The organism is Mesorhizobium sp. WSM4829, assembly GCF_055811475.1.
In genome coordinates this window covers 1-84,300 of the sequence record NZ_JBVVQJ010000030.1, presented here as the reverse complement: position 1 = coordinate 84,300, position 84,300 = coordinate 1, and the positions used below count along the sequence as shown (strand labels likewise).

The following is an 84,300-nucleotide window of genomic DNA, read 5'->3' as shown; positions in this document are numbered from 1 at the left end:
TCAAATCCTGTCCCCGCAACCAAATCCTCAAAACGGCCCGCTTCACGCGGGCCGTTTTGCGTTTGCAGCCTGGCGCGGCCAGTTTGATCCTCATCGAGTTACCCGACGGTGTGGGTCTCGGCAGGCGCCGTCTTCCCGTGTTAATCTGCTTGGCATGGAGACGGACACCGACAAGATCGACAATGCCGTTCTCGGGCTGCTTTGGCTAACGCTGCATGAAGAGAGGCGCGCCTGGAAGGGATTGGATTGGGATGCTCTGGATCGCTTGCACCAGAAGGGACTGATCGCCAATCCGGCAAACAAGGCGAAGTCGGTGGTTCTGACAGATGAGGGCCTGCGACGGGCTGAGGAACTGTTCCGCACCCTGTTCACGCGGCCGGCGCCATGAGCGCTGCCTGGCGTTCCAATTCGACAGCAAGAAGTCGCGCAGGCAAAACCGACAGCTTGCTGTGCAGGCTTATCCCGCAACAATCAGGGTTGGGCGTTCCGCCCGATTACCGTCTGGCGGCGGTGTCCGGTGCGTCGGACCTTCAGTCGAAACCTGCCGTGGTGCTGCCATAAGGGCGTCGCTCAATTCACACGGTTTTCCAACCCCACCGTCAGCGGAATCTCAAGCCCCCGCCGCAATCCCGTCGCAACCACCGACACCCTGAATTTTCCTGCGAGCGCCTTGTCGAAAATGGCGCCGACGATGATGTCGGCATCGGCGTCGACCTCCTCGCGGATGCGGGTGGCGGCTTCGTCGACCTCGAACAGCGTCATGTCAGTGCCGCCCGATATCGAGACAAGGACGCCCTTGGCGCCCATCATCGACGCTTCGTCGAGAAGCGGGTTTGCGATCGCCGCTTCGGCTGCCTTCCTGGCGCGGTCCTCGCCGGTGGCTTCGCCGGTCCCCATCATCGCGCGACCCATATCGCGCATCACCGACTTCACATCGGCAAAGTCGAGATTGATCAGGCCTTCCTTGACGATGAGATCGGTTATGCAGCCGACGCCGGCGTAGAGTACGCGGTCCGCCATGGCGAAAGCGTCCGCGAACGTCGTCTTGGCATCGGCGATCCTGAAGAGGTTCTGGTTCGGTATGACGATGACGGTATCGGCGCTTTCGCGCAGCCGCTCGATGCCCTCATTGGCCGCATGCATTCGGCGGTTTCCTTCGAAGACGAACGGCTTGGTGACGACGGCCACGGTCAGTATTCCTGCGTTGCGCGCGGCCTGCGCTATGACCGGTGCTGCACCGGTTCCAGTTCCGCCTCCCATGCCTGCGGTCACGAAACACATATGCGTTCCCGCAAGATGGTCCATGATTTCGTCGATCGATTCCACGGCCGCGGCATGGCCGACCTCGGGCAGGGATCCGGCACCAAGGCCTTCCGTGACGTGCGCTCCCAATTGGATCAGCCGCGTTGCCTTCGACATGGTGAGCGCCTGGGCATCGGTGTTGGCAACGATGAACTCGGTGCCCTGCAAGCCTTCGGCGATCATGTTGTTGATGGCGTTGCCGCCACCGCCGCCAACCCCGATGACGGATATCTTGGGCCTCATCTCCGAGATTGTCGGCCTCGTTGCAGTGTTCATTTGCCGTCTCTCCCCTTGAATGCGCAAGCGCAGCGGTCGGTGGAAGGCTTGTTCCCGGCGCGCTGCAAAGATTTTTGACAGTGCGCGAATCAGGACAGCCCAGCGTAACCAAGGGAATCAGACGGTTGAACCGGCTGCAAGTGCAGTATTCGCGCTCGCGCATGTTATGCGCTATTGGTTCGCCCCGTCGGTGCTTCGTGTGGCGGCTGACCGAAAATCGTCCGATGACAACGTCTCCCGTAAAGCCGAGACCGATCTTCCCGTTCTACTTCACGCCGATGCCGGCAGTCAGGCCGCCATCGATCCTGTAGTCCGCCCCGGTGCAGAACCCGGCTTTCGACGAACACAGAAAGGCGATGAGTTCCGCCACTTCCTCCGGCTCGCCGATGCGCCCGATGGGGTGCGCTTCGCCGAAGCGCTTGTAGGCGGCCTCGACATCGGCGTCGGTGCCGTTTTCGCCGCGCGCCGCCTTTTCCAGGATCGGGGTGCGGATCGAGCCCGGGCTGACGGAATTGACGCGAATGCCGGAGCGCGCGTGGTCGAGCGCCAGAGCGCGCGTCAATGTGTGGATGGCGCCCTTGGTCGTGGCATAGGCGGCGACGTTCTGCTGGCAGGCGAAACCTTGCACCGAAGCCACGTTGACGATGGCGCCGCCGCCTCGCCTGATCATTTCCGGAATACCGAAATGCGCGGTCAGGTAGATCGAGCCGACATTGACGGACATCGCCCGGTTCCAGATGTCGAAATCGGTGCTAACAGCGGTGCCATACGGATGGACCGCCGCGGAATTGACGATGATATCGAGGCCGCCGAACCGTTCAACACCGGCTGCGACCGCGTCGCGGACCTGATCCGGCACGGAGACGTCGACGGCCACGACCAGCGCCTCGGCGCCGGAGCTGCCCAGTTCCGCTCTCATCGCCGTGTTGGCCGCGCGGTCGATGCCGCAGGCGATGATCGCCGCCCCGCCCGCCGCAAGACGTCTGGCGGTTGCCAGGCCGATCCCGGTCGTCCCCGTCACCAGAGCAATCTTGCCGTCGAAATCCTTCATGGCGCAAACTCCTTTAATTTGACTTCCATTGTGGCCCAACAATACGGTTCCGTTTTATCGCAAAGGAAAAGCCTCGATGGAACAATGCTGGCGCTGGTATGGCCCTGACGACCCGGTGACGCTCGATCATGTCAAGCAGGCCGGAGCCACGGGCGTCGTATCCGCCCTGCATAATATCTATGACGGCCGCGCCTGGCCTTTGACGGACATTTTGGAGCGCAAGCGGGTCATCGAGGCCGAAGGGCTGACCTGGTCGGTTGTGGAGAGCATTCCCGTCCACAATTCGATCAAGATCGGCTCGGCGGAACGGCTTCGCTATGTCGGCTGGTACAAGGACACGATCCGTGCGCTCGCCAAGGCCGGCATTGCGACGATCTGCTATAACTTCATGCCGGTGGTCGACTGGACCCGCACCGACCTTGCCTATCGGCTTCCAACGACGGGCTACGCACTGCGGTTCGATGCGATCGATTTTGCCGCCTACGACCTGTTCGTCCTGAAGCGCAGGAATGCCGAATTCGGCTACAGCGCGGCACGTATCGCGGAAGCGGAATCGCGACTGAAGGAATTGAGCGAAGAGCAGATCGACAGGATCGAGCGCAATCTCATTGCCGGCCTGCCGGCAACCGAGCGCAGCTACAACCGGGATAGTTTTCGTGAGGCATTGGCGGAATATGACTCGATCGGGCCGAAGGAGCTGCGCGACAATCTGGCCTGGTTTTTGCGCGAGATCATTCCGGTGGCCGAGCATGAGGGGGTGCGCATGTGCATCCATCCCGACGACCCGCCATTCTCGCTCTATGGCCTGCCACGGATCGTTTCGACCGCCGAGGACGCGCGTTTCATCCTCAACGCCGTCGACAGCCCGGCCAACGGCCTGACATTCTGCACCGGTTCCTACGGTACGCGCGCAGACAACGACATTGTCGGCATGATCAAGGAGTTCGCCGACCGGATCCATTTCGTCCATCTGCGCAATGTAACCATCGAGGATGACGGCTCCTTCCATGAAGCCGAGCATCTGGAGGGCGGCACCGACATGGCGCATGTCATCCTCGCTTTGATGCAGGAAGAGACGCGCCGCCGAAGGGAAGGTCGCGCTGATTGGCGGATTCCCATGCGACCCGATCATGGCCATCTGCTCGCCGACGATATCGGCAAGACCAGGATCAACCCCGGCTATTTTTTGATCGGCCGCCTGAAAGGCCTGGCCGAGCTGCGTGGCATCATGCGCGCCGTGGAACGTTTTGAGCTGGCCTGAGGATCGCAACCGGAAGCCTAAACAGTTTTCTTATGTGAAAATATCTTGCCCAGGTAAAAATACCTGCTAGTAATCCCGGATATGGCTCTCGCCCGGTTCAGGGAGGTTTTTGCAGGAATGACAAGGCTGCGCGGTCTGGCGTGGGATCATCGACGCTGCTGGGGACCGCTCGACGCCAGCATCGAGACGTATTGCGCCAACAATCCCGCTCTGGAAATCGAATGGGACCGCCGCAGCCTCTACGAATTCGGCGAGGGCGTGCTTGGTCCGGTGCTCGGCGCCTATGATCTGATCGTATTCGACCATCCCTTCATCGGCGACATTGCCGACGGCGAACTGATGGTGCCGTTCGACGGCTATCTCTCGGCGGAACAGCGCAGCTTGTTCGAGCGCGACTCGGTCGGCGCGTCCTGGCGATCCTACGCAAGAAACGGCCGTCAGTGGGCACTGCCGATCGATGCCGCCTGCCAGATCGCTTCATATCGCCCGGATCTCCTGGAGCGCTACGCAACAGTGCCCACTACCCAGGAAGAGGTGCTGGAACTTGGCCGGCGCGCGCGCAAGGATGGCAAGTGGCTTGGCCTGCCGTTCGTGTCGACCGACGCCATGTGCCTGCTCTTGACGCTCGGCCATCCGCAGGAAAACGGCGAGGAGTTCATTGCAAGGGAGAAGGTCGAGCAGGCTGTCGCGCAGTTGCGCCAGCTTGCCGAGCTGTCGCATCCGAATTCGTCGAAATGGAATCCGATCCGCTGCTATGACCACATGATCGCGCATGACGATGTGGTCTATGTGCCGTTCGCCTTCGGCTATGTGAACTATGCCTCGAAAGCCGACCGGCCGTATCTGCGTTGCGCCGACGTGCCGACCCCGCGATCCGCCGGCGCCTTGCTCGGTGGTGCCGGCATCGGGGTCAGCGCCCAGTCGAAACACAAACAGGCCGCCATCGACTACGCGCTTTTTCTGTGCTCGCCCGGCTACCAGCGTGGCGACTACGTGAAAGCAGGCGGACAGCCGGGATCGCTGGCGGCTTGGAAGGACGCCGACGTCAACGATTTTTCCGGCAATTTCTTCAGTTCGACGCTGGCGACGATCGAAGCGTCCTACCTGCGCCCGACACATCCAGGCTTCATCGCCTTTTTCCGCGAATGCGCGCCGCATGCGGCCGCTGCCATCGCCGGCGACATGCCCGCGACGGAGCTCGCGGACCGGCTGAACCGCCTTTACCGCGAGACCAGGCAAACCCAGCCGGAACGGAGCGTCGCATAATGGCCGCCGACATAGCCCAGATCGTCGATGAAGGCGAAAGCAGCCGCAACGGATATCGGGTGCCGGCAGTGGAAAAGGCGCTCGATGTCTTGGAGTTCATGGCGTCCAGCGCCGAGCCGCTGACCCAGACCGAAATCGCTGCCGGCCTGGGACGCTCCATCCACGAGATATACCGCATCCTGCTTCTGCTGGAGAAGCGCGGCTACATCTTCCGGACGCAATCCGATCGCTTCCGGCTATCGCTAAAGCTGTTCGAGCTGGCGCATATGCATCCGCCGGTAAACCGGCTGGTCGAATGCGCGCTGCCGGTGATGCGCGAGCTCTCGGCCAATACCGATCAAAGCTGTCATCTGGTCGTTCGCGAAGGCGAGAGCGCGCTGGTGGTGCTGCAGATCGATTCGCCTTTGCCGATGCGCTACTCGGTCGCGCTCGGCTCACATTTCCCGATCCTTGAAACGAGCTCCGGCGCGGTGCTGCTCGCGCATTCGAACCGCGCCGAGCGTGACCGCATCGTCGAGCGGATCGTCGCTGCCGGCGAAGGGCAGGGCACGCGGGCCGAAATCGAAGCGCGGCTGAACGAAGTCGCAGGGCTCGGCTACGAGATGCGCGCCTCGCTGGCCGTCGAGGCCTGCACCAATGTCTCGATGCCGGTGCGCGATCACACCGGTGCGGTCATTGCCGCGCTGACCGTACCATTCCTGCCGCAGAAAGCCGCGCGCTTCGATCGCGAGACCGTCTTCGAACGGGCGAAGGCGGCCGCCGAGACGATATCGGCGGCGTTAGGCGCGGGTGAAGCCATCGCCTCCTCACGTGCGGACCCGGAACGGCGGGACTATCCGTTCAGCAACTAACAAGACGATAAATAGGGAGAAGAAGATGAACTGGTCCAAGTCAATCCTGTTTACTTCGGCGGCCGTGCTGGCTCTTAGCGCCGCTGCCGCGCAGGCCGAAAACATGCCGAAGCGCATCGGCTACGTCACCAACTACGCCACCCATGAGTGGTATCAGAACGTCATCAAGGGCATGCAGGCCCGTGCCAAGGAACTCGGCATCGAGCTTGAGGTGCAGGACGCCAATCTCGATATCGCCAAGCAGGTTTCTGCCGCGGAAGACTTCATGGCCAAGGGCGTCGACGTGCTGATTGTCACGCCCGTCAATGAGGAGGGCGTCGTGCCGCTGCTGCGCCAGGCGAAGTCCAATGACGTCCCGGTCGTTCTGGAAGGCAATCCGGTCAAGGGCATGACGACGATGGTCGCGATCTGCGACTATGATACCGGATACACGGCCGGCGTCGAAGCAGGCAAATACGCCAAGGAAAAGCTCGGCGGCAAAGCCCAGGTGATGAATGTCGGCCTGCCGCTCCTGTCGGCGACCGTCCTGCGCTCGCAAGGCTTCATGGATGGCCTCAAGACCATCATCCCCGACGCGGTCATGGTCCACGACCTCGACGGCGGCGGCAATCCCGACCGCGCGCTCGAAGTGTCCGCGGCGGCACTGGCCAAGAATGCCGACATCAACATCATCTATGGCATCAACGATTCCTCTTCGCTGGGCGGCCTGCAGGCCTGGAAAGCGGCCGGCAAGTCGCAGGACAATTTGTTGACAGTCGGCACGGGTGGCGAAGGCCTTGCCTTCATCAATGCCATACAGAACGAGCCATCCTACCGCATCGAAGCCGCGATGTTCCCGGAAAAGGAAGGCTACACCGCTATCGATGCCGCAGTGAAGCTGTTCAACGGCGAAGAGGTGCCCGAGCACATCGTCAGCCCGACCGCGCCTATGAAAGGCGACGACTGGAAGAAGTACTACGATTATGACGGCACTGTCCGGACGATCAAATGGGACGCCGTCAATGCGCTCCAGCCGCCGGAAAAGTGCATGAAAACCTCCGCCGATCTGAAGAAGTAAGGATTTCGGGTGCCCTTCCCGCACGGCGGGAAGGGCAGGGATCGGATGCCGACGGCAAACAGGTTAACCGCCCGGTTTCGGGCCTGCAGGTTTCCATATGGCGGCAGCGCCGACGCCGCCCGGAATGAATGGAAAATGAGCGAGCTTACGCAATCTTCCGCGCCAAGGCGTTTCATCGTCGGCCAGCTATTGGGCAGCAGCCAGCTCGTGTTAGGCGTGATTCTGGCCATGCTCTGCATCGCCATCTCGATGGTGGCGCCACAGTTCTATTCCGAGGCCAATATCATCGCCATCCTGCGCCAATGCGCGCTGGTGCTGATCGTTGCCTCGGGCATGACCATGCTGATCATCACCGCCGAAGTCGATCTCTCGGTCGGGGCGTCGCTCGCCTTTGTCGGCTGTATCGGCATGGCAGTGCTGAATTCGACGCACAATCTCGCACTCGGCATGCTGGCAGCACTCGCCTTTGCAGGCGGGGTCGGCCTATTCAATGGACTGGTCGTCACCAGGCTCAAGGTGAACTCGCTGATCGCCACCATCGGCACGATGATGATGCTGCAGGGCGGCGTCTATCTGTTCACCCGCGAGGCCGTGCAGAACCACCATCGGCTTATCTCCTTCACTGATCTGGGTGCCGGCTATATCGGCGCGATCCCGTTGCCCGTCGTCATCGCGGTGGTCATCTTCGCAATCGCAGCCGTGACACTGCGCTTCACCATGCTTGGCCGTTACCTCTATGCGGTCGGCGCCAATGAGCGAGCGGTTCGACTTTCCGGAGTGCGCTCGGAACGCCTGAAACTGTTCGCCTTCGTCGTCACCGGCCTGTGCGTCGGGGTTGCCGGCATGATCCTGTCGTCGCTGATGAATGCGGGCCAGCCAACCGCCGGACGTGGCTTCGAGCTGACCGTTATCGCCGCCGTCATCCTCGGCGGCACCAGCCTGCTCGGCGGGCGCGGCACGCTGTTCGGCACGCTGCTTGGCGTTCTGGTGCTGAAGGTCATCGACAACGGCATCATCATTCTCGGCTGGAACCAGGATCTGCAGATGGTGGTGCCCGGCGTGGTGATCATTCTGGCGACCTATCTCGACATCATCCGGAACAGAGCCAATGTCGGTTGATTTCCTTCACTCCAGCGAAGGCCCGGCCGTCGACACAGGCGTGCCGGCGCTCGAGATGCGCGGCATCGGCAAGCGCTTTCCGGGCGTGGTGGCGCTGGACAATGTCGACCTCACGCTGGAGCCCGGCAAGATCCACGCCTTGATGGGCGAGAACGGTGCCGGCAAGTCGACGCTCATCAAGATCATGGCCGGGGTCTACGGCAAGGATGCCGGCATCATTCGCATGCGCGGCCGCGAGCTCGACATCAAGTCGCCGCGCGACAGCCTGAAAGAGGGCATCAAGGTCGTCTTCCAGGAGATCGCGCTGATCTCCGAGTTCACCGTCGCCGAGAATATCTTCCTCGAAGGCTATCCGACCGGAAAGGGCGGCTCGATCGACTGGAGAAAGATCCGCGCGGATTCCGCCGCGCTGTTCAACCGCATCGGTTTTAACGTCGATCCGGCGGCGCGGACGGGATCGCTGCCGGTCAGCCAGCAGCAGATGGTCGAGATCGCCCGCGCGCTCGCCCATGAAGCCCGCGTCGTGGTGATGGACGAGCCGACGTCATCGCTGACACCGAATGAGATTTCGCTGCTGTTCACCGTCATCCGTCGGCTGGCCACACTCGGCATTGCGGTGCTCTATGTCAGCCACAAGCTCGACGAGGTTTTCGAGATCGCCGACACGGTCACTGTTCTGCGCGACGGCCGGCACGTCTCGACCAGGGCAATCGGTGATCACACCAACGACACGCTGATCCAGGACATGATCGGCCGGCGCATTGAAAGCCTGTTTCCCCGCAAGCGCGGCGCGCCGGGCAGCAAGGTCGCCCTTTCCGTGCAAGGGCTCAGCACGGCGAAGAAGCTGAAGGACGTGTCCTTCGAAGCGCATGCCGGCGAAGTCCTCGGCTTCTTCGGCTTGATGGGGGCTGGGCGAACCGAACTCGCCAAGGCGATCGTCGGCTTTGATCCGGTCACCTCCGGCACGATTTCCGTCGACGGTCATCGCTTGACGCCGCATGACACGCACGCCGGCGTTCGGCTCGGCATCGGCCTGCTCACCGAGGACCGCAAGAGCGAAGGGCTGATGGGCGATTTGCCGGTTTACCAGAATGCCAGCCTCGCCTCGCTCGGCGCCTTCGCCAGTATGGGCTTCATCGACAAGGCCAGGGAACGCAAGGCGGTGCAGGACTATGTCGACCGTTTCCGCATCAGGACGCCCAGCTTGTTCCAGCAGGTGAAGAACCTGTCGGGCGGCAATCAGCAGAAGGTGCTGATCTCGCGCTGGCTGATGCGGGGCCTCAAGGTGATCGTCGTCGACGAGCCGACCCGTGGTATAGATGTCGGCGCCAAGTCGGAGATCTTCGCGCTCATCGACCGGCTCGCCGGCGAAGGCTTGGCGGTCGTCATGATGACGTCGGAAATGCCCGAGTTGCTGGGACTTGCCGATCGCGTCGCGGTGATGTGCGAAGGCCGGCTCACCGCGATCATGTCCCGCGACGACGCCACGCAGGAGAAAATCCTCAATGCAGCGATCGGATAAGACGATGTCGCCTCGCGGCAGCATTCCCTGTCATTGTCATTCGGCCGACGCCTTCGAAGGGAGCAAGCGATGAGCCTGGCAAGCACCGATACGATGAAAGCCGGGCCGTCCATGCTGGCGCGGCTTTTGGCGCGGCAGGAGTTGGCGCTGCTCCTCTGCCTCGTCCTGGTGATCGCGTTCTTTTCCTTTACCGCCGAGAATTTCTTCTCCGTGCGCAACATCACCAATGTGCTCGGCCAGGCTTCGCTGGCGCTCACCGCCGGCATCGGCTGCGCCATCGTCTTCATCTCCGGCGAGGTCGACATTTCGTTCGGGTCGCTGCTGGCGACCATCGCCCTGCCGCTGATCATCATCATGAACGACACCAACTCGCTTGCGCTCGGCATCAGCGGCGCGCTGCTGTTCGGGCTGATCATCGGTGTGGTGAATGGCTATCTCACCGCCTATGCCGGCATCAACTCGCTGATCGTGACGCTCGGCACAATGTTCATCATGCGCGGTGGCGTGTATCTTTATACCGGCCAGCGCGCGATCCCCGACGATGCCGCTCTCGACAGCTTCATCGCGCTGTCGGATGGCCGCCTGTTCAATGTCGTTCCCTATTCGGCGGTGATTGCGATCGTCCTGCTCGTCGCCTTCGCCTACATGATACAGCACCGGCCGTTTGGACGGCAGATCTATGCCGTCGGCGGCAATCCGGAAGTGGCACGCCTCGCCGGCTATGATGTGCGCCGCGTCAAGTTCATCTGCTTCGTCATCAGCGCGCTACTGGCGACGGTTGCCGGCATCATCCTGGCGGCCCGCGTCGGCTCGGCGCAGCATACGGCGGGACTGAATTTCGAGTTCCAGGTCGTTGCCGCCACCGTGCTCGGCGGGGTGAGTCTTGCCGGCGGCATCGGCAGCCTGACCGGCATGGCGCTCGGCGTGCTGATCCTGCAGTTCCTGTCCAACGGACTGCGCGGCCTCGGCCTGCCGACCGAATGGCAGCTGGTCATCACCGGCATGATCATCATCGCCGCGGTCGCTTTCGACGAAGCGAAGCGCCGGCGCATCATTGGAGGCTGACATGGATCGTCTCAAGGGGAAAACCGCCGTCATTACGGGCGCCGCCGACGGCATCGGCCATGCGATTGCAGAGGCGATGGCAAGGGAGGGTGCGCATGTCTTCCTGAGCGACATTGCCGACGAGAGGGGTGAACATTTCGCGGCGGAACTGCGCGCGGCCGGCCACGATGCCGACTATTTTCATTGCGACGTGTCGAAGGAGGCCGACATCGCCAATGTCATCGCCACGGCCGTCGGCAAGACCGGCCATCTCGACGTCATGGTCAACAACGCCGCCATCGCCATCGGCGGCATGCCGGTCCACGAGATGACCGAAGAGCAGTGGCACCGCCTGATCGCGGTCAACCTGACCAGCGTCTTCCGCGGCTGCAAATGCGCGTTGCCGCACATGATCGCGCAGAAATCGGGCTCGATCATCAACATGGCCTCCGCACAAGGGCATGTCGGGCTCGACGGCTGGACCGCCTATGCCGGCGCCAAGGGCGCGGTGATGGCGATGACACGCCAGATGGCGGTCGAGTTCGGCCCGCTCAACATCCGCGTCAACTCGATCTCGCCAGGCACCATCAACACGCCGATGAACGACAGGCTGGTCAGGGAGACCGGCGGCAATCTCGCCAAGGCCTGGGTGAAGATGCATCCGCTCGGCCGCATCGGCGAGCCTTCCGAAGTGGCCGAAGCCGCCGTCTATCTCGCCTCGGACGCTGCCGGCTTCACCACCGGTACCGACCTGCGCGTCGACGGCGGGCTCACCGCCGCGCCACGCTATGTTCCCGATCTGCTTTGAAGACACGAAACGAGAAATGATATGAACAAAGCCCTCGAAGGCGTCCGCATTCTTGATTTCAGCCATCTGCTGCAGGGGCCGTTCGCCACCCAGCTGCTCGGCGACATGGGCGCCGACGTCATCAAGATCGAGCGCGCCGGCGCCGGCGACATGTTCCGCAGCATGACCTTCTTCGCCAAATGGGTCGGCGGTTCCGAGAGCCCGAACTTCCTCGCCTGGAACCGCAACAAGCGCTCCATCGCGCTCAATTTGAAGAGCCGCAAGGTGAATGCGATCATCATGGAGATGGCGAAGACGGCCGACGTCGTGGTGCAGAATTTTCGCCCCGGCGTACTGGCCAAGCTTGGCTACGGTTACGAGGACTTCAAGGCAGTCAATCCCGGCATCATCTATTGCTCGGGCTCCGGCTATGGCGAGGAGGGTCCCTATGTCGAGCGTCCCGGCCAGGACATGCTGATCCAGGGGCTGTCGGGGCTGATTTCCAACACCGGCCGCGGCGACCAGGCTCCCGTTCCGGCGGGTGCTGGTCTCGCCGACCAGATCGGCGCGATGAACATGGTCTACGGCATATTGTCGGCGCTCTACTATCGCGAGAAAACCGGCAAGGGCCAGAAGATCGAGGTCAATCTGCTGGCCGGCCTGCTCGCGCATCTCAACCAGGAATATGTCGCCGTGCTCAATCTCGGCGAAGATTTCGTGCGCCCGAATTCCGGTATCGGCCATCCCGGCATGCAGGCGCCGTTCGGCATCTACGAAACAAAGGACGGCGGCTATTTGTCGATCGCCATGAGCCCGTTCAGGACGCTGTATGAGACATTGGAAGCGCCGCAGCTTGCCGTCTACGACGATCTGAAGACCCTGTTCGACAAGCGCGACGAGGTGTTCGAAAGGGTCAACGCCGAGACCAAGAAGTTTGCGACGCAGGATCTGCTGGGGCGGCTGCTCGCAGTCGACATCTGGTGCGCCGAGGTGAAGGACATAAGACGCGCGGCCGACGATCCGCAGGTCAAGCACATGGGCATGATCACCAGCTACGATCATCCGCGCGGCGGCAAGGTCAGGGTGGTGGCACCTGCAGTCACGATGAGCGAGACGCCGGCAACCATCGAACGGCCGGCGCCATTGGTCGGCCAGCATGGTCGCGAAATCCTGGGCGAGTTCGGCGTCTCCAAGGATGAGATCGCCGCGCTGGAGGCGTCCGGCGACATGACCGTGGACGCTGCCTGACAATGCCCGCCTACCAGACACTCACGGTCGATACCTCGGGCCGCGTCGCCGTCGTCACTTTCAGGCGCGCCGACCAGCTCAATGCCATGAACCGGCTGATGCAAGGCGAGATCACCGGCGCCTTCGAGGCGCTATCGCAGGATGACGGCGTCAGTGCGATCGTGGTGACTGGCGAGGGGCGCGGCTTCATGGCCGGCGCCGACATCAAGGAATATGCCGGCCAGACGGCTGCCGAGTTTGACGCCTTCCAGGCCGCCGGCGCGCGCCTGTATGCGGCGATCGAGAACAACCGCAAGCCGGTGATCGCCGCGGTCAACGGCTTCGCGCTGGGCGGCGGCATGGAGCTGGTGCTGTGTTGCGACATCGTGGTCGCCAGCCAGTTCGCGAAATTCGGCCTGCCGGAGATCAAGCTCGGGCTGATCCCCGGCGGCGGCGGCACACAGCGCAGCGTCCAGAAACTCGGCCGCAACCGCGCCAATCTCCTGCTGATGACCGGAGCCATCGTGCCGGCTTCCGAATTGATCGAGGCCGGACTGGTCAACGAGGTCGTCGACGCCGAAAGGCTGATGCCGCGGGCGCTGGAACTGGCCGAAATGATCGCCGCCGAACCGGCTGCCGCAATCGAAGGACTGAAAGTGCTGACGGCGCATGCGGTGTCTGGCGTCCTGGCTGACGGTCTTGCCATGGAGCGCGACATTCTGGGCAGGCTTTATCGCAGCGAGACCGGCCGGCAGCGGGTTAAGGCCTTTGCCGAGAAAAGCGCTGCGCGGGCGAAGGCTGCGCGATGATATCCCTGGTCAAATCAAACCGGCCCCGCTTCACCGATGTCGAGGGACTGGCCGCGATGGTCGGAGGCGGCGACGTCTTTGGCGTCGGTGGCCACCATTTCGCCCGGCTGCCGATCGCCTTGCTGCGCGCCATCGCCGGCTCGGGCGTCAAGGATTTGCGCTACGTCTGCTGGGCCGGCGGGCTGCCGCTCGAACTGCTTCTCGAAGCGGATGCGGTAGCGGAAATCGACCTCTGCTTTTCCAGCCTGGATATTTTCGGCCTTCCGCCGCGGTTCCGCGCGGCTGCCGAGACGGATGCCGTGCCGGTTCGCGATTGGACGGCGCTGGCGATGATCCAGGCGTTGCGGGCGGCGCAGCAAAACCTGCCGTCGATGCCGTTCCAGCTTCCGTTGGGCTCGGACATGCTGGCGTGCGTGCCTTGCGCGATCTCTGCGCCCGATCCCATTGCCAGCACCGAGACCGGGTTCATCCCGCCGCTGCGGCTCGATACGTTCGTCGTCCACGCCCAGCGCGCCGACGAGAGCGGCAATGTCCAGATCATCGGGCCAAGGGCGCTCGACTTCGCCATGGCCGGCGCGGCGCGGCAGGTGCTGGTCACGGTCGATGAAATCGTCCCGGTCGGCGCGCTGCGGCATGATGGGCGCCAGAGCATTCTCACCCGCAATCAGGTCTCGGCCATAGCGCTGGCGCCGGGCGGCGCCTATCCGGCCTCGTGCCTGCCGTTCTATGTGACCGATTATCAAGCGTTGTTGGGGGCGTTCGCGGCCAGGGAAACACCTTTGGCGGGCACTCTGCGCCTGCCTTCCGAAGGCGTGCCGGGGCTGGTTCAGGACGCTGCGAAAGTCCGCGCTGAAACGGCCCTCGCAATGCCCGCGCTTGTGCACGGCGAAAAGAAGGCGTCCATCGACGAGATCATCGCCGCCCGCATCGCCGCCGAACTCGACAATGAGAGCTTTGCCAGCGCCGGCGCGGTGTCGCCGCTGGCCAACGTCGCCTACCGGCTGGCAAAGGCGACGCACGCGCCGGACATGATCATCGCGACGATGAGTTGCGGCCATCTCGATATCGCGCCTAGCCCAATGATCCTGTCGCTGATCGAAAGCCTCGATTGCGAGACGGCGGTGGCGCATGCCGGTGGCGACGACACCTATTCGACCTACTATCAGGCCGGTGCGGTGACGCATGAGATCGTCGGCGCCGCGCAGGTCGATCGACGCGGCCGTGTCAACACCATTGCGCTGCGCAAGCCCGACGGCGGCCTCATCCGGCTGCCAGGGCAGGGCGGCATGGCCGACGTCGCCAACATGCATCGCGACTATTTGCTCTACATTCCCCGCCATTCGGTGCAGTCGCTGGTAGACGACGTCGAGATCGCCAGTTCGGCGCGCGGCTTACTCACCCAGAATGAACGCGAGCCGATGGGCTATCGGACCGGTGAGGCGCGGGTGTTCACCGATCTTTGTGTGTTTCGGCTCGACCGATCGACCCGGGAATTGATCGTCATCGAAACCATGCCTGATATCGGGCAGCAGCAGATCCGTGATGCCACCGGCTTTCCCGTGATATTCGATTCCGACTGCCGGAAGGTCCCGCTCCCTTCGGATGCTACGCTCGCCATCCTGCGAAACAGGATCGATCCCCTCGGTCTGCGCCGCCTGGAATTCGTCAGTGCCAAGGAACGTGGTGGGCTGATCGCCGAGATTCTCGCGGCCGACCGCATCATGCTCGAGCGCTGCATCGCGGCGCAGACCGCAGGAGGCTGAGTAGCGCCACGCCCCGATCGTTCCCGATCGATCAATGTCGGGTAGCCCTAAGGCTGATGGCTTGACGAAACAAGCTCGGCCTTGCGCCGCGCCGTCTCCAGCCCGATGGCGATGAAGCGGCGCGCATGCCGGGCCAGCTCCATATTGTCGGTCCACAGATTGCGCCAGATGGCGGTTTTCTTCGACAGGTTCTCGTCGACGATCTCCGACGAGAAGGATTCGAAGCTGAGGTCGTCGCCATAGCCGATTGCGGTCAGCGCATCGAAGATCGCGGCAAAGTCGATGTTGCCGGTGCCGAGGAAGCCGCGATGGCTCTCGCCGATATGGACATAGCCGATCTTTTTGGCGGCGTGGCGGATGGCCAACCCGACATCGGCCTCCTCGATGTTCATATGGAACGTGTCGAGATGCAGAAAAATGTTGTCGGAACCGGTGTCCTCGATGAAGGCCAACCCTTGCGCGGCGGTGTTGAGCAGATTGCTCTCGAAGCGGTTGACGATTTCGAGGTTGAGCGTGACGCCGGCGGCCTTGGCGGTCTCCGCGACCTTGGCAAGCGTGGCGGCACTGCGGTTCCATTGATCGCGCGTCGGCGCCTCAGTCTGCAGTCCATGGCTGGTGCTGAGGATGCCGGCGACCTTCCGGCCGCCGAGATCGCGGGTGAGCGCGATCGTGTCATTGAGGACTTCGACGCCGTGCGCGGCAATCGCCTTGTCGGCGCTTGAAATGTCGCCGTCGGGCGGCAGCCCGATGCTGATCGCCACGCCGAGATCAAGGTCGGCGATGCGCTTGGCCAGCCCGCCAACATCGACATTGGCAGGGTCAAGATAGGAGAATTCGATCAGGTCGAAGCCCGCCTCCCTGGTGTTGGCCAGCGTCCGTTCGAGGTCGTCTTGCGCCGAGCTCGCCGACCAGACGAAAGAGTGGATTCCAATGCGCGACATGATCGTCTCCTGCTGCTCGAGAGCATCGGACCCAAGAAGTGGGAACCGGTTTTGCGAATAATCCGATGCTCAAACAAAAATTGGTGCGGCCGGTCACCCGGCCGCACCAGCCTTGGGAGGCTTTAGCTAGCGGGCCGCGGTCCAGCCCTTATAGTCCTTCAGGTTCTCTGCCGTGATCAGCTGCGGGTCGAGCAGCACCGTCGCCTCGGCCGGCTTTTTGCCGGCGAGCACTTCAGCTGCCATCTGCAGCGATTGGCCGGCCATGACGTAAGGATCCTGCGAGGCCGAGGCCTTGATCATCGAGGTGCCGGAAGAGAGTTCCTTCTCGATGTCGGGCGCGCCGTCGACCGCGGTGAAGATGAACTCCGAGCGGTTGAGCTGCTTGGCCGCAAGCTGGGCGCCGATCGCCGTCGGGTCGTTGATGGCGAACACCGCGTCGATCTTGTCGAAGCGGGTCAGCAGCGACTGGAACACCTTCAGGCCGCCGTCGCGCGAGCCTTCGGCATTCTGGTCGTCGGAGAGGATCTTGATGTCCGGGTGTTTTGCCAGCACGTCCTTGCAGCCCTTCACCCGCTCGAGGATCGACGACGATGCCGGCCCGTTCAGGATGACATAGTCACCCTTGCCGCCGGTGTGGTCGACCAGATACTGGCAGGCCGCTTCGCCGGCCTTGACGTTGTTGGTCATCACGGTGACGTCGGCGCCCGGCGCCGAAACGTCGAATGCGGCAACCACGATGCCGGCCGCCTGCGCCTTCTTCACCGCCGGCGCGATCGCCTTGGCGTCGACGGCGTTGAGCATGATCACGTCGACGCCGGCGGCGATGAACGAGTCGACCTGCGAGACCTGCTTGTTGAGGTCGTAGTCGGCCGACACCGACGTCACCTCGACATTCGGGTTGATCTTCCTGGCGGCGTCCTCGATGCCCTTGATGGTGGCGACGAAGAACGGGTTGCCGAGCAGGCCGACCGAGATGCCGACCTTGTTCAGATCCTTGGCCGAGGCCGGTGCGACGGCGACGGCCGCGAGGGCTACGCCGCAGAGCAGTTTAGCGATGGTCTTCATTGTTTTCCTCCTGATGCCCCGCGCCTCTCACGGTGCGTTAAATGAAACCGGGTCGTTGACGCCGGCGACGAAGGTCAATCACGTTCTTGCTCCCGCTTGGAGCCTGTAGCGGTCGAGGGCGACCGCCACGATGATGACCAATCCCTTGATGATGTACTGCCAGATGTCCGAAACACCGGCCAGGATGAGCCCGTTGGAGAGCACCGCAATGATCAGGCCGCCGATCAGCGTGCCCCAGATCGAGCCGACGCCGCCGACGAAGCTGGTGCCGCCGAGAATGACTGCGGCAATGGCGTCGAGTTCGTAGGACTGCCCAAGCTGCAGCCCGTTGGCCGCATAGAGCCGAGCCGCCGACATGGCGCCGCCAAGGCCGGCGAGAAGGCCTGAAACGCCATAGACGAAGAGGAGCACCAGGGGCACCTTGATGCCGGTGAGGCGGGCAGCCTCGGCATTGCCGCCGACGGCATAGATCCAGGTGCCGAGCACGGTGCGCTTGAGCACCAGCCAGGACAGCACCACGACCGACAGAGCGATGATGACCAGCCAGGGAATGCCGAACAGCGACCCGTTGCCGATGAAGTCGAACGGCAGGTCCGAGTTGAACACCGTGGTGTCCTGGCCGAGCAGGCGGGCGACGCCGCGCACGGCGGTCAGCGAACCCAGCGTGACGATGAAGGGCGGCAGCTTGATATAGGCGACGAGCAGCCCGTTGATGACGCCGAAGCCGAGGCCGACCAGAATGGCCGCCGGCACGCCGAGCATGCCCCACTCCGGCACCAGCGACACCATCACCGCCACCATCGCCGAGGCGGCAAGAATGGAGCCGACGGACAGGTCGATGCCGCCGGTCAGGATGACGAAGGTCATGCCGGCCGCGAGCACGATGTTGATCGATGACTGCTGGGTGACGATCAACAGGTTGGTCTCGGTGAGGAAGCGCGGGTTCATGATCTGGAAGCCGGCCGCCAAAAGGATCAGGACCGGCAGCATGCCAAGCGCGGCGAAGGCGGTGCGCAGCCGCCGGCTCCTGCCGACCGCGTGGTCACCCGCGTTCATCTCGGCTGCCTTGTCGGTCATCCCCAGGCCGCTCTTGTCGGTCATCCCTTGGCCGCTCCCGTTGCGAGTTCCATGATTGCCTCCTGACTGAGCGGCTGGCCTTCGGATGCCGTCACCTCGCCAGCGATAGTGCCGTCGCGCATCACCAGCACGCGGTCGGCGACGCCGATCACCTCCGGCAGTTCGCTGGAGATCATCAGGATGGCGATGCCCTTTTTGGCAAGATCGTCGATCAGCCGGTAGATTTCCGACTTCGCCCCGACATCGACGCCGCGGGTCGGTTCGTCGAGGATGAGGACCCGCGGCTCGGTTTCGAGCAGGCGGGCGAGCAGCACCTTCTGCTGGTTGCCGCCCGACAGCGAGCCGGCATTGGCCTGCACCGACCTGCTGCGGATGGAGAGGTCGGAAACGGCCTTGGCGGCGCGCCTTTCGGCCGTGGCGAAGTCACGCAGGCCGCCGGGCTGCGCGTCCCTTGCGAGCACGCCCATGCTGATATTGTCGGAAATCGACATGTCGAGGAACAGGCCGAGTTCCTTGCGGTCTTCGGTAAGATAGGCGATGCCGGCATCCAGCGCCTCGCGCGGCGAGCCGATGGCTATCGGATTGCCGTCGAGTTCCAGCGTGCCTGATGTGTGCCTGTCGGCGCCGAAGATCAGCCGCGCGAGTTCGGTGCGGCCGGAGCCGACCAGGCCCGCCAGCGCCAAGACTTCGCCCTTGTGCAGGTCGAAGGAGCAGCCTTTCAGGAGATTGCCGTCCGACATGTCGCGCACCGACAGTGCGATCGCGCGCTTGCTGTCCGGCGGGCGGTGATCCTTCTTGTAGAAGGCGGACAGGTCACGGCCAACCATCATCGAGACGAGGCGCGAGGCGTTCAGATCGGCGCGTTCGAGCGTGCCGACATAGCCGCTGTCGCGCAGCACGCTGACGCGGTCGGCAAGCTGGTAGACCTCTTCCATGCGGTGGCTGATGTAGACGATGGCGATGCCCTGCGACTTCAGCGTCGCAATCACCTCGAACAGCCTGTCGGTCTCGCGCGAAGTCAGCGACGTCGTCGGCTCGTCCATGACGATGATGCGCGCGCTGGTCGACAGCGCCCGGGCAATCTCGACCATCTGGCGCTCGCCGAGCGACAGGCTGGAGACAAGGGCGCGCGCCGAGAAGGAGACGCCGAGCCGTGCGATGATCTCCTTGGCGCGCCGATTGCACTGGTCGCGGTCGACGATGCCGAACCGTCTCGGCTCGTTGCCGAGGAAGATGTTCTGCGCGACCGTCAGGTTGGGCGCCAGCGACAGCTCCTGGTAAATGACGGCAATGCCGTTGGCGCGTGCCTTGATCGGATCGCCGGTGGCGACCGGTGTGCCGTCGATCAGAATCTCGCCGCCGGGATCAGGCCGATAGGCGCCGGACAGCACCTTCATCAGCGTCGACTTGCCGGCGCCGTTTTCGCCCATCAGCGCGTGCAGTTCACCGGCGTGAACGGTCAACGATACGTCCTGCAAGGCGCGAATTGGGCCGAACGTCTTGGAGATGTGCCGCATCTCCAGCACCGGCTGGCGCACGGTTTCGATCCGGGCAGCGGCGGTCATCGCGCGCCTCCCGCTGCGGCATCAGCGACGCCTCGGTCGGCGGCGAGGCCGCGCCAGCTATCGCGATAGAAGCCAAGCCCGGTGAAGCTCGAGGCGCGTACCGGCTCCGGCGCCTCGGCGGCAAATTCGCGTCCAACACTCTCGAAGGCCAGAGCCGCCGCTCCGGTGGCGCTGCCCTCCAGCGTGGCGCCCTGCATGAAGGCCTGGCCGGGACGCAGCTGCGCCAGCAGGCTGGCGAGCAGGCCGCCACTGTTCAGCCCGCCATCGACGATCACCGTGTCGTTCGAATGGATCAGGTCGAGACACAGATCGACCATCAGCGCGACATAGAGCAGCGCCACGGCCGCGCGCTTCTCCGCGGTGGGTGCGCGCCCGACCAGTTCGCCGCGATGGCCAGGCATCGGCCCGCCTGGCGCGAAGCTCGGTAGCGCCATGATGCCGGCGTCGATCACCTGCTGTACGGCTGAGGGGGCGATCACGCCCTGCCAGCCGGCGCTGATCGTTGCGAATTCACGGCCGCCCATGAAGCGGATGGTCGGCACCGGGCCGCCGTCGACATCGACATTGACCAGCATGTCGCGGTCGCGATCGAGCGCGTCGAGCGGGCAGTCCGGATTGAGCACCACGACCCAGGTGCCGGTCGAGACGACGGTGACCGGACCAAGCGCCTGCCGGCGATAGGCATGGAGCGCCGCATTGCTGTCATGGACATCGTTGTGGATGGCGATCGGCCGCGTCGCCTCGCCGAAGCGCTGCTCGCCGATGACCGCGCCGGCACGCTCGAAGGCGGGCATCTGGCCGCGCCATCCCTCGGCGTCGACCAGCGAGGAGAAATCGCGCTTGCGCGGCGCCCACAGATGCGAGTGGCAGCCGAGATAGGAAACCTCCGAGACCGCCCGGCCGCCAAAGCGCCAGCTCCAGTACTGGGGATAACCGAGGATCGATTTGGCGGCGGCGAACACGCTTGGTTGCACCGTCTTCAGCCACAGCATGTGGCGACCATAGTTGAAGCCGAGCGGCAGGCGCGGCGAGAAGGTCTCGGCAAAATCCGGAATGCGCCGATCGATCTGCGCGGCAATCTCGGCCGGTGGCTCCTGCTCGTAGTCGAGTATCGGATGCGTCAGCGCCGCATCGTCGACCAAGGCAAAGGTGCAGCCATGGCCCGAAACCATCAAGCCCTCTATGCCATGGACGTCGACCGCTTCGCCGACGGCGCGCGCGGCCCAATCGTGAAGCGCTGCTTCGTCGAGCACGCTGAAGCCGCCTTCGCGCGCCCAGTTCGGCTGGGTCCGGCGCTCGTCGAGAATCTGCCCGTCCTGACCGAAGACGAACAGCTTCGAGTTGGTCTTGCCGAAGTCGAGGACAGCCACCTTCACTGGACGGCTCCCGAGGCAGAGGCGATCCGCACCATGACGCCGGCGTTTTCGAGCATGCGTGCGTCGGCATCGGAAAGGCCGTCATCGGTCACCAGCGTGCCGATGCGCGACAAGGGCAGCGCGACGTTGCGCGCATGGATCGACAGTTTGCGGCTGTCGGCCAGCACCACGATCTGGTCGGCGCACAGACTGAGTTCGGCGATGGAGCGGACCAGCAGCGGATGCGATTCCAGCACGCCCTCCGGGCCGATGCCCTGCGCACCAAGAAAGAACTTCGATGCGTAGAACGGCACCGTCTGGGTGAGCGAATGGATGATGCCAGGCTCGCGATGCAGTTCGCCGCCGGCAACGGTCAGGCTGGAATGGCCGTGGTCGCTCAAATAGGCGATGAGCGGCATCGAGTTGGTATAGAGCCGGATGTTGCGGTCAGCGAGCTTGACGCCGAGATGGAAGCAGGTCGAACCGCCATGCACGATGACGGCGTCGCCATCGCGCACCATTGTAGCCGCCAGAGCGGCGATCTGCCGCTTGGCCTCGACCGCGAGATCGCGGTTCTCGTCGTAGGGCCGGGCATAGGCGACGCCCGCCTGCGCAGCGCCATCGAGCGCCGAGATGCCGCCATAGACCTTGCGTGCTTCGCCGGCCTCGTCGATCTTGTCGATATCGCGCCGCACAGTCGCCGCCGAGACACCGAGGCGCTCCTGCAACTCGCGCACCGAGGCGAAGGGGCGATCCCGCAACAGCTCGACGATCTGACGCTGGCGGCCGGAGTCGCTCAACGGATACCCTCCCGAAATGCCATCTTGCCACGGCAATTGGTGTAAGTTACTCAGCACGGGTCAGATTGCAAGCTCGATTTGGTGGGACAAGATCACTCTTGACGTAACTTACTCGCATCTGCAATACCAGCGTCACTCGTCTGTCCCGGCTACCGGGATCCAAAGCCGTGGCCTAGGCGGCCGGTTTGTGAAGGAGTTTCGATGGCAATCAATGCGGATGCGCAGGAACTGGCTGCTTTGCGGTCGCTTTCGGCCAGCATCGGGCGCGACCCGCACTTGACCCAGGCCGCGGGCGGCAACACGTCGCTGAAAGCCGGCGACACGCTCTGGATCAAGGCGTCCGGCACCTGGTTGAAGGACGCGCTCGCCGAGGACATCATGGTCCCGGTGGCGATCCCGCCGCTGCTCAGGGCTGTCGAACAGCGCGACCCGGCCGCCGATCAGCCACAGGGTTTCGCCATCGAGGCGCTCAACGCCCGCAAGCTGCGTCCGTCGATCGAGACCACGGTTCACGCGCTGATGCCGCAGCGCGTCGTTCTGCATGTCCACTGCGTCGATACCATTTCGCTTGCCGTGCAGGCCGACTGCGAGGCTCAAGTCGCCAAGCGCCTGGATGGCCTCGAATGGGCGTATGTCCCCTATCGCCGGCCCGGCCTGCCGCTTGCCCAGGGCATTGCCGAGCGCCTTCGGCCTGGGGTCGATGTGCTGATCCTTGCCAACCATGGCCTGGTCGTCGCAGCCGAGACCGTCGCCGGCGCCGAGGCGCTGCTGCGTCGCGTCACACGACTTCTGGCGCGGCCGCCCCGTAAGGTGGCGGAGCCCAACGTTGTCGCATTGACGACGCTCATCGGACGCAGCGGTTACAGGCTGCCGGCGGATGGCGAAGCGCATGCCGTCGCGATCGATCCTGAAAGCTGCCGCATGGCGTCGGGAGGCAGCCTCTATCCCGATCACGTCATCTTTCTCGGCCAGGGTTCGGTCGTGGCGAGGCCCGGTGAGGACGTGATGCGTGTCACCGAACGGTGCGGCACGGCACCGGTGGCGATCCTGTTTCCCGGGCTTGGCGTGCTGATGCGCGGCGACGCCAGTGCCGGCGCCAATGCCATGCAACGCTGCCTCGCCGACGTGACGGCGCGGGTCGACGTCGCGGCCAAGCTGAACTATCTGACATCAGCCGAGAACGACGAACTGATCAACTGGGACGCCGAGCAGTATCGCCAGAAACTCAATGCAGCCGGCAGCTGAGATGGCGTTGTCAACCGGCCCGCTTTCGATCGGAATCGACATCGGCACATCAGGCGCCCGCGCCGTCGCCATGCGGCCGGACTTTTCGATTGCCGCGCGTTCCGCCGTTCCACTCGACAGATTTGGCCAGAATGCCCGCGACCCGTCCGTATGGTGGTCAGCGGTCGGCGCGGCGCTGACGGAACTGCTTTCCGGGATCGATCGCGCGGCGGTGCGCTCGATCGCCGTCGAAGGCACTTCCGGCACGCTGCTGCCGGTCGACGGCGCCGGGCGGCCGCTGGCCGAGCCGTTGATGTACAACGACAAGGTCGAGGACGACGCCATTCTGGCGATGATCGCGCGCGAGGCGCCGGCCGCGAGCGCAGCCCGTGGGCCGACGTCCGGTCTCACCAAGGCGCTGTTGTTCCAGCGCCTGCCCGGCGTCGCGGCGGTGCTGCATCAGGCCGACTGGATCGCCGGACAGTTCTCCGGCCGCTTCGACATTAGCGACGAGAACAATGCCCTGAAGACCGGCTACGATGTCGAGGCCCGCCGCTGGCCGGACTGGATCGCGGCGACCGGCATGCGCATGGAATTTCTTCCTCGTGTCGTCAAGCCGGGCGGCGTCACGGGAACGCTTACCGCGAGCGCAGCGGACCGGTTCGGCCTGGCGCGCGACGTCGCCGTGGTCGCCGGCACGACGGATGGCTGCGCGTCGTTCCTGGCGACGGGGGCTGCGGCAGTTGGCGACGGCGTCACCGCGCTGGGGTCCTCGCTGACCATCAAGATACTCTCCGACCGGCCGATCTCGGCGCCGCAGTTCGGCATCTACAGCCACCGGCTGGGAGATGCCTATCTGGCGGGTGGTGCGTCGAATTCGGGCGGCAAGGTGCTGGCGGAGCATTTTTCTCTCGCGCGCATCATCGAATTGAGTGCGGCAATGGACCCCATGACCGAGACCGGTCTCGACTATTATCCGCTTCCCGCGGTTGGCGAACGCTTTCCGATCGCCGATCCTGATTTGCCGCCACGCCTGACGCCGCGGCCGGCGGACGACGCCGACTATCTGAAAGCGATGTTCGAGGGCATCGCGGCGATCGAGGCGCTCGGCTATCGCCGGCTTGCCGAACTCGGCGCCCCCCGATTGACGTCGATCAGAAGTGTCGGCGGCGGTGCGGCAAACGCCGCCTGGACCGCGATCCGGCAGCGCAAGCTGGGTGTCGATTTTCTGCCGGCGCTTTCGGACGAGGCGGCCGCCGGCACGGCGCGGCTGGCGCTGATGGGCGCAATCGCAGCGGGGCTGTTGTGAGCACGAAACCAGTCGACCATCTCGACGGCATCGGAGCGCTGGTCGAGCGCTATCAGGTGTTCCTGCTCGATCAGTTCGGCGTGCTGCACGACGGCACGAACCCCTATCCGGGCGCCGTGGAGGCGTTGTCGGCGCTGAAGCGAGCAGGCAGGACGATCGTGCTGGTCTCGAATTCCGGCAGGCGGGCGCGGCCCAATGAGGCCCGCCTGCTGAAGCTCGGCTTCGAACCAGGAAGCTGGGATCAATTTGTCTCTTCCGGCGAGATCGCGTGGCGGTCCTTCCACGAAATGGCGATATCCGGAAAGCTGCGCCAAAACACAAAGTGCCTGCTGATCAGCCGCGAGCGCGACCGCTCGGCGATTGAAGGCCTGCCTTTCGTGTTGACCGGGGGCGGCGACGATGCCGAGCTGGTGCTGATCGCCGCCAGTGAGGGCGACCATTACGATATCGACCACTATCGCCGGCTTTTTGCGCCGGCAGCGATGCGGCAGGTGCCGTGCTTCTGCACCAATCCCGACAAGATCATGCTGACGGCAGTCGGGCCTCGCTTTGGCGCCGGCCAGCTTGCGGATCTCTACGAGAGCCTCGGCGGTAGCGTCACCCGCATCGGAAAGCCCTACACGCCGATCTTCGACGCCGCGCTGGCGCTGGCGGGCAACCCGGACCGCAGCAGCGTGGTCTGTGTCGGCGACAGCGTCGAACACGATGTCGCCGGTGGAATTGGTGCCGGCGTGGCGACCGCGCTGGTCTTGTCCGGAATATTGGCAGACACCCCTGACCTGGCCGAGCTTTTCGACAGTCTGGACGCCTACCCCGATTACACCACGGACAATTTCAGATTCGCTGATTGAGATCGGCAGCTTCCGAGGGGTTGAGCGCTGCCATGGTGATCGTTCCGTCGTTGGTGCTGCTTTCGGTGGCGCAGCCCTTTGGCTGCTGTTGCCAGTTCACATCTGGTTGGTTGGAGGCTATTGAACTGCATGCGTGATTTTCAACTCCCCGGACGGTCGCCGGTTCGTGCGACGGAAGCGATGGCCGCGACATCGCACCCGCTGGCAACGCTGGCGGCGATCGAGATGCTGCGGTCCGGCGGCAACGCGATGGACGCAGCCGTGTGCGCGGCGGCGGTGCAGGCGGTGGTCGAGCCGCAATCGACCGGCATCGGCGGCGACTGTTTCGTCCTCTATTGCCCTAACGGCCAAGACGAGGTTCTGGCCTTCAACGGCTCCGGCCGCGCACCGGCAGCAGCAGAGGCTGAGTGGTACCTGGACAAGGGGCATGTCGAACTGCCTGAGTCCGGTCCGCATGCGGTCACCGTGCCGGGCGCCGTCGACGCCTGGTGCCGGCTGCTCGAGGATCACGGCAGAAAGGGCATCGACGCCGCGCTCGCTCCGGCCATACATTACGCCGAACAGGGTTATGTCGTCCAAGACCGCGTGGCCTTCGACTGGGCCGAAAGTGCTGCCTTGCTGGCCGCCGACGAACATGCCGCGCGGATATTTCTGCCGGATGGAAAGGCGCCGCTGGCCGGCGAGTTGCACCGGCAGCCGCAACTGGCCGAGACCCTGCGCATCGTCTCGCGCCGTGGCCGTGCCGGCTTCTATGAAGGCGAGGTCGCCGACGACATGGTTTCGCGTCTGCGCGTGCTTGGCGGGCTGCATGCGCTCGAGGATTTTTCGGCGACGAAGGGCGACTATGTCAGGCCCGTCGGCACATCCTACCGAGGTTACGACATTCATCAGATGCCGCCGAACAACCAGGGGCTGACGGCACTGATCATGCTGAATGTGCTGTCGGGCTTCTCGCTCGGTTCGCTAGAACCGAACGGCGCCGAGCGCTTTCATCTCGAGATCGAGGCGGGGCGGCTTGCCTATCAGGACCGCGACAATTTCATCGGCGACCAGAACCAGGTCCATGTCCCCGTAGAGCAGTTGTTGTCCAGATCCCATGCCGACCAGCTTCGCGCCGAGATCGATCCGGCGCGCGCAATGACGCATCTGCCACGCCTGGAGCTTCAGCCGAGCGACACCGTCTACATCTCGGTGGTCGACCGCGACCGTAATGCGGTCAGCTTCATCAACTCGACCTTTGGTTCGTTCGGCAGCGGCCTGGTCGGTCCCAGGACCGGGGTCGTCCTGCAGAATCGCGGCAGCAGCTTCCGCCTGGCGGCAGACCACCCAAACCGCATTGCACCGGGAAAACGTCCGATGCACACCATCATGCCGGGCATGGTGACAGCCAAGGGCAGGGCAGTCATGCCGTTTGGCGTGATGGGCGGCGGCTACCAGCCGTTCGGCCATGTCCATTTGCTCACCAACATGATCGATTTCGGCATGGACCCGCAGGAGGCGCTCGATGCGCCACGCGTGTTTTACCGACAAAACACTGTGGAGGCGGAGCGTGGCGTTCCGGCCGAGGCGATCGCCGGCCTGCGCGAGCGCGGCCACGACGTGTCCATCGCAACCGAGCCGCATGGCGGCGGCCAACTGGTGCTGATCGACTGGGACAAGGGTACGCTTACCGGCGCGTCCGATCCACGCAAGGATGGTTGCGCGCTGGGTTACTGACGGTCCGCTGCGCCCTGCGTGCCGGTCCTGTTCAGTCTTGGCGCTGCCGCCACCAGCGCCTTGCCGATCGCCGACTGTGGGGCACCGATGACCGCACGGGCGTTGCCGCTTTCGGCGACGCGGCCGGCATCGAGAATGACGACACGATGGGCGATGGCGCTGATGACGCCGAGATCATGCGAAATGAACAGGTAGGCGATCCGTTGCTCGCGTTGCAGATCGAGCAGCAATTGCAGGATCTGCCGGCGCACCGATACGTCGAGCGCGGACACCGCCTCGTCGAGGACGATCAGCGACGGGTTTGTGGCGATGGCGCGCGCGATCGCGATGCGCTGGCGCTGGCCGCCCGAGATCTCGTGGATGGCACGAGCGGCGAGATCAGCGCTCAGGCCGACGCGCTCCAGCAGAGCGGCGATGCGACGCGGGCGTTCTGATCGGGCAGCGATGCCATGGATGCGCAAAGGATCGTCAAGCACGCGCGCGACGCTGGCGCGCGGATTGAAGGCGGCGAGCGGGTCCTGGAAGACCATTTGCACGCGCGCGCGCCGGGCGCGCAACGCAGTATCGTTCAGGGACAGGAAATCGCCACCTTCAAACTCGATACGGCCGGCGTCCGGTTCGATCAGCCGCAGCAGCAGCCGCGCGACCGTCGACTTGCCGCTGCCGGAAGGGCCGGCCAGCGCCAGCGTCTCGCCGGCCTCGATGTCGAAGGAAACGTCATCGACGGCGGCTATTGTCTTGCCGCCGCGGCGATATCGTTTGGTCAGGCCGGAAACAGCCAGCAATGGACGGCTCACCGCAACGCTCCTGACTGCTGCAGCAGCGGTTCGGCGTCGAGGCCGAGATGGGCGTCGAGCAGCGCTCTGGTGTAGGCGTGGCGCGGGCTGGCGACGATCTGCGCCGTCGCGCCGAGCTCGACCAGCTCGCCGTGCCGGAACACGGCGATGCGCTCGGCCAGATCGGTGGCCAGCGCGATGTCGTGGCTGACGAACAGCAGCGTCATGCCGTCCTCGGCCACCAATTGCCGGATCAGCGCGACGATCTCGGCCTGCACGATGGTGTCGAGCGCGCTGGTCGCCTCATCGGCGATCAGCAGTTTCGGACCGGCCGCGATCGCCGCGGCGATCGCCACGCGCTGTTTTTGGCCACCGGAAAGCTGGTGCGGATAGGCGTGCAAGGCGGCGTCCGGGTCGGGCAGGCGGACGCGTTCGAGCAGGGTTTTTGCCCTGGCATAGGATTGCGACCAAGTAAGGCCGAGATGTGTGTGCGCGACTTCCGCGATCTGCTCGCCAACCGCCATTACCGGATCGAGGCTGGCCGACGGGTCCTGGAAGACGAAGCCGATATCGCGGCCACCGAGGGGGGTGCGGGTGGACTCGCTAGGCTGGCGTTCCGTCGCACCCCCCTCTGTCCTGCCGGACATCTCTCCCGCAAGGGGGGAGATTGCGCTGTCATTTCTGCTTTCGCTAATCGCAGAAGGTGTTGAGGCCGAAGTCGGTGAAAGAGAGCCAACAGCGGAACTGCCGATCTCCCCCCTTGCGGGGGAGATGTCCGGCAGGACAGAGGGGGGTGCCTTGGCACCAAAGGGCGACAATGGCAAAAACCACTCGATCGAGCCTCCAACCTTGGAAGAACCCGGCAGCAGCCCGGCAATGGCCAGCGCCAGAGTGCTCTTGCCCGAGCCGCTCTCGCCAATGATGGCGAAGCGCTCGCCGGCGTCGACATCGAGGCTGACATGGTTCAGCGCCGCCACCTCGCTGCCGTCGCGGCGATAGGTCACCGTCAAATCGCGGATCGAAAGCAGCGCTGTCACGACAGGCTCCTTCTCACCGCCGTCGTCTCGACGACGCCTTCACCGGCGAGATAGATGCCGAGCACGGTCAGCACGAGTGCCACGCCCGGAATGATCGACAGAAAGGGCGCGGTGCGCAGCACGGCGCGACCCTCGGCGATCATGCCGCCCCAGGTCACGCGGTTTGGGTCGCCGAGGCCGAGAAACGAGAGGGCCGCTTCGGTGAGGATCGCTGCGGCGACGATCACCGACGACAGCGCCAGCACCGGCGGCAAAGCGTTGGGCAGCACTTCGCGAAAGGCGATCTCCAGCGGATGCATGCCGGAGACACGGGCGCCGGCGACAAAATCGCGCTCGCGGATCGACAGCACTTCGGCGCGCGCAACGCGCGCCGGCCCCGTCCAGGCGCCGAGCGCGATCGCCGCGACGACGACGCCGAGCGACGGCCCGACGACGCTGACGAAAGCCAGCGCCAGCAGGAAGCTCGGCACGGTCTGGAAGGCGTCGGTAATGCGCATCAGCACCTCGTCGACGAGGCCGCCGGCAAAGCCGGCCAGCGTGCCGACTATTGCGCCGACGGCAAGGGCTGCGGCTGCCGCCGCCAGCCCGACCGCCAGCGAGGTGCAGGCGCCGTGGAAAAGCTCTGCCAGCACGTCGCGGCCGAGCCGGTCGGTGCCGAGCGGCAGCGACCAGTCCTGAAAGGGCGGCAGCAATGCCGGCCCGGCAATGGCTTGCGGGTCGCCGGGAAAGAACAAAGGCGCTGTCAGCGCCACGGCGAACAGCGCCGCCAGGATGATCGCGCCGGCGACCGCTTCCGGCGTGCGAAGAAAGCGGCGAAGCCGGCTCACGCACCGGCCTCGCTGGCGCCGACGCGCGGATCGAGGAAGGCGTAGGCAATGTCGACGAGAAGGTTGATGGCGATAACCAGAACGGCGCTGACCAGGATGATGCCGAGCAGCAGCGGCGTGTCGCGCGCTGCCACCGCTTCCTGCGCCAGCCGGCCGAGCCCGGGAACGGAAAAGACGCTTTCGATGACGACGCTGCCGCCGAGCATCTGCGCCGATTGCAGGCCGAGCATGGTGACCAGCGGCAACAGCGCGTTGCGGGCAACGTGGGCGAGCACGATGCGGCGGCGGGACAACCCTTTGGCACGGGCGGCGAGGACAAAATCCTGCCGCCAGACCTCGGCCATGCCGGCACGCATCATGCGCAGATAGAGTGCCAGATAGATGAAGCCGAGTGCCGACACCGGCAGGACGAGATGGCGGGCGATATCGGCCGCGCGGTCAAGGCCGGTCATGCCCGACGCGATGCTCTCGATGCCGCCGATCGGGAACCAGCGCAGGTCGACGGCAAAGACCATGATCAGCACCAGCCCGAGCCAGAAGCCGGGAACGGCATAGAGCGCCAGCGAGCCGATCGACAGCAAGCGGTCGCGAAAGCCGCCGGGCTTGGCGCCGGCATAGATGCCGAGCGCAGAGCCGAGGCCGAAGGAGAGCGCGGTGGCGCTGCCCATCAACAGCAGCGTGTTGGGCAGGCGTTCGAGGATGACGTCGCGGATTGGCCGCGAGAACGTCACCGACTGGCCGAGGTCGAGATGCAGCAGCGCCCAGAGGTAGTTGGCCAGCCGCGTCAGCGCCGTCTGGTCGAGGCCCCAGCGATGACGCAGCAATTCGATCATGCCGGCGTCACCGCCGGTCGAGGCGATATAGGCGTCGACCGCGTCGCCGGGGGCGGCTTCCAGCAAAAGGAAAGTGCCGATCACGACAATCAGCAGCACGAAGACGCTGCCGACAAGGCGACGGCGAAGGAGGAGAAGCGCGCGGGTCATGGCGGCGCCGGCTGCTTGGCGATGTGCCGATCGTAAGAAATGCCCCGCCCAGGCACCCCCCTCTGTCCTGCCGGACATCTCCCCCGCAAGGGGGGAGATCGGATGTCATCGGCGATTTCGCCAATCTTCAACGCAGCAGGCAAACGAGCCGACGTTGCGGCCAGCCAATCTCCCCCCTTGCGGGGGAGATGTCCGGCAGGACAGAGGGGGGTGTGAAGGAACTCGGCATTTGACCAAGTTTCCACACAGACTTCGCTGCGAATTTTCATCCGCGCGAGTGTGTCACGATTCCAAATAGGTGTCCGCCCAGTTCGACACCGCCCAGCGCGGGTTGTTGGCGACATTCCCCACCGTGTCCCTGACGACGCTGATGAAGCTCCATTCGGCGACATTGATCAGCGGCAGGTCGGCTGCGACCTTTTTCTGAAACTCCCTGTAAAGTTCCGTGCGCGCGGCGGGGTCGAGCGTCTCGGACGCCTTGGCGATGAGGGCGTCGAGTTCGTCGTTCTTGTAGCCGCCCTGGTTGGAGAACGGCACCCCATCCGGGATGCCACTCTGCACCAGGATGGTGGTCGAGATCGCCGGATCGCCGCGGAACACCGGCGGCCCGACCGCAAGGTCGAAGGCATGGTCGGTGTAGACCGCCTTGATATGCGCGGCCGAGTCGCTGTTGACCAGCTGGGCTTCGATGCCGATGGCGGCGAGCGCCTGGCGCAGATAGTCGCCGAACTGCTTGGTCTCGTTGAAATAGGGCGCCGGCAGCAGCTTCAGCGAAAAGCGCTTGCCGTCGTCGCCTTTGCTGTAGCCGGCTTCGTCGAGCAGGGCATTGGCCTTGGCCACGTCGAAGGCATAGGTCGGCACATCGGCCGTATAGAACTGCGGATCGTTTTTCGGCACCGGGCCGGTGGCGGTGGCGGCGTAGCCGAGAAACACCGTCTTGACGACGAAATCCTTGTCGATGGCGTGGGCGATCGCCTGGCGCACCTTCAGGTCGGCCAGTTCCTTGCGGCGATGGTTGATCTCGACGACGAGCTGATAAGTCAGCGCCTCATAGCCCTTGGTGATCACCTTGAGGCCAGGCACTTTTGAGATGCGGTCGAGATCGGCCAGCGGCACCGCGGAAAAGGCGGCGAGCTGGATCTCTTCGGCCTCGAGCGCGCTTGCCGCCGAGGTGCGGTCGGGCAGCACCTGATAGATGATCTCGTCGAGGTAAGGCTGGTCCTTGCCCCAATAGTCCCCATTCTTCTCCAGCCGGTAATACTCGCCTGGCTTGTGTTCGGCGAATTTGAACGGGCCGGTGCCGACAGGCGCATTGTTGGCCGGGTTCTCCTCGATCTTGCCTGTCTCGTAGATGTGCTTCGGCACCACGCTGGTCAGCGCCGGCAAGGCGTTGCGGATCAGCTGGAATGGTGTCGGCCTGGCGAATTTGAACACCGCCGTCAGTTCGTCCGGCGTGTCGACCGTCTCCAGATCCTTGAACACGGTGCGGCCGAGATTCTGCAGCGGCTTCCAGATCTGCAGCGCCGAGAACGCGACGTCGGCGGAGGTAAAGGGTTTGCCGTCATGCCATTTGACGCCCTCGCGCAATTTGAACGTTACCGACAAGCCGTCCGCGGCGCCCTCCCAGCTTGTCGCCAGGCGCGGGTTGAGCCCGTCCTTGCCCTCAAAGGACGCCTCGGCCAGCGGTTCCACGATCTTGCTCGCAATGAAGAAGACGCCGTTGGACGCGACGATCGCCGGATTGAGGTTGCGCGGCTCGGAATCGGCGGCGACGACCAGTCGCCCGCCTTTCTTCGGCGTCTGTGCCCAGCCGATCGTCGGCAGCGCCGTCGAAGCCAGCAGGAGTGCCGAACCGGCAAGCACGCTGCGTCTGGAAATTGTGACCTCTGACATGATCGAACTCCGTCCCTCTCAGCCACTCGGCCGGGTGGCCACTACCCTCGGACGCCGGACGGCATCCTTGCAAGGGTGATTATGAGCCTTGCCGAGGGTTTCGCCAGCGACGGATTTGGCGCATCCTCATGTGGCTTTGAAAATTTCGTCCGCTGGACCAGTTACAGGGAAGCGGTTCAATCCGACCTTATCTGGTAGGACCAGACTTGTCTCGGTAAGACCAGACTGGAGACTGCCGCGATCCGATCGGCCGGTCAGGGAATTCAGGGAGAGAAAGATGAACGTCGTTCCGGGCAAGAATGCCGTCAGCACCATCCCGTTCGATCATGCCAGGATCGACCGGCTGATGGAGGAAGCCGGCATCGATGTGCTGCTCGCCACCTCCAAGCACAACACGCAGTATCTGCTTGGCGGCTACAAGTTCATCTTCTTCGCCGCCATGGATGCAATCGGCCACAGCCGCTATTTGCCTGTTGTCGTCTACGAGAAGGGCGGACCGGACCACGCCGCCTATATCGGCAACCGCATGGAGGGCGCCGAGCACCAGAACAACCCGTTCTGGACGCCGACTTTCCACGCCGCCTGCTGGGGCACGCTCGACGCCGCCAATCTCGCGGTCGAGCACCTGGCGAAAATCGGCAAGGGCGACGCCCGCATCGGCATCGAGCCGGCTTTCCTGCCGTCGGATGCCTACACGCTGATCCGCAAGGCGCTGCCGGATGCAAGGCTTGTCGATGCGACCGATATGCTGGAGCGGATGCGGGCGATCAAGACGGATGCGGAGCTGGAGAAGCTGCGCACCGCCTCTGAACTGATCACCGATTCCATGCTGGCGACCATTGCCTGGGCGCGCGAAGGCACGACCAAGACCGAGATCATCGAGCAGCTGCGGCGCGAGGAGACCAATCGCGGCGCGCATTTCGAATATTGCCTGCTGACGCTGGGCGCCAGCCACAACCGCGCCGGCTCGCCGCAGGCCTGGAAGAAGGGCGAGGTGATGTCGATCGATTCCGGCGGCAATTATCACGGCTATATCGGCGACCTCTGCCGCATGGGGATTCTCGGCGAACCGGATGCCGAACTCGAGGATCTGTTGGCCGAAGTCGAGGCGGTGCAGCAGGCGGCCTTTTCCAAGGTACGCTCCGGCACGCTGGGTGGTGACATGATTTCTCACGCAGAAGGCGTGCTGAAAGCGTCGAAGGTCGCGCCCTATACCGATTTCTTCGCCCACGGCATGGGGCTGATCACCCATGAGGCGCCGTTTCTGATGACCAACCATCCGGTGACCTATGAGGGCACCTATGCCGAAAAACCGCTGGAGAAAAACATGGTGCTCTCGGTCGAGACGACGATGCTGCACCCGACGCGCGGCTTCATCAAGCTCGAGGACACGGTGGCGGTCACCGATAGCGGCTATGTGATGTTTGGTGATAGGGGACGGGGTTGGAACAGGGGCGGAGTTTGACAGCCTTGCAATGAAGGCGCTGCCCCCTCACCCGGATTGCCAACCGAATTGCAAGGGCAATTCGGGACAATCCGACCTCTCCCCCGAAGGGAGAGGAGATCGCCAGCGACGGCGCCTACTCTTCTCCCCTCGGGGAGAAGGTGGCCGCGAAGCGGCCGGATGAGGGGGCAACTACAAATGCGATTAGCCCTGCCGCAAACAAGGGGCGGGTGTGCAGAGCTTACTTCCCGCCCGGCGGCAGCAGCCTGAAATCCGGCAGGTCGCGCAACGCCAGTTCCGGCCCGGCCGGCGAATAGACGACGAAAAGCTGCATCGGCGCATCGCCGGTGTTCAGTGTCGAGTGGAAGCGGCTTTCCGGCACATAGATGGTGCAGCCGGGGCCGACCTTCTCGACGACCGGATTGCCGTCCTCGTCCTCGACCATCTGCTCGCCATTGCCTGATATGACGAAGATGATCTCTTCCGCACCCGGATGATTGTGGCGCGTGTGGCCCTTGCCGGACGGAAGGTCGACGACGCCACCGGAAAAGCGCGTGGCGCCGTTCACTTCGGGAGCCACCGTCAACGACAGCCTGCCCCAGTCGAAGCCGAAGGCGCTGACATCCTTCGGGTAGACAAACACCTTGCTCTTGTCGGTCATCGTCTCATCCCTTCTTCTTCTTCGCGGTCGTCTTGGCACCGCTTTTTTTTGTTTGCGCATCGGATTTTCCCAAAACCGGTTCCGACTTTTGGGTCCGATGCTCCAGCGTGACCGCCTTGAAATCGGCAGTCTGCCTGGCGATCGCCGCCTCCGCCGGCAGCCGCTCCATCGAGCTTGCCCCGTAAAAGCCGTGCAGGCCCTTGCAGCGTTCGAGGATGTAGCGGGCATCGTCCGGCATCGAGATCGGCCCGCCATGGCAAAGCAGGATGACATCCTTGCGCACCGCACGCGCCGCTTCAGCGATGGCGTCGATCTCTGTCACGCAGTCGTCGAGCGATTTGGCCGACGTCGCACCGATCGAGCCGCCGGTGGTCACCCCCATATGAGCGACGACGATGTCGGCGCCGGCCTTGGTCATGGCGCGTGCCTCATCGGGGTTGAACACATAGGGTGTGGTAAGGAGATCGAGATCGTGTGCCGCGGCGATCATGTCGACCTCGAGCCCGAAGCCCATGCCGGTTTCCTCGAAACTCTGCCGCATCTGGCCGTCGAACAGGCCGATGGTCGGAAAGTTCTGCACGCCGGAAAAACCCATCGTCTTCAGCTCGGCCAGCAGCAGCGGCATGATGACGAAGGGATCGGTGCCGTTGACGCCGGCCAGCACCGGCGTCTTCTTCACCACCGGCAGCACCTCGTAGGCCATTTCCTTGACGATCTCGTTGGCGTTGCCATAGGCGAGCAGGCCGGCAGCCGAGCCGCGGCCGGCCATGCGGTAGCGGCCGGAATTGTAGATGATGATCAGGTCGATGCCGCCGGCCTCCTCGGCCTTGGCCGACAGCCCGGTGCCGGCGCCGCCGCCGACGATCGGCACGCCGCCGGCAATCATCTTGCGGAACTTTTCCAGGATCTTCTTGCGCGGTATGGCGGGCATGGCTTCGTCTCTCACTGTCTGGCGATGTCGAGAAAAGCCGCAACCGCAGCCTTGGCGAATTCGGGATCGTTGATGTGCAGCGGCAAGCGGATGACGCGACGTGTGTTATCCGGCATGATCGTGCGCTCGATAGCCTCGAAGAGTGCTGCATCGGCTTCAGGGTCGAAGAAGGCGCCGCCTTCGACGTCGAGCGCCGAAACGCCTTTTTCGGGAATGAGGAACCGGACGGGTCCCTCGCAGAGGCTCAGTCTCTCGCCGATCCATTCGCCGATCCTGCGGCTTTCGTCAGGCGTCGTGCGCATCAGCGTCACGTTCGGGTTGTGCTCGTAGAACAGCCGCCCGCTATAGCGTTCCGGAATCGTCGACGGCGCCCAGAAATTCACCATGTCGAGCGCGCCGACCGAGCCGACGTAGGGCAGCCTGGTGCGGGCGATCGCCCCGAAGCGGTCTTCGGTTGCCGGCAGCACGCCGCCGAACAGGAGGTCGCAGACTTCTGTCGTCGTGATGTCGATGACGCCGGACAACAAGCCGCTGTCAGCCAGCTTCTCCATGGTGCGGCCGCCGGTGCCGGTGGCATGGAAGACCATGCAGTCATAGGTCGAACGAAGCTGCTCGGCGATGGACGTCACGCATGGCGTGGTCACGCCGAACATGGTGAGCCCGATCGATGGTTTGCCGTCGGGGGGCGGCGCCGGTTTCGCAGCCATGCCTGCTATTGCCTGGGCAGCGTTGTGCAGCACGACGCGAGACAGCCGGTTCAGGCCGGCCATGTCGGTCACCGACGGCATCATGACGATGTCGGAGACATCGACATAAGGCGCGGTGTCGCCCGAGGCGAGCGTCGAGACCATGATCTTGGGCAGGCCGAGCGGCAGCGCGCGCATGCCTGACGTGATGATCGAAGTGCCGCCACCGCCGCCGATACCGATCATGCCTGATATATCGGTGCGCGACTGGACAAACCGGGTGAAGGCGATGGCCATTGCCGCCACCGCGGTGCCGCGGTCGTCGACGCCCAGCACGGCGGTGCTGCCGTCGGGATGGTGGCCGGCGACCTCTTCGGCCGGGACATCGACCGGCACGGTCGCGTTGCGCGTTCCGACGTCGACGCGGGCGACAGCAGCTCCGGTGGCGGCGACCGCATCGGCCAGAAAGGCGAGTTCCTCACCCTTGGTGTCGGCGGTGCCCACCACATAGACGCGCTTCATTGCGTTTCCCCGGTTCAAGGCGCACTCGGCGTAGTTGCCGGCCGCTCTTTTGCCCCGGCCGTTCGGCAGCGCGAAAGGCCATTGCAATTTTTTGAGACGTGCGTATCATATTGATATGAATGTCTCACGTCAACCAGTGACAGTGCCCGACGATGCCGGTTCTGCAGCGGCGCGCGGGCCGCGCGCCCGCACAAGGCGGTTGATGCTGGAGACGGCGACAAGGCTGATGCAGGCGGGCGCCACGCCCTCGGTCAGCGAGGTCGCCGAAGCGGCGGAAGTCTCCCGCGCCACCGCCTATCGATACTTTCCAAGCCAGGCGGCGCTGGTGCAGGCGGTGGTCGACGAAGGGCTCGGGCCGATCCTCACCTGGAAGTCGGCCTCGGCCGATCCCGAGCGCCGCGTCGTCGAGCTGTTCGACACGGCCATGCCACGCATCGAAGCCTTCGAGGCGACGTTCAAGGCGGCGCTGAAGCTGTCGCTCGACCAGTGGGCGCGGCGGCAGGCCGGCACGCTGGACGGCGAGCCAGCCTTCACGCGCGGCCATCGCATCGATTTGCTCAAGGACGCGATCGCACCGCTCAAGCACCGGCTGCCGCCACGCGAATTCAACCGCTTGGCACAGGCCCTGTCGCTGATCTTCGGCGTCGAAGTGCTGATCGTGCTGAAGGATATATGGGGACTGGACAGCCGCAAGATGATGTCGGTAGCGCAATGGGCAGCCGGCGCGCTGGTGCGGGCTGCAGTGATGGAATCGATGGCTGGAGGAAACAGACCTGCGCCGGCGACAGCTGCGGAATAGTATCGATCTGGTTCGACCAGATGGGGATGCCTACTACTGACAATAGTCGGCGTTTCGTAGCGCGAACAAGGGTCTTGCGTATCAACGAGTAGGAAAATTTAAGAAAAACAGACAGATGTTGGTGGAATCTGCTTGTCTGAGGCCCTGCCATCGTCCAAGAAAGAGCTTGACGTGCGTCCGAAATTGGTAATACCAGATCAGGACAATATAGCGGGTCGAAAGTGAGGGCTGCGATCCATTTCCGGTTGGGCGAGGAGGCTCGAAAACCGGAACGGCGCCATCACGGAAGGAACTACCAGGGCCGGCGTCGCCGCCGGCTCGGATGATACGGTAGAATGCGCACAAGGGAGGAAATCATCATGCGCAAGACAATGACCAGCATGCTTGCTGGTATCGGCTTAGTGCTCGCCTGCGGAACGTCTGTCTACGCGCAGGATAAGGAACTCACCATCTTCTGGGCTGAGTGGGATCCGGCGAACTATTTGCAGGAACTCGTCAACCTTTACGAGGCCGAGAGCGGCGTGAAGGTCACGGTCGAAACGACGCCGTGGCCGGATTTCCAGACCAAGGCGTTCACCGAGTTCAACGCCAAGGGCAGCGCCTACGACATGGTCGTCGGCGATTCGCAGTGGATTGGCGCGGCCTCCGAGGCTGGCCACTATGTCGACCTCACCGACTTCTTCAACAAGCACAATCTGAAGGAAGTGATGGCGCCGGCAACGGTGAAATACTACGCCGAATATCCGTCCAACTCCGGCAAATACTGGTCGATACCGGCCGAGGGCGACGCGGTCGGCTGGTCCTATCGCAAGGACTGGTTCGAAGACCCGAAGGAGATGGAAGCCTTCAAAGCCAAGTACGGCTACGATCTCGGCGTGCCGAAGGACTGGAAGCAGCTGCGCGACATCGCCGAATTCTTCCACCGTCCCGACGAGAAGCGCTACGGCGTCGCCATCTACACCGATAACTCGTACGATGCTCTGGTGATGGGCGTCGAGAACGCCATTTTCTCCTTCGGCGGCGAACTTGGCGACTATTCCACTTACAAGGTCGACGGGATCATCAACTCCGAGCAGAACGTCAAGGCGCTCGAGGCCTACAAGGAGCTCTATTCCTTCACCCCTCCTGGTTGGGCCAAGAGCTTCTTCATCGAGGACAACCAGGCGATCACCGAGAACCTGGCGGCGATGAGCATGAACTACTTCGCTTTCTTCCCGGCGCTCATCAACGAAGCCTCCAACCCGAATGCCAAGGTCACCGGCTTCTTCGCCAACCCTCCAGGACCGAACGGCGACCAGTTCGCCGCGCTCGGCGGCCAGGGCATCTCCGTCATCTCCTATTCGCAGAATCAGGAAGAGGCGATGAAGTTCCTGGAATGGTTCATCAAGGACGAGACGCAGAAGAAATGGGCGGAACTCGGCGGTTACACGGCAAGCGCCAAGGTGCTCGAGTCGCCTGAATTCCAGAACGCCACGCCTTACAACAAGGCCTTCTACGAAACCATGTTCAAGGTGAAGGACTTCTGGGCGACGCCGGAATATGCCGAGCTGCTCATCCAGATGAACCAACGCGTCTATCCGTACATCACCGGCAATCAGGGCACGGCCAAGGAAGTGCTCGATGCGCTCGCCGCGGACTGGAACGCGACGTTCAAGAAATACAACCGCGTGAAGTAAACGGCACTAACGCTCGGAGGGGGCGGGAGCCCGCCCCTTCCGTTTTCTTTTCCGGAGGAACGGCCCTTGGCCACTGCAGTCATGACCACGCTGGATCCCAAGTCGCGCTCCGCCGCCCGCGGTATGAGCGACCTTACGATCCGCAATCTCTTCATCATTCCGACGATCGTTTTCCTGATCGTCTTCAACATCTTTCCATTGCTCTATTCGCTCGGCTATTCGTTCACCGACTTTCGCGCATCGGGCGCGGCACCGGCAACTTTCGTCGGACTGCAGAATTACCGCGAGCTGCTCAACGACCCGTTCATCTGGTCGAATTTCGCCATCACCGCCAAATATGTCATCGTCTCCGTGGTCGGCCAGGTCGTCGTCGGCTTCGGCGTGGCGTTGCTGCTCAACCGGGATATCCCGTTGAAGGGCCTGCTGACGACACTGCTGCTGTTGCCGATGATGCTGTCGATGGCTGTTGTCGGCCTGTTCTGGAAACTGCTCTACGATCCGTCCTTCGGCATCATCAACTATACGCTCGGCCTCGGCTCCTTCGAGTGGCTGTCCAACCCCGACATGGCGCTCTACGCGGTTGCCATCACCGACATCTGGATGTGGTCGCCCTTCGTCATGCTGCTGTCGCTCGCCGGCCTGTCGGCGGTGCCGAAGCACCTCTACGAGGCGGCCGCGATCGACCGCGCCGGCTCGTTCTATACGTTCTTTCGCATTACGCTGCCCCTGGTCGCGCCGATCCTGATGATCGCGATCATCTTTCGCACCATGGAGGCGTTCAAGACATTCGATCTTGCCTACATCCTGACCAGCCAGCCAACCACCGAGGTGATCTCGATCCGGCTCTACAAGATGGCGTTCCAGGAATGGCAGACTGGGCGCTCCTGCGCGCTCGCCTACATCGTGCTGATCATGATCCTGGCGATCACCAACATCTACGTCAAATACCTGAACAAGGTGAAGGAGCGCTAGCATGGCCGCTGTCACCACCTCTGCCGAGCGTTCGCTCAACAAGCTCGCCATCGTCGGTGTGCTGATCGTCACGATTATATTCCTGGCGCCGATCTACTGGATAGCCTCGACGGCGTTCAAGCCGCGCAACCTTGCCACCACCATTCCACCGACGGTGGTCTTCCAGCCTGAGATATCGCCCTTCGTAAAGCTGTTCACCAAGCGGTCGCAGTTGCGCACTGCGCCGACGCCGGAACAATACGCCGCCGCCCCGTGGTGGGAGCGACTGGTGTTTGACGGCGGCGAGAAGGTGGTGCGCTCGGGCAAGGGCGAGGTGCAGTGGTCCGGTTATCCGAGCCGCTTCATGAATTCGCTGATCGTGGCCATCACCTCGACGATCCTTGCCGTCGGCATGGGCACCTTCACCGCTTACGGTTTCTCGCGCTTCAAGATAAAGGGGGAACAGGACCTGCTCTTCTTCATCCTGTCGACGCGCATGCTGCCGCCGGTGGTGGTGGCGATCCCGATGTTCCTGATGTACCGGGCGGTCGGCCTCAACGACACGCATTGGGGCCTGATCATCCTCTACACCGCCTTCAACCTCAGCTTCTCTGTATGGCTGATGAAGGGGTTCATGGACGAAATTCCGAAGGAGTACGAGGAGGCGGCGCTCGTCGACGGCTATACGCGCATGGAGGCCTTCTTCAAGATCGTGCTGCCGGAGGCGGCCACCGGCATCGCCGCCACCGCCGTGTTCTGCTTCATCACCGCGTGGAACGAATATGCCTTCGCGCTGATCATGACCAACCGGCGGGCCCAGACGGCGCCGCCGTTCATTCCAAGCCAGGTCGGTTCCGGCCTGTCGGACTGGACGGTGATTGCCGCCGGAACCTTCCTGTTCCTGCTGCCGGTCGCGATCTTCACCTTCCTGTTGCGCAACCACCTCTTGCGCGGCATGTCCTTCGGAGCGATTCGCAAATGATCCGCCATGCTACAATCCAGCGCACGGCCGAGATCGTGATGGTGTGCGGCATCATCGCGCTCTGCCAGCCGTGGAACCTCTTCCTGCACCGCTATGGGCTGACGATCATCATCGTCGGGCTGCTGACGTTCATGATCACCGGCTGGGTCGGTCCAAGGCAGAAGCCGCAGGCGACCGGCGCGCCGGAAAAAGAAGGTCACGCATGACCCAGATCGAGCTTCGTGGCGTCCAGAAATTCTTCGGCGCCGTCCAGGTCATCAAGGACCTCAACCTCAAGATCGACGACAACGAGTTCATCGTGCTGCTCGGCCAGTCGGGCTGCGGCAAGACGACGACGCTTCGCGCCATCGCCGGGCTTGAGACGATCGACGGCGGCGATGTCCTCATCGACGGCAAGCCGGTCCAGCATCTCAAAGCTGCCGACCGCGACATCGCCATGGTTTTCCAGTCGTTCTCGCTCTATCCGCATATGAGCGTCTACGAGAACATCGCTTTTCCGTTACGCGCCATGCGCAAGAGCAAGTCGGAGATCGACGGCGAGGTGCGCTCGGTCGCCAAAGTGCTGCAGATCAACGATCTGCTCGGCAAGAAGCCGTCGGCGCTGTCGGGTGGCGACATGCAGCGCGTGGCAATCGGCCGGGCGCTGGTGCGGCGGCCGAAGGCGATGCTGATGGACGAGCCGATCGGCGCGCTCGACGCCAAGCTGCGCGAGGAGATGCGCGCGGAGATCAAGCGGCTGCACATCAAGCAGGGCTCAACCACCATCTACGTCACCCACGACCAGATCGAGGCGATGAGCCTTGCAGACCGCATCGTCATCATGCATGAGGGCGTTCTGCAACAGGTGGGCAGCCCATCGGAAGTGTATACGCGCCCGGCCAATTTGTTCGTCGCGCAATTCGTTGGCTCGCCGGTGATGAACATCGCCAACGCAGCGGTGACGATGAACGGTTCCGGCGCCAGGGTCACCGTCGACGGTGCCGCGGAAGGGTTCGTTTTCCCGGCCGAACTGGTCGGCCAGCTCGACGCCGCGAACGTCGGGCAGGACCGCCTCTCACTCGGCATTCGCCCCGAAGGTGTGATAGTCTCGCGCGAGCCGGCGGACGGTTATCTGCCGGTCGAGGCGCACATCATCGAACCGCTTGGCTCCTACGACATCGTCGACCTCAAGGTCGGGACACAGATGCTGCGCGCCCGAACCCGTTCCGGTTTCGTCGGCAAGGCGGGGGTCCAGGTCTTCGCCAAGCTGGACCCGGCGCAGGCGCATTTCTTCGACACGGCAAGCGGCAATTCGCTGGGGGTGAGACTCTGATGGCCCATATCCAGCTCAAGAACATCTCAAAGACATTCGGCAATCACACCGCATTGACCGGGCTCAATCTCGACATTGCCGACGGCGAGTTCTTCGTGCTGCTCGGCGAGACCGGCGCCGGCAAGACGACGACGCTGCGCATGATCGCCGGCCTGGAAAAACCGGACGAAGGGCAGATATTCATCGATTGCGCTGATGTCGCTGACTGGGGTGCGGCCGAGCGCGACGTGGCGCTGGTGCTGCAGCAATACTCGCTCTATCCGCGCTACACGGTGCGCGAAAATCTCGAATTCCCGCTGAAGCCGAAAATCCGCCGCATCGAGCCCGACGAGATCAAGAGGCGTGTCGACCGCGTTGCCAAGACCTTGCGTATCGAGCATCTGCTCGACCGCAAGACGGATCGCCTCTCTGGCGGCGAGATGCAGCGCGTCTCGATTGGTCGCGCCATCGTCAGGAAGCCGCGCGTGTTCCTGATGGATGAGCCGCTGTCGGCGCTCGACGCCAAGTTGCGCGAGGCGCTGCGCACCGAGCTGAAGAACATCCAGATGAACCTTGGCCAGACCTTCCTGTTCGTCACGCACGATCAAATCGAGGCGATGTCGATGGGCGACAAGGTTGGCGTGCTCAACCATGGCCGCATCGTCCAGACCGGCACGCCCTATGAGATCTACAACAATCCGCGCGACACCTATGTGGCGAGCTTCGTCGGCTCGCCGCCGATGAACCTCATCGACGGCAAGCTCGTCAATGGCCGCGCGGTGATGGCACCGCTGAATTTCGAACTGCCTTTTGCGGGGGGGGCCAGGACGAGCGGCGAGACCGACGGTCGCCCGCTCGTCTTCGGTATTCGTCCCGAGGATCTCTATCTCGAGAGCGGGGCGCCGGTGGAAGCGCGCGTCCACGATGTCGAGAACCATGGCGTCGAAAAGATCCTGACGCTGCGGGTCGGCGACGCCATGCTGCGGGCCACCGTGCCGGCCAGAACCGATGTCGACATCGAGCAGCCGGTGCGCTTTGCCTGGGATCCGGACAAGGTGGTGCTGTTCGACAAGGGGACCGGGATAAGCCTTCGTCACGCAGGCTAAGCCGTGTCGCGCAAAAATGCGCGTCTGTTGGGCGGGAGGATGCCAGGCGGCTTGAAGCCTGTGGCCAGGTTTAGCCGGCTTGGCGGGTCTCGGCCTGTTCCTCGGCACGGAAATGGCTGGGAGCCGATCCGATGACGCGCTTGAACGCCCGGCTGAACGACGCGTCGGATTCATAGCCCAGGCGTGCGGCGACGACGGAAATCTTCAGCCGGTCGCGGACTAGCCATTGCCGTGCCTGGTGCATTCTCACCTGGGTGACATATTTGGCCGGCGTTTCGCCGACGATCGTCGCGAAGCGTTCGGCGAAGCCTGATCGCGAGGCGCCCATCATCTTGGCCAGCGTTTCCACCGTCCAGTCGCGGTCCGGTTCGAGGTGGATCGCGGCCAGCACGCGGCCGATCTCGCGATCCCTCACCGCCGCAATCCATCCGGACGAGTCGCCGCAGCCGCGCTCGACCCATGAGCGGATGACGGTGGCGGCCAGCACATCGGCCAGCCGTGCCAGAATGCCGCCGGAGCCGACACGCTCCATCGTCACCTCGCGTGCCATAGCCTCCAATAAATGCGGGATGGCCGGTTCATAGGCTTCCAACTCGTGCGCGCGCATCACGTCCGGCATCATGCCAAGCAATGGGTGCAAACCGTCGAGATTGAAATACATGCTGCCGAAAAACAGCAGCGTCCCCGGCCGACAGCCTTCGTTGGACAGGCAATAAACGCCCTTGCAGACCTCTCCGACCTCATAACCCTGGATCGGCGAAGCCTCAGTGCCCGGCTCGCTCGCCAGGACGTGTGCGGTGCCGCGCGGCAGCAGCACCGCGTCGCCCGCCTTGAGCTCGACCCATTCGCCGGACGGCTGCAGCAACCAGCATCCTGTGCGGCCGATGAAGTGAAACCGCGCCGCCGTCTGGGCCGGAAACTGGAGGCCCCAGGGCTCCTGCATTTCACAGCGGCCATATTCGACGCCGTCGAGCCGTAACCCGCGCAATATGTCTGTCAGCGGATCGCCGGTGACCGGAACTTTGGACGAATGGACAAGCATGATGGTGTTTCTAGCATGGAAACTCCAGGCGGTCACTCCCTATGTTGCACTGCAGCCAAATGTTGCGCTGCAACTAGATCGGAGATCCCATCATGACCGAACCCGCGACAGGCGTCATGTCAGCCGTTCTCGATCCGGCGGAAACCGATGAACGAGCCGAGCCGGCGTGGGGAGCGGTCATATCCCTCGCGCTCGGTGTGTTTGGGCTGGTGACTGCGGAATTCCTGCCTGCCAGCCTGTTGACGCCGCTGGCGCAGGATCTCGGTGTGACCGAAGGCACCGCCGGCCAAGCGGTGACGGCAACCGCCGTTGTCGGCGCGATAGCCGCCCCGACCATGGCCGTCATCACCAAACGGCTGGACCGCAGGCTCGTGATGTGGGGACTGAGCGTGCTGCTGATCCTGTCGAACCTGTTGGCGGCGTTTGCGTCCTCGCTTCCCGTTCTTCTGATCGCCCGCATCATGCTCGGGATCAGCCTCGGCGGCTTCTGGTCGATGTCGGCGGCCATGGCGATGCGGCTTGTCCCGATGCGGCTGATGCCGCGCGCCATGTCGATCATCCTCACCGGCGTTTCGGTGGCGACCGTCTGTGCGGCCCCGGTCGGTGCCTATGTCGGTGACATCTGGGGATGGCGAACGGCCTTCATGATCGCAGCTGTTGTCGGCGCCCTGGCGCTGCTGGTGCAGATCGCCACCCTTCCGAAGCTGCCGCCGGCGGGCGTGGCAAGCTTTCGGACCTTGCTGGAGGTAATAAATCGGCCGATGATTAGGGTTGCGCTCCTGGTGGTCCTGCTGGTCGCCTCGGGACATTTTGCCGGCTTCACCTATGTCCGCCCGTTTCTCGAGAAGGTGCCCGCGCTGGACATCGAGACGATCTCGCTTGTGCTGCTCGCCTACGGCATCGGTGGCTTCTTCGGCAACTTTGCCGGCGGCTTCATGGCTGAACGAAGCCTCAAGACCGCGGTGGGCCTGGCGCCACTGCTGATTGCGGTCGCGGCACTTCTGCTGCTGACCATCGGCGCTTCGCCCGCGGTGGCGGCGATAGCGGTGGCCGCCTGGGGTTTTGCCTTTGGCGCGGTACCGGTCGGGCTGCAAACCTGGCTTGTGCGAGCCGCTCCCGACCAGGCAGAAAGCGCTGGCGGGCTGATGGTCGCCACATTCCAGGTGGCCATCGCACTGGGCGCCGTTTTCGGCGGCCTGCTGGTCGACAATGCCGGCGTTGCCAGCGCTTTCGCCTATTGCGGGATCGCGACGTTGCTGGCGGCCTTGGCGGCGTTCCTGCTCGGCCCGAGGAGCGCAACCTAAGCCGTCCGTAGGTGCGTCCCACGTAGGACGCCTCTTGCCTCCAAGAAATGGCCCGAAAACCAGTTATGGTTTTCGGGCCGTGGCGATTGCGGTGACAAAACGGCCCAGACTGTCTTCGACGTAGGATGCAACTTCGGCCTTCGGGTCGAAGCTCCACCAAAGCAGCGAGCCTTGCCAGTGCGATGCCATCAGCAGGCCGATGTCCAACGGCGTGTCGACGACAGAGGCAAAGCAAGAGTCGAGGATGTTGCACAGGGATGCCTTCCACGACGCCCCCCGCGCGCGAAGCACCGGATCGCGCAGATCTTCGCGCAGGACGAGCAGGCCCTCGGCATAGGATTCGATGCCGCCATAGTCGCGTGACAGCGCCACCAGCAATTCGATCGCGCCAAAAGGGGTCCTCGGCGTCGCGTCTGCGAGCTTTGTCGTCTTCGCGTCCAGCCTGTCCCATGCCTGCAGCAAGGTTCTTTGCCTGAGCGTGGCCTTGTTCTTGAAACGCTGCACCAGGGTCGAGCCGGAGAGCCCGCAAGTTTTGGACAGCCGTTCAAATGTGAGTGCCTCCGGGCCATGCCTGTGGATCAGCCGGTGTGCCGCTTCCAGCACGTCCTCGTCGGATTGCGTTTTTTGCCGAGGCATCTTGACATCCATTTATAACCGAATGATCATTTATATATCTTAACATTGAAGAAGGCCAGCATTGGTCAGAGCATTGGTTGGTCAGAGCATTGGTTGGTCAGAGTCTGGGGAGTTCAATGACGCTTGAGGGAAAAGTCGCTTTGGTCGCTGGCGCCACGCGCGGTGCGGGGAGAGGCATTGCTGTCGAACTGGGTGCCGCGGGCGCGACGGTCTACGTCACCGGGCGGACGACACGCGCGCATCAGTCCGAATACGCCCGCCCGGAAACCATCGAGGAAACGGCGGAGCTTGTTTCAGCGCAAGGCGGCCATGGCATCGCTGTGCAAGTCGACCATCTGGTTGCCGAAGACGTGCGCAAGCTGGTCGACCGGATACGTGCCGAGCAGGGCCGCCTCGATGTGCTGGTCAACGACATTTGGGGCGGCGAGAAACTGTTCGAATGGAACAAGCCGGTCTGGGAACATGATCTCACGAATGGTTTGCGCATGTTGCGGCTGGGCATCGACACGCATCTGATCACCGCACACTACGCGCTGCCGCTTCTGATCGAGCGCCCGGGCGGCCTGCTGGTCGAAGTCACCGACGGCACCGCGGAGTATAATGCCGAGCATTATCGGCTCTCGCCGTTCTATGACCTCGCCAAAGTGTCGGTGACCCGTATGGCCTGGGCCCATGCCAAGGACCTCGCCCCGCACGGCGCCACCTCGATTTCGCTGACACCCGGCTGGCTGCGTTCGGAAATGATGTTGGAAGCTTTCGGGGTGACCGAGGACAACTGGCGTGATGCGACAGCAAAAGTGCCGCATTTCGTCATTTCCGAGACCCCGCGCTTTATCGGGCGCGCAGTGGCGGCGCTTGCGGCGGACCCGGACCGTTCGCGCTGGAACGGACGGTCGCTGTCGAGTGGCGGGCTGGCGCAGGTCTACGGCTTTACGGATCTCGACGGCTCGCGGCCTGACGCGTGGCGCTACGTTCCCGAGGTTCAGGACGCCGGCAAACCAGCGGATGTGACTGGCTATCGCTAGAGCCATCGACGTCAGTGTGCTGGGCTGTTCGGGCGACAATAAAAAAGTAGACTGTGCCATGCAATCAGCCCGCCACCGCCTCGAAGCCGTCCTTTCGCGTCTCGCCGTCCGCGCCGACAATGAAAGCGTATTCGTAAAACTCTATCCGGAAGCCGCACGCGCAGCAGCCGACGCCGCCGATACCAGGCGCAGAGCCGGCGTGACGCTCGGGCCGCTCGACGGAACAATTCTGTCGATCAAGGACCTGTTCGACGTCGCCGGGAGCCGACCACGGCCGGTTCGTTGTTGCTCAGCACCGCAGCGCCGGCGCTGCGGGATGCCGTCATCGTGCGGCGGCTGCGGCAAGCGGGCGCGGTGATCTTCGGCAAGACCAACATGACCGAATTCGCCTTCACCGCGATCGGCGTCAACCCGCATTACGGCACGCCCGGCAATGCGACCGACACCGGCCGGATCGCGGGCGGCTCTTCCTCCGGCGCCGGTGTTTCCGTTGCCGAAGGCACGAGCGAGATATCGATCGGCTCCGACACCGGCGGCTCGGTGCGTATTCCGGCGGCGCTGAACGGTGTCGTCGGCTTCAAACCGACGGCGCGGCGCGTGTCTCGCGTTGGCGTCTTCCCGCTGTCCGACACGCTCGACTCCATCGGCCCGCTTGCGCGCACCGTCGCCGAATGTGCGGCAGCCGACGCGGTGATGGCGGGCGAAGAGTTCGCGGCTCTTGTTCCGCTTCCGCTTGCCGGACTGCGCATCGGCATTCCGCGCGGCGTGCTCTTCGAGGATACCGAAGAAGAGGTCGCGGCGGCGTTCGAGCGATGTGCTCGCAAGCTGGAACTCGCCGGTGCACGCCTCGCCGATCTGTCCATTGATGACGTCCTCGCCGATTTGCGCGCGGTAACCAGGCGGGCCTCGATTGCGGCTATGGAGGGCGCCGCGGTCCATGCAGATTGGCTGGCGACAGGTGCGGCGACGCCGGTCGATCCGCGGGTGAGCGAGCCGTTGTCGCGCGCCGCCGCCGTGCCGGCCCCGGCCTATATAAGGGCGATCCGCCGCCGCACGGCGCTTGTCGCCGCCATGGACGAGCGGCTGGCGTCTGTCGATGTGCTGGCCCTGCCGACCACGCCGGTCACCGCGCCGACCATCGTGTCGATGACCGGCGACGAAGCTCTGTGTGAGCGTACGGAAGGTCTTCTGCTGCGCAACACGCAGATCGCCAACCAGTTCGACCTCTGCGCGACCTCGCTGCCGATGCCGGGAATGGCGCGCCCGGCCGGGCTGATGCTGGTGGCGCGCCACGGCGACGACCACCGTCTGCTGCGCATCGCGGCGGAAGTTGAGGCACTGCTTGGCCGTTGAAGATGTGAACGTTAATGCGACGAACAGTGGCCCCGTTCGCTGTCCCTGGACGCGCGTTCGATACCGGTCGCGACCAGCCATGGCAGAGTGTATTGCTTGCCGTTGAGGGTCTGGGTTCGGTTCTCGATGGAGCCAACAACGACGACCTTGCCGGCGTAGAGCTTGTCCGAAAGATCGGGTGCCTTGTCCTGCGGCGGCAGTTCCTCGATGTCGATCGACACGCCCTTGATGATCTTGCCCGTGGCAAGGTCGAGCGCGCTATTCGACGGACAGGGCGCCATCACGCACCGCAGGCCGTTGTCGCAATAGACGTAATTGCTCTCGGCCGCAGCGACCGAGGGCAGGACGCAGATCGAACCGATCGCAACAAGCAGCGGCGTGCGGCGAAAAACGAGCATGGGGAGCAGCGTCGTGCAGAAACTGGGCGAAACGGCGGTAGCGCTACGCGTCGGCCGGGAACCGCCGCCGGTAGTGCTCAACCACTTCGGGATTGCGCAGATTGATCGGCAATTTGTTGGCCAGCACCAGCAAGGTTTCATCAGCCGAACCGACGCCCATGCGCATCATCGACTGCTCGGTGATGCCGGCCATATGGGGCGTGACAATGACATTGTCGAAGCCGAAATAGGGGTGATTGGGCGGCAGCGGCTGCGTCGCAAAGACATCGAGCGCGGCACCGCCGATACGGTCCTTCTGCAGCGCTTCGATCAGCGCGTCGTCGTCGATCACCGGCCCGCGCGAAATGTTGATCAGCAGCGCGTGCGGCTTCATTCGACCGATGCGCTCGCGGTTGATCAGGCCGCGCGTCTCCGCTGTCAGCGGGCAGCACAGAACGATGATGTCGCTCTGCTCGACCAGCGCGTCGATCGACAGGAACCCGACCCTGTCCGGCGCCGGCCTCCTGCTGCGCGTCGTCGCCACCACGTTCAGCTCGAAACCATGTGCCGCGATGTGGCCGACTGCCTGTCCGATGGCGCCGAAGCCGACAATGCCGATCGTCTTGCCGGCGAGTTCGCTGGCGAGAATGGTGTGGTCGCGGCCGGCCAGCCAACCCTTCGACCGCAGGTCGCGGTCCACCATGCGGAAGCGCCGCAGCAGCGCCAGCGCCGCGAACATCACGTATTCGGCGACCGAGCGCGCATTGACTGCCGGCACGTTTGCCACCAGCACGCCGGCTGCCGTGGCCGCTTCCATGGGAACCATGTCGAGCCCGGCGCCATGGCGGATTGCGGCCCGAAGCTTCGTCGCCCGTTCGAAAAGCGCAGATGGCAGCGGCGCGCGAACGATGATGATGTCGGCATTCCCAGCCTCAGTCGCCAGTGTGTCCGCATCGAGGGCGGAGGCGACGACGAGTTCGCCGGCGCCGGTCAACATGGCGGAGGCGCGCGGGTGCAGCGTGTGTGTTGTCAAGATCTTAGGCATGTCAGACCGGTTCGAGCGCTGGGCTGTGAGGTTCTGCCCCGCCGCCCTCGATCAGGCCTTTCCAATAGCTTTCCGCGCCTTGCAGATGGGCGCTCATCAGCGCCTGGGCGAGGTTGCCGTCGCGGCGCAGCAGCGCCTCGTAGATATGGATGTGCTCGGCATGCGAGCGCATGCTGCGTTCGGGATCGTTGAAGTAGATCGGCAGGCGTTGCTCGCCCATCAAGTAATAGAGGCTGCATATGTTGTGAAAAACGCTGTTCTTGGTTGCCCGCACGATTTCAAGGTGAAATTCGCGGTCCTCCTTGGCGAGGCCCTCGCCCGCCGCAATGCGGTCTTCCGAAGCTTTCAGGATTTCGCGCAGCCGCTCGAAATTTTCCTCGGTGGCGCGCGAGCAGGCAAGCTCGGCAGCCTTGATCTCGTGGATCTTGCGCAACTCGACGGTCTCGTAGATCTGGATCGGATCGAGCGGCAGGCCGGCCTTGGCAAAAAGCGCCATCGCTTCGACGCTGGCCTGCTTGGTGTCGATGTAGATGCCGGACTTGGCTCGGCGCTCGACGATGCGCATGGCTTCGAGGATGGCCAGCGCCTCGCGGATCTGGCCGCGGCTGACGGCGAAATGCTCCGCCAGTTCACGCTCCGACGGCGTTCGGCCGGTTGCCTTGTCGGAGTGGGAGAACAAATAGGCGGCGAGTTCCGCGAGAAGGTTCTTTTCTTTCATGATCAGCCGCGTAGCGCGTGCGCCTCCAGGAAACGTTCCGAAAGGGTGAATCCCAGTCCAGGCTTCTCGGGGATCGCTATCATACCGTCCTTTGCTTCGACAGTCTCCTCGATCAGATCGTGGATCATCGGATTGGCGCCGAGCGAATATTCGACGGTAAAGCTAGCCGGCGAAGCAGCGCAGACATGCAGCCCGGCAAAGAAGCAAGGCGCGCCGGCCCACAGATGCGGCGCGAAGCGCAGATTGAAGGCGCTGGCGATGGTGCCGATCTTCATTGCCTCGCTGATGCCGCCGCAGAAGGCCGGGTCAGGCTGGAAGATGTCGGCAGCCTTGAGCGTGGCGAGGTCGCGGAACGCATAACGCGTTGCTTCGCTTTCGCCGGTGGCGATCGGGATGGAGCCGGACGCCCGCACTTCGGCCATCCCAGGCTTGTCGTCGGCGATGACCGGCTCCTCGAACCAGGCCAGATCGAGATCGCCGGCGAGATGGATGAAGCGTTTGGCTTCCGCCACCGTATAGGTGCCGTGCGCATCGACCATCAGGTCGACTTCGGGGCCGAGCGCCTGCCTTGCGGCGCGCACGCGGGCGGCGGAATTGTGTGGAGCGCCGTCCATCGCGCCGATCCGCATCTTCAGCGCCTTGAAGCCACCCTTGGCGATATAGGATTTCAACTGCTCGCCGATCGCCTCGGTGGAGGCCCAGCCGCCGGAGGCGTAGGCAGGCATGCGGTCAAGCTTGCGGCCGCCGAGCAGCCGCCAGACCGGAACCCCAAGCGACTTGCCCAGAATATCCCACAATGCGATGTCGACGGCGCTGATTGCGGCGACGCTGATGCCGCGCCGTGCCAATTGCGGCATGGCGTGGCCGTTTTGCGCGGCGCTGTCGTGGCGCACCCCGTTATAGAGCATCTCCCAGATCACCCCGATGTCGGCCGGATCGCAGCCGATCAGCTGCGGGCCGACCTCATGGTTCAGCATGTGGACGAGGGCACCGTAGCTGCCGGTGCTGCCGGCGGCATTCTTGCCTTCGCCCCAGCCGACCAGCCCGTCGTTGGTCTCGATGCGCAGGATTGCGGCGTCGAACGTCGTCACCTGACCGAAGTCGCTGCGGTGCTGCCGCGCGGCTTCGATCGGTATGCGGACCCACCAGGCTTGGACCGTCTTGATGCGCATGTTCATCCTCTGCCTTGCCGCCGTTAGGGGCCGCCGTCGGGCGGAAAGGCTCGTTTCCAGAGATCGGCTACTTGATCAGCGGCAGCAGCGTTTCGGCGGTGATGCGCATCTGGTCGGTGTAGAACTTTTCCGTGAGCACGCTGGAACCGTGGTCCTGGATGAATTTGAGCTGCTCCGGCGAGATGTCGACCGGGTTGCGGTCGACCATGTCGGGATAGGGCGCAGCCGGCGTGCGGTCGACTGGGGCGACGAACTCGTTGGTCAGCGCGCCGTCGTAACCGACTTCCTTCAGGGTGCCGACGATTTTCGGCCAGTCGATCTGCCCGAGACCGGCGGCGAAGCGGTTGTTGTCAGCGACGTGGAAATCGAACAGCCGGTTTCCGACCTGCCGGATGGCATCGTAGACGTTGAACTCCTCCATATGGAGGTGATAGGCGTCGAGGCAGACGCCGCATTCGGGGCTGACCGCATCGGCCAGCGCCAGCGCCTGGCCGCCGCGGTTGAACAGATAGGTCTCGAAGCGGTTGAGCGGCTCGATCGCGACCTTGACGCCGACCTTCTTGGCATGGGTGAAGCATTCCCTGGTGGCGTCGACCACCCATTCCCATTCTTCTTCCTCGGTGCCGTCCGGCACCACCTTGCCGACCGTGGCGGGAACGAGCGTGATGATCTCGCCGTCGAGTTCGCTGACCATCGTCAGCACGTCCTTGACGTACTGCACCGAGCGCTCGCGCTGGCCCTGGTCCCTGGCGGCGAGATTGCGCTCGCCCAGCATCAGCGTCACCGCCCCCCAGCAGCGAATGCCGTGCTCCTTCAGGAGCGCACGTGTCTCATTGATCTTGTATTGCGCGGGCTCGCCGGAAATCTCGATCGACTCATAGCCGAATTTCTTGATGCGCTTGAGCGTCGTTTCCAGCGGTTCCGCCCGCATCCAGTTGTGCGTCGAAAGATGCATGGTCTGTCCTTCCCAGAATTCGCCTGTAACAATTCGCCTGCGACGCACCCCAGATTGCGTTGCATGGTTCCTCCCCAAGGCGCTCCAGCATTCGTCGTAACTGGTTCGACCAATTGGGCGTGAAAAGAGGTCTACAGCAATTTCATCTGGACGGCAAGAAATCCTGCAAGGCAGCCCCGGCCCATGATTATTTCTTTGATTAAACTGGCATATTTGCCCGCTGACCGGCAATTTGCGGAGCGCCGGTTGCGCGTGGCGGCGCTTGACCAAATCAGCATATTTGGTAATACCAGAATGGCGGCGCGCACTAGCGCCTGTCGAGAAAAGACCAAAAGGCTGGCCCTGCTTTCAATCGGCGCTATGCTTGGTCGTGGATAATGAGGGAGGATGCCGATGCCGTCGACAATGAAAGGTCCTGGGCTGTTTCTGGCGCAGTTCGCGGGCGATGCTGCACCGTTCAATTCGCTGCCGTCGATCACCAGATGGGCGGCCGGGCTGGGCTACAAGGGCGTGCAGATCCCGACTTGGGACAGCCGGCTGTTCGACCTCGAGAAAGCGGCGTCTTCCCAGGCCTATTGCGACGAGGTGAAGGGCATCTGCAGCGATGCCGGCGTCGAGATCACCGAGCTGTCGACGCATTTGCAGGGGCAGTTGGTGGCGGTGCATCCGGCCTATGACGCGCAGTTCGACGGCTTCGCACCGCCTGCGGTGCACAACAATCCGAAGGCCAGGCAGCAATGGGCGGTCGAACAGATGAAGTTCGGCGCCAAGGCTTCGAAGAACCTCGGGCTCAAGGCGTCGGTGTCGTTTTGTGGAGCGTTGGCTTTTCCCTACCTTTATCCGTGGCCGCAACGGCCGGCGGGATTGATCGAGGAAGCGTTTTCCGAACTGGGAAAGCGCTGGAAGCCGATCCTCGACGTCTATGAGGACAATGGCGTCGATGTTGGCTACGAAATCCATCCGGGCGAGGACGTCTTCGACGGTGCGACATTCGAGATGTTCCTTGACGCGGTCGGCGGCCACAAGCGCTGCAATATCAATTACGACCCGTCGCACTTCCTGCTGCAGCAGCTCGACTATCTCGAATTCATCGACATCTATCACGAGCGGATCAAGGCCTTCCACGCCAAGGATGCCGAGTTCAATCCGACCGGCCGGCAAGGCGTCTATTCCGGTTATCAGAGCTGGACGAACCGGGCCGGGCGTTTCCGCTCGCTCGGCGATGGCCAGGTGGATTTCGGCGGCATCTTCTCCAAGCTCGCCCAGTATGACTACGATTCATGGGCGGTGCTGGAATGGGAGTGCTGCCTGAAGCACCCCGAGGATGGCGCGGCCGAAGGCGCGCCCTTCATCCAGCATCACATCATCAGGGTGACGGAAAAGGCATTCGACGACTTCGCCGGCAGCGCGACCGATAAAAAGGTGCTGCGCGCCATGATGGGGATTTAGTTTTTTCCCCCTCCCCCTTGAGGGGAGGGTGGCCCGAAGGGCCGGGTAGGGTCGGTTCATGCCGAGCTCCACGCCCGGCGACCCCACCCCGACGCTACGCGTCGACCCTCCCCGCAAGGGGGAGGGTAAGAAACAACGAGGGAGAAAAATCATGGTCGGCGCATCGAAGTCGGAAACGGGAGGCGGCCCGATCCGCTACGGCATGGTCGGCGGCGGGCAAGGCGCCTTCATCGGCGCCGTGCATCGGATCGCGGCGCGCATGGACAATGAGTTCGTGCTGGTCGCCGGTGCCCTGTCATCCGACCCGGCGCGTGCCAAGGCGTCGGCCGAGGAACTCGGGCTCGATCCGGCGCGCAGCTACGGCTCGTTCGCCGAGATGGCCAAGGCCGAGGCCAAGCGGCCGGACGGCATCGAGGCGGTGGCCATCGTCACGCCAAACAATGTGCATGTGCCGGCGGCGAAGGCGTTTCTCGAAGCCGGCATCCACGTCATTTGCGACAAGCCGCTGGCGACGACGTTGGCGGAAGCGAAGAAGCTGGCGGCACTGGTTGAAAAGACCGGCAAGGTCTTTGTCCTCACCCACAACTACACCGCCTATCCGATGGTGCGGCAGGCGCGCGAGATGGTGGCCAAGGGGCAGCTCGGCGACATTCGCATCGTGCAGTCGGAATATCCGCAGGACTGGCTGACCGAGGACCTTGCCGCCACCGGCCAGAAGCAGGCAGCGTGGCGCTCGGATCCCAAACAGGCCGGCGCCGGCGGCGCGCTGGGCGACATCGGCACGCATGCCTACAATCTGGCACGCTTCGTCTGCGGGCTTGAGCTCGATGCGCTTTCCGCCGATCTCGACGCCTTCGTGCCGGGGCGGCAACTCGACGACAATGTCAATGTGATGCTGCGCTTCAAGCCGGTCGGCAAGTCGCACCCAGCCAAGGGCATGTTGTGGGCGAGCCAGGTGGCGCCCGGCCACGAGAACGGGCTGAAGCTGCGCATCTACGGCTCGAAGGGGGGGCTTGAATGGGTGCAGGCCGACCCGAACTACCTCTGGTACACGCCGTTCGGCCAGCCGAAGCAGTTGATCACCCGAAATGGCGCCGGCGCGCTGCCCGTCGCCGGGCGCGTCAGCCGCGTTCCGTCAGGCCATCCGGAAGGCTATCTCGAAGGCTTCGCCAACATCTACCAGGAGGCGGCCCGCGCCATGCGCGCGGCGCGCCGGAAGGGTGGCAAGCCGGCTAAGGATGTCATCTTCCCGACCATCCAGGACGGTGTCGAAGGCATGGCCTTCATCGAGGCCTGCGTGAAATCGTCGAAGAAGAACGCAGCCTGGACGAAGCTCTAGGAAACAACCGGAAATCATGTTGGAGGGGGCGTCGATGAAAATCGGCATGTGCATGTTTTTGTGGACGACGGCCGTGTCGAAGAAACACGAGCCGCTGCTCAGGGATATCAAGGCGACAGGCTTCGACGGCGTCGAAATTCCGATCTTTGCCGGCACGCCGGACGACTACAAGAAGCTCGGTGCGCTGCTCGACCGCATCGGGCTGGAGCGCACCGCCGTTTCGGCGATGGGCGATCCGGCGATGAATTTGATCTCGGCCGATGCCTCAACGCGCAAGGCCGGCATCGACTATATGAAATGGGCGATCGACTGCACACATGCGCTTGGCGCCAGAACGCTGAGCGGCCCGCTGCATTCGACGCTCGGCGCCTTTTCCGGCAGCGGACCGACAGCGGCGGAGAAAAAGCGCTCCGTCGCCTCGCAACGCGCCATCGGCGATCATGCCGGCAACAACAACGTCACCATCGGGCTGGAGGCGCTCAACCGCTTCGAATGCTATCTGCTCAACACGATGGACGATCTGTCGGAGCATGTCGACACGATCGACCGGCCGCACATCAAGGCGATGTACGACACTTTCCACGCCAATATCGAAGAGACCGACGCGATCGGCGCCTATACGCGCAACCGCAAAAATGTCGTCCATATCCATATTTCGGAGAATGATCGCGGCGTGCCGGGGCGCGGCCATATTCCGTGGCAAGAGACGTTTTCGGCCATCCGCAAGAGCGGCTATGACGACTGGCTGACGATCGAGGCCTTCGGCCGCTCGCTGAAAGATTTGGCGGCGGCTACCAAGGTGTGGCGCGATTTTTCGGAAAGCCCGGAAGCCGTCTACCGCGACGGCTACAAGCACATCAAGAGCGGCTGGAAAAAGGCTGGTGCCTGGACGCAGCCTTCCTCTCAGGCGATCTGAACTGCCGGCAGCCGGGCGGAAACGCGCCGCTCATCATTGCTGTTTGCGACAGTCCCCATCAGCTTGCGGCGGAGATAGCTGGAGATGCTGTCGAAGATAAAAACGACAAGCAGGATCAGCAAAACCATGTAGAAAACATTGGCCCAGTTGGTGTTGGTGCGCATAGCCTCCCACAATTTGAGGCCGATGCCGCCGGCGCCGACAGCGCCTATGATCGTCGCTGACCGGGTGTTGGATTCCCAGAAATAAAGGGATTGGCTGAGGAATACCGGCAGAACCTGGGGCAGCACGCCGTAGCGCTGCACCATTGCCGGGGTGGCGCCAACCGAGCGGATGCCCTCGCGCTGCTTGTCGTCGATGTTTTCCAGCGCCTCGGAATAAAGTTTGCCCAGGGTTCCGGTGTCGGTGAAAAAGATAGCCGACATGCCGGCCAGCGGCCCAGGACCAAAGCCGCGCGTAAAAAACAGCGCCCAGATCAGCATGTCGACCGAGCGCAGGAAATCGAAGAAGCGCTTTGTCACCTGGTTGGCTATGCGGCTCGGCGTGACGTTGCGCGCAGCCAGGAAGGCGAGCGGAAAGGCGACGATCGAGGCCAGCACGGTGCCGACAAAAGCCATGACGATGGTCTGCAAGAGTTTCAGCCAGACGTCGCCGTGCTGCCACTCGGCGTTGTTCAAAATGTTGTCCCAGGCGAGCGCCGCGTTTGACCGCGACGGGTCGATGCGAGCCCCGGCGACGATCAGTGAAGCGACCTCGCTGAACGGCTTTCCCCAGAATGGCGAGTTCGTGTCGAACACGAAATTGGCCCAGCCGAAGAAACGTCGCCAGGCGACCACCTCGTCGTTCTGCACCTCAGCGCGGCCGAGAAATCCGAACGAGACATAGGCTGTCGAGCCTGGCCTGCGTTGCTCGATCCAGTCGGGCAGCGGTGTGCGCGGTGTCACAGAACTGCCCTTGGCGATGTCGAAGACGACGGTTTCGGCGCCGCGCGTCACGGTGACCAGGTTTGGCGTGACGGCGATCTGGCCATTGCCAAGGGTGACGGTCGCCGCCACGACGGCGTTTTCGCGCACCGTTTCAGGCACCGCAGGAGCGGATTGGCCCGACGGGGCGGCCGGCTTCTCGGCAGTTGGCGCACCAGGCGCCATGAACGAATCCTGCGACGACTTGTTGGTCGCGACCGCCGGTGCCGGCACTGCCTCGACCTGCCGCTCGATGACGGCCATCTGCTTGGCGACCCAGTCGGGATCTGGATTGGATCCCAGCTTGGAGAAGCGGGAGTAGTCGATTGTCAGATGATTGTCCTTGAATTCGATGTCGGGCCGGATTTCGTAAGACACCCAGTCGGCGAGATACGCGCCGGCAAGGTTCCAGTTCGCCTTTTCGAGAACGGCGGTGACCGAGAAGAACCACGAACAATAGAAGGTGTAGAGAATGCAAAGAAGCATGCCGATCGGAGTGGCGTAGCGCTTCCACAGCGAGCGCCGGAACGCGTCCGGGTGGCGAGCGGCGATGTCGTTGATGGCATCCGGATTCATTGCACTACTCTCCGCGCCGGTATGCGAACGCCTGCCGACCGACAAGACGATGTCTCAGCCATGCCGAAAGCTGGTCGACGGCGACAATCGTGCAGAACAGCAGGAAGACGATGGCGATGGTCTTGGCCTCATGGCCCCGGCCGATCGAAAGACGCAGGGATTCGCCGATGCCGCCGGCGCCGACGGCGCCAAGTATGGTCGAAGCGCGCACATTGATCTCGAAGCGGAGCAGGAAATAGCTGATGAAGTTGGGCAGGACCTGGGGCACGATGCCGAACCACACCCGCTCGACCCAGTTGGCGCCAACGGCGCGCAAGCCTTCCTCAGGTTTCATGTCGGCATTTTCGACGACTTCGAAGAACATTTTTCCGAGCGCGCCGACGGTATGGATGCTGACCGCAATGATCGCAGGAATCGGCCCTAGCGAGAAAATCGCCAGGAAAAAGCCGGCAATGACAATTTCCGGAAAGGCGCGGACGATTTCAAGGAAGCGGCGCGTGAAGAAACGGAGCCAGCGGCTGGCCGTGATATTGCCTGCAGCGAAGAAGCAGAGCAGGAAACCGAATGTGGCGCCCACCAGCGTCGAAAACAGGGCGATGTTCAGCGTCTCGATCATCCGGTGGAAATACTCCGGAATGTAGATGCCCTGGGTCAGGTAGACCCGGCCTTCCGGGTAGTCGAACTTGAGGCTGCCGTCGTCATAGGGGGACGGCAGGTCGAACAGCGCGCGCACCGGGTCGAACCAGTCGCGCGGCTTCAGCTCGGCGAAAAAGTCGGCGACGTGGGGAAGGCGGTCGAAGAACTTTCCGGCGTTGGTTTCGTTGGCGAACCAGAGCGAGGCAGAGAGTGCAAGAAACAGCAAAACCAGGCCGCCGATCGTGTAAAGGCGCCGGCGGGCGGCGAGGTCGCGCCAGTGTCGCTCGACGGTGGCTCCCTCCGGTGAAAGCGTGGCCGCGCGGTAAATTTCGGTCGCACTCATCGATAGAACCCCGACCCCTGATGCGGCAACGCCGCCGGCGGCACATGGCCCCGGCGGCGTTTTGGCAGTTTGCTTACGAGCCGATCTTCGCCTTACGGGCGTCGATGATCGGCCGATAGAATTCCGGGGTGACCGGTGAATAGCCCTTGTAATCGCCGCCTTGTATCGCCGAGAAACAGGCCGGATCGGTTTCCGGAAGCTTGGTCAGGAAATCGGTGATCTTCTGCTTGGCGCCGGAGTCGATCGACGTACGCAATACCAGCGGGCCGTTCGGGATCAGCGGCGACTGCCACAGTTCGACGAGGTCATCCATCTTGAGGACGCCCTTGTCGACCATCTTGCGCAGATTGCCTGAGCTGTAGCCGTCGTTGAAGTCGCCGACGCCGGAGGCCCAGGTGGTGCCGGCATCGAAGGTGCCCTTCAGGACTTCAAGGACAAGCTGTTCATGGCCGCCGCCGAAACCGGTCGACGCGAAGTAGCTCTTCACATCCATACCGATGTCCTTGGGCAGTGACGTGACCGGGATCAGGTAACCAGAAGTCGAATCGGGATCGGCGAAACCGAGTTTCTTGCCCTTCATGTCGGCGAGCGTCTTGATGCCGGAATCAGCACGCGCGACCATGACCGCACGGTAGCCGGTCGAGCCGTCGGTCTGGATCGTCGTCAGGATCGGTTGAACCGCGTCCTTGTTTTCGAGATAGACCTTGGCGTAGGCGGAAGCGCCGAGCTCGGCAAAGTCAAGCGTGCCGCCGAGCAGGCCCTGGATGACGCCGTCGTAGTCGGCGGCCGGGAACAGCGAAACCTTTTCCACGGCGAGGACTTGCTTGATGTGGTCGGCGAAGCACTGGTAGTTGCGCAGGCGGTCGGCTTCGTTCTCGCCGCCCAAAATGCCGACGCGGAATTCCTTCAGGTCCTGTGCCTGGACCGCGCCCATTGCCATGGCGAGGATGGAAACGGCACCGAAAAGTATTTTTCTAAACATTTCGCGTCTCTCCTGTTGGTTCCGGCATCGCGCCGGCAGCGTTCGATTTTTGACGGCGCTTTTTATGCCCGGCCTTGATGCGGACTGGCGGTCCAGGCGCTCTTTCGTGGTCTGCTTTCGTATACTCGTATACCGGTATCCACTTGCCGGATCGTCGACCTAGTAGCCGGGAAATGCCGGCTCGAGCGGTCCGGCGGATGCGGCGATCTTTTGCTTGATGGCGACGCTGGTCGAGGTGATCGCCTCGGAGATTTCGCCGCCATTGCTGTCGGCGCCATAGACCATGCGCACGGCCTCGCGGTTGAGCTCTTCGGGCGGTCCGTCGAACACCACCTTGCCGGCGGCCATGCCGATGATGCGGTTGCAATAGGTGCGCGCAGTATCCAGCGTGTGCAGATTGGTGACCACGGTGAGGCCCTCCCGCAGATTGATGTCCAGCAGCGAATCCATCACCACCTTGGCGTTGAGCGGGTCGAGCGAGGCGATCGGCTCGTCGGCGAGGATGACTTTCGGCTGCTGCATCATGGCACGGGCAATCGCAACGCGCTGCTGCTGGCCGCCGGACAAGGTGCCGGCTGGCTGCAGCGCGGTGCGGGCGATGTCGAGACGCTCGAGCGCCGCGATCGCCTCGGCCCGTTCCTCACGGGAGAAGACGCCGAGCAGATTGACAACGGTCGAGCGGTGATTGAGCCGGCCAAGCAGCACATTGGTCAGCACGTCGAGGCGCGGCACCAGGTTGAACTGCTGAAAGATCATGGCGCAATCGCGCTGCCAGCGCCTGAGCAGCGAGCCGCGCAGGCTGGAGACTTCGGCGCCGTTAAAGAAAATCGAGCCCTGGCTCGGATCGATGAGCCGGTTGATCATGCGCAAAAGCGTCGACTTGCCGGCACCCGAACGGCCGATGATGCCGACCATCTGGCCGTGCGGGATCGAGATGTCGACATTGCTGACGGCGGTGTTCCTGCCAAACCGACGGGTGACGCCGCGGATCTCGAGCGTGGCTGAGGTTGCTGGCATAGAGCAGGTTCCAGTCCAGTCGCAGTTGAAGGTCTGTTAACCTTTGGCTAGCGCAGCCGCATGAAACCGCGGTGTCGGATTGATGTCAGTTTTGTTACCGTCCACAGGCTGAAGGGGGCGAGCCGGCGGCGGCAGTTCGATCAAGTGGTGAATGGTGAATGGTGAATGGTGATAAGAACGGCTTCCCTGCCGCCATTCACTATTGACCATTCACCAACTGCCGTATTTTTCCAGAAATGCTTCCGCCGAAAGCGCGCGAAAATCGTCGAGCGCGGCGCGCAGGCGGGCGTGGTCCCAATCCCACCAGGCAAGTGCCTGATAGCGTTCCGCCGTGCGGCGGTCGAAGCGTTCGCGGATCGGTTTGGCCGGCACGCCGCCGACGATGGTGTAGGGCGCGACGTCCTTCGACACCACGGCGCCGGCGCCGACCGCCGCACCGTCGCCGACGCTGACGCCGGGCAGGATGGTCGAGCCGTGGCCAAGCCAGGTGTCGTGGCCGATGGTGGCCCGTTTGGCGCGGCGCTGCGCAAAGAATTCGCTCTCGTGCTCGGCGTCGTCCCAATAGTCAGAGGCGCGATAGGTGAAATGGTGCAGCGTCGGCCGCCAGGTCGGATGGTTGGTGGCGTTGATGCGGACACTGGCGGCGATGTTGGCGAATTTGCCGATCGTCGCGCACCAGGCACTGCAGTCCTGCATCATGTAGGAATAGTCACCGAGCGTACTTTCCGAAAGCCGGCAGCGTTCGGCGATCTCGGTCCAGCGGCCGAGCGTCGAGTTGTCGACTTCCGCCGTTTCGTGGACCAGCGGCGTTTCCGACAGTTTTCTGGTCATGCGGCGATCTTCCCGGCGGCAAAAGCGGTCACGTCGATGACGCGGTCGGCCACTGCCTCGCGCACGTCGAGATCGTGGAAGATGCCAAGCAGGGCGACGCCGGCCGCCTTCTTGGCCGCGATCAGCGCAATCACCACGTCGCGGTTGCTGGCGTCGAGCGAGGCTGTCGGCTCGTCGAGCAGCAGGATCGGGTGCTCGGTGATGAAGCCGCGCGCGATGTTGACGCGCTGCTGCTCGCCGCCGGAAAAGGTCGCCGGCGGCAGCATCCAGAGCTTTTCCGGCAGGTTGAGTTGCGCCAGCAAGGCGCGTGCCTTGCCGCGCGCGACCTCACGGTCCTCGCCGCGCTCGACCAGCGGTTCGGCGACGACATCCAGCGCCGAGACGCGCGGCACTGTGCGCAGGAACTGGCTGACATAGCCGATCGTGAGCCGGCGCACGGCAAGCACGGTGCGTGGGCTGGCCGTCGCCAGATCGATGAGCCCGTCCTCGTGCTGGACGATGATCTGGCCTGCATCGACGGCATAGTTGCCGTAGAGCATCTTCAGGATCGAGCTCTTGCCGGCGCCGGAGGGGCCGCCGAGCACGGCACATTCGCCGCTCCTGATCGAGAACGACACGCCGGCGACGACAGGCAGTTTGATGCCGTCGCGCAGATGCATGGTGAAGCTCTTGGCGACATCGGAGACGACGAGCGGGGTTGCCATGATCACACCTGCAGAATGGAAGAAACGAGAAGCTGGGTGTAGGGCGCGCGGGGATCGTCAAGCACGCGGTCGGTGAGGCCGCTTTCGACGACGCGGCCGTCCTTCATCACCATCATGCGTTGCGACAGCAGACGCGCCACCGCAAGGTCGTGGGTGACGACGATCGCCGCCAGGCCGAGATCGGTGACCAGGCCGCGCAACAGGTCGAGCAGGCGCGCCTGCACCGAGACGTCGAGGCCGCCGGTCGGCTCGTCCATGAACACCAGCCGCGGCCCGGTGACGAGGTTGCGGGCGATCTGCAGGCGCTGGCGCATGCCGCCGGAAAAGGCGCGCGGTTCGTCGTCGATACGGTCCTCGTCGATCTCGACGCGCGACAGCCAGTCGACGGCGGTGGCGCGGATTTTGCCATAGTGGCGATCGCCGACCGCCATCAGCCGCTCGCCGACATTGGCGCCGGCCGAAACCGTCATGCGCAGCCCGTCGGCGGGGTTCTGATGGACAAAACCCCAGTCGGTGCGCATCAGGAAGCGGCGCTCGGCCTCGCTCATGCGGTAGAGCTCGCGGAACTGGCCGTCGCGCATGCGGTAGCTGGCGGTGCCGGAGCTCGGCAGCAATCTGGTCGACAGGCAGTTGAGCAGCGTCGTCTTGCCGGAACCGGATTCGCCGACCACTGCCAGCACCTCGCCCGGCCACAGGTCAAAGCTGACGTTCTCACAACCAATGCGCGAACCGTAGAACTTGGACAGCGCGGAAACGCGCAGCAGCGGTTCGTCGGTCATTGCGCCGGCTCCCTTTTTTCCAGGGCAGGAGGGGTCTCGGGCGCAAGGTGGCCGCGATGGCCTTGCTCGCGCCGCTTCTCGCAATGGTCGGTATCGGAGCAGACGAACATGTGGCCGCCATGGTCGTCGAGGATGACCTCGTCGAGATAGACGTTCTCGGCCGCGCACAGTGCGCAGGGCTGGTCGAAGGTCTGCACCTCGAACGGATGGTCCTCGAAGTCGAGGCTGACTACCTCGGTGAAAGGCGGCAGCGCATAGATGCGCTTTTCGCGGCCGGCACCGAACAGTTGCAGGGCCGGCGAACGGTGCATTTTCGGGTTATCGAACTTCGGCGTCGGCGACGGGTCCATCACATAGCGACCCTCGACCTTGACCGGATAGGCGTAGGTGGTGGCGATGCGGCCGTGCCTGGCGATGTCTTCGTAGAGTTTTACATGCATGAGGCCGTATTCCTCCAGCGCATGCATTTTGCGCGTTTCCGTCTCGCGCGGCTCGAGGAAGCGCAGCGGCTCGGGAATCGGCACCTGATAGACCAGCACCTGGCCTGCGGTCAGCGGGTGCTCGGGGATGCGGTGGCGGGTCTGGATGATGGTCGCCTTCGCCGTGTCGGTGGTGACGGCGACATTTGCGACCTTCTTGAAGAAGGCGCGGATCGAAACCGCATTGGTGGTATCGTCGGCGCCCTGGTCGATGACCTTCAGCACATCGTCGGGGCCGATGATCGAAGCGGTAACCTGGACGCCGCCGGTGCCCCAGCCATAGGGCATCGGCATTTCGCGCGAGGCGAACGGCACCTGATAGCCGGGAATAGCGATGCCCTTGAGGATCGCGCGGCGGATCATCCGCTTGGTCTGCTCGTCGAGATAGGCGAAGTTGTAGGTTGCGATATCGGTCGGTTGTGCGGTCATTCCGCGGCCTCCCTTTTTTCTTCCATCTTGCCGCCGTTTTCGCGGCCGTCGTGCTCGGCGCGCATGCGGCGCACCAGGTCGAGCTCTGCCTGGAAGTCGACATAGTGCGGCAGCTTCAGATGCTCGACGAAGCCGGTCGCCTGGACATTGTCGGAATGCGAGATGACGAATTCCTCGTCCTGGGCAGCGGCGACGACATCTTCGCCGAATTCGGTTGCGCGAAGCGCGCGGTCGCAGAGCGCCATGGCCATCGCCTTGCGCTCGCTCTGGCCGAAGACGAGGCCGTAGCCGCGGGTGAATTGCGGCGGCGCCTTGGCCGAGCCCTTGAACTGGTTGACCATCTGGCACTCGGTGACACGCGCAGTACCCAGCGGTACGGCGAAAGGCAGCTCCGGCACGTCGAGTTCCAGCTCGACCTCGCCGATGCGAACCTCGCCGACGAAGGGATGGTTGCGGGCATAGCCGCGCTGGGTGGAATAGCCGAGCGCCAGCAAAAAACCCTCGTCGCCGCGTGACAGCGCCTGCAGGCGGATGTCGCGCGCCATCGGGAATTCCAGCGGCTCGCGAGTGATGTCGCCGGGGACATGGTCCTGCGGCATGTCGCCGTCAGGCTCGATCAGGCCTTCGCGGGCAAGGATGGCAGAGACGCGCGGCATGGCGTCCGCGTCGCTGGCGCGCTGCAGCGGCTCGGCGACATCGCCGCCGGCGGCAAGCTCGGGATCGAGCAACCTATGCGTGTAGTCGAAGGTCGGGCCGAGCAGCTGGCCGCCGGGCAGATCCTTGTAGGTCGCCGACACGCGCCGCTCGACCAGCATCGCGCCGGTGTCGATCGCCCTGGTGTAGCCGAAGCGCGGCAGCGTGGTGCGATAGGCGCGAACCAGGAAGATCGCCTCGATCATGTCGCCGCGCGCCTGAACGATGGCCAGCGCCGCCAATTCGCGATCGTAGAGCGAACCTTCGCTCATCACCCGGTCGACGCCGAGCGCCAGCTGCTCGACGATCTGGTCGAGGCGCAGCGCCGGCACGGAACGGTCGCCGCGGCGGCGGTCGGCGAGCAGGGCGTGGGCGTTGGCAATGGCCGCTTCACCGCCTTTTACCGCGACATACATATCACGCCTCCATCGTCTTGATGCGCGTCGTGCGCGGCAGGCAGGCAACGCCTTCCGGGGTGGCGAGGATAATGTCGACACCACGGGGGAAACGCTGATTGTTCTGCTTCCATTGTTCGACGAAGTGGCGCGGCATCTGCGCCGGCGCGATTGTCGCGGTTGTTTCGATGCCAGGACCTTCGAGCAGCAGAGGGCCCCCTGAGGCGAGATCGCTGACCTGCAGGATCAACGTCGTCGAGCGGTCGGGATAGTCCTGGGTGCCTTGTGAAAAGCCGTCGAGCGCCATCATCTCGGCCGGCGTGGCGATCAGCGCGAAATGCGCATCGGCTGGCGTGTGGGCCAGTGGCGCGCCGGTGTGGAAGCCGAGCCAGGATTTCACCGCTGCTGGGGCCTGCAAGACGAGGTCGAACCAGAGCGGCGTGTCGTTGTCGCACAGCGCCAGCGCGATGGCGCCCGCGGTGGCCGACAGCGGCGCCGGCGGGCGGGCAAAGGCCGGCAGAGGCTGCAGGGTGCCCGGCCGCGCCATTGCGTCCATCACGGCGCGGAACACCGTCTGGGCGTCGAACACCGGATCGACAAAGCCGCCCTCGATCGCCTGGGTTGCGATGTCCATCAGTCTTCTCCGCGTACCATGGTGAAGAAATCGACCTTCGTTGCCGCCGTCTCGGCGCGCCGCCGCTCACGTCTGCTGGCCAGTGCGGCCTGCAGCGGCGCAATGAGTTTGCTCTCGACCTCGTTGCGGCGGGTGGGATCCTGCCAGAGCGCGTCGGCGATCGCCGCCAGTCTTGCTTTCTGCTTGTCACGGCCGAGCGCGTAGCAGTGGCCGACTTCTCCCGAGGCCAGCCGCACCGTCGCGCGGGTGACTGTCGCCTCGCCGACGTTGAAAGGCGCGCCGCCGCCGCCGATGCGGCCACGCACGGTGACCAGGCCGGTTTCGGGGCCGCGCAGGAGCTCTGCTTCCGAAGGCAGGCCGGCTTCGTTCCAGAGGCGGACGATATCGTCGCCGGTCGATTGCGCCAGCGTCGCCATGACCGCCTTGCGCTCAAGCTGCTGATCGCGCGCTTCCTGTCCTCGCATGGTTGACATTCCCTTGCATCGAAAATTCGTCTATTGATATAGACAATTATACAAATTATATCTATTTTCTAATGCGTGTCCATGACGGATGGATGACAGGGCCGAAAAGATCGGGGCAAAGAGATGATCGGTCAGCAGATGGCCAGCAGCTTGGAGCGGCGCAGCGGCGTCTCGCTGTGGCGGCAGATCGCCGACCAGATCCTGCATTCGATCGCCGTCGGCGACTTTGCCGAGAATGCTGCGTTGCCACCGGAAGTTGCACTGGCCGAGCGCTATGGCGTCAACCGCCATACGGTGCGCAGCGCCATCGCCGCACTGGTGCAGGATGGCGTGCTCAGGGCCGAACAGGGGCGCGGCACTTTTGTGCTGTCGCGCAAGCGGCTGTCCTATCCGATCGGCGCCCGCACCCGTTTTTCGGAGGGCTTGCAAGGGCAGGCGTCGGAGCGCCGCAGCGTGCTGCTCGAATCGGCGGTCGAGCCGGCCAGCCGGCGCGTCGCCGAAGGGCTGGGGCTTGCCAGGGGCTCGACTGTCATACGCCTCGAGACACGCGGCGAAGCCGATGGGCAACCGGTCTCGCGTGCCACCGGCTGGTTCGATGCGGCTCGCTTCGCCGGCATCGATGCCGCCATGGCCGAAACCGGATCGGTGACCGCCTCATTCCAGCGTTTCGGCATCGGTGACTATCTCAGGCAATCGACGGTGCTGTCGGCCCGTCATGCGGACGCCGCCGACCTTGCCGATCTTAATCTGCAGCCCGGCGCCATCGTGCTGGTCACGGTCGCCGTCAACGTCACGCCGGACGGCCAGCCGATCCAGTTCGCCGAAACGCGGTTTCCGGCCGAGCGCGTCGAGCTCAGGATATCGGCGCTTTAGGTCCGGTCTTATCCGACCTGGATGACGGCCTTGATCAGGCCGGATTTCGCATGTGCCCAGCGGGCGAGGTCGCGCGGCGTGTCGCCAAGCGTCGTGCGATGGGTGACGAGCTTTGCCAGCGGCACAGCACCATCGCGGATCGAGGCAGCGACATGGTCGAAGTCAGCGCGCAGAGCGTTGCGGCTGCCGATCAGCGTCATCTCACGCTTGTGGAATTCGGGATCGGAAAAGACGATGTCGTCCTTGACGACGCTGACCAGGACCAGCGTCCCGCCATGCGCGACATGGGCGAAGGCCGACTGCACGGACTGGGTGTTGCCGGTGGCATCGAAAATCACGTCAAAACCTTCGCCGTTGGTCGCCTCGCGCACCAGATCGGTCGCAGACTGCCGTGATGCGTCGAGGGTGGCGAAGCCGAGTTCGCTTGCAGCAAAACCCAGCCTCTCCGCACTCATGTCGAGCAGCGTTACGTCGAGGCCGGCAATGCGGGCAAACAGCGCCGTGCCGAGGCCGATCGGCCCGGCGCCGATGACCAGCGCGCGCGCGCCGGGATCAGCCAGCGAGCGCCGCACGGCATGCGCCCCGATTGCCAGGAATTCGACGGCGGCGGCATCGGCCAGCGACAGGCCGTTGGCCGGGTAAAGATTTTGCGCCGGCACCAGGATCCGTTCGCACATGGCGCCGTCGCGGTGGACGCCGAGCACTTCGATCCCGACGCAGCAATTCGGCTTGCCTTGACGGCAGGCGATGCATTTGCCGCAAGCGAGATACGGGTTGATGATCACCGGCTCGCCCACCGGCAGGTCGACGCCTTCGCCGGCCTCGATCACGGTGCCGGAGACCTCGTGACCCATGATGCGGGGATAGGCGAGGAACGGATGCTTGCCCTCGAAGATGTGATAGTCGGTGCCGCAGATGCCGACATGACTGACCGCGACCAGCGCCCAGCCCGGCGGTGGTGTGCCCGGCGCCAGGCGGTCTTCCACAACAAGATCGCCGGGCGAACGGCAGATGACGGCTTTCATGCTTTGATCCAGTCGGTTCATGGCGTCGCCGGCCCGATCGCCGGGCCGGCGGTTGTTAAGATGGTCTACTTGCCGCGGCGGCGCAGGCCGTCGAAATAGACGATGACGATGATCAGCACGCCGGTGATGATGCGCTGCCAGAAGGCATTGACGTTCAAGAGATTGGCGCCGTTGTTGATAGTGGCGAGGATGAAGGCGCCGAGCAGCGGTCCGTGCACCGAGCCGACGGCGCCGAACAATGAGGTGCCGCCGATCACCGACGAGGCGATCGCCTGCAACTCCCAGCCCTCGGCCTGCGTCGGATTGCCGATGCCGATGCGCGAGGCAAGCAGCACGCCGACAAAAGCCGCGCAGAGGCCAGACAGCGTATAGGCCATGTAGATGGTGCGCTGGACGTTGACGCCGGACAAACGCGAGGCCTCGGCGTTTGAGCCGACCGAGAACAGATACCGGCCCCAGCGGCTGTGATGCAGGAAGATGTAGGCGGGGATGCCGACCAGGATCACCATCCAGAACAGATTGGGGACGCCGAGAAACGAACTGCGCGAAAACAGCTGGAAGGCGTCGTTGTTGATCGAGATCGAGTTGCCATTGGTCATCAAAAGGCCGATGCCGCGCAGCGAGGTCAGCGTCGCCAGCGTGATGATGAAGGGCGGCAGGCCCATCTTGACGATGCCGAAGCCGTGGAACAGGCCGATGGCGACGCCAACCAGCAAGGTGATCAGGATGGCGAGGTAAATCGGCACGCCGGCATTGATCAGCATCGCAACGATGACGGTGGCGAAGCCAACCACGGCGCCGACGGAAAGGTCGATACCGCCGGTGATGATGACGAAGGTCTGGCCGACCGCCAGGATGGCGATCATCGAACCTTGCCGCAGCAGGTTCGAGATGTTGTTGGCGGAGGCGAAGCTCGGCGTCGCCACCGACAGGATGACCCACAAAAGAACCAGCAGCGCCAGCAGTGTCAGCCCGAACAGGGCGTTGTAGTTGCGTTTCGGCCTTTCGGCGGCAATAGCCTCGGTGCTCATATCTGTCCTCCCGGTTTTTCTTGTTTCTCGGCCAGCGCCTGGGTGAGGATTTCCTCATGGTCGGCAGTGTGGAAACCATGCGTGGCCACCAGCTTGCCGCGCCGGAACACATGCAGCGTGTCGGCGAGTTCATAGACCTCGGGCAGATAGGACGAGATCAGGATGATGCCGGCGCCCTTGGACAAAAGCGCACTGAACAGGCGGTAGATCTCGGCCTTGGTGCCGACATCGACGCCCACTGTCGGCTCGTCGAAGATGAACAGCTTGGCGCCGTGCGCCAGCCACTTGCCGATGACGATCTTCTGCTGGTTGCCGCCGGACAGGCTGGAGGCGAGGGCGTTGCGCGTCGGCGTCTTGATCCTGAGATTGGCGATCTGGCGATCCGCCTCGGCCTTCTCCTGCGCGCTGGAGATCAGCAGATTGCTGGAGATGCGCTTGTAGATCGGCAGATTGAGATTGAGGCCGACCGGCAGGTTGAGGCAGAGGCCCTGGTCGCGGCGGCTTTCCGGCGCCAGCGCCATGCCGAGCCTGATAGCGTCATGCTCGGAGTTGACCTGAACCTCCTTGCCCTCCCAGAGGATCTGGCCGGCCGACTTGCGATGACGGCCGTAGAGCGTGGTGACGAACTCGCTGCGCCCGGCGCCGATCAGGCCGTAGAGCCCGACGATCTCGCCGGCACGGACCGTCATCGAGACATTTTCAAAACCCTTGCCGGAAAGATTTCGGGCTTCGAGCAGCGTCGCGCCCGGGGTAAAATGCTCCTTGTGATAGACTTGCTCGATCGAGCGGTTGATCATCATCTTGACCAGCTCGGCGTCGTTGGTCTCGGCGATGTTCCTGGTGCCGACAAGCGTGCCGTCGCGCAGCACCGAGACGCGGTCGGCGAGCTCGAACACCTCTTCCATGCGGTGGCTGATGTAGATGATGGTGACGCCTTCGCCCTTCAGCCGGCGGATCAGCGTGAACAGCTGGTCGGCTTCCTTGCGGGTGAGATAGGCAGTCGGTTCGTCGAAGATCAGGAATTTTGTGCCGCGCACGGTGGCGCGGGCGGCGGCGATCAGCTGCTGCTGGCCTATGGTCAGGTCACCCAGCACGACGTGCGCCGGCAGATCGAAGCCGAGATCGTCGATGATCTTCTGCGCTTCCCTGACCATGGCCCGCTGCTGCAGAATGCCGAAGCGGGAATCCTCCTCGCCGAGGAACATGTTGGCCGCGACCGTGAGATGGCGGCACAGAACGACCTCCTGGTGCACGGCATTGATGCCGAGCGCCATCGCCTCATGCGGCGTCGCCAGCGCTGCCGGCTTGCCCTCCCAGATGACGTCGCCGGAGGTGCGCGGCATGACGCCGGTCAAAAGCTTGATCAGGGTGGATTTGCCGGCACCGTTCTCGCCGACAATGGCGTGGATTTCGCTGGCCTTGAAGGCGAGGTCAACCGGCTTCAGCGCGTGCGTGCCGGGATATCGCTTCTCCAAGCCCTTGAGTTCGAGGATCGTCCTGCCCGGTTCCAGCGTTGGGGCGGGATGCAGTTCCTGCGCCGTCGACGTCATGACGTTCCTCCCAATTGGCCTCCCAGATTGGCCTCCCAGATCGGCCTCACGAGTGGCACGCGTGTAGGTCGTTTCCGGGGCAAAAAGCCCCGGAAACGGTGTGCCAATGCCGGTGCTCAGTCGAGCTTCGGATTGAGCAGCGCGTCGATCTTCGGATCTTTCATGTTAGCCTTGGTGACGAGGTTGGCGCCGGTGTCGACATTGGCCTCGACCTTCTCGCCCTTCGAGGCAGCGAGCGCCGTCTTGATGCCGTCATAGCCCATCCGGTACGGATCCTGGACGACGAGGCCGGAAATGACGCCGTCATTGAGGAACTTGACCAGCTTCTCGTCGCTGTCGAAACCGATCAGCCCGACCTTGCCGGCAAGGCTGTTCTCGGCGATCGCCTGACCGACGCCCTGCGCCATGATCAGGTTGGAGGCGAAGATGCCCTTGAGGTTCGGGTTGGCGGTGATCAGGTCGGTTGCGATGTTGAGGCCGGTGGTGGCCTGGCCGTCGGCGTATTTGTCGGCAATGAGCTTGAGGCCGGGATATTTGGCGGCAAGCTGTTCCTTGAAGCCCTGGGCGCGCTGCTCGAGCGAGCCTGCACCCGGAAGCGCGGTGATCAGGGCGACGTCGCCCTCGATTTTGCCGCCATTGGCTTCGCCGATCGCGGCCGCCAGCCCGTCAGCGGCGACGCGGCCGCCCTGAACATTGTCTGTGGTCAGGAACGAGGTGAAGGCCTTGGAGTCGGCGCCGGAATCGATGCCGATGATCTTGACGTTGGTGGCTGCCTCGTCGATCGGCTTGCCGAGCGCCTTGGCCTCGGTCGGTGCGATGACGACGGCAGCCGGGCTGCCGGCGACGGCGTTTTCAAGGATCGAGATCTGGCCGTTGACGTCGGTCTCCGCCTGGGCGCCGAGTTCCGGCACGTTGACGCCGAGGTCCTTGCCGGCCTTGCGGGCGCCGGCCAGGACGATCTGCCAGTAGAAAGAGGTGGTGTCCTTGACGATGATCGGAATGGTTACGTCCGCCGCCGAAGCCGGCGCCGAATGCATCACGCCGGCAAGCATCGAGGCGGCGGCGAGCGCCACGAATGCGCGGCGGTTGAGAATGCTGGTCACGAATTTCATTAGACTTCCTCCCTAAGTCGCCCGGTGAACGTAGCGGAAGCTCGGTTTGGATAGGCGCTGGCCAAACGGAACTTTATCAATAAAAAACATTTACCGCATTTTGATAGTGCATCGGTCCGGTCGACGCAAGCGGTGTTTCGTGTCGTCCTGCCTATGCCTCGACCGGAAGGGAGTGCCGATCCTCATTGTCAAACCCCACAAATCCTCTCCAAAATTCATGGAATATTAATTCCATCTTCCGGTCAAGATGGAATATTCATTCTTTTTTGAAGCATAGGGTGGGGCGCCTCCTGATCGCACCGTCCGCCGTTCAACCGGCGAAGGCCGCAGCGCATCAGCCGAGTTTCTGAACGACCGTGTAGGGATCATATTTGGCGAATTCTGTTTCGGGCACCTGGATATCGAGCAGTTGCAGATTTCGTTCCAGATTGGCCGGTTTGGCAGTGCCCGTCAGCACGGAAGCCACCGCAGGCTCGTGCAGCGGGAACTGGAACGCCGCCGCAGCAAGCGGGTAGCCGCCCTCGGCGGCGATTTTTTCCATGGCGCCGACGCGGTCGAGAATGTCCTGGGTGGCCGGCAGGTAGTCGAAATGCGCACCCGGCACCGGGCCGGTCGCCAGGATGCCCGAGTTGAAGACGCCACCGATGATCAGCGAGGTCTGCCGTTGCCGGCAAAGCGGCAGCAATTCGGCTTCGGCGGTGCGGTCGAGCAGCGAATAGCGGCTGGCGAGCAGGATGCAGTCGAGCGGCGCCTGGCGCAGCACATCGAGACAGATCTGAACCTCGTTGACGCCAAGGCCATAGGCGGAAATGACCTTGTGCGACTTCAGCTCTTCCAGCGCCTTCAGCCCGCCATCCATAAACTGGCGGAAATGCAGCTTCGTTTTCTCGACGCCATGCGTATAGACGCCGATGTCGTGGACGAACAGGACGTCGATTCGATTGAGGCCAAGCCGCGCATAGCTGAACTCGACGGAGCGCATGATACCGTCGTAGGAATAGTCGTAGTCGGGCGCAAAGGGCAGCGGATCAACATAGGAATGGTCCGGAATCCGGTCTTCCGGCACCGGCCGCAACAGGCGCCCGACCTTGGTCGACAGCACGTAGGAGTCCCGCGGCTTGTCGCGCAGGAAATCGCCGAAGCGGCGTTCCGAAAGGCCGAAGCCGTAGAACGGCGCGGTATCGAAATAGCGCAAGCCGGCATCCCAGGCGACCTGCAGCGTCTGCATCGCCGTCTCGCGTGGGCAGGCTCGGTAGAGCCCGCCGAGCGCCGCGCCGCCGAAGCTGACCTCGGTTATTTCCAGCCCGGTGCTGCCGACACGGCGTTTCTTCATGCAAAGCCTCCCACCGGCCATTTGCCGGCCCCGTCCATGTCTTAAGTCAGTTGGTGGCTGTTCTAGAGGGTCGCTCCAAGGTGCCACGGCACGAACTCGTTGTCGCCGTAGCCGAACTCCTCGCTCTTGGTCTTGCGGCCGGAAGCCGTGTCGACGATCAGCTCGAAAATCTCGCGGCCCATGCCGGCAATGGTCTTTTCGCCCGAGGCGATGACGCCGCAATTCACGTCCATGTCCTCTTCCATCGTATGGTACATGGTCGAGTTGCTGGCGACCTTGATCGACGGTGTCGGCCGGCAGCCGAAGCAGGAACCGCGGCCGGTGGTGAAGACGATGACGTTTGCGCCGCCTGCCACCTGGCCGGTGGCGGAAACCGGGTCGTAGCCGGGCGTGTCCATGAACACCAGCCCGTGGCCGGCGACCTTCTCTGCGTAGCCGAAGACGCCGTTGAGCGGCGTTTGGCCGCCCTTGGCGACGGCGCCAAGCGACTTCTCCAAAATGGTGGTCAGGCCGCCGCGCTTGTTGCCGGGTGACGGATTGTTGTCGATGGAGGCGCCATGCTTGGCGACATGATCTTCCCACCACTTTACATAGCCATCGAGCTTGGCGGCGATCTCCGGGGTCGCCGCACGATAGGCCAGCAGATGCTCGGCGCCGTAGATTTCCGTCGTCTCGGAGAGGATGCCGATGCCGCCGACGCCGGCCAGGATGTCGACCGCGGCGCCCAGAGCCGGATTGGCGGTGATGCCGGACATGCCGTCGGAGCCGCCGCATTGCAGGCCGACGACGATCTCGCTGACCGGGATCGGCTCACGCTCAAGCTTGCCGACCTCCTCTGATATCTCGGCCAGCACGACCAACGCCTTCTCGACAGATTTGCGCGAGCCGCCGGCTTCCTGGATGTTGAAATGGCGCTTTCCCGCGGCGACGCCCTTCTGGCCATAGAGGGTGAGCTGGTTGACCTCGCAGCCGAGACCGACCATCAGCACACCGCCAAAATTCGGGTGACGGGCATAGCCGGCAAGCGTGCGGTGCAGCACCATCATGCCGTCGCCGGTGGCGCTCATGCCGCAGCCCTGGCCGTGAACGATGGGAACGAAGCCGTCGATCCCCGGATATCTGGGCAGCAGCGTCCGGTTCGCCTCGTCGGCGATGGCATGGCAAACGGTGGCCGAGCAATTGACGCTGGCGAGAACGCCGATGAAGTTGCGCGTGCCGGCACGGCCGTCGGCGCGGCGGTAGCCCATGAAGGTGCGGGCGCGATCGGCCTCTGTGGCGTGCACGGCCTCGCTCGGCGGCACCACCGGCAAACGCCCGGATTCGAAGACCAGATTGTGCGAATGGACATGCTCGCCGGGCGCAATGGCTTCAGTGGCGCGGCCGATCGCCTGGGCATATTTAACCACGGCCTCGCCGGCGGCAATCGGCTTGATCGCCACCTTGTGGCCGGGTTCGATCAGCGCCGTGGCAACGGCGCCGCCCGGCAGCACCGCGCCGATCTCGATGCGGCCGTTGGCGACCGCGACATTGTCGGCGGGGGACAGAAGAATGCTGTTTGCGGTGTTCACGGGCAGTTTCCTGGGTGTTCCTGGGATCGGCAAGCGATTGACACGCGCCTGTTAACGGTTAATGTCTTTTATCGTGAAAAAACAGTTTTGCGTCAATTGTTTTTTCATGACGAAGCCGCGCGTTCTCGTGAATGCGCAGAGGACCGGACACTGGAACCAGGCCTGACTTCCGAAAAGCGATTCCGCTTCCTGGGAGCCTGCGCCAGAAGCATCTGCATATCGCGCTTCAAGCCGGCCGCCGCAAGCGCCGGCGCGCAACGGGGCAGGGGATGTCGAAGAGCAACAACGTCTACAAGGACGCCTACAATCGCGGTTTGCGGCTGCTCGACGAAACGAAAAGCCTGCCGTCGGAGCCCGAGCTGGGCACCCTGCTTGGCGTCAGCCGCACGACCATCCGCACCATCCTTGCGCGCATGGAAGAGACCGGGCTGATCGCCTGGAACAAACGCAGCAAGACGGTTTTGCGCGTGCCGCGGCCGGATGACTTTTTTCCCGAAGAAGAAACCGACACGCTCTCGCAGATCATCGAGCGCTCCTTCATGCGGCGGCTGCTTGCCGGCGGTGCTGAGCCCGGCATGCAAATCAACGAACTCGAGCTGGCGCGCGAGATCGGCGTTGGCACCACCAGCGTGCGCGAGTTCCTGATCCGCTTTTCCCGCTTCGGGCTGATCGAGAAGCGCCGCAACAGCCACTGGGTGCTGAAAGGCTTTACCCGCGCTTTCGCGCTGGAACTGACCGAAATCCGCGAGATGTTCGAACTGCGCTCGGCCGCCGCCTTCGCCGCGCTGCCGGAAGACAGCCCGGTGTGGGCCGACCTCGACCTGCTGGAGGACGAGCATCGCCTGCTGGCGCGCGAGATCGCCACGCGCTTCAACGAATTCTCGGAACTCGACGAGCGCTTTCACCGGCTGATCCACCGCGCGTCGCACAATCGCTTCATCGTCGATTTCTACGACGTCATCGCCATGATCTTCCACTACCACTATCAGTGGAACAAGGCGCAGGAGCGCGAGCGCAACGAAGTGGCGGTCGCGGAACACCTGGCCTATATCGCGGCGCTCAGATCGCGCGACCTCGGCAAGGTAGACGCCGCCTGCCGCAAGCATCTGAAGTCGGCGCGGCACACGCTGCTGACGTCGATTCCAGAAGGCCAGCAAGCGTAGCGAGCTTTAGGTTGTTGCATTAAAGCGCCGCGTTGCCGCAGTGGTGATTTGGCGATTTTCCGACCGCCGGCCGCGTGCTAGATATCTTGCCGTTGCTGCGTGAAGAGGCAGGCATTTGAATATCCGGCGGAGACGATGGAGCATGCCGGCGGCATTCGCCGCGGCCTATTTGCTGGTGCTCCAGTCGGTGCTTGGCGCATTCGCCTTCGGCATCGGGCCGGATGCTTCGCAACGCGACGCTTTCGGCAACGTCATCTGCACCCAGGAGGGCGCTGCCCAGCGTCCCGGCGGCGATCCGCACCAGCAGCACATGCCGGCTTGCTGCATGCCTGGCTGCGGCATGGCTTCGGCTGTCTACGCGCCGCCGCCCGCTGCCGCCACGCTGTCCGGCAATTTTTCGGCCGAAACCGTTGCGTTTGTGCTGCCGGCGTTTAGGCATCTCGACTTTGCCCGCGACCGCTCTCCGTCGAATCCGCGCGCGCCTCCGGTGACGGCCTGATCCGTCCCAGCTCGCCTTGCGGAATATTTCGCGGGCGAATTCGTTCAACATCGAAACTGTTCGCGACCGGCCGACGGCGCGATTTCTCAGTTCCTGGAGCTATCATGTCTCACACTTTCCGCGCGCGGCTCGGCCGCAACAGCCGCTTCCTGCGCAGCTTCGAGGAGCGACTCGGCGTCACCGTACTCCTCCTCGCCCTGCTGTTCGTCAGCGCCCAGGCCGTTTTCGCGCATGAGTTCAGGGCTGGCGACCTCGAGATCGTGCATCCCTGGTCGCGCGCCACACCGCCTGGCGCAAAAGTGGCCGGCGGCTACTTCACCGTGACCAACACCGGCAGTTCGCCGGATCGGCTGCTGTCGATCTCCTCTGACGTGTCGGACAGGACCGAACTGCACGAAATGGGTGTCAAGGACGGCGTCATGACCATGCGGCCGGTCAGCGGCGGCCTCGAAATCCCGGCCGGCGGCAAGGTCGCGCTGGCGCCCGGCGGTTATCACTTGATGTTTATCGGCCTCAAGCGTCAGCCCAAACAAGGCGAGACGTTTTCCGCTGCGCTGACCTTCGAAAAGGCTGGCACGGTCGCCGTCGAGTTCACGGTGGAAGGCATGGGCGAAACGGGCGGCATGCACGACCATGCCAATTGATCCGGCCAGATCCGCTCAATTCAAACTCGAGGAACCATCATGAACAATTATCTTCTGTCGGCCGGCGTGTTTTTCGTCCTGGGGACAAGTGCTGCCTTTGCCCACATTACGCTGGAAGCGCAGGAGGCGGCGGTCGGTTCGACCTACAAGGCCGTCCTGCGCGTGCCGCATGGCTGTGAAGGCAAGGCGACGACCGCCGTGCGCGTGCAGATCCCGGAGGGAGTGATTTCAGTGAAGCCGATGCCGAAGGCCGGCTGGACGCTGCAGGTCAAGAACGGCAGATACGAGAAATCCTATCAGCTCCATGGTCAAGAGGTGTCCAGCGGCGTCAAGGAAGTCAATTGGAGCGGCGGCAGCCTGCCGGACGAATTCTACGACGAATTCGTCTTCCGCGGGACACTGGCGGCGGATCTGCCGGCCGGCCAAACGCTCTACTTCCCGGTGGTGCAGGAATGCGACGGCGCCGCCGAACGTTGGATCGAGATACCAGCGGCCGGCCAGGATGAGGACGCGCTGGAATATCCGGCGCCCGGCCTCAAGCTTGCGCCGAAGCAATGATTATTTGGCGGCGCGCCTTGTTCGAAAGAGTGCGCCGCTGTTTTGTGCCGTGACATGAGTGCTGCATCCCTGCTGCGAACGGTCTGCGCAACCGGCCGATTTGCGATCTGCCTGCTGGCTGCGATCGTGCTGCTTGCCGCCATTGCCGCGCCAGGTCAGGCCTTCGCCCACGCGGCGCTGGTCACAACCGAGCCGACGGACGGCGCCGTGCTGGCGCAGAGCCCCGCGCAGTTCTCGCTGACCTTCAGCGAGCCGGTGTCACCGCTGATGCTGACCTTGGTGCGGCCCGATGGAACGCCGGTTCCGCTGACATCCTTTCGGCTCAATGGCCAGACGCTCGACATCGACAATCCGCAACGGCTCGGAGCCGGCACGCATGTGCTGAGCTGGCGGGTGATCTCCGCCGATGGCCATCCGGTCGGCGGCTCGGTGCTGTTTTCGATCGGCGCGCCGAGTGCGGCGCCGGCCGTCGCCGAAGCTGTCGACCGGGGTCTGAGGTCGGCAATCTGGATCGGCAAGGTCTTTCTCTATGTCGGCCTGTTTCTCGGCGTCGGCGGCGCCTTTGCCATCGCCTGGCTGGCGAAGGGCGGGCGTTCCGGCCGGCGCTTCGTCATCGCCGCGATCCTGTGCGGCCTCGTCGCGGCGCCGTTGTCGCTCGGCTTGCAGGGACTGGACGCGCTCGGCGCACCGTTCGTCCGGCTGGCGCAGCCAGGCGTCTGGCAGGCCGGGCTCGGCACCAGCTTCGGCTCGACAGTGCTGGTCGCGCTGGTGGCGCTCGGGCTTGGCCTGCTGTCGCTGGTCGGGCCGCGCGGCGGCGCAAAGCTGTTTGCCTTTGCCGGCCTGGCCGGTGTCGGCGCCGCCCTTGCCGCCAGCGGACATGCAAGTGCTGCCGAACCGCAATGGCTGACAAGGCCGATGGTGTTTCTGCACGGCGCCGGCATCGCGTTCTGGGCCGGGGCGCTGGCGCCGCTCGGTCTCACTATCAGGCGGAAGCCGGCCGAGGCCGCGCCTTTCCTGCACCGGTTTTCCCAGGCGATCCTACCTGTCGTGGCCGTGCTTGCGGCCACCGGCTTCGTGCTGGCCGTCATCCAGGTGCAGGCGCCCACAGCTTTGCTCGAGACCGCCTATGGCCGGCTGCTGCTGGTCAAGCTGGCGCTGCTGTTGTTTCTGTTCACTCTGGCCGCCATCAACCGCTGGAAGCTGACCGGTCCCGCGGAAGCGGCAGAGACGGAAGTACAGAAGAGGCTGGTCCGCTCGATCGGCATTGAGATGCTGATCGTTCTGGCCATATTCGGCGTTGCCGCCGGCTGGCGCTTCACGCCGCCGCCACGCGCCCTGGCGATCGCAGCGGCGCAGCCGGCTTCGGTGCATATCCACACGCCGAAGGCGATGGCCGACCTCAGCATCACACCCGGCCATGTCGGGCCAGTTGCCGCCTCGATCGTCATCATGACCGGAGATTTCGGCCCGCTCGACGCTGAACAAGTGACGCTGGTGCTGTCAAAACCCGATGCCGGGATCGAGCCGATCAAGCGCGCGGCGACAAAGCGCGCCGATGGTACTTGGCGTGTCGACGATCTCGTCGTCCCGGTCCCGGGCCGATGGACGGCGCGGCTCGATATTCTCGTCTCGGATTTCGAGATCGTGAAGATAGAGGCACCGATCTATATCAGGTGATGAGGACCAGCCGGCAGTCTGCGCAACACATTTCGGCGAGGCGGTTGACGCGGCCTTGAAGGCCCGTCATTCATTTCGGCAAGATTGGCATTTCGGCAAGATTGGCATCTCGACAAGAATGGCATCCCAAGAAGAATGGGCACCGCTACAAATCGCGCCTCAACAAAAAGATCCGAAAGCAGGGAAGAAACGATGGAAAAAGCCGAAATCGGTCTGATCGGCCTTGGCACGATGGGCTCCAACCTGGCGCTCAACATCGCCGAGAAGGGGCACCGCATAGCCGTTTTCAACCGCACCGCGGCACGCACCGACGCCTTCGTCGAGAATGCCGGCGCGCTCAGGGATATGGTCGTTCCCTGCTACAGCCTGGAGGAACTCGCCGCCGCCATCCGGCCGCCGCGGCCGATCATCATCATGGTGCTGGCCGGCAAGCCGGTCGACGAGCAGATCGCAGCACTGCGCGGCGTATTGTCGGCCAACGACATCGTCATCGATGCCGGCAACGCCAATTTCCGCGACACGATGCGGCGCTTCTCCGAGCTTTCCGATTCGGGTCTCACCTTCATCGGCATGGGCGTGTCCGGCGGCGAGGAGGGCGCGCGCCATGGACCGTCGATCATGGTCGGCGGCACGGAACAGTCCTGGAAACGCGTCGAAAAGGTGCTGACCGCCATTTCGGCCAAGTTCAGGGATGAGCCCTGTGCCGCATGGCTTGGCACCGATGGCGCCGGGCATTTCGTCAAGACCATCCATAACGGCATCGAATATGCCGACATGCAGATGATCGCCGAGATCTACGGCATCTTGCGCGACGGCTTAAGCATGGGGCCGAACGAGATCGCACAGGTGTTTGCCGGCTGGAACAAGGGCCGGCTCAACTCCTACCTGATCGAGATCACCGCCAAGGTGCTGGACGCCGACGATCCGAAGACAGGCAAGCCGGTGGTCGATATCATCCTCGACCGCGCCGGCCAGAAGGGCACCGGCAAATGGTCGGTCATCGAGGCGCAGCAGCTCGGCATTCCGGCCACCGCGATCGAGGCCGCGGTGGCGGCGCGTGTCCTGTCGTCGATCAAGGACGAGCGCCTGGCCGCCGAAAGGGCCTATGGCAAAGGCGGCGTGACCAGGATTTCCGCAGACAAGGACGCGCTTCTTGGCGATCTCGAACTGGCGCTGTTCGCCGGCAAGATATCAGCCTATGCGCAAGGCTTCGCGGTGATGAGCGGCGCATCGAAGGAGTTCAACTGGAACCTGCCGATGCCGACCATCGCCAAGATCTGGCGGGCAGGCTGCATCATCCGCTCGCAATTGCTGGACACCATGGCGGAAGCCTTCGGCAGCGGCGGGGCGGCCACCAATCTTTTGATGGCACCGGCCTTCATCGCGATGATGCAGGAGGCGCATCCATCGCTCCGGCGTATCGTGGCAAGGGCGTCGGAGGCTGGCTCGCCGGTGCCGGCGCTGTCGTCGGCGCTTGCTTATTTCGACAGCTACCGCCAGGGCCGCGGCACCTCGAACCTGATTCAGGCGCAACGCGATTTCTTCGGCGCGCACGGCTTCGAACGCATCGACGGGCCGGGCGCTTTCCATGGCCCGTGGGGGAGCGGAGCGGCAGGTTAGCGCCTAATGTCGGTCGTTTGGGCTGGCTTCAACAGATCCTAAAGCGGACACGCCAACGATAAAGCCCAAGATGCAGGAGATGCTCTCGTTGCCTGCTGCGGCATGGCGTTGAAAGCGGCCGGCTTCCCATCGGCGCGTTGCGGACGAGGGTGATGACGCTTCGCTCCACGCGTCCTAACCTTCAACCTTCTGCCAGACGGAGACATGTTTATCGCTGACCTGCGTGAACAGCTCCTTTTTCCAGCCGCCCCAACGCTCTTTGAGCCTTAAACCAGCCAGTCGCGCCATAAGGTCGAATTCAGCTGGCCAGGCATAACGAAACGGTACTGAGGATCGCTCATAGCTTCCGTCATGGAGCCAGATGTGATGGGACGAGAAATTCTGGTTCACCACGTCGTGCTCGTCGACGCCCCAATGCGTTTCGCCGTGGTCGAACGCCAGGATCGTCTCGCCGACCGGCAGCCGCTGAAGCGGTGGCACGCCGACCTCAATCAGGAAGTGTCCACCAGGTTCGAGATGCGCGGCTGCGTTCCGGAAGCAGGCGAGCTGAGCGTCCTGCGATGTCAGGTTGTTTATCGTATTGAAAACCAGGTAGACGAGTGAGAACCGTCTCGCGACATCCGTCGTTACCATATCGCCGATCGCTACCGATATCTCCGCGCCTCCTTCTTTAGCGCGAAGGCGAGACACCATCGGCCTCGAAAGCTCGATGCCCTCCACCTGCACCCCTTTCCGCGCGAGAGGAAGGGCGATACGTCCGGTTCCGATCGCGAATTCCAAGGCGCGCCCGCCTCCTGCGAGCTCGGCCAGGAGATCAACGGCCGGCTCGATCACCTCTGGCGCAGAGATGCCTTTATCATCATCGTAGGTCGCAGCGATCTTCTCGTCGAAAAGCCCGTCATCATGCATTCTGTCTGCCTCTCTGGTAACGCTTGTTTCAAGACCGACGGCGCTATCGCGTTGACCGCGGCTTCGTGGACATCGCATTAATTCGTGAGCCGTCGCGAAAGGGATCAGCGAGGGCTTCCACCCATCCGCTCGGGGCATGGGATTCCCCGCAGGCAAGCGCATCCATGGCAGCGGCCGGTGATCTATTTCGTCGCTCGCTGGCTGCGACGGTGCCAGTCCAAGCGAACTCGCGAATATCGCGACGCGCTATACCTATGTCCGCCAGATCACGATCCGATAGTCGGTGTAGTGCGTGTTCGGTCTCGCTCCGTTGCCACCAGCCCACAACGACGGAGGCTCCGAACCTCAAAGCTGGTAGCTTCGTCAGAAGGCCGCGGGTAAGGCGCTCCGGGATTTCGGCTATTTGGAATTCCAGTGTCATGACCTTCGTCCAAGTTGTGCTGAGTTAATGCCAACCTAGTGAATTGCCGTCAGACGTGTTATCGGCAGTCTGACAAATTATGTCTCTGAGCCGCCATGATTGCCCGCGACAACCTGATCAACGTTCATTTGCCGGAAGACGGGTTCGGAGATTATCCGCATACCGCTGTCGCTCAGGGCGGAGCAGAGCCCGCCGGGCGGACCTACGCTTTTCATACGCACCACCGGGCGCAGCTTTTCCAGATCGTGCGGGGTTCGCTGAGGCTGGAGACCGAGCGGGGTTACTTCATCATCCCGCCCGAACGCGCCGTGTTCGTGCCGTCCGGGGTCCTCCACGAGGTGACCTACCTGCAGGAGACGGAGCGCAGCTATCTCTTTTTCCGCCCCGACGCCGTGGCGAGCCTGTCACCGGAAGTCTCCGTGATCGGTACGACGCGGCTCCTGCGCGAGCTAATCCTGGCGTTTCTGGAAATACCTCGCGCGGATGCAGGCAGCCTCCGCGCCGAACGACTTGTGGCAGTCATTCTCGACCAGCTCCAGACGAGTCCGGTCGCACCGTTGTCTCTCCCGTTGCCGGCATCCGAACGCCTCCGGGACATCGCCGCAGAATTGCGGAATGAGCCGGGCGCAGATTGGCCCCTCGATGAGCTTGCGTCACGTGCGACCATGTCCCCACGTAGCTTCCAGCGTCACTTCCAATCTGAGACAGGGATGAGTTTCCGCGCCTGGCGACAGCAGGCGAAACTGCTGAAATCGGTGGAGTGGCTCGCCGGTGGCCGAAGCGTCGGCGACATCGCTTTTGCACTCGGCTACTCAGGCCCCAGCGCCTTCATCGCGGTTTTTCGGGCGGCCTTCGGTGCCTCTCCCGGAAAATACTTCCAAGACACGCCTCTGGAGCTGTGATTCACCGGATGCCCGGCGCGGCTTACCGCGTAAGTCTGCCTTCTTGGCCTCGCTCTCCAGAACCTGCCAGTCTCCTTCCGGCCCCAAGGCTGCCAGTCAGCAGTGCGCATTTTGCAGCCAAGTGGGATCACTTGGCATCGCAGAAATGCGGGTAAGACAAATAGATGGAGCGGGGTTCAATTTGAACGTATCCCGCTCTAGTCGGGAGGGCGATAGGCCAGAACCCCGGTCGGCTTGCTCAGGCTTTGCAAGGAGCCGGGCGCCGCGCCGCCGATCCAGCAGTTGTGTGCGTCAAGTTCTGCAAAAATGGCGTGGCATTCAGCGGTGACGTTGGCGTGTCCGCCGCGCAGCCCCGTG

Annotated in this window: 80 protein-coding genes and 1 pseudogene; 39 read left to right on the top strand and 42 right to left on the bottom strand. The window is 63.6% G+C overall.

Annotation, left to right across the window (positions count from 1 at the left end; translation table 11 throughout):
• Positions 1–154 precede the first annotated feature (154 nt).
• Entirely contained in the window at positions 155–388 is a 234-nt protein-coding gene (locus AC0L17_RS24955) for a DUF6429 family protein (protein ID WP_473517764.1), read from the top strand.
• A gap of 182 nt (positions 389–570) precedes the next feature.
• Here the strand turns inward: AC0L17_RS24955 and ftsZ are convergent, their stop codons facing one another.
• Positions 571–1,578 (bottom strand): cell division protein FtsZ, encoded by a 1,008-nt coding sequence (gene ftsZ, locus AC0L17_RS24950; RefSeq protein WP_023797312.1) that lies wholly within the window; start codon positions 1,576–1,578, stop codon positions 571–573.
• Between the two features lie 265 nt (positions 1,579–1,843).
• The gene (locus AC0L17_RS24945) at positions 1,844–2,629 is read right to left on the bottom strand and encodes an SDR family NAD(P)-dependent oxidoreductase (protein WP_091595352.1); all 786 of its coding nucleotides are present in this window, start codon (positions 2,627–2,629) and stop codon (positions 1,844–1,846) included.
• 76 nt (positions 2,630–2,705) lie between these two features.
• Here AC0L17_RS24945 and uxuA point away from each other — a divergent pair, with 76 nt between their 5' ends.
• From uxuA to AC0L17_RS24890, 11 genes are all read left to right on the top strand, one after another.
• A complete protein-coding gene (gene uxuA / locus AC0L17_RS24940; protein ID WP_473517763.1) occupies positions 2,706–3,890 on the top strand; it encodes a mannonate dehydratase in 1,185 nt (394 codons plus the stop codon).
• A 117-nt stretch (positions 3,891–4,007) separates the two neighbouring features.
• Entirely contained in the window at positions 4,008–5,156 is a 1,149-nt protein-coding gene (locus AC0L17_RS24935; protein WP_473517762.1) for an extracellular solute-binding protein, read from the top strand.
• On the top strand, positions 5,156–6,007 hold the full coding sequence (locus AC0L17_RS24930) for an IclR family transcriptional regulator (protein ID WP_473493377.1): 852 nt from the start codon (positions 5,156–5,158) through the stop codon (positions 6,005–6,007). The genes AC0L17_RS24935 and AC0L17_RS24930 overlap by 1 nt, the downstream gene beginning before the upstream one ends.
• Positions 6,008–6,032: 25 nt before the next feature.
• The gene (locus tag AC0L17_RS24925; RefSeq protein WP_473517761.1) at positions 6,033–7,064 is read left to right on the top strand and encodes a sugar ABC transporter substrate-binding protein; all 1,032 of its coding nucleotides are present in this window, start codon (positions 6,033–6,035) and stop codon (positions 7,062–7,064) included.
• 135 nt (positions 7,065–7,199) lie between these two features.
• The gene (locus AC0L17_RS24920) at positions 7,200–8,183 is read left to right on the top strand and encodes an ABC transporter permease (protein ID WP_473517760.1); all 984 of its coding nucleotides are present in this window, start codon (positions 7,200–7,202) and stop codon (positions 8,181–8,183) included.
• On the top strand, positions 8,173–9,705 hold the full coding sequence (locus AC0L17_RS24915) for a sugar ABC transporter ATP-binding protein (protein ID WP_473517759.1): 1,533 nt from the start codon (positions 8,173–8,175) through the stop codon (positions 9,703–9,705). The genes AC0L17_RS24920 and AC0L17_RS24915 overlap by 11 nt, the downstream gene beginning before the upstream one ends.
• Positions 9,706–9,774: 69 nt before the next feature.
• Complete coding sequence (locus AC0L17_RS24910; RefSeq protein WP_473517758.1) at positions 9,775–10,770, top strand: ABC transporter permease; 996 nt, start codon at positions 9,775–9,777, stop codon at positions 10,768–10,770.
• 1 nt (position 10,771) lies between these two features.
• Positions 10,772–11,557: an SDR family NAD(P)-dependent oxidoreductase gene (locus AC0L17_RS24905; RefSeq protein WP_473517757.1), complete on the top strand. Its 786-nt coding sequence runs from the start codon at positions 10,772–10,774 to the stop codon at positions 11,555–11,557.
• Positions 11,558–11,578: 21 nt separating this feature from the next.
• Positions 11,579–12,784 (top strand): CaiB/BaiF CoA transferase family protein, encoded by a 1,206-nt coding sequence (locus AC0L17_RS24900; RefSeq protein WP_473517756.1) that lies wholly within the window; start codon positions 11,579–11,581, stop codon positions 12,782–12,784.
• A 2-nt stretch (positions 12,785–12,786) separates the two neighbouring features.
• Positions 12,787–13,572: an enoyl-CoA hydratase/isomerase family protein gene (locus AC0L17_RS24895; RefSeq protein WP_473510906.1), complete on the top strand. Its 786-nt coding sequence runs from the start codon at positions 12,787–12,789 to the stop codon at positions 13,570–13,572.
• The gene (locus AC0L17_RS24890; RefSeq protein WP_473517755.1) at positions 13,569–15,335 is read left to right on the top strand and encodes a CoA-transferase; all 1,767 of its coding nucleotides are present in this window, start codon (positions 13,569–13,571) and stop codon (positions 15,333–15,335) included. Before AC0L17_RS24895 ends, AC0L17_RS24890 begins: the two co-directional genes overlap by 4 nt.
• A 47-nt stretch (positions 15,336–15,382) precedes the next feature.
• Here AC0L17_RS24890 and AC0L17_RS24885 read toward each other — a convergent pair whose 3' ends face one another.
• From AC0L17_RS24885 to AC0L17_RS24860, 6 genes are all read right to left on the bottom strand, one after another.
• Positions 15,383–16,276, bottom strand: coding sequence for a sugar phosphate isomerase/epimerase family protein (locus AC0L17_RS24885; protein ID WP_473517754.1), 894 nt, complete (start codon positions 16,274–16,276; stop codon positions 15,383–15,385).
• Positions 16,277–16,402: 126 nt separating this feature from the next.
• Positions 16,403–17,341: an ABC transporter substrate-binding protein gene (locus tag AC0L17_RS24880; protein WP_091595356.1), complete on the bottom strand. Its 939-nt coding sequence runs from the start codon at positions 17,339–17,341 to the stop codon at positions 16,403–16,405.
• Between the two features lie 78 nt (positions 17,342–17,419).
• Positions 17,420–18,418, bottom strand: coding sequence for an ABC transporter permease subunit (locus AC0L17_RS24875; protein WP_473517765.1), 999 nt, complete (start codon positions 18,416–18,418; stop codon positions 17,420–17,422).
• A 20-nt stretch (positions 18,419–18,438) separates the two neighbouring features.
• Positions 18,439–19,983, bottom strand: coding sequence for a sugar ABC transporter ATP-binding protein (locus tag AC0L17_RS24870; RefSeq protein WP_473517753.1), 1,545 nt, complete (start codon positions 19,981–19,983; stop codon positions 18,439–18,441).
• On the bottom strand, positions 19,980–21,359 hold the full coding sequence (locus AC0L17_RS24865) for an FGGY-family carbohydrate kinase (protein ID WP_473517752.1): 1,380 nt from the start codon (positions 21,357–21,359) through the stop codon (positions 19,980–19,982). Before AC0L17_RS24865 ends, AC0L17_RS24870 begins: the two co-directional genes overlap by 4 nt.
• Complete coding sequence (locus tag AC0L17_RS24860) at positions 21,356–22,138, bottom strand: DeoR/GlpR family DNA-binding transcription regulator (RefSeq protein WP_473517751.1); 783 nt, start codon at positions 22,136–22,138, stop codon at positions 21,356–21,358. The genes AC0L17_RS24865 and AC0L17_RS24860 overlap by 4 nt, the downstream gene beginning before the upstream one ends.
• A gap of 201 nt (positions 22,139–22,339) precedes the next feature.
• Here AC0L17_RS24860 and AC0L17_RS24855 point away from each other — a divergent pair, with 201 nt between their 5' ends.
• The 4 genes from AC0L17_RS24855 (at position 22,340) to ggt (ending at position 27,238) form a co-directional block, all read left to right on the top strand.
• Positions 22,340–23,383, top strand: a complete 1,044-nt coding sequence (locus tag AC0L17_RS24855) for a class II aldolase/adducin family protein (RefSeq protein ID WP_473517750.1) — start codon at positions 22,340–22,342, stop codon at positions 23,381–23,383.
• A 1-nt stretch (position 23,384) separates the two neighbouring features.
• Entirely contained in the window at positions 23,385–24,671 is a 1,287-nt protein-coding gene (locus AC0L17_RS24850) for an FGGY-family carbohydrate kinase (RefSeq protein ID WP_473517749.1), read from the top strand.
• Positions 24,668–25,522: a TIGR01459 family HAD-type hydrolase gene (locus tag AC0L17_RS24845; RefSeq protein ID WP_473517748.1), complete on the top strand. Its 855-nt coding sequence runs from the start codon at positions 24,668–24,670 to the stop codon at positions 25,520–25,522. Before AC0L17_RS24850 ends, AC0L17_RS24845 begins: the two co-directional genes overlap by 4 nt.
• Before the next feature lie 129 nt (positions 25,523–25,651).
• Positions 25,652–27,238 carry a gamma-glutamyltransferase gene (gene ggt, locus AC0L17_RS24840; protein ID WP_473517747.1) on the top strand — a complete coding sequence of 529 codons (1,587 nt, stop codon included), beginning with the start codon at positions 25,652–25,654 and terminating at the stop codon, positions 27,236–27,238.
• On the opposite strand, the gene AC0L17_RS24835 is transcribed toward ggt, so the two are convergent.
• The 5 genes from AC0L17_RS24835 to AC0L17_RS24815 all read right to left on the bottom strand — a co-directional run bounded on the left by AC0L17_RS24835 (position 27,232) and on the right by AC0L17_RS24815 (position 32,754).
• Positions 27,232–28,035, bottom strand: a complete 804-nt coding sequence (locus tag AC0L17_RS24835) for an ABC transporter ATP-binding protein (RefSeq protein ID WP_473517746.1) — start codon at positions 28,033–28,035, stop codon at positions 27,232–27,234. The two genes, ggt and AC0L17_RS24835, sit on opposite strands and share 7 nt — an antisense overlap.
• Positions 28,032–29,051, bottom strand: a complete 1,020-nt coding sequence (locus tag AC0L17_RS24830) for an ABC transporter ATP-binding protein (RefSeq protein WP_473517745.1) — start codon at positions 29,049–29,051, stop codon at positions 28,032–28,034. The genes AC0L17_RS24835 and AC0L17_RS24830 overlap by 4 nt, the downstream gene beginning before the upstream one ends.
• Entirely contained in the window at positions 29,048–29,878 is an 831-nt protein-coding gene (locus AC0L17_RS24825) for an ABC transporter permease (protein ID WP_473517744.1), read from the bottom strand. The genes AC0L17_RS24830 and AC0L17_RS24825 overlap by 4 nt, the downstream gene beginning before the upstream one ends.
• The gene (locus tag AC0L17_RS24820) at positions 29,875–30,861 is read right to left on the bottom strand and encodes an ABC transporter permease (protein ID WP_473517743.1); all 987 of its coding nucleotides are present in this window, start codon (positions 30,859–30,861) and stop codon (positions 29,875–29,877) included. Before AC0L17_RS24820 ends, AC0L17_RS24825 begins: the two co-directional genes overlap by 4 nt.
• Before the next feature lie 282 nt (positions 30,862–31,143).
• The gene (locus AC0L17_RS24815; RefSeq protein WP_473517742.1) at positions 31,144–32,754 is read right to left on the bottom strand and encodes an ABC transporter substrate-binding protein; all 1,611 of its coding nucleotides are present in this window, start codon (positions 32,752–32,754) and stop codon (positions 31,144–31,146) included.
• A gap of 277 nt (positions 32,755–33,031) precedes the next feature.
• Here AC0L17_RS24815 and AC0L17_RS24810 point away from each other — a divergent pair, with 277 nt between their 5' ends.
• Complete coding sequence (locus AC0L17_RS24810; RefSeq protein ID WP_473517741.1) at positions 33,032–34,219, top strand: M24 family metallopeptidase; 1,188 nt, start codon at positions 33,032–33,034, stop codon at positions 34,217–34,219.
• 220 nt (positions 34,220–34,439) lie between these two features.
• On the opposite strand, the gene AC0L17_RS24805 is transcribed toward AC0L17_RS24810, so the two are convergent.
• From AC0L17_RS24805 to AC0L17_RS24795, 3 genes are read right to left on the bottom strand one after another with little or no spacing between them, the layout of a single operon-like run.
• Positions 34,440–34,859, bottom strand: coding sequence for a cupin domain-containing protein (locus AC0L17_RS24805; RefSeq protein WP_287172956.1), 420 nt, complete (start codon positions 34,857–34,859; stop codon positions 34,440–34,442).
• Positions 34,860–34,863: 4 nt separating this feature from the next.
• On the bottom strand, positions 34,864–35,790 hold the full coding sequence (locus tag AC0L17_RS24800; protein ID WP_473517740.1) for a phosphoenolpyruvate hydrolase family protein: 927 nt from the start codon (positions 35,788–35,790) through the stop codon (positions 34,864–34,866).
• An 11-nt stretch (positions 35,791–35,801) separates the two neighbouring features.
• Positions 35,802–36,998, bottom strand: coding sequence for a Tm-1-like ATP-binding domain-containing protein (locus AC0L17_RS24795; protein WP_473517739.1), 1,197 nt, complete (start codon positions 36,996–36,998; stop codon positions 35,802–35,804).
• Between the two features lie 115 nt (positions 36,999–37,113).
• Here AC0L17_RS24795 and AC0L17_RS24790 point away from each other — a divergent pair, with 115 nt between their 5' ends.
• From AC0L17_RS24790 to AC0L17_RS24760, 7 genes are all read left to right on the top strand, one after another.
• Positions 37,114–37,797, top strand: coding sequence for a TetR/AcrR family transcriptional regulator (locus AC0L17_RS24790; protein WP_287235470.1), 684 nt, complete (start codon positions 37,114–37,116; stop codon positions 37,795–37,797).
• 359 nt (positions 37,798–38,156) lie between these two features.
• Positions 38,157–39,473: an extracellular solute-binding protein gene (locus tag AC0L17_RS24785; protein WP_023797333.1), complete on the top strand. Its 1,317-nt coding sequence runs from the start codon at positions 38,157–38,159 to the stop codon at positions 39,471–39,473.
• 66 nt (positions 39,474–39,539) lie between these two features.
• On the top strand, positions 39,540–40,445 hold the full coding sequence (locus tag AC0L17_RS24780) for a carbohydrate ABC transporter permease (RefSeq protein ID WP_473510873.1): 906 nt from the start codon (positions 39,540–39,542) through the stop codon (positions 40,443–40,445).
• A gap of 1 nt (position 40,446) precedes the next feature.
• On the top strand, positions 40,447–41,406 hold the full coding sequence (locus tag AC0L17_RS24775) for a carbohydrate ABC transporter permease (RefSeq protein ID WP_473510872.1): 960 nt from the start codon (positions 40,447–40,449) through the stop codon (positions 41,404–41,406).
• Positions 41,403–41,612: a hypothetical protein gene (locus AC0L17_RS24770; protein ID WP_095493280.1), complete on the top strand. Its 210-nt coding sequence runs from the start codon at positions 41,403–41,405 to the stop codon at positions 41,610–41,612. The genes AC0L17_RS24775 and AC0L17_RS24770 overlap by 4 nt, the downstream gene beginning before the upstream one ends.
• A complete protein-coding gene (locus AC0L17_RS24765; RefSeq protein ID WP_473510870.1) occupies positions 41,609–42,718 on the top strand; it encodes an ABC transporter ATP-binding protein in 1,110 nt (369 codons plus the stop codon). The genes AC0L17_RS24770 and AC0L17_RS24765 overlap by 4 nt, the downstream gene beginning before the upstream one ends.
• Positions 42,718–43,803, top strand: coding sequence for an ABC transporter ATP-binding protein (locus AC0L17_RS24760; protein WP_473517738.1), 1,086 nt, complete (start codon positions 42,718–42,720; stop codon positions 43,801–43,803). The genes AC0L17_RS24765 and AC0L17_RS24760 overlap by 1 nt, the downstream gene beginning before the upstream one ends.
• 70 nt (positions 43,804–43,873) lie before the next feature.
• On the opposite strand, the gene AC0L17_RS24755 is transcribed toward AC0L17_RS24760, so the two are convergent.
• Positions 43,874–44,845 carry an AraC family transcriptional regulator gene (locus tag AC0L17_RS24755; protein ID WP_473517737.1) on the bottom strand — a complete coding sequence of 324 codons (972 nt, stop codon included), beginning with the start codon at positions 44,843–44,845 and terminating at the stop codon, positions 43,874–43,876.
• 92 nt (positions 44,846–44,937) lie between these two features.
• Between AC0L17_RS24755 and AC0L17_RS24750 the strand changes: the two genes are divergently transcribed.
• A complete protein-coding gene (locus AC0L17_RS24750; protein WP_473517736.1) occupies positions 44,938–46,149 on the top strand; it encodes an MFS transporter in 1,212 nt (403 codons plus the stop codon).
• 63 nt (positions 46,150–46,212) lie between these two features.
• On the opposite strand, the gene AC0L17_RS24745 is transcribed toward AC0L17_RS24750, so the two are convergent.
• Positions 46,213–46,785 carry a TetR/AcrR family transcriptional regulator gene (locus AC0L17_RS24745; protein ID WP_473517735.1) on the bottom strand — a complete coding sequence of 191 codons (573 nt, stop codon included), beginning with the start codon at positions 46,783–46,785 and terminating at the stop codon, positions 46,213–46,215.
• Between the two features lie 116 nt (positions 46,786–46,901).
• Here AC0L17_RS24745 and AC0L17_RS24740 point away from each other — a divergent pair, with 116 nt between their 5' ends.
• Positions 46,902–47,810 (top strand): SDR family oxidoreductase, encoded by a 909-nt coding sequence (locus AC0L17_RS24740; RefSeq protein WP_473517734.1) that lies wholly within the window; start codon positions 46,902–46,904, stop codon positions 47,808–47,810.
• Positions 47,811–47,868: 58 nt separating this feature from the next.
• Positions 47,869–49,163: pseudogene (locus AC0L17_RS24735) on the top strand (amidase).
• 11 nt (positions 49,164–49,174) lie between these two features.
• On the opposite strand, the gene AC0L17_RS24730 reads toward AC0L17_RS24735, so the two are convergent.
• The 5 genes from AC0L17_RS24730 to AC0L17_RS24710 form a co-directional block, all read right to left on the bottom strand.
• On the bottom strand, positions 49,175–49,561 hold the full coding sequence (locus AC0L17_RS24730) for a hypothetical protein (RefSeq protein ID WP_473517733.1): 387 nt from the start codon (positions 49,559–49,561) through the stop codon (positions 49,175–49,177).
• A 43-nt stretch (positions 49,562–49,604) separates the two neighbouring features.
• A complete protein-coding gene (locus AC0L17_RS24725) occupies positions 49,605–50,585 on the bottom strand; it encodes a hydroxyacid dehydrogenase (RefSeq protein WP_473517732.1) in 981 nt (326 codons plus the stop codon).
• Position 50,586: 1 nt separating this feature from the next.
• On the bottom strand, positions 50,587–51,303 hold the full coding sequence (locus tag AC0L17_RS24720) for a FadR/GntR family transcriptional regulator (protein ID WP_473517731.1): 717 nt from the start codon (positions 51,301–51,303) through the stop codon (positions 50,587–50,589).
• 2 nt (positions 51,304–51,305) lie between these two features.
• Complete coding sequence (locus AC0L17_RS24715) at positions 51,306–52,475, bottom strand: mandelate racemase/muconate lactonizing enzyme family protein (protein ID WP_473517730.1); 1,170 nt, start codon at positions 52,473–52,475, stop codon at positions 51,306–51,308.
• Positions 52,476–52,542: 67 nt separating this feature from the next.
• On the bottom strand, positions 52,543–53,430 hold the full coding sequence (locus AC0L17_RS24710; RefSeq protein ID WP_287054404.1) for a sugar phosphate isomerase/epimerase family protein: 888 nt from the start codon (positions 53,428–53,430) through the stop codon (positions 52,543–52,545).
• A 183-nt stretch (positions 53,431–53,613) separates the two neighbouring features.
• Between AC0L17_RS24710 and AC0L17_RS24705 the strand changes: the two genes are divergently transcribed.
• From AC0L17_RS24705 to AC0L17_RS24690, 4 genes are all read left to right on the top strand, one after another.
• The gene (locus AC0L17_RS24705; RefSeq protein ID WP_473517729.1) at positions 53,614–53,808 is read left to right on the top strand and encodes a hypothetical protein; all 195 of its coding nucleotides are present in this window, start codon (positions 53,614–53,616) and stop codon (positions 53,806–53,808) included.
• A gap of 15 nt (positions 53,809–53,823) precedes the next feature.
• Positions 53,824–54,879: a sugar phosphate isomerase/epimerase family protein gene (locus AC0L17_RS24700; protein WP_287066992.1), complete on the top strand. Its 1,056-nt coding sequence runs from the start codon at positions 53,824–53,826 to the stop codon at positions 54,877–54,879.
• A gap of 151 nt (positions 54,880–55,030) precedes the next feature.
• Positions 55,031–56,218, top strand: a complete 1,188-nt coding sequence (locus AC0L17_RS24695; RefSeq protein WP_473517728.1) for a Gfo/Idh/MocA family protein — start codon at positions 55,031–55,033, stop codon at positions 56,216–56,218.
• A 34-nt stretch (positions 56,219–56,252) separates the two neighbouring features.
• Positions 56,253–57,134, top strand: coding sequence for a sugar phosphate isomerase/epimerase family protein (locus AC0L17_RS24690; protein WP_473517727.1), 882 nt, complete (start codon positions 56,253–56,255; stop codon positions 57,132–57,134).
• Here the strand turns inward: AC0L17_RS24690 and phnE (AC0L17_RS24685) are convergent.
• The 11 genes from phnE (AC0L17_RS24685) to phnG all read right to left on the bottom strand — a co-directional run bounded on the left by phnE (AC0L17_RS24685) (position 57,122) and on the right by phnG (position 67,058).
• Positions 57,122–58,672 carry a phosphonate ABC transporter, permease protein PhnE gene (phnE, locus tag AC0L17_RS24685; RefSeq protein WP_473517726.1) on the bottom strand — a complete coding sequence of 517 codons (1,551 nt, stop codon included), beginning with the start codon at positions 58,670–58,672 and terminating at the stop codon, positions 57,122–57,124. The genes AC0L17_RS24690 and phnE (AC0L17_RS24685) overlap by 13 nt on opposite strands.
• 4 nt (positions 58,673–58,676) lie before the next feature.
• The gene (gene phnE, locus AC0L17_RS24680) at positions 58,677–59,651 is read right to left on the bottom strand and encodes a phosphonate ABC transporter, permease protein PhnE (RefSeq protein WP_473517725.1); all 975 of its coding nucleotides are present in this window, start codon (positions 59,649–59,651) and stop codon (positions 58,677–58,679) included.
• 73 nt (positions 59,652–59,724) lie between these two features.
• Positions 59,725–60,633, bottom strand: coding sequence for a phosphonate ABC transporter substrate-binding protein (gene phnD / locus AC0L17_RS24675; RefSeq protein ID WP_473517724.1), 909 nt, complete (start codon positions 60,631–60,633; stop codon positions 59,725–59,727).
• A gap of 159 nt (positions 60,634–60,792) precedes the next feature.
• Complete coding sequence (phnC, locus tag AC0L17_RS24670; RefSeq protein ID WP_473517723.1) at positions 60,793–61,650, bottom strand: phosphonate ABC transporter ATP-binding protein; 858 nt, start codon at positions 61,648–61,650, stop codon at positions 60,793–60,795.
• A gap of 210 nt (positions 61,651–61,860) precedes the next feature.
• A complete protein-coding gene (locus AC0L17_RS24665) occupies positions 61,861–62,481 on the bottom strand; it encodes a DapH/DapD/GlmU-related protein (protein WP_473517722.1) in 621 nt (206 codons plus the stop codon).
• Complete coding sequence (gene phnL / locus AC0L17_RS24660; protein WP_473517721.1) at positions 62,478–63,185, bottom strand: phosphonate C-P lyase system protein PhnL; 708 nt, start codon at positions 63,183–63,185, stop codon at positions 62,478–62,480. The genes AC0L17_RS24665 and phnL overlap by 4 nt, the downstream gene beginning before the upstream one ends.
• Positions 63,186–63,187: 2 nt before the next feature.
• A complete protein-coding gene (gene phnK, locus AC0L17_RS24655; protein ID WP_091595419.1) occupies positions 63,188–63,964 on the bottom strand; it encodes a phosphonate C-P lyase system protein PhnK in 777 nt (258 codons plus the stop codon).
• Entirely contained in the window at positions 63,961–64,872 is a 912-nt protein-coding gene (locus AC0L17_RS24650) for an alpha-D-ribose 1-methylphosphonate 5-phosphate C-P-lyase PhnJ (RefSeq protein ID WP_473517720.1), read from the bottom strand. Before AC0L17_RS24650 ends, phnK begins: the two co-directional genes overlap by 4 nt.
• Positions 64,869–65,981, bottom strand: coding sequence for a carbon-phosphorus lyase complex subunit (locus tag AC0L17_RS24645; RefSeq protein WP_473517719.1), 1,113 nt, complete (start codon positions 65,979–65,981; stop codon positions 64,869–64,871). The genes AC0L17_RS24650 and AC0L17_RS24645 overlap by 4 nt, the downstream gene beginning before the upstream one ends.
• A 1-nt stretch (position 65,982) precedes the next feature.
• On the bottom strand, positions 65,983–66,594 hold the full coding sequence (gene phnH / locus AC0L17_RS24640) for a phosphonate C-P lyase system protein PhnH (protein ID WP_473517718.1): 612 nt from the start codon (positions 66,592–66,594) through the stop codon (positions 65,983–65,985).
• Complete coding sequence (phnG, locus tag AC0L17_RS24635) at positions 66,594–67,058, bottom strand: phosphonate C-P lyase system protein PhnG (protein WP_473517717.1); 465 nt, start codon at positions 67,056–67,058, stop codon at positions 66,594–66,596. The genes phnH and phnG overlap by 1 nt, the downstream gene beginning before the upstream one ends.
• Positions 67,059–67,181: 123 nt before the next feature.
• Here phnG and phnF point away from each other — a divergent pair, with 123 nt between their 5' ends.
• Complete coding sequence (phnF, locus tag AC0L17_RS24630) at positions 67,182–67,931, top strand: phosphonate metabolism transcriptional regulator PhnF (RefSeq protein WP_473517716.1); 750 nt, start codon at positions 67,182–67,184, stop codon at positions 67,929–67,931.
• An 8-nt stretch (positions 67,932–67,939) separates the two neighbouring features.
• Here the strand turns inward: phnF and AC0L17_RS24625 are convergent, their stop codons facing one another.
• From AC0L17_RS24625 to AC0L17_RS24600, 6 genes are all read right to left on the bottom strand, one after another.
• Positions 67,940–68,956, bottom strand: a complete 1,017-nt coding sequence (locus AC0L17_RS24625) for a zinc-binding alcohol dehydrogenase family protein (protein ID WP_473517715.1) — start codon at positions 68,954–68,956, stop codon at positions 67,940–67,942.
• Between the two features lie 65 nt (positions 68,957–69,021).
• Complete coding sequence (locus tag AC0L17_RS24620) at positions 69,022–69,987, bottom strand: ABC transporter permease (RefSeq protein ID WP_091595434.1); 966 nt, start codon at positions 69,985–69,987, stop codon at positions 69,022–69,024.
• Positions 69,984–71,537 carry a sugar ABC transporter ATP-binding protein gene (locus tag AC0L17_RS24615; protein WP_473517714.1) on the bottom strand — a complete coding sequence of 518 codons (1,554 nt, stop codon included), beginning with the start codon at positions 71,535–71,537 and terminating at the stop codon, positions 69,984–69,986. Before AC0L17_RS24615 ends, AC0L17_RS24620 begins: the two co-directional genes overlap by 4 nt.
• A gap of 116 nt (positions 71,538–71,653) precedes the next feature.
• Complete coding sequence (locus AC0L17_RS24610) at positions 71,654–72,649, bottom strand: substrate-binding domain-containing protein (RefSeq protein ID WP_473517713.1); 996 nt, start codon at positions 72,647–72,649, stop codon at positions 71,654–71,656.
• A gap of 334 nt (positions 72,650–72,983) precedes the next feature.
• Complete coding sequence (locus AC0L17_RS24605) at positions 72,984–73,982, bottom strand: aldo/keto reductase (protein ID WP_473517712.1); 999 nt, start codon at positions 73,980–73,982, stop codon at positions 72,984–72,986.
• 62 nt (positions 73,983–74,044) lie between these two features.
• On the bottom strand, positions 74,045–75,550 hold the full coding sequence (locus AC0L17_RS24600) for a UxaA family hydrolase (protein WP_473517711.1): 1,506 nt from the start codon (positions 75,548–75,550) through the stop codon (positions 74,045–74,047).
• Between the two features lie 269 nt (positions 75,551–75,819).
• Between AC0L17_RS24600 and AC0L17_RS24595 the strand changes: the two genes are divergently transcribed.
• From AC0L17_RS24595 to gndA, 6 genes are all read left to right on the top strand, one after another.
• A complete protein-coding gene (locus tag AC0L17_RS24595; RefSeq protein WP_473517710.1) occupies positions 75,820–76,713 on the top strand; it encodes a GntR family transcriptional regulator in 894 nt (297 codons plus the stop codon).
• A gap of 142 nt (positions 76,714–76,855) precedes the next feature.
• On the top strand, positions 76,856–77,212 hold the full coding sequence (locus AC0L17_RS24590; protein ID WP_287344106.1) for a DUF2946 family protein: 357 nt from the start codon (positions 76,856–76,858) through the stop codon (positions 77,210–77,212).
• A gap of 104 nt (positions 77,213–77,316) precedes the next feature.
• Positions 77,317–77,856 (top strand): copper chaperone PCu(A)C, encoded by a 540-nt coding sequence (locus tag AC0L17_RS24585; protein ID WP_473517709.1) that lies wholly within the window; start codon positions 77,317–77,319, stop codon positions 77,854–77,856.
• A gap of 39 nt (positions 77,857–77,895) precedes the next feature.
• Positions 77,896–78,414 carry a YcnI family copper-binding membrane protein gene (locus tag AC0L17_RS24580; protein ID WP_473517708.1) on the top strand — a complete coding sequence of 173 codons (519 nt, stop codon included), beginning with the start codon at positions 77,896–77,898 and terminating at the stop codon, positions 78,412–78,414.
• A 54-nt stretch (positions 78,415–78,468) separates the two neighbouring features.
• A complete protein-coding gene (locus AC0L17_RS24575; protein ID WP_473517707.1) occupies positions 78,469–80,091 on the top strand; it encodes a copper resistance CopC/CopD family protein in 1,623 nt (540 codons plus the stop codon).
• Between the two features lie 192 nt (positions 80,092–80,283).
• Positions 80,284–81,711 carry an NADP-dependent phosphogluconate dehydrogenase gene (gndA, locus tag AC0L17_RS24570; RefSeq protein WP_473517706.1) on the top strand — a complete coding sequence of 476 codons (1,428 nt, stop codon included), beginning with the start codon at positions 80,284–80,286 and terminating at the stop codon, positions 81,709–81,711.
• Positions 81,712–81,885: 174 nt separating this feature from the next.
• On the opposite strand, the gene AC0L17_RS24565 is transcribed toward gndA, so the two are convergent.
• Together AC0L17_RS24565 and AC0L17_RS24560 are read right to left on the bottom strand one after the other, a co-directional pair.
• Positions 81,886–82,620: a class I SAM-dependent DNA methyltransferase gene (locus AC0L17_RS24565; RefSeq protein WP_473517705.1), complete on the bottom strand. Its 735-nt coding sequence runs from the start codon at positions 82,618–82,620 to the stop codon at positions 81,886–81,888.
• 43 nt (positions 82,621–82,663) lie between these two features.
• Positions 82,664–83,041, bottom strand: coding sequence for a DUF1127 domain-containing protein (locus AC0L17_RS24560; protein WP_236473649.1), 378 nt, complete (start codon positions 83,039–83,041; stop codon positions 82,664–82,666).
• 95 nt (positions 83,042–83,136) lie between these two features.
• On the opposite strand from AC0L17_RS24560, the gene AC0L17_RS24555 reads away from it, so the two are divergent.
• On the top strand, positions 83,137–83,943 hold the full coding sequence (locus AC0L17_RS24555) for an AraC family transcriptional regulator (RefSeq protein WP_473517704.1): 807 nt from the start codon (positions 83,137–83,139) through the stop codon (positions 83,941–83,943).
• The last annotated feature ends 357 nt before the right edge of the window (positions 83,944–84,300 follow it).

Coding starts and splice junctions, on each gene's coding strand:
- AC0L17_RS24955 (WP_473517764.1), top strand. CDS start 155: ATGGAGACGGACACCGACAAGATCGACAATGCCGTTCTCGGGCTGCTT.
- ftsZ (WP_023797312.1), bottom strand. CDS start 1,578: ATGAACACTGCAACGAGGCCGACAATCTCGGAGATGAGGCCCAAGATA.
- AC0L17_RS24945 (WP_091595352.1), bottom strand. CDS start 2,629: ATGAAGGATTTCGACGGCAAGATTGCTCTGGTGACGGGGACGACCGGG.
- uxuA (WP_473517763.1), top strand. CDS start 2,706: ATGGAACAATGCTGGCGCTGGTATGGCCCTGACGACCCGGTGACGCTC.
- AC0L17_RS24935 (WP_473517762.1), top strand. CDS start 4,008: ATGACAAGGCTGCGCGGTCTGGCGTGGGATCATCGACGCTGCTGGGGA.
- AC0L17_RS24930 (WP_473493377.1), top strand. CDS start 5,156: ATGGCCGCCGACATAGCCCAGATCGTCGATGAAGGCGAAAGCAGCCGC.
- AC0L17_RS24925 (WP_473517761.1), top strand. CDS start 6,033: ATGAACTGGTCCAAGTCAATCCTGTTTACTTCGGCGGCCGTGCTGGCT.
- AC0L17_RS24920 (WP_473517760.1), top strand. CDS start 7,200: ATGAGCGAGCTTACGCAATCTTCCGCGCCAAGGCGTTTCATCGTCGGC.
- AC0L17_RS24915 (WP_473517759.1), top strand. CDS start 8,173: ATGTCGGTTGATTTCCTTCACTCCAGCGAAGGCCCGGCCGTCGACACA.
- AC0L17_RS24910 (WP_473517758.1), top strand. CDS start 9,775: ATGAGCCTGGCAAGCACCGATACGATGAAAGCCGGGCCGTCCATGCTG.
- AC0L17_RS24905 (WP_473517757.1), top strand. CDS start 10,772: ATGGATCGTCTCAAGGGGAAAACCGCCGTCATTACGGGCGCCGCCGAC.
- AC0L17_RS24900 (WP_473517756.1), top strand. CDS start 11,579: ATGAACAAAGCCCTCGAAGGCGTCCGCATTCTTGATTTCAGCCATCTG.
- AC0L17_RS24895 (WP_473510906.1), top strand. CDS start 12,787: ATGCCCGCCTACCAGACACTCACGGTCGATACCTCGGGCCGCGTCGCC.
- AC0L17_RS24890 (WP_473517755.1), top strand. CDS start 13,569: ATGATATCCCTGGTCAAATCAAACCGGCCCCGCTTCACCGATGTCGAG.
- AC0L17_RS24885 (WP_473517754.1), bottom strand. CDS start 16,276: ATGTCGCGCATTGGAATCCACTCTTTCGTCTGGTCGGCGAGCTCGGCG.
- AC0L17_RS24880 (WP_091595356.1), bottom strand. CDS start 17,341: ATGAAGACCATCGCTAAACTGCTCTGCGGCGTAGCCCTCGCGGCCGTC.
- AC0L17_RS24875 (WP_473517765.1), bottom strand. CDS start 18,418: ATGACCGACAAGGCAGCCGAGATGAACGCGGGTGACCACGCGGTCGGC.
- AC0L17_RS24870 (WP_473517753.1), bottom strand. CDS start 19,983: ATGACCGCCGCTGCCCGGATCGAAACCGTGCGCCAGCCGGTGCTGGAG.
- AC0L17_RS24855 (WP_473517750.1), top strand. CDS start 22,340: ATGGCAATCAATGCGGATGCGCAGGAACTGGCTGCTTTGCGGTCGCTT.
- AC0L17_RS24850 (WP_473517749.1), top strand. CDS start 23,385: ATGGCGTTGTCAACCGGCCCGCTTTCGATCGGAATCGACATCGGCACA.
- ggt (WP_473517747.1), top strand. CDS start 25,652: ATGCGTGATTTTCAACTCCCCGGACGGTCGCCGGTTCGTGCGACGGAA.
- AC0L17_RS24820 (WP_473517743.1), bottom strand. CDS start 30,861: ATGACCCGCGCGCTTCTCCTCCTTCGCCGTCGCCTTGTCGGCAGCGTC.
- AC0L17_RS24815 (WP_473517742.1), bottom strand. CDS start 32,754: ATGTCAGAGGTCACAATTTCCAGACGCAGCGTGCTTGCCGGTTCGGCA.
- AC0L17_RS24810 (WP_473517741.1), top strand. CDS start 33,032: ATGAACGTCGTTCCGGGCAAGAATGCCGTCAGCACCATCCCGTTCGAT.
- AC0L17_RS24805 (WP_287172956.1), bottom strand. CDS start 34,859: ATGACCGACAAGAGCAAGGTGTTTGTCTACCCGAAGGATGTCAGCGCC.
- AC0L17_RS24800 (WP_473517740.1), bottom strand. CDS start 35,790: ATGCCCGCCATACCGCGCAAGAAGATCCTGGAAAAGTTCCGCAAGATG.
- AC0L17_RS24795 (WP_473517739.1), bottom strand. CDS start 36,998: ATGAAGCGCGTCTATGTGGTGGGCACCGCCGACACCAAGGGTGAGGAA.
- AC0L17_RS24790 (WP_287235470.1), top strand. CDS start 37,114: ATGAATGTCTCACGTCAACCAGTGACAGTGCCCGACGATGCCGGTTCT.
- AC0L17_RS24785 (WP_023797333.1), top strand. CDS start 38,157: ATGCGCAAGACAATGACCAGCATGCTTGCTGGTATCGGCTTAGTGCTC.
- AC0L17_RS24775 (WP_473510872.1), top strand. CDS start 40,447: ATGGCCGCTGTCACCACCTCTGCCGAGCGTTCGCTCAACAAGCTCGCC.
- AC0L17_RS24770 (WP_095493280.1), top strand. CDS start 41,403: ATGATCCGCCATGCTACAATCCAGCGCACGGCCGAGATCGTGATGGTG.
- AC0L17_RS24765 (WP_473510870.1), top strand. CDS start 41,609: ATGACCCAGATCGAGCTTCGTGGCGTCCAGAAATTCTTCGGCGCCGTC.
- AC0L17_RS24760 (WP_473517738.1), top strand. CDS start 42,718: ATGGCCCATATCCAGCTCAAGAACATCTCAAAGACATTCGGCAATCAC.
- AC0L17_RS24755 (WP_473517737.1), bottom strand. CDS start 44,845: ATGCTTGTCCATTCGTCCAAAGTTCCGGTCACCGGCGATCCGCTGACA.
- AC0L17_RS24750 (WP_473517736.1), top strand. CDS start 44,938: ATGACCGAACCCGCGACAGGCGTCATGTCAGCCGTTCTCGATCCGGCG.
- AC0L17_RS24745 (WP_473517735.1), bottom strand. CDS start 46,785: ATGCCTCGGCAAAAAACGCAATCCGACGAGGACGTGCTGGAAGCGGCA.
- AC0L17_RS24740 (WP_473517734.1), top strand. CDS start 46,902: ATGACGCTTGAGGGAAAAGTCGCTTTGGTCGCTGGCGCCACGCGCGGT.
- AC0L17_RS24730 (WP_473517733.1), bottom strand. CDS start 49,561: ATGCTCGTTTTTCGCCGCACGCCGCTGCTTGTTGCGATCGGTTCGATC.
- AC0L17_RS24725 (WP_473517732.1), bottom strand. CDS start 50,585: ATGCCTAAGATCTTGACAACACACACGCTGCACCCGCGCGCCTCCGCC.
- AC0L17_RS24720 (WP_473517731.1), bottom strand. CDS start 51,303: ATGAAAGAAAAGAACCTTCTCGCGGAACTCGCCGCCTATTTGTTCTCC.
- AC0L17_RS24715 (WP_473517730.1), bottom strand. CDS start 52,475: ATGCGCATCAAGACGGTCCAAGCCTGGTGGGTCCGCATACCGATCGAA.
- AC0L17_RS24710 (WP_287054404.1), bottom strand. CDS start 53,430: ATGCATCTTTCGACGCACAACTGGATGCGGGCGGAACCGCTGGAAACG.
- AC0L17_RS24705 (WP_473517729.1), top strand. CDS start 53,614: ATGATTATTTCTTTGATTAAACTGGCATATTTGCCCGCTGACCGGCAA.
- AC0L17_RS24700 (WP_287066992.1), top strand. CDS start 53,824: ATGCCGTCGACAATGAAAGGTCCTGGGCTGTTTCTGGCGCAGTTCGCG.
- AC0L17_RS24695 (WP_473517728.1), top strand. CDS start 55,031: ATGGTCGGCGCATCGAAGTCGGAAACGGGAGGCGGCCCGATCCGCTAC.
- AC0L17_RS24690 (WP_473517727.1), top strand. CDS start 56,253: ATGAAAATCGGCATGTGCATGTTTTTGTGGACGACGGCCGTGTCGAAG.
- phnE (WP_473517726.1), bottom strand. CDS start 58,672: ATGAATCCGGATGCCATCAACGACATCGCCGCTCGCCACCCGGACGCG.
- phnE (WP_473517725.1), bottom strand. CDS start 59,651: ATGAGTGCGACCGAAATTTACCGCGCGGCCACGCTTTCACCGGAGGGA.
- phnD (WP_473517724.1), bottom strand. CDS start 60,633: ATGTTTAGAAAAATACTTTTCGGTGCCGTTTCCATCCTCGCCATGGCA.
- phnC (WP_473517723.1), bottom strand. CDS start 61,650: ATGCCAGCAACCTCAGCCACGCTCGAGATCCGCGGCGTCACCCGTCGG.
- AC0L17_RS24665 (WP_473517722.1), bottom strand. CDS start 62,481: ATGACCAGAAAACTGTCGGAAACGCCGCTGGTCCACGAAACGGCGGAA.
- phnL (WP_473517721.1), bottom strand. CDS start 63,185: ATGGCAACCCCGCTCGTCGTCTCCGATGTCGCCAAGAGCTTCACCATG.
- phnK (WP_091595419.1), bottom strand. CDS start 63,964: ATGACCGACGAACCGCTGCTGCGCGTTTCCGCGCTGTCCAAGTTCTAC.
- AC0L17_RS24650 (WP_473517720.1), bottom strand. CDS start 64,872: ATGACCGCACAACCGACCGATATCGCAACCTACAACTTCGCCTATCTC.
- AC0L17_RS24645 (WP_473517719.1), bottom strand. CDS start 65,981: ATGTATGTCGCGGTAAAAGGCGGTGAAGCGGCCATTGCCAACGCCCAC.
- phnH (WP_473517718.1), bottom strand. CDS start 66,594: ATGGACATCGCAACCCAGGCGATCGAGGGCGGCTTTGTCGATCCGGTG.
- phnG (WP_473517717.1), bottom strand. CDS start 67,058: ATGCGAGGACAGGAAGCGCGCGATCAGCAGCTTGAGCGCAAGGCGGTC.
- phnF (WP_473517716.1), top strand. CDS start 67,182: ATGATCGGTCAGCAGATGGCCAGCAGCTTGGAGCGGCGCAGCGGCGTC.
- AC0L17_RS24625 (WP_473517715.1), bottom strand. CDS start 68,956: ATGAAAGCCGTCATCTGCCGTTCGCCCGGCGATCTTGTTGTGGAAGAC.
- AC0L17_RS24620 (WP_091595434.1), bottom strand. CDS start 69,987: ATGAGCACCGAGGCTATTGCCGCCGAAAGGCCGAAACGCAACTACAAC.
- AC0L17_RS24615 (WP_473517714.1), bottom strand. CDS start 71,537: ATGACGTCGACGGCGCAGGAACTGCATCCCGCCCCAACGCTGGAACCG.
- AC0L17_RS24610 (WP_473517713.1), bottom strand. CDS start 72,649: ATGAAATTCGTGACCAGCATTCTCAACCGCCGCGCATTCGTGGCGCTC.
- AC0L17_RS24605 (WP_473517712.1), bottom strand. CDS start 73,982: ATGAAGAAACGCCGTGTCGGCAGCACCGGGCTGGAAATAACCGAGGTC.
- AC0L17_RS24595 (WP_473517710.1), top strand. CDS start 75,820: ATGTCGAAGAGCAACAACGTCTACAAGGACGCCTACAATCGCGGTTTG.
- AC0L17_RS24590 (WP_287344106.1), top strand. CDS start 76,856: ATGCCGGCGGCATTCGCCGCGGCCTATTTGCTGGTGCTCCAGTCGGTG.
- AC0L17_RS24585 (WP_473517709.1), top strand. CDS start 77,317: ATGTCTCACACTTTCCGCGCGCGGCTCGGCCGCAACAGCCGCTTCCTG.
- AC0L17_RS24580 (WP_473517708.1), top strand. CDS start 77,896: ATGAACAATTATCTTCTGTCGGCCGGCGTGTTTTTCGTCCTGGGGACA.
- AC0L17_RS24575 (WP_473517707.1), top strand. CDS start 78,469: ATGAGTGCTGCATCCCTGCTGCGAACGGTCTGCGCAACCGGCCGATTT.
- gndA (WP_473517706.1), top strand. CDS start 80,284: ATGGAAAAAGCCGAAATCGGTCTGATCGGCCTTGGCACGATGGGCTCC.
- AC0L17_RS24565 (WP_473517705.1), bottom strand. CDS start 82,620: ATGCATGATGACGGGCTTTTCGACGAGAAGATCGCTGCGACCTACGAT.
- AC0L17_RS24560 (WP_236473649.1), bottom strand. CDS start 83,041: ATGACACTGGAATTCCAAATAGCCGAAATCCCGGAGCGCCTTACCCGC.
- AC0L17_RS24555 (WP_473517704.1), top strand. CDS start 83,137: ATGATTGCCCGCGACAACCTGATCAACGTTCATTTGCCGGAAGACGGG.